The organism is Acidovorax lacteus (assembly GCF_039540375.1).
Taxonomy (GTDB): domain Bacteria; phylum Pseudomonadota; class Gammaproteobacteria; order Burkholderiales; family Burkholderiaceae_C; genus Acidovorax_G; species Acidovorax_G lacteus.
In genome coordinates, this window is sequence record NZ_BAABEX010000007.1 from 193,189 (window position 1) to 306,957 (window position 113,769).

98 protein-coding genes and 3 tRNA genes (1 of these 101 only partly in view) are annotated in these 113,769 nt (G+C 66.1%); 50 read left to right on the plus strand and 51 right to left on the minus strand.

What is annotated here, in order from left to right; translation table 11 throughout:
* The first annotated feature begins 778 nt into the window (after window positions 1-778).
* The 5 genes from ABD866_RS04330 to ABD866_RS04350 are packed head-to-tail and all read left to right on the plus strand — an operon-like array spanning window position 779 to window position 7,373.
* A complete protein-coding gene (locus ABD866_RS04330) occupies window positions 779-2,053 on the plus strand; it encodes a TolC family protein (protein ID WP_345061504.1) in 1,275 nt (424 codons plus the stop codon).
* Window positions 2,054-2,068: 15 nt separating this feature from the next.
* The gene (locus ABD866_RS04335; RefSeq protein ID WP_345061506.1) at window positions 2,069-2,629 is read left to right on the plus strand and encodes a hypothetical protein; all 561 of its coding nucleotides are present in this window, start codon (window positions 2,069-2,071) and stop codon (window positions 2,627-2,629) included.
* Entirely contained in the window at window positions 2,626-3,786 is a 1,161-nt protein-coding gene (locus tag ABD866_RS04340; protein WP_345061508.1) for an efflux RND transporter periplasmic adaptor subunit, read from the plus strand. Before ABD866_RS04335 ends, ABD866_RS04340 begins: the two co-directional genes overlap by 4 nt.
* Before the next feature lie 11 nt (window positions 3,787-3,797).
* Window positions 3,798-6,911 carry an efflux RND transporter permease subunit gene (locus tag ABD866_RS04345; RefSeq protein ID WP_345061510.1) on the plus strand — a complete coding sequence of 1,038 codons (3,114 nt, stop codon included), beginning with the start codon at window positions 3,798-3,800 and terminating at the stop codon, window positions 6,909-6,911.
* A 51-nt stretch (window positions 6,912-6,962) separates the two neighbouring features.
* On the plus strand, window positions 6,963-7,373 hold the full coding sequence (locus ABD866_RS04350; RefSeq protein WP_345061512.1) for an LURP-one-related/scramblase family protein: 411 nt from the start codon (window positions 6,963-6,965) through the stop codon (window positions 7,371-7,373).
* Between the two features lie 16 nt (window positions 7,374-7,389).
* Here ABD866_RS04350 and ABD866_RS04355 read toward each other — a convergent pair whose 3' ends face one another.
* Both ABD866_RS04355 and ABD866_RS04360 read right to left on the minus strand, forming a co-directional pair.
* The gene (locus tag ABD866_RS04355; protein WP_345061514.1) at window positions 7,390-8,211 is read right to left on the minus strand and encodes an alpha/beta fold hydrolase; all 822 of its coding nucleotides are present in this window, start codon (window positions 8,209-8,211) and stop codon (window positions 7,390-7,392) included.
* Window positions 8,212-8,466: 255 nt separating this feature from the next.
* Window positions 8,467-9,675 carry a GNAT family N-acetyltransferase gene (locus ABD866_RS04360; RefSeq protein ID WP_345061516.1) on the minus strand — a complete coding sequence of 403 codons (1,209 nt, stop codon included), beginning with the start codon at window positions 9,673-9,675 and terminating at the stop codon, window positions 8,467-8,469.
* 89 nt (window positions 9,676-9,764) lie between these two features.
* On the opposite strand from ABD866_RS04360, the gene ABD866_RS04365 reads away from it, so the two are divergent.
* Window positions 9,765-11,429 carry an NAD+ synthase gene (locus tag ABD866_RS04365; protein WP_345061518.1) on the plus strand — a complete coding sequence of 555 codons (1,665 nt, stop codon included), beginning with the start codon at window positions 9,765-9,767 and terminating at the stop codon, window positions 11,427-11,429.
* Between the two features lie 38 nt (window positions 11,430-11,467).
* Window positions 11,468-11,806: a P-II family nitrogen regulator gene (locus ABD866_RS04370; protein WP_345061520.1), complete on the plus strand. Its 339-nt coding sequence runs from the start codon at window positions 11,468-11,470 to the stop codon at window positions 11,804-11,806.
* A gap of 55 nt (window positions 11,807-11,861) precedes the next feature.
* On the opposite strand, the gene ABD866_RS04375 is transcribed toward ABD866_RS04370, so the two are convergent.
* Genes ABD866_RS04375 through ABD866_RS04400 form a run of 6 tightly spaced genes read right to left on the minus strand, consistent with a single transcriptional unit; the run spans window position 11,862 to window position 15,412 of the window.
* On the minus strand, window positions 11,862-12,455 hold the full coding sequence (locus ABD866_RS04375; protein ID WP_345061522.1) for an LOG family protein: 594 nt from the start codon (window positions 12,453-12,455) through the stop codon (window positions 11,862-11,864).
* On the minus strand, window positions 12,448-12,882 hold the full coding sequence (locus ABD866_RS04380; RefSeq protein ID WP_345061524.1) for a diacylglycerol kinase: 435 nt from the start codon (window positions 12,880-12,882) through the stop codon (window positions 12,448-12,450). Before ABD866_RS04380 ends, ABD866_RS04375 begins: the two co-directional genes overlap by 8 nt.
* A 23-nt stretch (window positions 12,883-12,905) precedes the next feature.
* Window positions 12,906-13,448, minus strand: a complete 543-nt coding sequence (locus ABD866_RS04385) for an RDD family protein (protein ID WP_345061525.1) — start codon at window positions 13,446-13,448, stop codon at window positions 12,906-12,908.
* A 9-nt stretch (window positions 13,449-13,457) separates the two neighbouring features.
* A complete protein-coding gene (locus ABD866_RS04390; protein WP_345061527.1) occupies window positions 13,458-14,354 on the minus strand; it encodes a DUF3106 domain-containing protein in 897 nt (298 codons plus the stop codon).
* Between the two features lie 27 nt (window positions 14,355-14,381).
* Window positions 14,382-14,846: a DUF3619 family protein gene (locus ABD866_RS04395; RefSeq protein WP_345061529.1), complete on the minus strand. Its 465-nt coding sequence runs from the start codon at window positions 14,844-14,846 to the stop codon at window positions 14,382-14,384.
* Window positions 14,843-15,412 (minus strand): RNA polymerase sigma factor, encoded by a 570-nt coding sequence (locus ABD866_RS04400; protein ID WP_345062482.1) that lies wholly within the window; start codon window positions 15,410-15,412, stop codon window positions 14,843-14,845. The genes ABD866_RS04395 and ABD866_RS04400 overlap by 4 nt, the downstream gene beginning before the upstream one ends.
* Before the next feature lie 283 nt (window positions 15,413-15,695).
* Here ABD866_RS04400 and ABD866_RS04405 point away from each other — a divergent pair, with 283 nt between their 5' ends.
* The 6 genes from ABD866_RS04405 (at window position 15,696) to ABD866_RS04430 (ending at window position 23,312) form a co-directional block, all read left to right on the plus strand.
* Window positions 15,696-17,474, plus strand: coding sequence for an acetolactate synthase 3 catalytic subunit (locus tag ABD866_RS04405; RefSeq protein ID WP_345061531.1), 1,779 nt, complete (start codon window positions 15,696-15,698; stop codon window positions 17,472-17,474).
* A 184-nt stretch (window positions 17,475-17,658) separates the two neighbouring features.
* Entirely contained in the window at window positions 17,659-18,150 is a 492-nt protein-coding gene (gene ilvN, locus ABD866_RS04410; RefSeq protein ID WP_015013659.1) for an acetolactate synthase small subunit, read from the plus strand.
* A gap of 133 nt (window positions 18,151-18,283) precedes the next feature.
* A complete protein-coding gene (gene ilvC / locus ABD866_RS04415) occupies window positions 18,284-19,300 on the plus strand; it encodes a ketol-acid reductoisomerase (RefSeq protein WP_345061534.1) in 1,017 nt (338 codons plus the stop codon).
* 259 nt (window positions 19,301-19,559) lie between these two features.
* Window positions 19,560-20,393, plus strand: a complete 834-nt coding sequence (pssA, locus tag ABD866_RS04420; protein WP_345061536.1) for a CDP-diacylglycerol--serine O-phosphatidyltransferase — start codon at window positions 19,560-19,562, stop codon at window positions 20,391-20,393.
* Between the two features lie 209 nt (window positions 20,394-20,602).
* Window positions 20,603-22,141 carry a 2-isopropylmalate synthase gene (locus tag ABD866_RS04425; RefSeq protein WP_345061538.1) on the plus strand — a complete coding sequence of 513 codons (1,539 nt, stop codon included), beginning with the start codon at window positions 20,603-20,605 and terminating at the stop codon, window positions 22,139-22,141.
* Window positions 22,142-22,256: 115 nt separating this feature from the next.
* Entirely contained in the window at window positions 22,257-23,312 is a 1,056-nt protein-coding gene (locus ABD866_RS04430; protein ID WP_345061540.1) for a serine hydrolase, read from the plus strand.
* Between the two features lie 198 nt (window positions 23,313-23,510).
* On the opposite strand, the gene ABD866_RS04435 is transcribed toward ABD866_RS04430, so the two are convergent.
* From ABD866_RS04435 to ABD866_RS04455, 5 genes are all read right to left on the minus strand, one after another.
* Complete coding sequence (locus tag ABD866_RS04435) at window positions 23,511-24,341, minus strand: IclR family transcriptional regulator (protein WP_345061542.1); 831 nt, start codon at window positions 24,339-24,341, stop codon at window positions 23,511-23,513.
* 67 nt (window positions 24,342-24,408) lie between these two features.
* On the minus strand, window positions 24,409-25,152 hold the full coding sequence (locus ABD866_RS04440; protein ID WP_345061544.1) for an arginyltransferase: 744 nt from the start codon (window positions 25,150-25,152) through the stop codon (window positions 24,409-24,411).
* Entirely contained in the window at window positions 25,149-25,904 is a 756-nt protein-coding gene (aat, locus tag ABD866_RS04445) for a leucyl/phenylalanyl-tRNA--protein transferase (RefSeq protein WP_345061546.1), read from the minus strand. The genes ABD866_RS04440 and aat overlap by 4 nt, the downstream gene beginning before the upstream one ends.
* A 99-nt stretch (window positions 25,905-26,003) precedes the next feature.
* Window positions 26,004-26,079, minus strand: a tRNA-Asn gene (locus ABD866_RS04450).
* A gap of 39 nt (window positions 26,080-26,118) precedes the next feature.
* Window positions 26,119-26,194, minus strand: a tRNA-Asn gene (locus ABD866_RS04455).
* Between the two features lie 126 nt (window positions 26,195-26,320).
* Here ABD866_RS04455 and def point away from each other — a divergent pair.
* Entirely contained in the window at window positions 26,321-26,860 is a 540-nt protein-coding gene (gene def, locus ABD866_RS04460) for a peptide deformylase (protein ID WP_345061548.1), read from the plus strand.
* A gap of 25 nt (window positions 26,861-26,885) precedes the next feature.
* On the opposite strand, the gene ABD866_RS04465 is transcribed toward def, so the two are convergent.
* Both ABD866_RS04465 and map read right to left on the minus strand, forming a co-directional pair.
* Window positions 26,886-29,477, minus strand: a complete 2,592-nt coding sequence (locus ABD866_RS04465; protein ID WP_345061550.1) for a [protein-PII] uridylyltransferase — start codon at window positions 29,475-29,477, stop codon at window positions 26,886-26,888.
* A 72-nt stretch (window positions 29,478-29,549) separates the two neighbouring features.
* Complete coding sequence (gene map / locus ABD866_RS04470; RefSeq protein ID WP_345061552.1) at window positions 29,550-30,365, minus strand: type I methionyl aminopeptidase; 816 nt, start codon at window positions 30,363-30,365, stop codon at window positions 29,550-29,552.
* A gap of 258 nt (window positions 30,366-30,623) precedes the next feature.
* Here map and purL point away from each other — a divergent pair, with 258 nt between their 5' ends.
* The 4 genes from purL to ABD866_RS04490 all read left to right on the plus strand — a co-directional run bounded on the left by purL (window position 30,624) and on the right by ABD866_RS04490 (window position 37,670).
* Window positions 30,624-34,640, plus strand: coding sequence for a phosphoribosylformylglycinamidine synthase (gene purL / locus ABD866_RS04475; RefSeq protein ID WP_345061556.1), 4,017 nt, complete (start codon window positions 30,624-30,626; stop codon window positions 34,638-34,640).
* A gap of 102 nt (window positions 34,641-34,742) precedes the next feature.
* The gene (locus tag ABD866_RS04480; RefSeq protein ID WP_345061558.1) at window positions 34,743-35,735 is read left to right on the plus strand and encodes a DUF808 domain-containing protein; all 993 of its coding nucleotides are present in this window, start codon (window positions 34,743-34,745) and stop codon (window positions 35,733-35,735) included.
* Window positions 35,736-35,916: 181 nt separating this feature from the next.
* On the plus strand, window positions 35,917-36,507 hold the full coding sequence (locus ABD866_RS04485) for an OmpW/AlkL family protein (protein ID WP_345061560.1): 591 nt from the start codon (window positions 35,917-35,919) through the stop codon (window positions 36,505-36,507).
* Between the two features lie 305 nt (window positions 36,508-36,812).
* On the plus strand, window positions 36,813-37,670 hold the full coding sequence (locus ABD866_RS04490; protein WP_345061563.1) for a formylglycine-generating enzyme family protein: 858 nt from the start codon (window positions 36,813-36,815) through the stop codon (window positions 37,668-37,670).
* On the opposite strand, the gene ABD866_RS04495 is transcribed toward ABD866_RS04490, so the two are convergent.
* The 3 genes from ABD866_RS04495 to ABD866_RS04505 form a co-directional block, all read right to left on the minus strand.
* Window positions 37,671-38,759: a metal-dependent hydrolase gene (locus ABD866_RS04495; protein WP_345061565.1), complete on the minus strand. Its 1,089-nt coding sequence runs from the start codon at window positions 38,757-38,759 to the stop codon at window positions 37,671-37,673.
* Between the two features lie 142 nt (window positions 38,760-38,901).
* Window positions 38,902-41,646 (minus strand): cation-translocating P-type ATPase, encoded by a 2,745-nt coding sequence (locus ABD866_RS04500; RefSeq protein WP_345061567.1) that lies wholly within the window; start codon window positions 41,644-41,646, stop codon window positions 38,902-38,904.
* A gap of 367 nt (window positions 41,647-42,013) precedes the next feature.
* Window positions 42,014-44,035, minus strand: coding sequence for a peptidase U32 family protein (locus tag ABD866_RS04505; protein WP_345061569.1), 2,022 nt, complete (start codon window positions 44,033-44,035; stop codon window positions 42,014-42,016).
* Between the two features lie 208 nt (window positions 44,036-44,243).
* On the opposite strand from ABD866_RS04505, the gene ABD866_RS04510 reads away from it, so the two are divergent.
* From ABD866_RS04510 to ABD866_RS04525, 4 genes are all read left to right on the plus strand, one after another.
* A complete protein-coding gene (locus ABD866_RS04510) occupies window positions 44,244-45,389 on the plus strand; it encodes a branched-chain amino acid ABC transporter substrate-binding protein (protein ID WP_345062484.1) in 1,146 nt (381 codons plus the stop codon).
* A gap of 116 nt (window positions 45,390-45,505) precedes the next feature.
* On the plus strand, window positions 45,506-45,727 hold the full coding sequence (locus ABD866_RS04515) for a hypothetical protein (protein WP_345061571.1): 222 nt from the start codon (window positions 45,506-45,508) through the stop codon (window positions 45,725-45,727).
* A gap of 57 nt (window positions 45,728-45,784) precedes the next feature.
* Entirely contained in the window at window positions 45,785-47,197 is a 1,413-nt protein-coding gene (gene tadA, locus ABD866_RS04520) for a tRNA adenosine(34) deaminase TadA (protein ID WP_345061573.1), read from the plus strand.
* Window positions 47,198-47,289: 92 nt separating this feature from the next.
* On the plus strand, window positions 47,290-48,267 hold the full coding sequence (locus ABD866_RS04525) for an LD-carboxypeptidase (protein ID WP_345061575.1): 978 nt from the start codon (window positions 47,290-47,292) through the stop codon (window positions 48,265-48,267).
* Between the two features lie 48 nt (window positions 48,268-48,315).
* Here the strand turns inward: ABD866_RS04525 and ABD866_RS04530 are convergent, their stop codons facing one another.
* A complete protein-coding gene (locus tag ABD866_RS04530; RefSeq protein WP_345061577.1) occupies window positions 48,316-48,663 on the minus strand; it encodes a hypothetical protein in 348 nt (115 codons plus the stop codon).
* A 270-nt stretch (window positions 48,664-48,933) separates the two neighbouring features.
* On the opposite strand from ABD866_RS04530, the gene ABD866_RS04535 reads away from it, so the two are divergent.
* From ABD866_RS04535 to ABD866_RS04545, 3 genes are all read left to right on the plus strand, one after another.
* Window positions 48,934-49,866 (plus strand): FHA domain-containing protein, encoded by a 933-nt coding sequence (locus ABD866_RS04535; RefSeq protein WP_345061580.1) that lies wholly within the window; start codon window positions 48,934-48,936, stop codon window positions 49,864-49,866.
* A gap of 182 nt (window positions 49,867-50,048) precedes the next feature.
* Complete coding sequence (locus ABD866_RS04540; protein ID WP_345061582.1) at window positions 50,049-52,571, plus strand: penicillin acylase family protein; 2,523 nt, start codon at window positions 50,049-50,051, stop codon at window positions 52,569-52,571.
* 15 nt (window positions 52,572-52,586) lie between these two features.
* Entirely contained in the window at window positions 52,587-53,606 is a 1,020-nt protein-coding gene (locus tag ABD866_RS04545) for an asparaginase (protein ID WP_345061584.1), read from the plus strand.
* A 395-nt stretch (window positions 53,607-54,001) separates the two neighbouring features.
* Here the strand turns inward: ABD866_RS04545 and ABD866_RS04550 are convergent, their stop codons facing one another.
* The 5 genes from ABD866_RS04550 to ABD866_RS04570 form a co-directional block, all read right to left on the minus strand.
* Window positions 54,002-55,276: an acyl-CoA dehydrogenase family protein gene (locus tag ABD866_RS04550; protein WP_345061586.1), complete on the minus strand. Its 1,275-nt coding sequence runs from the start codon at window positions 55,274-55,276 to the stop codon at window positions 54,002-54,004.
* A gap of 37 nt (window positions 55,277-55,313) precedes the next feature.
* The gene (locus tag ABD866_RS04555; RefSeq protein WP_345061588.1) at window positions 55,314-56,399 is read right to left on the minus strand and encodes a phosphotransferase; all 1,086 of its coding nucleotides are present in this window, start codon (window positions 56,397-56,399) and stop codon (window positions 55,314-55,316) included.
* A gap of 45 nt (window positions 56,400-56,444) precedes the next feature.
* On the minus strand, window positions 56,445-57,164 hold the full coding sequence (locus tag ABD866_RS04560) for a Crp/Fnr family transcriptional regulator (protein WP_345061590.1): 720 nt from the start codon (window positions 57,162-57,164) through the stop codon (window positions 56,445-56,447).
* A 228-nt stretch (window positions 57,165-57,392) separates the two neighbouring features.
* A complete protein-coding gene (locus tag ABD866_RS04565) occupies window positions 57,393-58,172 on the minus strand; it encodes an oxepin-CoA hydrolase, alternative type (RefSeq protein WP_345061592.1) in 780 nt (259 codons plus the stop codon).
* A 7-nt stretch (window positions 58,173-58,179) separates the two neighbouring features.
* On the minus strand, window positions 58,180-59,703 hold the full coding sequence (locus ABD866_RS04570; RefSeq protein ID WP_345061594.1) for a 3-hydroxyacyl-CoA dehydrogenase: 1,524 nt from the start codon (window positions 59,701-59,703) through the stop codon (window positions 58,180-58,182).
* Between the two features lie 72 nt (window positions 59,704-59,775).
* Here ABD866_RS04570 and ABD866_RS04575 point away from each other — a divergent pair, with 72 nt between their 5' ends.
* The gene (locus ABD866_RS04575; RefSeq protein WP_345061596.1) at window positions 59,776-62,034 is read left to right on the plus strand and encodes a hypothetical protein; all 2,259 of its coding nucleotides are present in this window, start codon (window positions 59,776-59,778) and stop codon (window positions 62,032-62,034) included.
* A 97-nt stretch (window positions 62,035-62,131) separates the two neighbouring features.
* Here ABD866_RS04575 and ABD866_RS04580 read toward each other — a convergent pair whose 3' ends face one another.
* Genes ABD866_RS04580 through ABD866_RS04595 form a run of 4 tightly spaced genes read right to left on the minus strand, consistent with a single transcriptional unit; the run spans window position 62,132 to window position 65,157 of the window.
* Window positions 62,132-63,037: a thiamine phosphate synthase gene (locus ABD866_RS04580; RefSeq protein WP_345062486.1), complete on the minus strand. Its 906-nt coding sequence runs from the start codon at window positions 63,035-63,037 to the stop codon at window positions 62,132-62,134.
* A 5-nt stretch (window positions 63,038-63,042) separates the two neighbouring features.
* Complete coding sequence (locus tag ABD866_RS04585) at window positions 63,043-63,849, minus strand: thiazole synthase (RefSeq protein WP_345061598.1); 807 nt, start codon at window positions 63,847-63,849, stop codon at window positions 63,043-63,045.
* Between the two features lie 7 nt (window positions 63,850-63,856).
* The gene (thiS, locus tag ABD866_RS04590; protein ID WP_345061600.1) at window positions 63,857-64,054 is read right to left on the minus strand and encodes a sulfur carrier protein ThiS; all 198 of its coding nucleotides are present in this window, start codon (window positions 64,052-64,054) and stop codon (window positions 63,857-63,859) included.
* Window positions 64,051-65,157 carry an FAD-dependent oxidoreductase gene (locus tag ABD866_RS04595; protein WP_345061602.1) on the minus strand — a complete coding sequence of 369 codons (1,107 nt, stop codon included), beginning with the start codon at window positions 65,155-65,157 and terminating at the stop codon, window positions 64,051-64,053. Before ABD866_RS04595 ends, thiS begins: the two co-directional genes overlap by 4 nt.
* Before the next feature lie 239 nt (window positions 65,158-65,396).
* Here ABD866_RS04595 and thiD point away from each other — a divergent pair, with 239 nt between their 5' ends.
* From thiD to ABD866_RS04610, 3 genes are all read left to right on the plus strand, one after another.
* Complete coding sequence (thiD, locus tag ABD866_RS04600; RefSeq protein WP_345061604.1) at window positions 65,397-66,242, plus strand: bifunctional hydroxymethylpyrimidine kinase/phosphomethylpyrimidine kinase; 846 nt, start codon at window positions 65,397-65,399, stop codon at window positions 66,240-66,242.
* A 121-nt stretch (window positions 66,243-66,363) separates the two neighbouring features.
* Window positions 66,364-67,263 (plus strand): pseudouridine synthase, encoded by a 900-nt coding sequence (locus ABD866_RS04605; protein WP_345061606.1) that lies wholly within the window; start codon window positions 66,364-66,366, stop codon window positions 67,261-67,263.
* Between the two features lie 74 nt (window positions 67,264-67,337).
* Window positions 67,338-69,416 carry a Cache 3/Cache 2 fusion domain-containing protein gene (locus ABD866_RS04610; protein WP_345061608.1) on the plus strand — a complete coding sequence of 693 codons (2,079 nt, stop codon included), beginning with the start codon at window positions 67,338-67,340 and terminating at the stop codon, window positions 69,414-69,416.
* A 320-nt stretch (window positions 69,417-69,736) separates the two neighbouring features.
* On the opposite strand, the gene ABD866_RS04615 is transcribed toward ABD866_RS04610, so the two are convergent.
* Window positions 69,737-69,810, minus strand: a tRNA-Gly gene (locus ABD866_RS04615).
* 94 nt (window positions 69,811-69,904) lie between these two features.
* The gene (locus tag ABD866_RS04620; protein WP_345061610.1) at window positions 69,905-71,395 is read right to left on the minus strand and encodes an NAD-dependent succinate-semialdehyde dehydrogenase; all 1,491 of its coding nucleotides are present in this window, start codon (window positions 71,393-71,395) and stop codon (window positions 69,905-69,907) included.
* A 213-nt stretch (window positions 71,396-71,608) separates the two neighbouring features.
* Between ABD866_RS04620 and alaS the strand changes: the two genes are divergently transcribed.
* A complete protein-coding gene (alaS, locus tag ABD866_RS04625; protein ID WP_345061613.1) occupies window positions 71,609-74,233 on the plus strand; it encodes an alanine--tRNA ligase in 2,625 nt (874 codons plus the stop codon).
* A 582-nt stretch (window positions 74,234-74,815) separates the two neighbouring features.
* Here alaS and ABD866_RS04630 read toward each other — a convergent pair.
* The 5 genes from ABD866_RS04630 to ABD866_RS04650 all read right to left on the minus strand — a co-directional run bounded on the left by ABD866_RS04630 (window position 74,816) and on the right by ABD866_RS04650 (window position 79,828).
* Window positions 74,816-75,868, minus strand: coding sequence for a GGDEF domain-containing protein (locus tag ABD866_RS04630; protein WP_345061615.1), 1,053 nt, complete (start codon window positions 75,866-75,868; stop codon window positions 74,816-74,818).
* A 46-nt stretch (window positions 75,869-75,914) separates the two neighbouring features.
* Entirely contained in the window at window positions 75,915-76,667 is a 753-nt protein-coding gene (gene trmB, locus ABD866_RS04635; protein ID WP_425549549.1) for a tRNA (guanosine(46)-N7)-methyltransferase TrmB, read from the minus strand.
* An 8-nt stretch (window positions 76,668-76,675) separates the two neighbouring features.
* Window positions 76,676-77,683 (minus strand): tRNA glutamyl-Q(34) synthetase GluQRS, encoded by a 1,008-nt coding sequence (gene gluQRS / locus ABD866_RS04640; protein ID WP_345061619.1) that lies wholly within the window; start codon window positions 77,681-77,683, stop codon window positions 76,676-76,678.
* Entirely contained in the window at window positions 77,680-78,786 is a 1,107-nt protein-coding gene (locus ABD866_RS04645) for an NAD(P)/FAD-dependent oxidoreductase (protein ID WP_345061621.1), read from the minus strand. The genes gluQRS and ABD866_RS04645 overlap by 4 nt, the downstream gene beginning before the upstream one ends.
* Before the next feature lie 103 nt (window positions 78,787-78,889).
* On the minus strand, window positions 78,890-79,828 hold the full coding sequence (locus ABD866_RS04650; RefSeq protein WP_345061623.1) for a LysR family transcriptional regulator: 939 nt from the start codon (window positions 79,826-79,828) through the stop codon (window positions 78,890-78,892).
* A gap of 105 nt (window positions 79,829-79,933) precedes the next feature.
* Between ABD866_RS04650 and ABD866_RS04655 the strand changes: the two genes are divergently transcribed.
* From ABD866_RS04655 to ABD866_RS04665, 3 genes are all read left to right on the plus strand, one after another.
* Window positions 79,934-80,635: a pirin family protein gene (locus ABD866_RS04655; RefSeq protein WP_345061625.1), complete on the plus strand. Its 702-nt coding sequence runs from the start codon at window positions 79,934-79,936 to the stop codon at window positions 80,633-80,635.
* Between the two features lie 123 nt (window positions 80,636-80,758).
* The gene (locus ABD866_RS04660) at window positions 80,759-81,313 is read left to right on the plus strand and encodes a flavodoxin family protein (protein ID WP_345061627.1); all 555 of its coding nucleotides are present in this window, start codon (window positions 80,759-80,761) and stop codon (window positions 81,311-81,313) included.
* Window positions 81,314-81,351: 38 nt separating this feature from the next.
* A complete protein-coding gene (locus ABD866_RS04665) occupies window positions 81,352-82,242 on the plus strand; it encodes a pirin family protein (protein WP_345061629.1) in 891 nt (296 codons plus the stop codon).
* Here the strand turns inward: ABD866_RS04665 and ABD866_RS04670 are convergent.
* The 4 genes from ABD866_RS04670 to ABD866_RS04685 form a co-directional block, all read right to left on the minus strand.
* Window positions 82,232-82,999 carry a sulfurtransferase gene (locus ABD866_RS04670; RefSeq protein WP_345061631.1) on the minus strand — a complete coding sequence of 256 codons (768 nt, stop codon included), beginning with the start codon at window positions 82,997-82,999 and terminating at the stop codon, window positions 82,232-82,234. The two genes, ABD866_RS04665 and ABD866_RS04670, sit on opposite strands and share 11 nt — an antisense overlap.
* Before the next feature lie 70 nt (window positions 83,000-83,069).
* On the minus strand, window positions 83,070-83,927 hold the full coding sequence (locus ABD866_RS04675; RefSeq protein ID WP_345061633.1) for a MinD/ParA family protein: 858 nt from the start codon (window positions 83,925-83,927) through the stop codon (window positions 83,070-83,072).
* A 9-nt stretch (window positions 83,928-83,936) separates the two neighbouring features.
* Window positions 83,937-84,704: a GGDEF domain-containing protein gene (locus tag ABD866_RS04680; RefSeq protein ID WP_345061635.1), complete on the minus strand. Its 768-nt coding sequence runs from the start codon at window positions 84,702-84,704 to the stop codon at window positions 83,937-83,939.
* Between the two features lie 92 nt (window positions 84,705-84,796).
* The gene (locus ABD866_RS04685; RefSeq protein ID WP_345061637.1) at window positions 84,797-86,482 is read right to left on the minus strand and encodes a SulP family inorganic anion transporter; all 1,686 of its coding nucleotides are present in this window, start codon (window positions 86,480-86,482) and stop codon (window positions 84,797-84,799) included.
* 238 nt (window positions 86,483-86,720) lie between these two features.
* Here ABD866_RS04685 and ABD866_RS04690 point away from each other — a divergent pair, with 238 nt between their 5' ends.
* From ABD866_RS04690 to ABD866_RS04700, 3 genes are all read left to right on the plus strand, one after another.
* Entirely contained in the window at window positions 86,721-87,983 is a 1,263-nt protein-coding gene (locus ABD866_RS04690; RefSeq protein ID WP_345061639.1) for a PLP-dependent transferase, read from the plus strand.
* 107 nt (window positions 87,984-88,090) lie between these two features.
* Window positions 88,091-88,915 (plus strand): DUF2189 domain-containing protein, encoded by an 825-nt coding sequence (locus tag ABD866_RS04695; protein WP_345061641.1) that lies wholly within the window; start codon window positions 88,091-88,093, stop codon window positions 88,913-88,915.
* A gap of 61 nt (window positions 88,916-88,976) precedes the next feature.
* Window positions 88,977-89,177 carry a hypothetical protein gene (locus tag ABD866_RS04700; protein WP_345061643.1) on the plus strand — a complete coding sequence of 67 codons (201 nt, stop codon included), beginning with the start codon at window positions 88,977-88,979 and terminating at the stop codon, window positions 89,175-89,177.
* Between the two features lie 55 nt (window positions 89,178-89,232).
* Here ABD866_RS04700 and ABD866_RS04705 read toward each other — a convergent pair whose 3' ends face one another.
* Entirely contained in the window at window positions 89,233-89,919 is a 687-nt protein-coding gene (locus ABD866_RS04705) for an arylesterase (RefSeq protein ID WP_345061645.1), read from the minus strand.
* Window positions 89,920-89,937: 18 nt separating this feature from the next.
* Here ABD866_RS04705 and ABD866_RS04710 point away from each other — a divergent pair, with 18 nt between their 5' ends.
* The 8 genes from ABD866_RS04710 (at window position 89,938) to ABD866_RS04745 (ending at window position 96,676) form a co-directional block, all read left to right on the plus strand.
* Window positions 89,938-90,648 carry an ABC transporter ATP-binding protein gene (locus ABD866_RS04710; protein ID WP_345061647.1) on the plus strand — a complete coding sequence of 237 codons (711 nt, stop codon included), beginning with the start codon at window positions 89,938-89,940 and terminating at the stop codon, window positions 90,646-90,648.
* Between the two features lie 91 nt (window positions 90,649-90,739).
* Window positions 90,740-91,018 (plus strand): metal/formaldehyde-sensitive transcriptional repressor, encoded by a 279-nt coding sequence (locus ABD866_RS04715; RefSeq protein ID WP_345061649.1) that lies wholly within the window; start codon window positions 90,740-90,742, stop codon window positions 91,016-91,018.
* Window positions 91,019-91,072: 54 nt separating this feature from the next.
* Window positions 91,073-92,194 carry an S-(hydroxymethyl)glutathione dehydrogenase/class III alcohol dehydrogenase gene (locus ABD866_RS04720; RefSeq protein WP_345061651.1) on the plus strand — a complete coding sequence of 374 codons (1,122 nt, stop codon included), beginning with the start codon at window positions 91,073-91,075 and terminating at the stop codon, window positions 92,192-92,194.
* A 14-nt stretch (window positions 92,195-92,208) separates the two neighbouring features.
* Window positions 92,209-92,886: an NAD(P)H-binding protein gene (locus tag ABD866_RS04725; protein WP_345061653.1), complete on the plus strand. Its 678-nt coding sequence runs from the start codon at window positions 92,209-92,211 to the stop codon at window positions 92,884-92,886.
* A gap of 31 nt (window positions 92,887-92,917) precedes the next feature.
* Window positions 92,918-93,769: an S-formylglutathione hydrolase gene (gene fghA / locus ABD866_RS04730; RefSeq protein ID WP_345061656.1), complete on the plus strand. Its 852-nt coding sequence runs from the start codon at window positions 92,918-92,920 to the stop codon at window positions 93,767-93,769.
* A 98-nt stretch (window positions 93,770-93,867) separates the two neighbouring features.
* Window positions 93,868-94,623: a 23S rRNA (guanosine(2251)-2'-O)-methyltransferase RlmB gene (gene rlmB / locus ABD866_RS04735; protein WP_345061658.1), complete on the plus strand. Its 756-nt coding sequence runs from the start codon at window positions 93,868-93,870 to the stop codon at window positions 94,621-94,623.
* Between the two features lie 24 nt (window positions 94,624-94,647).
* On the plus strand, window positions 94,648-95,394 hold the full coding sequence (locus tag ABD866_RS04740; RefSeq protein ID WP_345061660.1) for an SIR2 family NAD-dependent protein deacylase: 747 nt from the start codon (window positions 94,648-94,650) through the stop codon (window positions 95,392-95,394).
* Between the two features lie 118 nt (window positions 95,395-95,512).
* Window positions 95,513-96,676 (plus strand): ABC transporter substrate-binding protein, encoded by a 1,164-nt coding sequence (locus tag ABD866_RS04745; protein WP_345061662.1) that lies wholly within the window; start codon window positions 95,513-95,515, stop codon window positions 96,674-96,676.
* A 74-nt stretch (window positions 96,677-96,750) separates the two neighbouring features.
* Here the strand turns inward: ABD866_RS04745 and ABD866_RS04750 are convergent, their stop codons facing one another.
* The gene (locus tag ABD866_RS04750) at window positions 96,751-97,347 is read right to left on the minus strand and encodes a chromate transporter (protein ID WP_345061664.1); all 597 of its coding nucleotides are present in this window, start codon (window positions 97,345-97,347) and stop codon (window positions 96,751-96,753) included.
* A complete protein-coding gene (locus ABD866_RS04755; protein ID WP_345061666.1) occupies window positions 97,344-97,979 on the minus strand; it encodes a chromate transporter in 636 nt (211 codons plus the stop codon). The genes ABD866_RS04750 and ABD866_RS04755 overlap by 4 nt, the downstream gene beginning before the upstream one ends.
* Window positions 97,980-98,179: 200 nt before the next feature.
* On the opposite strand from ABD866_RS04755, the gene ABD866_RS04760 reads away from it, so the two are divergent.
* A complete protein-coding gene (locus ABD866_RS04760) occupies window positions 98,180-99,025 on the plus strand; it encodes a fumarylacetoacetate hydrolase family protein (RefSeq protein ID WP_345061668.1) in 846 nt (281 codons plus the stop codon).
* 25 nt (window positions 99,026-99,050) lie between these two features.
* Here the strand turns inward: ABD866_RS04760 and ABD866_RS04765 are convergent, their stop codons facing one another.
* From ABD866_RS04765 to ABD866_RS04775, 3 genes are all read right to left on the minus strand, one after another.
* Window positions 99,051-99,605 carry a hypothetical protein gene (locus ABD866_RS04765; RefSeq protein WP_345061670.1) on the minus strand — a complete coding sequence of 185 codons (555 nt, stop codon included), beginning with the start codon at window positions 99,603-99,605 and terminating at the stop codon, window positions 99,051-99,053.
* Window positions 99,606-99,667: 62 nt separating this feature from the next.
* Window positions 99,668-100,480, minus strand: coding sequence for a DUF6671 family protein (locus ABD866_RS04770; RefSeq protein WP_345061672.1), 813 nt, complete (start codon window positions 100,478-100,480; stop codon window positions 99,668-99,670).
* Window positions 100,477-101,928: an NADP-dependent isocitrate dehydrogenase gene (locus ABD866_RS04775; protein WP_345061675.1), complete on the minus strand. Its 1,452-nt coding sequence runs from the start codon at window positions 101,926-101,928 to the stop codon at window positions 100,477-100,479. Before ABD866_RS04775 ends, ABD866_RS04770 begins: the two co-directional genes overlap by 4 nt.
* Before the next feature lie 112 nt (window positions 101,929-102,040).
* Here ABD866_RS04775 and ABD866_RS04780 point away from each other — a divergent pair, with 112 nt between their 5' ends.
* A complete protein-coding gene (locus ABD866_RS04780; RefSeq protein ID WP_345061677.1) occupies window positions 102,041-102,958 on the plus strand; it encodes a LysR family transcriptional regulator in 918 nt (305 codons plus the stop codon).
* Window positions 102,959-102,978: 20 nt separating this feature from the next.
* On the opposite strand, the gene ABD866_RS04785 is transcribed toward ABD866_RS04780, so the two are convergent.
* From ABD866_RS04785 to ABD866_RS04800, 4 genes are all read right to left on the minus strand, one after another.
* Window positions 102,979-103,200, minus strand: coding sequence for a YjfB family protein (locus ABD866_RS04785; RefSeq protein ID WP_345061679.1), 222 nt, complete (start codon window positions 103,198-103,200; stop codon window positions 102,979-102,981).
* Between the two features lie 85 nt (window positions 103,201-103,285).
* Complete coding sequence (locus ABD866_RS04790) at window positions 103,286-103,879, minus strand: IMPACT family protein (protein ID WP_345061682.1); 594 nt, start codon at window positions 103,877-103,879, stop codon at window positions 103,286-103,288.
* A gap of 6 nt (window positions 103,880-103,885) precedes the next feature.
* Window positions 103,886-104,434, minus strand: a complete 549-nt coding sequence (locus tag ABD866_RS04795) for a GNAT family N-acetyltransferase (RefSeq protein ID WP_345061684.1) — start codon at window positions 104,432-104,434, stop codon at window positions 103,886-103,888.
* Entirely contained in the window at window positions 104,431-104,988 is a 558-nt protein-coding gene (locus ABD866_RS04800; protein ID WP_345061686.1) for a GNAT family N-acetyltransferase, read from the minus strand. Before ABD866_RS04800 ends, ABD866_RS04795 begins: the two co-directional genes overlap by 4 nt.
* A gap of 150 nt (window positions 104,989-105,138) precedes the next feature.
* On the opposite strand from ABD866_RS04800, the gene ABD866_RS04805 reads away from it, so the two are divergent.
* Complete coding sequence (locus ABD866_RS04805) at window positions 105,139-107,607, plus strand: YgiQ family radical SAM protein (protein ID WP_345061688.1); 2,469 nt, start codon at window positions 105,139-105,141, stop codon at window positions 107,605-107,607.
* A gap of 404 nt (window positions 107,608-108,011) precedes the next feature.
* Here ABD866_RS04805 and ABD866_RS04810 read toward each other — a convergent pair whose 3' ends face one another.
* Window positions 108,012-108,902 (minus strand): CoA transferase, encoded by an 891-nt coding sequence (locus ABD866_RS04810; protein ID WP_345061690.1) that lies wholly within the window; start codon window positions 108,900-108,902, stop codon window positions 108,012-108,014.
* A gap of 327 nt (window positions 108,903-109,229) precedes the next feature.
* Window positions 109,230-110,426 (minus strand): amino acid aminotransferase, encoded by a 1,197-nt coding sequence (locus tag ABD866_RS04815; protein ID WP_345061692.1) that lies wholly within the window; start codon window positions 110,424-110,426, stop codon window positions 109,230-109,232.
* Window positions 110,427-110,531: 105 nt separating this feature from the next.
* Between ABD866_RS04815 and uvrB the strand changes: the two genes are divergently transcribed.
* From uvrB to ABD866_RS04830, 3 genes are all read left to right on the plus strand, one after another.
* Window positions 110,532-112,631 (plus strand): excinuclease ABC subunit UvrB, encoded by a 2,100-nt coding sequence (gene uvrB, locus ABD866_RS04820; RefSeq protein ID WP_345061694.1) that lies wholly within the window; start codon window positions 110,532-110,534, stop codon window positions 112,629-112,631.
* A 312-nt stretch (window positions 112,632-112,943) separates the two neighbouring features.
* Window positions 112,944-113,480 carry a Fe-S cluster assembly transcriptional regulator IscR gene (iscR, locus tag ABD866_RS04825; protein WP_345061696.1) on the plus strand — a complete coding sequence of 179 codons (537 nt, stop codon included), beginning with the start codon at window positions 112,944-112,946 and terminating at the stop codon, window positions 113,478-113,480.
* 131 nt (window positions 113,481-113,611) lie between these two features.
* Window positions 113,612-113,769, plus strand: the 5' portion of a protein-coding gene (locus ABD866_RS04830; RefSeq protein WP_345061698.1) for an IscS subfamily cysteine desulfurase. It continues 1,057 nt past the right edge of the window; only the first 158 of its 1,215 coding nucleotides appear in the window; it begins with the start codon at window positions 113,612-113,614; its stop codon lies off the right edge, out of view.

Here is a 113,769-nt window from a genome sequence, read left to right on the forward strand (position 1 = left end):
GGCACAGGGTCAGGCACGAACCCCAGCCCCTGCGCCCGCGGCGCGAAGCCTGCCGCCCGTGGCGGCCGCACCGCGCCCGGCCGCTCCTGCAGTGGCCCGCTCCGCGCCCACCGCAAGCCCTGCGCAGCGGCTCACCCGGGCCCCGGCACCAGCAAGCTCAGCCCCTGCGCCAGCCGCATCTTCGGCGCAACGCCCTGCCGCATCTCCTTCGGCCGATGGCGATTGGGAGAGTTTCTGACCTGGCATGACCAGCGACTGCGCTGCGGTGAACAACCCTGTGGCGGGCATGGCTCCACAGGGCGTCTTTAGAATCGCGCCCCATGCGTCGCGGTCTCGCTTTCCTGCTCACGGTGTTTCTGTGCTTCCAGTCCCTCTGGCTGGCTGCGGCACCGTACTGTGGGCATGAGGCCGATCTGACAGCACTGCATGTGGGCCACCACACCCACGAGCATGTCGCGCAGGATTTGGGCGACGATGCGTCTGATCGCAGCCCCGCCGCCAGCCACGCGGACTGTCACGTCTGTCATGGTGCTCACGGCATGACCCAGCAGAGCGCTGGGTTGCCGGCGCCTGATCTGACCGGGCTGCAACATCCAACCGGGCCGCACGCGTGGCCGGCTGCACCTATCGTACCTCCTGAGCGGCCCAACTGGGCACGCCTTGCCTGACGGCAGGGCGGTTTCAGGCACCCCTTTCCTTCTCGAGAGAGCACGACAGCACCGCACCGTGCTGGGCGTGGCCCTGCCGATTCCCTCATTGGTCTTGACCGGAGAATCGGATGTCAGAAATACAGTGCAGCACCCGGGTGCTGCTGTGGGCCGCCCTTGCCTTGGGGTTGCCTGCGGGAGGGCTGGCCCAGGAGCCTGCCTCTCCAACCGCCTCGGTCGGTGGAAGCCTGTCGGCGGCGTTTCATGCGGCCTGGAGCCAACAGCCCGAGCAGCGGGCCGCCGCGGAACGGGATCGCGCAAACCGTGCCGCCGAACGTGCGGCAGAGCGCTGGACAGCAGAACCTCCCGCCCTGGAGGCTCAGCATACGCGAGGCCGATCGGCCGCCCAGGCGCAGGAATGGGAGCTGGGCGTGGTCGTGCCCTTGTGGTTGCCACGCGAACGCGAGCGCACAGCGCGCAAGGCCCAAGCGGCCGCACGATGGACGCTTACCCAACGCAAGCGTGCGGAATGGGAACTGGCAGGGCGTGTGCGCGAAGCCTGGTGGGCTGTGCAGCGCAGCCAAGCCGATTTGGCGTTGCAGCGGGATCGCTTGGACGCTGCCGCTCGGCTCGCGGCCGATATGGAGCGACGTGCGCGCGCAGGTGATCTGGCCCAGTCTGATGTGCACCAGGCCTGGATGGCCAAGGCGCAAGCGCAAGCGGCGGTCAAGCAGGCCGAGGCTGAGCTGAGCGCTGTCCATACGTCCTGGGCTGAACTGGTGCCCGCGCTATCGCCGCCTGCGGGCACCGAAGACGGCGTGTTGGTAACAGAGCCAGTACCGCAGCCCATGGACACCGAGCCCGATGCAGGCTACCGGCATCCGATGCGTGCTGAGGCCTTGGAGCGCGCGGAGGCTGCACGCAAGGCCCTGGAGCTGGCTCAGGTGCAATCCCGGGCCAACCCGGAACTGAGCCTGGGCGCCGTGCGCGAGCGCGAGGGGCCGGGGGAGCCAGGCCGAACGTCCTGGCGCGCGGCGTTGCGCTGGCCGCTGGGGCAGGGCGCAGCTCATGAGGCCCGTGTCGCCACCGCATCGGCCGAATGGATCGAGGCGCAGGCCGCTGCCGAACTGGTGCTTCGACGCACTGCAGCAGACGCTGCCCAGGCAAAAGCCCGACTCGATGCGGCACGTGCCCAACTGGCGACAGCAGAACAGCGGGCGCACTGGGCGCAAGAGCTTCGAGGCTTTGTGGACAAGGCATACCGGTTTGGCGAGGCCGATGCACCCAGCCGACTACGGGTTGAACAGGAGGCGGTTGAAGCCCGGCGCGCGCTGATGCGCGCCCGCCTGGATGTGGGCGCGGCGATCTCGCAGTGGCGTCAGTCACTGGGCCTTCTGATGGATTGAACAGGAATGATCTTCATGAAACGTTTTCTTTGCGGGCTGACCTTTGCGTTCAGCCTGGTCTCTGCACAGGCGGGACCTGGACATGACCACGACCACGAACATGAACCGGCGGCCTTGGCTGCCACGCCCGCGCTGCCGCGGTTCACTGCCTCGTCGCCAGTCCTGGAACTGGTGGGGGTGGTGGAGGGCACGCGCCTGACCCTGTATCTCGACCGGTACGCCGACAACGCGCCGGTGACCGATGCCCAGTGGGCGCTGGAGGTCGGAGGTCAAGCACTGAACGTCATGCCGTCCCCGCAGGGGTACTTCACGGCCGAGCTGAGCGCCCCGTTGCAGCCAGGCTTGACCCCCGTGCTGGCCACGGTCACAACCGGCTCGCTGACCGATCTGCTGGCGGCCGACATCGACATCCATGAGCAGGCGCATGGCCTGGACGGTCATTCGGCATGGCCACGCGTGGTGGCCTATGGACTGGCCTCCCTGGGCGGTGCCGTGGCTGCATTGCTCGGGGTATGGGCACATGGCGTCTTGCGACGCGGTCGCGCGCCTGTGCAGTCGACCGGAGGTGCCGCATGATCGGATCTTGTTCGCAGAACCCGGCGCGCCTGACGATGCTGCGCCGCAGTGCCGGCGGACTGCTGGCCTCGTGTCTGGCGCTGGCGGCGCTGTGGCCGAGCAGCGTGCTCGCGGGGCCTGGCCATGACCATGACGCGCCCGCCGCGCCTGTGTCGGCACAGTCACCGCAGCGCCTGCCTGATGGCAGCGTGTACTTGCCCAAGCCAGCGCAGCGTTTGCTGGGGGTGCGCACTGCGGTCGCGGCGGCCGCTGATCACCCGCGTACCACCGAGCTTGCGGGGCGGGTGGTGATGGACCCGAATGCGGGCGGCCGCGTGCAACCTATCCAGGCGGGCCGCATCGAGGCGCCAGACTCCGCGGGTCTGCCGGTGGTGGGGCAGACCGTGCGCAAAGGCCAGGTGCTGGCCGCGGTGGTCTCGTCCTCTGCGCCGCTGGAGCGTGCGAGCCAGCAGGCCCAGGTGGCCGAACTCGAGTCGGCCCAAGCGTTGACCCGCCAGCGTCTGGCCCGCTTGCAGGCCCTCAGCGACACAGTGCCCCGAAAGGACATCGAGGCGGCGCAGTCCGAGCTTGAAGGGATCTCTGCGCGCATCCGGGCCTTGTCGGGCGGTTTGGGCGCACGAGAGTGGCTGCGGGCGCCTCTGGACGGAGTGGTGGCCACCGCCCCTGTGGTGCTGGGGCAGGTGGTTGATGCCCGGGAGTTGGTGTTTGAGATCGTGGACCCACGGCGGCTGGCCGTGGAGGCGCTGGCCTTCGATGCGACCTTGCCAGGTGCGTTAGAGAGTGCCGTGCTGGCCACCCGCGACGGGCCGGTGCCCCTGTCCTTTCGCGGGGCGGCCCGCAGTCTGCGTGACCAGGCGCTGCCCTTGATGTTCAGCGCGCGCGGCGACGCGCTGGCCCGCATGGCGGTGGGTGAGGCCGTGCAGGTGTTCGTCCGGTCGCGCACGCCACTGCGAGGCGTGGCCGTGCCGACGGCAGCAGTGGTACGCAGTGCGGCCAACCAGGCCCAGGTCTGGGTCAAAACCGCACCTGAGCGCTTTGAGCCGCGCCCCGTTCGCGCAGAACCTCTGGACGGCGCGCATGTCGTGGTCGTGCAAGGGCTGCAGGACGGAGAACGTGTGGTCACCCAGGGCACGGCGCTCGTGCACCAAGTGCGTTGAATGGAGGCCGCATGTTCAAGTGGCTTCTGACAAACAGCCTTGCGAATCGCCTGCTTGTGTTGCTGGCGGGCATGGTGCTGATGGTGTACGGGGCATGGACGCTGACGCGTACTCCGGTGGATGTCTTCCCCGATCTGAACAAGCCCACGGTCACGGTCATGACAGAGTCGGGTGGCATGGCCGCCGAGGAGGTGGAGCAGCTCATCACCTTCCCGCTGGAGACGGCCATGAACGGATTGCCGGGCGTGGAGACTGTGCGGTCTGTGTCCTCGGCCGGTCTGTCGTTTGTGTATGTGACCTTCGGATGGGAGACCGACATCTACCGCGCGCGCCAGATGGTGAGTGAGCGGCTGGCGGCTATGGAGGAAGAGCTTCCGGGGGGATTGATACCCCGCATGGGGCCGGTGAGTTCTGTGATGGGCGAGATCCTCCAGGTTGCGATCCCGGTGGAGTCGGGAGGCTTGTCGTCCATGGAGGTGCGAGAGTATGCAGACTGGGTACTGCGGCCTCGCCTGATGGCCGTGCCGGGTGTTGCGCAGGTGATCCCGATCGGCGGTGAGGTTCGGCAGTTTCAGGTGCAGCCCGATGCACAACGCATGGCGTTGCTGGGATTGGACATGGCCCAGCTGGAATCTGCGCTGCGCGGGTTTGCAGCCAATACATCCGGCGGATTTCTGGAGCTGGCGGGTCGCGAGTACCTGATCCGGCATTTGGGCCGCACGTCACGGCTGGAGGATCTGCGCCAACTGGTAGTCGCCACGCGCGAAGGGCGCCCCGTGTTGCTGCATCAGGTTGCCGAGGTGGCGTTTGCCGCAGCACCCCGCAGAGGCGATGCAGGATTCGAAGGTCGCCCTGCGGTGATCTTGGGGGTCCAGAAGCAGCCGCTGGCCGACACGCTGGCCGTCACGCGTGCGGTGGAGACGGCGCTGCAGGATCTCCGGCAATCGCTGCCGGTGGGTATGGAGCAGCCGCGCGTGACTTTCCGGCAGGCGAGCTTCATTGAAGCCTCCATTCACAACCTGCAAAGCAAGCTGGTGGCGGCCTCGCTGTTCGTGGCTGCAGTGCTGTTCTTTTTCCTCGGGACCATCCGGCCGACCGTGATCGCACTCGTCGCGATACCCGTATCGGTGCTGGTCACGGCGCTGGTGTTCCGTTACTTTGGCCTGTCGATCAACACCATGACGCTGGGAGGCCTGGCCATCGCGATCGGTGGTCTGGTGGACGACGCCGTGGTGGACGTCGAGAACATCTTGCGTCGGCTCAAGGAAGCGCGAGCAAAGGGTGTGGACTTCTCCGTTCTGGAAGTGGTGACCAAGGCTTCCATGGAGGTGCGATCCGCCATCCTCTACGCGACGATCATCATCGTCCTGGTGTTTTTGCCCTTGTTTGCACTGCCGGGCATGGAAGGGCGTCTGTTCGTGCCCCTGGGCATTGCCTTCATCGTCTCGACCCTGGCAAGCCTGCTGGTGTCGGTGACCGTCACGCCTGTGCTCTCGTACTACCTGTTGCCACGCATGCGCTCGCTGGACCACGGTGACACTTGGGTGCTGCGTGCGCTGAAACAGGCTTACCAGCGCAGTTTGCTGGCAGCGTTGGCCAGGCCTCGCGCCACCATGGCTGCGGCTGTGGTGGCGGTGTTGTCGGCTGCCGCGGCGGTGCCCTGGTTTCCGACGACCTTCCTGCCACCGTTCAACGAAGGCACCCTGCTGATCGGGCTGCGCCTGCAGCCGGGTGTGACGCTGTCGGAGTCTTCGGCGCTTGCGCGGCAGGCTGAGTTGCTGGTGCGGCAAGTGCCGGAGGTCACCCATGTCGGCCGCCGAAGCGGCCGAGCCGAGATGGATGAGCATGCCGAAGGCGTTCATGTGAGCGAACTCGACGTCGGTCTGCGGCCCAGTGCAGAGCTAGAGCGGCCCATGGACGAGGTGCTGGCTGATATCCGAAGCCGGCTGGCACCGCTGCCAGCCTCCATATCCATCGGTCAACCCATCTCGCACCGTATTGACCACATGCTTTCGGGTGTGCGCTCGCAGATCGCCATCAAGCTGTTTGGCAATGACCTGGATGTGTTGCGTGCCGAGGCCGAACGCTTGCGCACGCAATTGGCGGGCATTCCCGGTGTGGCGGACCTGGAAGTCGAAAAACAGGTGCTGGCGCCGCAGGTGAAGGTGGTGATCGACTACGCGGCTGCGGCCCGATACGGCGTGGCCGTGCCGGAGTTGCTGCGCACGCTGGAGGCATGGGTAGAGGGCGAACGCATCACCCAGATCGTGGATGGTGGACGCCGGTTCGCGCTGGTGCTCAAACTGCCAGAAGCAGAACGCGGACCCCTTCGGCTCATGCAATTGCCGATCGAGACGCCCACTGGGCGCATCCCGCTGTCGCGCATCGCCACCATCGAGGAGGGTGATGGGCCCAATCAGATCAGTCGGGAGGACGGGCAGCGCCGGATTGTGTTGTCGGCCAATGCACAGGGCAGGGCATTGTCCGAGGTCGTTGCCGACATGCGGACGGCGATTGCACGAATGCCACTGCCCGAGGGCTACTTTGTGACGTTAGGCGGGCAGTTTCAAGCACAGGAAGAAGCGTCTCGCCGCATGGCCGTGTTGGCGCTGGGGTCGCTCGCCTTGATGTTTGCGGTGCTCTACCAGCGTTATCCGTCCGTGCGTCTGTCCTTGCTGATCATGGCCAACATTCCCTTGGCACTGGTGGGCGCTGTATTGGGCCTCTGGTGGTCGGGGCAGCCGCTTTCCATCGCCGCCTTGGTGGGCTTTGTCACACTGGCCGGGATTTCGGTGCGCAACGGCATTCTCAAGGTCAGCCACTACCTGAACCTGATGCGTTTCGAAGGAGAGGCGTTTGAGCTTTCGATGGTGGTGCGCGGTTCTCTGGAGCGTCTCACACCCGTGCTGATGACGGCCTTGGTCACGGCACTCGCGTTGGCACCGCTGCTCTTCGAGGCGGAACAGCCCGGTACGGAAATCTTGCATCCGGTGGCCGTGGTGATCTTTTTCGGACTGATCAGTTCGACGCTCTTGGACACGTACCTGACACCGGTCCTCTTTTGGCGCTATGGACGAGCCGATGCCCTGCGACTTGCACAGGCGCGGCATGCAGAAGCGTTCTGATTCTGGTACCCCCTTTTTTAACCCGTCCCGGCGCCCTAGCCGGGACTCACTATGGACTGGACCATCATGATGACCCGATCAACACAAATCTTGCTTGTTGCGCTGGCCCTGGCTGTGCCTGCTGCGGCACTGGCAGCGCCACCCCACGCGCACGCTCACGATCACCGGCCGCTGCATGGCGGTGTGGTGGTCGAGGTGCGCGATGTGGACTACGAACTCGTCGCTTCGAAAGACGAGCTGCGGATGTTTCTTCGCGACCATGGCAAACCCATGGACGTGGGACAAGTCAGCGCGCGACTGACACTCTTGACGGGGACAGAGCGGCAGGACGTGAGCCTTTTGCCGGCGGGAACCCATCTAGAGGCCCGCGGCAGTTTCCGCATCGGCAAGGGCACGAAGGTCGTGGCCGCGGTGAGCCGCCACGGCAAGACGCTGGGGACCGTACGTTTTGACCTGCCTTGAGATCCCAGGTTGACGCTCAGGGACGGTAGGGGTCTGGGAACACCAAGTGAAGGCCGGGCAGACGCGGCCGCTTGAAAGGCATCCACGGTCTGTCGGGACCGTGGCGCTGGTGCAGCCGGTCGGCGACAGCCCACCAGGCGCTGGGATTCAGTCCGATACCGAAGTGGCTGGCCACGACCTCGATGTTTTCGGTATGCGGGTTATGGTCTGCCGGAGCCTGAAGGCTTCCTCGCCAGGCCACCACCCCATCAGTGCGGGAGAAAATGCTGGTAGTGGGTACCGGAGGAGCTTCCGGAAGGTTGTAGTGCTCGGACTCCCGGTGCACGCTGCGGCCGCTGGCCAGTTCATAGATGCGCCATGCGTTGGTAGATGTGTGCGGCCCTGCAAATGGGGTGCCCAGGGTGATGACGCAGCGCACGCGATCTGGGAGTTCCTTGGCCAGTTCTCGTGCGTAAATGCCCCCGAGGCTCCATCCCACCAGGCTCACCGACGCACCACTCTCATCACTCGCACGGTGCACCATCTCTTTCACACGCTCCAACACGCCCTCGCGTGGCCCCAGGTTCAGGCCCTGTCCCCAGCCTTGGGTCGTGTAGTTGCGAGACTCCAGGTAACGGCGCAGGGGCAAGGTGGTTGCGTCACCAGCCGTAAGTCCCGGAAACACGATGACGGTATGTCCATCACCGAGAGGGGCGCGTTGAAGGACCGGCCAGGCCGGGAGGACTGCCCCAAACTCCCAGGGCGCACGCAACTCCAGCGCCAGCAGCGACAGACTGGGTGGCGGGAGGTCCGAGTCCGGACTGTCAGGAATGGTAGCTTTTGTGTGGAACTGGGACATGGTGCGCAATATCGGCAGCCGCTCTCGAAACGACTTCGTGCGAAGTTAGCACCATTTCCTGTGTTTTCCAGGGGGTGATCGTGGAGGCAACTCTCCAATGAGGTGTCGGGCCTGGTAGTCGTACCGCCTGAGCGTTCGCGTTGGCGTCAACGGGCAGTTGCTGCGGCGAGCCCGTCGAACGCCCCGCTGGGCTTCCGGGGCGGGTGATATCACAAGGCCCGGCGCCGCTGGTGTGGCCGCGGCGGCATGCTGGTCTCAATCGGCGCTGGTCAGGCGGCGGCTGAACGGATTGCGTGTTTCCAAGTGCTTCCAGTAAGCCTCGATGCCAAGGTCTTCTCGCTCCAGAAAGCGGTGAACCGCATCCGCAAATGCCGGATGTGCCAGCCAGTGCATGCTATGAGTGCGTGTCGGCAGAAGTGCCCTGGCCATCTTGTGTTCCCCCTGGGCTCCACCTTCGAAACGGTCAAAACCATGCTCCAGACACCAAGCCAGGGGCTGGTAGTAGCAAGCTTCGAAGTGTAGGCAGTCCACTCGCTCCAGTGCGCCCCAGTAGCGACCGTATGCCACGGCCACGGACCGACCCTGCGTGTCGGATGACTGGTTCAGGGCGACGAGGCTGGCCGCGATGGGGCGCCCCTCTCGTTCTGCCAGGAACATGAGCCAGTGGTCGGTCATGTTCCGTGCCATTTCAGCGAAGAATTCCCGCGTGAGATACGGCGGATTGCCGTGTTCGAGATAGGTTTGCTCGTAGCAGCGGTAGAAGAACTCCCAATCCTGGGGGCCGATGTCTGCTCCTAGGCGCCAGCGAAATCGAACCCCTGCGTCGGCGACTTTTCGTCGTTCCTGCCGGATCTTTTTGCGTTTTTCCTGGGTCAGTGACTGCAGCAGCGCATCGAGGTCGCGTGGGCGCGCGAGGCAGTGCGCGGTCGCTGCCTGCCAGTGAAATTGGACAGTCTGCCGTTGCATCCAGCCCAGCGCCTGTGCCGCCTTCAGATCCGAGGGATCCACAAACAGCAGGTGGGCGGAAGACAGTCCCTGATCCGAGCACCACTGTTGCAGTTCGCGCAAGAGTCGTTCGCGGAGTGCGGGAGACTTAGCCATCAACCGAGTGCCAGGTACCGGGGTAAAGGGTACTGCGACCAAGGCCTTGGGGTAGTACTCGAGACCATGCTGCGCATAGGCATTGGCCCACGCCCAGTCAAACACATATTCACCGTACGAATGGGTCTTGAGATAGACAGGGCAGGCCGCAACGAGTTCGCCATGGGTGCTTCGCAGCGCCAGATGTGCAGGCTGCCAGCCCGTCTGTACAGACGCACTTCCGCTGGCCTCCAGTGCGCGCAAGTACTCGTGACGCATGAACGGAGTGGGGTTGGGTTGTTCTGCCCACAGGCGGTTCCAGTCTTCGCGGGCGATCTCGTCCACCGATCCGTGTACGCGGGCGATAATGGCCACTTGGTTCATGTGCACAGTCTCCCTAGCCCCGACAGAGAGCGTGCTTTGGCAGACACCACGAGTGGTGGTGCAGCGTGGACGCGGCCTGTGGCTTCCTCATGACTTTTTCGATCTGCATCGCTCAACTCAACTTTACGGTAGGTGACCTGCAGGGCAACGCCCGCAAGATCATTGAGGCCGCTTATGCGTCCCATGCCCGGGGAGATCGGCTTCTGGTGGCGCCCGAACTCGCCTTGTGCGGGTATGCGCCCGAAGATCTTCTGCTGCGGCCCGCGTTCCAGGCTGCGTGTGATGATGCCCTGAAAGAAGTCGCCCGTGAGACGGCGGGGTTGGCAGGTTTGACGCTGGTGGTGGGCCATCCATTGCGGCAGTCGCCGTCGGCGCCAGCGTTCTCTCCATGTTGGAATGCGGCAACCGTCTTGCAGGCTGGTCAGACGGTTGCAACGTATGCGAAACGTGAACTGCCGAATTACCAGGTGTTTGATGAGCGCCGCTATTTCGTTGCGGGCGATCGCCCATGTGTCGTGGATGTGGACGGTGTCCGCGTGGGCTTGCTGATTTGTGAGGACGCCTGGTTCTCGCGCCCTGCGGCCGACTTGGTCGCAGCGGGTGCCCAGATGATTCTTGTGCTCAACGCGTCACCCTATCACGCAGGCAAGTCGGCGGAGCGCGAACAGGTCATGCGTCAGCGCGTGCTGGAGACAGGGCTCCCGCTGGTCTATGCCCATTTGGTGGGCGGGCAGGACGAAATGGTTTTCGATGGCAGATCTTTCGCCCTAGATGCTGGTGGGCGTCTTGCTGCAAGAGCCCCAGGTTTCCGAGAGGTACTGGTGGCGTTACGGACCACAACGGACGCAGAGACTGGTCGGGTGCAGGTGTCGGGTGTGGTTGAGCCTGAGGCAGAGCCTCTGGCTGAGTTGTGGGATGCGCTGGTGCTGGGCGTACGAGACTATGTCCGGAAAAATGGCTTTCGCGGCATCGTGCTGGGGCTATCGGGCGGTATCGACTCGGCTCTGGTGCTTGCCATCGCCGTGGATGCGCTCGGTGCCGAGCATGTTCGAGCTGTGATGATGCCTTCGCCCTACACGGCAGATATCAGTTGGCAGGATGCAGCGGAGATGAGCCGACGCATGGGGGTGCGCTACGACGAGATCCCAATCAGGGCGGCCTTCGATGCTTTTCGGCACACCTTGGCGGGCGAATTTGCAGGCCTTGCCGAAGACACGACCGAAGAGAATCTCCAGGCCCGCATCCGGGGAACACTGCTCATGGCGCTGTCCAATAAGTTTGGCAGCCTCGTATTGACGACCGGAAACAAGAGCGAAATGGCCACGGGCTACTGCACCCTGTACGGGGACATGGCCGGAGGCTTTGCGGTGATCAAAGATGTTTTGAAAACCCGAGTGTTCGAACTTGCGCGGTGGCGCAACGCTCACGACCCCTACGCCACGGGTTCTGACCCGATTCCTGAACGAATCATTTCGCGCCCGCCCAGCGCAGAGTTGCGCCCAGACCAGAAAGATCAGGACAGTCTTCCTCCCTACGAGGTTCTGGACGCCATCATTGAGCGCTATGTCGAACAGGACGAGCCCATATCGTCCATCGTGGCGGCTGGCTACAGCCAGGAGGATGTGGACCGGGTCACAAGGCTGTTGCGGATCAACGAGTACAAGCGCCGGCAGGCACCTCCTGGCGTGCGAGTGTCTCGCCGAAGCTTTGGCAAGGACTGGCGCTATCCGATCACCAACCGGTTCCGGGCCTGATGGCCTGTACAGATTTCACTGTCTTCAGGAGTAATGCCATGAAAATGATCACCGCCATCATCAAGCCGTTCAAACTGGAGGAGGTCCGGGAGGCTTTGGCCGACTGCGGCGTGACTGGCTTGACGGTGACCGAAGTGAAGGGCTTTGGTCGCCAGAAGGGGCACACCGAACTCTACCGCGGCGCCGAGTATGTGGTGGACTTCCTTCCCAAGGTGAAGGTCGAGGTGGTGGTCAAGACCGAAGACGTGGACCGCTGTGTGGATGCGATTGTGGCCGTCGCACGCACTGGCAAGATCGGAGATGGCAAGATTTTCGTCACGCCGGTAGAGCGCGTAGTTCGCATCCGGACAGGTGATCTGGATCAAGCGGCTATCTGAACCCCAGGGCTTTGGGCATGCCCTCTCCTGCATGGGCTTCTGCCCAGCCGATGCCTTAGATCACCGTGCGTATCGAGCGACCATCGGCGGCCCAGCCGGCGTCCTGAATCAAAGCTGCTAGCAAGGTGGCTGGCTCGTCATGGATCCGCAGCAATCCCATCTGCCAGTCACCCATGAAGCCCTGGTCCACGCTGTGACCTAGGAAATTGATCAGTTGGGTGTAGTAATCAGCGGTGTTGAGCAAGCCGAGCGGCTTTTGGTGATAGCCCAACTGCCGCCAGGTCCACACTTCGAAAAGCTCCTCGAAGGTGCCAATCCCGCCCGCTAATGCAATAAACGCTTGACTGCGTTCCGCCATCAGCGCTTTGCGTTCGTGCATGGTCTGTACCACGTGCAGTTCGTCGCATGCGTGGTTGGCCAGTTCCTTGTCGACCAGCGATTGCGGGATAACGCCTACGACGCGCCCCCCCGATGCTCGCGTGGCCTCGGCCACCACGCCCATCAGACCGCTCCGACCGCCGCCGTACACCAATTGCCCGCCATGAACGCCAATCCAGTGGCCGATCTCGCGTGCAGCATCGGTATAACGGACGTCACTGCCGAGACGGGAGCCACAGTACACAGCCACCGAAAAACTGGGTTCACCCATGGGTCAGCCTTTGGTAGATGGCAGCACCCCAAACAGCACCGCACAGCAAGAGGGATAGCAGCACTGCCGCACTCCCCAGATCTTTGGCGCGACCCGAGAGCTCATGCCACTCCGGGCCAATACGGTCGATGGCCGCTTCAATCGCGCTATTGAGCAGCTCTGTGATCAGCACCAGGGCGAGCACAGCGCACAGTACGGAGACTTCCACCCAGGTTTGCCCGATCACAAAGGCGAGGGGAACCATCACGGTGGCCAGGAGGACTTCTTGCCGGAAGGCCTTTTCTGTCCAGCCAGCACGCAAGCCTTGCAGCGAGTGGCCGGTCGCATGCCACAGGCGCGAGAGTCCCGTCCGTCGTTTGTGCGGATTGTCGAACGCAGTCCCTGTTGGAGTGGGCTGATCTTGGCGGTCGCTCGAGGGGGGGGGCATTGGCGAAGACGTGCGTGTAGGGCTCAGGCTGTCTTCGCCGGTTGTGGCGCACTGTGTACCAGCCGGGTGCCAGCGAGGGCATCGTGCAGAAACTGGCGCTGCGGATGAAACCGTGCCAGCAGGCTCCAGATGAGCACCCATCCGATGACAATCACGGATGTTTCTGCGCCAGAAAGCCCAAACGGTGCAACCGCCGCCAGTGGCGGCAAAAACCACAGCCAGCTCAAAACATAGCGCCACAGCGCACGGCTCTGACCAATCGGTTGGCCTTTTTTGTCCACCACCCGGATATGCCAAGTCTTCATGGCCAGTGTTTGCCCCTTGGACCAGAACCACGTGAAGTAGATGCCAAACACGACAAACAGAAACCCCATCCGCAAGGCCCGGTGATCGAGCGCATGCCGAGACTGACTGAGGGTGTCGAATAGGTAGCCAAAAATGAACATAACGCCAAACATGAGCATCCCTTCATAGAGCCAGCAGGCCATGCGACGGGAGAGACTGGGCGTGTTCAAAGGCGGGATGCCTGGAGATGGGGTAGCAGCGGGCGGAACGGCAGAGCGCATGCCCCGATGTTACTGGGGGTACAGCCCTGACTGGTCGGCCGAAGGCGGTGCTGGCGCAGGGTTATCCACACTGGAGGCCGGTGCAAGCGGCGGGAGTGCAACACCGGTTGCCGTGGGCACCACCACGGGTGAGGGCTCCGCCTGAAGCGGAACCACCGGCACGGGAGTCAAGGCTTCTGCCGGAATTGGCGGCGCTGTGTGGACTGGGGCTGCGACCCGCGGCTGGTCAAGCACCACAGGAATTTTGGGCGGGTTGGGGCGGTTGACTGGCGCCACGGTGGCTGCCGGGATTTGGGCCAGTTTCTGCGGGGCGACTGGCCGAATCGCCGTGGCGGCGCCTTGCGGGCTGATGGTGGCCTCGTCGGCCAGCATCCGGCGTTCCGCTTCTGTCAGGGCTTGGTAGGCCTCCCACTGCGCGCGCTTGTCGTCGGGCGTGAGTCGCTGGGCGCGCGCATAGTTCAGCCGCGCCTGACTGCGTTGCTGCGCACTCAGGTTGGCCCAGTCTGCCATCCGGCTGTGTAAGGTGGCTTGCTCTTGGGGGCTCAAACTGTGAAAAGTTTGTGCAATGGCCAGCCAGCGACGTTTTTGGACGGCGCTGATGTGATTCCAGCGCTCAGCCAGTGGATCCAATGCGGCACGCTGCCGCGCGCTGAGGCTTTCCCATGTGGGCCCAGTGGCGAGATCCTCGGCGGGCCGGTTCGCTGCTGCAGAGGGCGAGATGGGGCCCCGCGGAGCAGCAGGAGAGGGCGCTCGCGCCTTGACTGGAGCCGCTTCCATGGTGCTGGCAGGCAGCATGGACAATTGCCTGGCTGCGTACAAACCGCCTCCTCCGAGCGCACCCAGAACGGCCAGCGCAGCCAGCAGCGTTTTGGCGGTAGGTTGGCAGCTCGGGCTACGAGAATCCATGCAATAGGGCGGTGACCGTGCTGGCCTTCAGCGCTCGGGCAAAGAAGTTTTCAGAAACTGAACGAAACCTGGGTCGGCATAGGCCGACGGCGGAAGGTCGTCTGTCAACAGCGCGGCATCCACTTCAGCCACTTCGTCAATCGTACTCTGCTCCTGGACCGCCTGAACGAACACCAGTCCGCCAATCAAGGCCATCAGCGGTACGGCCGAGGCAAAACGATGCCACCAGCGTAGGCCGTCTGGCTCCGAGCCTCCGCCGAGCGCTGCCGAGCGACCGGAAGAGAGCACTGTGGTGACAACAACGGGACGTGCAACCGCTATGCTGACCGGCTTTTTGCGCCGTGCCAGTGCCTGCATGCGGGATGCCCGGAGCCGTTCGCTGACCTCGTAGGGCAGGTCGTCCAAACCATGCGCGAGGCGGGCTGCGACGCGGCGGCCATAGGCATCGGGCCCTGCGGTGGGGGTCTGCTCGGCGGATGGAGAGTGGTTCATGGCTGGATCCCTTTGGCCTTCAGTGCTTTGCTGAGGGTCTGCAATGCGCGAAAGCAGTGCGTTTTGACACTGCCCTCAGAGCAGCCCATTGCGGCTGCCGTCTCAGCGGTGTCCATTTCCTCCCAGTAACGCATGAGGAAGGCTTCCCGTTGACGAGGAGGCAGTTCCTGGATCAGAAGTTCAATTTCCCGCAGCACTTGGGCGCGTCGCGTCGTGTCTTCGGCGCTTTCTGCCATCGAGCCTGCGTCATCGCCCTGGAGTGCTTCCAACACGTCGAAATCACCGCCGTCTTCTCCGGGGCCTTCGAAGTCGCTGAGGTTGGTGAACAGCGCGTTGCGCGTTTTCTGGCGGCGGAACCAGTCGAGGGTGCAGTTCGACAGGATACGCTGGAACAGCATGGGCAACTCGTCTGCTGGCTTGTCACCGTAGTGTTCCGCCAGCTTGAGCATGCTGTCCTGAACGATGTCAAGCGCTGCTTCCTCGTTGCGGACATGATAAAGCGAGCGCTTGTACGCTCGTTTTTCAACGCTTTTGAGGAAATCGGAAAGTTCTTGTTCGGTGGCCAAGCAGGTCAGCCCGGGCGAGAGGGTCTGGGGGAGCGCGCCGGCCCGGGCGTTGCGCGGGAGGCGACGCATTATGGCATCGCCAGCGTTTTTTTTGCCGGGCGGTCGGTTGTGCCGTGTTGCAGTGCGATAATGGTGCACGCAAATCAAAAAGGCAAACGGGTCACGGTCCGGCGCAGCAATCAGGGCGCCCATGTCCTTGGCCTCAAGTTCCGAGCTGGCTTCACAAGAGCACGTGCAAGGAGCACCCAAGGTTTTTCGTCAGAGAAATTCACAAAGGTTGATCATGGAAATCTCCAAGGCAGAACTCCATTCCGCAGCGGCTGCAGCGCAGCAGGGCGGCGCACCCGAACTCATGGGTGCTGAAGTGCTCGTGAAAGCACTGCAGGCTGAAAACGTCCAGTACATCTGGGGCTACCCTGGCGGCGCGGTGCTGTACATCTACGACGCGCTGTACAAGCAAGACACCATCCAGCATGTGCTGGTGCGCCACGAGCAGGCGGCAGTCCATGCGGCAGACGGCTACGCACGGGCGACCGGCGAAGTCGGCGTGGCGCTGGTAACGTCGGGTCCAGGCCTGACCAATGCGGTGACAGGTATCGCGACGGCCTACATGGACTCGATTCCCATGGTCATCATCTCGGGCCAGGTGCCGACACCGGCGATTGGTCTCGACGCGTTCCAGGAATGCGACACCGTGGGCATTACCCGCCCGATCGTCAAGCACAACTTCCTTGTGAAGGACCCGCGCGATCTGGCTGTGACGCTCAAGAAGGCCTTCCACATCGCCCGTACGGGCCGCCCCGGACCGGTGGTGGTGGACATTCCCAAGGACGTTTCCTTCAAGAAGGTGCCCTACACCGGATACCCCAAGACGGTGGAGATGCGTTCGTACAACCCGGTGCGCAAGGGGCACGGAGGTCAGATTCGCAAGGCGCTGCAGTTGCTGCTGACGGCCAAGCGTCCGTACATCTACACCGGCGGCGGTGTGCTGCTGGGCAATGCCACCCAGGAGCTGCGCACCCTGGTGGACATGCTGGGCTACCCGGTCACGAACACGCTGATGGGCTTGGGGGCTTATCCCGCCACCGATCGCAAGTTCCTGGGCATGTTGGGCATGCACGGCACCATCGAAGCCAACAATGCCATGCAGAACTGCGATGTGCTGCTGGCCGTGGGCGCGCGCTTTGATGACCGCGTGATCGGCAATCCCAAGCACTTTGCCCAGAACGACCGCAAGATCATCCACATCGACATCGACCCGTCGAGCATCTCCAAGCGCGTGAAGGTCGACATTCCGATCGTGGGCGATGTGAAGGACGTGCTCACCGAGCTGATCTCGATGATCCGCGAAACGCCCACGCGGCCCGACGCTGGCGCGCTGGCAGCCTGGTGGGACACGATTGAAGGCTGGCGCAAGCGCGACTGCCTCAAGTACGACCGCAACAACCAGGAAGTCATCAAGCCGCAGTACGTCGTTGAGACGCTGTGGAACATGACCAAGGACGCCGATGCGTACATCACGTCCGACGTGGGCCAGCACCAGATGTGGGCTGCGCAGTTCTACAAGTTCAACGAACCGCGCCGCTGGATCAACTCGGGGGGGCTGGGCACCATGGGCGTGGGCATTCCGTACGCCATGGGCATCAAGCTGGCCAAGCCGCAGGCAGAGGTGTTCTGCATCACCGGTGAAGGCTCGGTGCAGATGAACATTCAGGAATTGTCCACCTGCCTGCAGTACAACACGCCGATCAAGATCTGCTCGCTTAACAACCGCTACCTGGGCATGGTGCGCCAGTGGCAGGAGATCGAGTACTCGGGCCGCTACAGCCACAGCTACATGGATGCGCTGCCCAACTTCGTGAAGCTTGCTGAGGCCTATGGCCATGTGGGCATGCTGATCGAGCACCCGCGTGATGTGGAGCCGGCGCTGCGCGAAGCGCGCAAGCTCAAGGACCGCACCGTGTTCCTCGACTTCCGTACCGATCCGACCGAGAACGTCTTCCCGATGGTCCAGGCCGGAAAGGGCATCACCGAAATGCTGCTGGGGTCGGAAGACCTTTGAGCATAATCCGTCGCTCGTGCTTATTAATCAAGCACGAGTAGCTATCAATTTGATAGCAAAGTGACGAATCTATTGCCTGCCGAGCCCGACGCTTACCGGCGACGGGGGAGGGCAGCGAAAAACGGCAGTGAACAGCGGCCCCTGCGTGGACCGTGCTGCCGTCGCAAAAAGAGGAATCCTCATCATGAAACACATCATTGCCGTGCTGCTCGAAAATGAACCGGGCGCACTCTCTCGCGTCGTGGGCCTGTTCTCGGCCCGGGGCTACAACATCGAATCGCTGACCGTGGCCCCCACGGAAGACGCCTCGCTGTCCCGCATGACGATTCAGACCACCGGCTCCGACGACGTGATCGAGCAGATCACCAAGCACCTGAACCGCCTCATCGAGGTCGTGAAGGTGGTCGACCTGACAGAAGGCGCCTACACCGAGCGCGAGCTCATGATGGTGAAGGTGCGCGCCGTCGGCAAGGAGCGGGAAGAGATGAAGCGCATGGCCGACATCTTCCGTGGCCGCATCATCGACGTGACCGAGAAGAGCTACACCATCGAGCTGACTGGCGACCAATCCAAGAACGACGCGTTTCTGCAAGCCATTGACCGCACAGCCATTCTGGAGACGGTGCGCACCGGTGCCAGCGGCATCGGACGCGGCGAGCGCATTCTGCGCGTCTGACGCCACCCTACAGCAGGGCTCGGCCACCCGTCCGTTCGGGCCGAGCCTGTCGAGGCCTTGCCGTTGCGGCAGGGTGTGATTGAGCCCTTCGACAGGCTCAGGACGAACGGCAACAACCACACTGGAGATCCAAATGAAAGTTTTCTACGACAAAGACTGTGACCTGAGCCTGATCAAGGGCAAGACCGTGGCCATCATCGGTTACGGCTCGCAAGGTCACGCCCACGCCCAAAACCTGAACGACAGCGGCGTGAAGGTGGTGGTCGGCCTGCGCAAGGGCGGCGCTTCGTGGGACAAAGTCGGCAAGGCCGGCCTCACCGTGATGGAAGTCAACGACGCCGTGAAGGCCGCCGACGTGGTCATGATCCTGCTGCCCGACGAGCAGATTGCCGAGGTGTACAAGAACAACGTCGAGCCGCACATCAAGCAGGGTGCTTCGCTGGCATTTGCACACGGCTTCAACGTGCACTACAACCAGGTCGTGCCCCGCGCCGATCTGGACGTGTGGATGGTGGCTCCCAAGGCCCCGGGTCACACCGTGCGCAACACCTACACCCAGGGCGGCGGCGTGCCCCATCTGGTGGCTGTGCACCAGGACAAGTCGGGCAAGGCCCGCGATCTGGCGCTGTCCTACGCCATGGCCAACGGTGGCGGCAAGGCCGGCATCATCGAAACCAACTTCAAGGAAGAAACCGAGACCGACCTGTTCGGCGAGCAGGCCGTGCTGTGCGGTGGCGCTGTCGAGCTGATCAAGATGGGCTACGAAACCCTGGTCGAGGCCGGTTACGCGCCCGAGATGGCTTATTTCGAGTGCCTGCACGAGCTCAAGCTCATCGTGGACCTGATCTACGAAGGCGGTATCGCCAACATGAACTACTCGATCTCGAACAACGCCGAGTTCGGCGAGTACGTGACGGGCCCTGAGGTGATCAACGAGCAGTCGCGCGCCGCCATGCGCAATGCGCTCAAGCGCATCCAGAACGGTGACTATGCCAAGATGTTCATCCAGGAAGGCCGCCTGAACTACCCGTCGATGACGGCCCGCCGCCGCAACACGGCCGACCACAGCATCGAGAAGGTGGGCGCCCAGCTGCGCGCCATGATGCCCTGGATTGCCAAGAACAAGTTGGTGGACCAGAGCCGCAACTGATCGCGCTGCAGGGTGTGCGGCCGGCTCAGCCGGCCACACACTGCACCACGGCAAAGGGCCATCCCATGGGGTGGCCTTTTTGCTTGGGCGGCTGCGCGACGCGTTGCGCCGGGCGGCCCGCCTCCGGCCGCTTGGCGCCTCCCGGCACCAGCTACACTGCGGCCCTTATCAGCCTGACCGCGCGTGTCGGAGGGCTGGATGGATTCGTTTTTCAGACAGGCCTGCACCCCGTAGGGTGCCGTGGCCGGAGGCCCAAGGGATGCACGACACCAATCAACCCGACGACGACAGCGCCCTGGTGGTGCACAAGCGGCGCAAGGGGATCTACATCCTGCCCAACCTGTTCACCCTGGCTGCTCTGTTTGGCGGCTTCTATGCCATCGTCATGGCCATGAATGGTCGTTTCGACCTGGCCGCCGTGGGCGTGTTCTGCGCCATGGTGCTCGACAGCCTGGACGGCCGTGTCGCGCGCATGACCAATACGCAGAGCGCTTTCGGCGAGCAAATGGATTCCCTGTCGGATATGGTCTCGTTCGGGGCTGCACCGGCCTTGATCGCCTACGAATGGGCACTCCAGGACTTGGGCCGTTGGGGCTGGATTGCCGCCTTTGTGTACTGCGCCTGTGCGGCCCTGCGGCTGGCGCGTTTCAATGTGAATACCGGCGTGGTGGACAAGCGGTACTTCCAGGGCTTGCCGTCTCCGGCTGCGGCGGCGCTTGTGGCCGGCTTCATCTGGCTCATGACCGAGCTGGGCGTGGGACGGGGCCAGGACGGGCTCATGACCTGGGCGCAGACCACCTGGCTCATGTGCGCCTTTACGCTGTATGCCGGTCTGACCATGGTCACCAATGTGCCGTTCTACAGCTTCAAAGACGTGCAGATGAAAAAGAGTGTGCCCTTCGTGGTGATCGTGCTCATCGCACTGGCCATTGCGGTCATCAACATCCACCCGCCCATCGTGCTATTCGGCGTGTTTGTGGCCTATGGGCTGAGCGGTTATGCGGTCTACATCTGGCGCCGCACCCGGGGGGTGCAGGTGAGTGTGATCAGCACCTCCACGGACGAACCCGATGAGCGCGGGCTGCACAAGTGAATGTGCTGTGTACCCCGACGTTGTGTGCTACATTGCGAGACATGAACGCGCTGCTGCTGTCCCTACTGCTAACGTCCCACGGGCGGAGGGTGTAGGCGCACGCACACACGTTTTCCACAAAGGCCCGTATGCACCCGCAACGGGCCTTTTGTTTTGGGGCGCCAGAATTTCGATGTTGCGGGCGACCCACCAATCTCAGGAGAACCACGATGGCTGACAAGCTGATCATTTTCGACACCACCTTGCGCGATGGCGAACAGTCGCCCGGCGCGTCCATGACCAAGGACGAAAAGCTGCGCATTGCCCGCCAACTGGAGCGCCTTCGTGTCGACGTGATTGAAGCGGGCTTCGCGGCCAGTTCCAACGGCGACTTCGAGGCCGTACAGGCAATTGCGAATGCGATCAAGGATTCGACGGTGTGTTCCCTCTCGCGCGCCAACGACCGCGACATCGCCCGCGCCGCGGAGGCGCTGAAGGGTGCCAACCGTGCGCGGATCCACACCTTCATTGCCACCAGCCCCCTGCACATGGAAAAGAAGCTCCGGATGACGCCGGAGCAGGTGCTGGAGCAGGCCAAGCAATCGGTGCGCTTTGCGCGTAATCTCGTGGAGGACATCGAGTTCAGTCCTGAGGACGGCTACCGCAGCGATGTCGACTTCCTGTGCCGCGTGCTGGAGGCTGTGATTGCCGAAGGCGCGACGACCATCAACGTGCCCGACACCGTGGGGTACGCCGTGCCCGAGCTGTACGGCAACTTCATCAAGACGCTGCGCGAGCGCATTCCGAACAGCGACAAGGCCATCTGGTCTGTCCACTGCCACAACGACCTTGGCATGGCTGTCGCCAACTCGCTGGCAGGCGTGAAGATTGGCGGTGCACGCCAAGTCGAATGCACGATCAACGGCCTGGGGGAGCGAGCGGGGAACTGTTCGCTTGAAGAGGTTGTGATGGCTGTGAAGACGCGCCGGGATTATTTCGGCCTGGATCTGAACATCGACACCCAGCACATCGTGGCGGCCAGCCGTATGGTGTCGCAAACCACCGGTTTCGTGGTGCAGCCGAACAAGGCAGTGGTGGGTGCGAATGCGTTTGCCCATGCGTCTGGCATCCACCAGGATGGTGTGCTCAAAGCACGGGACACCTATGAAATCATGCGCGCCGAGGATGTGGGCTGGAGCGCCAACAAAATCGTGCTGGGCAAGCTCAGCGGCCGCAACGCGTTCAAGCAGCGCCTTCAGGAACTGGGTGTGTCCCTGGACAGTGAGACCGAGATCAACACGGCCTTCACCAAGTTCAAAGAGCTCGCTGATCGCAAGAGCGAGATCTTCGACGAGGACATCCTGGCTTTGGTCAGTGATGAAAGCGTGACCAGCGAAAAAGAGCAGTACGGTTTCGTGTCGCTGTACCAGCAGAGCGAAACCGGCGAGCAGCCCCGTGCGCGCATTGTGTTCACCGTCGATGGTCTGGAGGTGCGCAGCGAATCGGCCGGAAATGGCCCGGTAGATGCATCTCTGAAAGCCATTGAGTCCCATGTGAAAAGCGGGGCCGAAATGGTGCTGTATTCCGTGAATGCGATCAGCGGCTCTACCGAGAGCCAGGGCGAGGTGACCGTACGCTTGCAGAACAGCGGACGTGTGGTCAACGGTGTGGGGGCCGATCCGGATATCGTCGTAGCTTCGGCCAAGGCCTACCTGAGTGCGCTCAACAAGTTGCACAGCAAAGCGGACCGCGTGGCTGCGCAAGGCTGATTGCCGCTCCTATAATTCAAGCGGTTTCCTGAAAAGTCGTGCAAGGTGTTGATCTTGCGCGACTTTTTTTGGTTCTGTACACTGGGCTACCGTTCTCACCGTTTGGAGCAATTCGATGCAACTCTTTCGCCGTCCTGTCGTGAGTCGCATGTTTCAGTGGGTGGGGCTCTGTGTGGTGGGCCTGTCTCTCGCGCTCCCGGCAGCACAGGCAAATGAACGCAAGCGGGAGCCTGCCAAGAAAACGGCGTCGGCATCGAATACCAAAGCGCGCAAGCCCGCGGCCGCACCCGTGCGGACTGCCGCGCGTTCGGTCAAGGCTCCGGCCCGTGTGGCGTACACACCGGCTCGTCCCTCGTTCGGCCAGATGGCGGGGCTGCACCTGGTGTCGGATCCGCTTGATCTGAAGTCCAGCGTGGCACTGGTGATTGACCAGGACACACAAGAGGTGCTCCTGAGCAAGAATGACCACGCGGTGCTGCCCATCGCCTCGTTGACCAAACTGATGACGGGGTTGCTTATCTCGCAATCCGGCCTCCCGATGGACGAAATGATCACCATCACAGAGGCTGATGTGGACACCGAAAAAGGCAGCAGTTCTCGCCTGAGCGTGGGAACGACGCTGACCCGGGGCGAAATGCTGCATTTGGCCTTGATGTCAAGCGAGAACCGGGCTGCCAATGCGCTGGGCCGTACCTACCCCGGCGGGCTCGAGAGCTTCGTGGTCCAGATGAACGCCAAGGCCAAACTGCTCGGCATGACCGATACGCGCTACGTAGAGCCGACCGGGCTGTCCAGCCGCAATCAGTCCAGCGCAAGGGATCTCGCAACCTTGGTCAACGTGGCCCATGGCGATCCACTGCTTCGCGAGCTGTCCACCTCGCCGAGCTACGAGGTGGCCCTCGGCCGTCGAACCCTGCACTACAACAACACCAACGGGTTGGTCCGCAATCCAGCCTGGGAGATTGGTCTGCAGAAGACTGGCTACATCTCTGAGGCGGGACGGTGCCTTGTGATGCAGGCGCACATTGCAGGCCGCAAACTGATCATGGTGTTCCTGGACTCTGCCGGCAAGTTCAGCCGTCTCGGCGATGCCGAACGCGTGCGCACCTGGGTGGAGACGTCTTCCGGGTTGCGGTCTTCCGCCGCTCCGTCGCGGCCGGTCAAAGGCTGAGTCCGTTGACCCAGGCCGGATGCGAAGAGGTGCGATCTTCGCAGGGGCAGAAAAGCAAAAGGCCCGCGTCGCGGGCCTTTTGCTGTCGTGAGATCAGTACTGAAAAGACTGCAGCGCCCAGCACCGGTCGGCTACCCGGCCCATGTGACCCTTGAGGCGTCGTGTGGGCTGTGAACGCAGTCCGTCGGACGGGTTTGTTCAGCGCACGTTGCGGCCGATGCCCGGCTCGGCGGCGAACGGCGAGGGCGTCTGGTGCGCCACATATCCGAGAGCCTCGGAGATCGCGTTGGCGGTGGCCTGCAGCTTGGGCAGCCAGCTTTCGTCCAGCCGGTCTGCGGGTGCGGAGATGGACAAACCTGCCACCAGCTTGCCCTGGTCGTCATAAACGCCTGCGGCCATGCACCGCACGCCCAATTCCAGTTCCTCGTTGTCGCGCGCAATGCCGTACTGACGCGCTTTCGCGAGTTCCCGTTCCAGAGCCGGCAATTGCGTAATGCTGTTGCGCGTATGTCCGGCCAGGCCGGTGCGGGCTGCGTAGGCACGGACGCGCTGGGGGTCGTCAACGGCAAGAAACAGCTTGCCGGTCGAGGTCAGGTGCAGCGGCGCCCGGCCACCAATCGCACGCACCACCTGCATGCCAGACCTTTCGCTGTAGGCGCGCTCCACGTACACGATCTCGTCGCCCTGGCGCATGCTCAGGTTCACCGGTTGCTGGATCTGCTTGTGCAGGCTGCGCATCGGCGCGAGCGCTGCATCACGCACACTCAGGCGTGCTTTGACCAGATTGCCCAGCTCCAGCAAGCGCATACCCAAGCGATAGCTACCCGGCTCAGGCCGGTCGACGAAGCGGCCAATCGTCAGATCGTTGAGAATCCGGTGGGTCGTGGACGGATGAAGTCCGGTTTTTTCGCTGATTTCCTTGAGCGAAACGGGCTCTTCCCGGGCTGCCAGCACATCCATCAGCGTGAACATGCGTTCAAGCACCTGCACACTGGGTTTGGAGGGAACGCCGGGATCGGTCTTCTTCATGGGCTGGATTCGCGCTGCGGTCCGCCATCTTAGCTGGTGAAATCAAGCGCTGCAGCGCACGGGTCGCTCAACGGGCGTCGGTGCGCGTCCAGATGCCTTGTTGGCGACGCTCATGCGGCACAAATGCCGCCTTGTAGCGCATCTTGGCACTGCCTTCGATCCAGTACCCGAGGTACACATAGGGCAGCCCGAGCGAGCGGGCTTGCTCGATCTGCCACAACACGTTGTAGGTGCCGTAGCTGGCCTTGTCATCTGGCTCGTAGAACGTGTAAACCGCCGACAGGCCATCGGCCAACACATCCAGGATGGACACCATTTTCAGCACGCCAGGGCCACCATCTGCCGCCGGCTCGCGGAATTCCACCAGGCGTGAGTTGACGCGGCTTTGCAGCAAAAATTGTGTGTACTGGTCGATGCTGTCGTTGTCCATGCCGCCGCCAGCATGGCGTCCGTTCTGGTAACGCAGGTACAGCGCGTAGTGCTCTGGAAGGAAACACAGCCGCGACACGCGCGCCTGCAGGTGACCGTGCCTCACGCCGGCGCGCCGCTGGCTCCTGTTGGGCTCAAACTCTGACGCCAACACCCGCAACGGGACGCAGGCCTGACAACCGTCGCAGTACGGGCGGTAGGTGAACATGCCACTGCGTCGGAACCCCTGGGCCACCAACCCGGAATAGACCTCGGTCTGGATGAGATGGCTGGGGGTGGCCACCTGGGACCGTGCCAGCCGGTCGGGCAGGTAGCTGCATGGGTAGGGCGCTGTGGCGTAAAACTGCAGCGACTGGAGAGGAAAATCGTTGAGTTGCGTCATGCCGCGCTGGCTTGGGTGGGCAACACTGCGTTCCAGTATACGGGCTCGAACTGCCACGCCAGTGCGGGCTGTGCAGCGGCTGCACGCACACCCGCCAAAAACGCCGACCGTGGCATTTCGCGGGCTCCCAAGGACGCCAGATGTGCTGTGTTCTGCTGACAGTCGATCCAGGGTGCCCCTTGACGGCGACACAGCGCCACCAGCGCGGCCAGGGCAATCTTCGATGCATCCGTCTGCCGCGCAAACATCGATTCCCCAAACACCATGCGCCCCAGATTGACGGCATACAGTCCGCCGACCAGGTGGCCGTCCACCCAGGTTTCGACGCTGTGGGCATGGCCGGCTGCGTGGAGTGCTTCATAGGCCTGGATCATGGCGGGCACGATCCAGGTGCCACTCTGGCCTTCTCGCGGAGCGCTCGCGCACGCTCTGATCACCTGCGAGAAAGCAGTGTCCACACGCACTTCACAGCAGGCTTGTGCCCGAAAGCGTTCCAGCGTCTTGCGCAGCGACCGGTGCAATCGGAATTCGTCGACCTGCAGCACCATGCGGGGGTCTGGTGCCCACCAGAGGATGGGTTGGCCATCACTGAACCAAGGGAAAGCGCCTTGCGCGTAGGCTCTCTGCAGGCTGACGGTGTCGAGGCTTCCGCCCGCAGCGAGCAACCCAGGGGCTGGCGAGTCGGCGCCCCAGGCCTGCTCTGAAGGAGGGAGCGGCTCGCCTGGAGCAAGCCAGATAACCGAGGGTGTCATGCGGGGCCAAGCAGCAACATGGGCCTTGATTGTCGCGGAGCGCCGAACGATTGCAGGCCCCAAAAGAAAAACCCCGCAGCTTGCGCTGCGGGGTTTGTCTGGCTCCTCAACCTGGGCTCGAACCAGGGACCTACGGATTAACAGTCCGGCGCTCTACCGACTGAGCTATTGAGGAATGTCGGTGTGCCAGCCGCGCTGGCATCTCATGTTTTTTTGGCTCCTCAACCTGGGCTCGAACCAGGGACCTACGGATTAACAGTCCGGCGCTCTACCGACTGAGCTATTGAGGAACAGAGACCGAGATTATATACACAAAAATAGGAGCACTTTCGCAACTCGCGACCGATCGCGGTCCGCTGATCGATGCAGAGCACGGGTGTCTGCGGTGCACCGCAGCGCTTGCTATCCTGCCGGGCATGACCGTTCGGAACATTCTCAAGATGGGCGATGCCCGGCTCCTGCAGCATGCGGCTGCAGTCGAGCATTTCGACACGCCGCAATTGCACGCACTGGTGCAGGATCTGCACGACACCATGGCCGCTGCGCAGGGGGCCGGTCTTGCGGCGCCTCAGATCGGGGTGCCTTTGCAGGTGGTGGTGTTCGGATCGCTCCAGCGCAATCCCCGCTACCCCGATCGGCCCCTGGTGCCACCGACGGTACTGGTCAATCCTGTGATCACTCCTCTGGGCGATGCCGAGGAGGAAGACTGGGAGGGTTGCCTGTCGGTGCCCGGTCTGCGTGGGCGGGTGCCGCGTTGGTCGCGCATCCGCTACACCGGCTTTGATGCGCAGGGGGCGGCCATCGACCGGACTGTGGAGGGCTTTCATGCTCGGGTGGTGCAACACGAGTGCGACCACCTCTGGGGCACGCTGTATCCAATGCGGGTGCGCGACTTCCGGCAGTTTGGTTTTACGGACGTGCTGTTTCCGGGTATTGCGGCGCACGAGGACGACTGATTGCCGCAGCCGCGCTTGACTGCCTTCAGGCCGACAGCTCGCGCAGGATCTCGGTCTCGATCTCGATCTGCCGGGCGTTGTTCTGCAACTCGGGCCCTTGCACGAGGAAGGTGTCCTCCACGCGCTCGCCCAGCGTGCTGATCTTGGCCAGCTGCACGCTCAGCCGGTGCTGTGCCAGGATGCGCGCCACCACATACAACAGGCCAGCGCGGTCGCTGGCTGAGATGGCCAGCAGCCAGCGCTGGGCCTTTTCGTCAGGCCGCAGCGTCACGCGCGGCGCGATCGGAAAGCTCTTGACCCGCCGCGACACCCGCCGACGGCCCGGCTCGGGCAGCGGTCCGCCGTCTTCGATCACGTGCACGAGATCGCTCTCGACCATGTGCGTGAGCTCGCGGTACGCGCCCGGCATCTCGGCCGTGACGACCTGGAAGGTGTCAAGCGCATGCCCGTTGTGTGCGGTGTGTACGCGGGCGTCCAGGATGCTGAAGCCCGCCCGGTCGAAGTAGCCGCAGATGCGCGCAAACAGGTCGGGTTGGTCGGGCGCGTACACCATGACTTGCAAGCCTTCGCCCGCGAGCGACTGGCGGGCGCGCACGATGGGCTTGGCAGAGCCCACATGGCGCGACAGGTGGCGCGTGTGCCAGGCAATGTCGGCCGCTTCGTGCCGCATGAAGTAGCTCACGTCCAGCGTGTCCCAGAGGGCTCGATGTGCCTCATGCGGCAGGGCGCTGAGCGCCAGCAGCACCAGGGCCTCGCGCTTGCGGGCCTCGATTTCGGCTGCGGCATCCGGCGCGCGGCCGCCCAGGGTGCGCAGTGTGGCGCGGTACAGGTCTTCCAGCAGCTTGCCTTTCCAGGCGTTCCACACCTTGGGACTGGTGCCGCGAATGTCGGCCACCGTCAGCAGGTACAGCGCCGTGAGGTTGCGCTCATTGCCCACGCGTCGCGCGAATGCGGCGATGACGTCGGGGTCGGACAAGTCTTCCTTCTGGGCGATGCGGCTCATCGACAGGTGCTCGTGCACCAGAAACTCGACCAGGCGTGCGTCTTCACGGTCCACTCCGTGCTGGCGGCAAAAGCGCCGCACTTCCAGCGCACCGATCTGCGAATGATCGCCACCGCGGCCCTTGCCGATGTCGTGAAACAGCGCAGCCAGGTACAGGATCCAGGGCTTGTCCCAGCCGCCCGCTAGCTGCGAGCAGAACGGGTATTCGTGGGCATGTTCGGCCATGAAGAAACGCCGCACGTTGCGCAGCACCATCAGGATGTGCTGGTCCACGGTGTAGACGTGGAACAGGTCGTGCTGCATCTGCCCCACGATGCGCCGGAACGGCCACAGATAGCGGCCCAGCACCGAAGTCTGGTTCATGAGCCGCATGGCATGGGTGATGCCCGCGGGCTGCTGCAGGATGCGCATGAAGGCTGCGCGGTTGACCGGGTCGCGCCGGAAACGACTGTCCATCAGGCCGCGGGCGTTGTAGAGCGCGCGCAGCGTGCGCGCCGACAGGTCTTTGAGGCCCACCGTGCGCTGGTAGCACAGAAAGGTTTCGAGGATGGCGTGCGGGTCGCGCTGGTACAGGTCGTCGCTGGCCACCTCGATCAGGCCCGCTTTTTCGAGAAACCGCTCGTCCAGCGGGCGCAACTCGTGCGTTTGGGGATTGAGCCGCTCCTCGATGTTGAGCAGCAGGATCTGGCTGAGCTGCGACACCGCCTTGGCGGCCCAGTAATAGCGGCGCATCAGCGTTTCGCTGGCCCGCATGGGCAGGCGCGAGCCGTCTGGGGCCTGCGATCGGTAGCCAAAGGATTCGGCCACGCTCGTTTGCAGGTCGAACACCAGCCGGTCTTCGTGCCGCCCGGCCGCAATGTGCAGGCGGGCGCGGATCAGGCACAGCAGGGCTTCGTTGCGCTCGATCTGGCGCACTTCGAAGGCCGTGGCCATGCCGCTCGCAGCCAGCTCCTTCCACGACGCGCCCAGTCCTGCGGCGCGCGCCACCCACAAAATCATCTGCAGGTCGCGCAGGCCGCCCGGAGACTCCTTGCAGTTGGGCTCCAGCGAATAGGGCGTGTTCTCGTACTTGTTGTGCCGCTGGCGCATCTCCAGCGTCTTGGCCACCAGAAACGCCTGCGGGTCCATGGCCGCGTCGTAGCGCTGGCGGAACTCGGCATAAACCGCGGCGTTGCCGCAGACCCGCCGCGCTTCGAGCAGCGAGGTCTGCACTGTCACGTCGCCCGCGGCCTCGGTCAGGCATTCGCTCACGGTGCGCACGCTGGAGCCGATCTCCAGCCCCGCGTCCCAGCAACTGCCGATGAAGGCCTCGAGTTGCGCCTTGAGCGTGTCGCAGCCGTCGGCGCAGCGCGCGTCGGGCAGCAGCAGCAGCACGTCGACGTCGGAAAACGGAAACAGCTGGTCGCGTCCATACCCGCCCACGGCCACCAGGGCCAGATCGGGCGGCAGGGCAGCGCGCTGCCACAACTGTTGCAGCAGCCCGTCGGTCAGGGTCGACAGCCTGCGCAGCAACACCCGGATGCCACGGGTGGAGGCGCCGGTGGCCTGCATGGCGGCCAGCAGGGCGGCCTTGTCGCTGCGGTACTGGGTGCGCAGAGAGGCGAGATCGTTCATGGAGCGCGTGGGTTCAGCAAAGATGGCAATGGGCAAGCAAGACCGATACCCGCGGCGCAGCGATCACGCCCCTCAGGTGGCGGTGGCGGTCACAAACGGCGGCAGCGGGGGCGATCCGGCCGACAGGGTCATGACCTCATACCCGGTTTCCGTGACCAGCACCGTGTGCTCCCACTGGGCCGAGAGGCTGTGGTCTTTGGTGACGATGGTCCAGCCGTCGTTGCCAAACTCTTTGACCTCGCGCTTGCCGGCGTTGATCATGGGCTCGATGGTGAAGACCATGCCCGGCACCAGCTCAATGCCCGTGCCCGGGCGGCCGTAGTGCAGCACTTGCGGGTCTTCGTGGAACTTGCGGCCGATGCCGTGGCCGCAGAACTCGCGCACCACCGAATAGCCGTGGCCTTCGGCAAATTTCTGGATGGCGTGCCCGATGTCGCCCAGGCGCGCGCCGGGGCGCACCTGCACGATACCGTGCCACATGGCGTCAAACGTCAGCGCGCACAGGCGGCGGGCGGCGATGGAGCCTTCGCCAATGATGTACATGCGGCTGTTGTCACCGTACCAGCCCTCGTCGGTGATCACCGTCACGTCCACGTTGACGATGTCGCCTTTTTTGAGCGGCTTGTCGTTGGGGATACCGTGGCACACCACATGGTTGACCGAGGTGCACAGCGAGGCCGGGTAGGGCGGATAGCCCGGGGGCTGGTAGCCCACGGTGGCCGACGTGGTGCCTTGCTGGGCCATGCATTCGGCGCCCAGGCGGTCGATTTCACGTGTCGTGATGCCAGGCTTGATGTGGGGTGCGATGTAGTCCAGCACCTCGGAGGCCAGGCGGCAGGCCACGCGCATGCCTTCGACGTCTTCGGCGGTCTTGATGGTGATGCTCATGGGGCGGGATTATCCCATCGGGGCTGCGCGGGCGTGGGGCGCGGCGGTGCTGCCCTGGCGCTGCCGCAGGCATGCGCCGCACCGGGCTGCGGCCGGTCGCACCCGGCCCACCGCCAGGCCGCTGTGCCAGCCCGGTAAAATGGCGGGCTGCACCAACCCCCGCTGCGTGCCCCAAGCGCAGGTCCCATTCAGCGACCTGACCATGCGGCCCGCAGCCACCCGATCCACTTTCGTCCCCTCCTGCCACAGGCCGCCACCGTGACCTTGCACATTACCCAGTTTGAAGGCAGCAACGCCCTCAGCGCCTTTCGTGTCCAGCAACTCCTGCCCCGCCTCCAGGCCATCCACGAGCGCATCGACGGCATTGCCGCGCGCCATGTGCACTTGGTGGCCAGCGCCCAGGCCCCCGACGCGGCGGCCCGCGAGCGGCTGGCGGCGCTGCTGACCTACGGCGACGCCTACCGTGGCCCGACCGAGGGCGGCGAGGTGGTGGTGGTCAGCCCGCGCCTGGGTACGCTGTCGCCCTGGGCCTCCAAGGCCACCGACATTGCGCGCAACTGCGGCCTGACGCTGCAGCGCGTGGAGCGCGTGACCGAATACCGGGTTACGCTGCGCGCCGGCCTGCTGGGCAAGGCCCCCACGCTGAGCGCCGAGCAGCGTGCCGCCGTGGCCGCGCTGCTGCACGACCGCATGACCGAGTCGGTGCTGCCCGACCGCGCGGCGGCCGCCGCGCTGTTCACCGAACTCCAGCCCGCGCCCATGGAGCGCGTGGACGTGCTGGGCGGCGGCCGCGCCGCGCTGGAGGCGGCCAACACGCGCTTTGGCCTGGCGCTGGCCGACGATGAGATCGACTACCTGGTGAACGCCTTCCAGGGCCTGGGCCGCAACCCCACCGACGTGGAGCTGATGATGTTCGCGCAGGCCAACAGCGAGCACTGCCGCCACAAGATCTTCAACGCCCAGTTCACCATCGACGGCGTGCCGCAGGACAAGAGCCTGTTCGGCATGATCCGCAACACGCACCAGCTTGCGCCCCAGCACACGGTGGTGGCCTATGCCGACAACGCCTCCATCATGGAGGGCTACACCGCCGAGCGTTTTGTGGCCAAAATGGCCGCTCGTGCTTCAGAATCAAGCACGAGCAGCTATCAAAAGCATAGCGCTTTGCAGCACGTGCTGATGAAGGTGGAAACGCACAACCACCCGACGGCGATCTCGCCGTTCCCGGGTGCGTCCACCGGTGCGGGCGGCGAGATCCGCGACGAAGGCGCCACCGGCCGCGGCTCCAAGCCCAAGGCCGGGCTCACGGGCTTCACGGTGTCGCGCCTGTGGGGCGGCCAGTTCGGCAAGCCCGAGCACATTGCCAGCCCGCTGCAGATCATGACCGAAGGCCCGCTGGGCGGCGCGGCCTTCAACAACGAGTTTGGCCGGCCCAACCTGGCCGGGTACTTCCGCGAATACGAACAGACCGTGGGCGGCGTCGCGCGCGGCTACCACAAGCCCATCATGATCGCGGGCGGCGTGGGCACCATCGACGCGGGCCAGACGCACAAGGTGCTGTTCCCGGCGGGCACGCTGCTCATCCAGCTTGGCGGGCCGGGCATGCGCATCGGCATGGGTGGCGGCGCGGCCAGCTCCATGGCCACGGGCACGAATGCCGCCGAGCTCGACTTTGACTCGGTGCAGCGCGGCAACCCCGAGATCGAGCGCCGCGCGCAAGAAGTCATCAACCACTGCTGGGCGCAGGGCGAGGGCAACCCCATCCTGGCCATCCACGACGTGGGCGCGGGCGGGCTGTCCAACGCCTTCCCCGAGCTGACCAACGACGCAGGGCGCGGCGCGCGCTTTGACCTGCGCAAGGTGCCGCTCGAAGAAAGCGGCCTCTCGCCCAAGGAGATCTGGAGCAACGAAAGCCAGGAGCGCTACGTGCTGGCGATTGCGCCCGAATCGCTGCCGCAGTTCCAGGCGTTCTGCGAGCGCGAGCGCTGCCCGTTCGCCGTGATCGGCACGGCCACCGAAGAGCGCCAGCTCGTGCTCGAAGACACCGCTGCGGCCGCGGGCGACCAGCGCCTGCCGGTGGACATGCCCATGGACGTGCTGCTGGGCAAGCCGCCCAAGATGCACCGCGACGTGAAAACCGTGGCGCGTGAGTTCGCCCCCATCGACCTGACCGGCGTGCCGCTGCAGCAGGCGGTGATCGACGTGCTGGCGCACCCCACGGTCGCGTCCAAGCGCTTCCTCATCACGATTGGCGACCGCACGGTGGGCGGCCTCACGCACCGCGACCAGATGGTGGGCCCCTGGCAGGTGCCGGTGGCCGACTGCGCCGTGACGCTGGGCGACTACCGTGGCTTTGCGGGCGAGGCCATGAGCATGGGCGAGCGCACGCCGCTGGCCGCACTCGACGCCCCGGCCTCGGGCCGCATGGCGGTGGCCGAAGCCATCACCAACCTGCTGGCCGCACCCATCGAGCTGCCGCGCGTGAAGCTGTCGGCCAACTGGATGGCCGCTTGCGGCGAACCCGGCGAAGACGCGGCGCTGTACGCCACCGTCCGGGCCGTGGGCATGGAGCTGTGCCCGCAGCTCGGTATCTCCATCCCCGTGGGCAAGGACAGCCTGTCGATGCGCACGCAATGGACGGACGCTGGCGGCACGCACAAGGTCACCTCGCCCGTGAGCCTGATCGTGAGCGCTTTTGCCACGCTGGCCGATGTGCGCGGCACGCTCACGCCGCAGCTCGATGCCGACGAAATCGACACCACGCTGGTGCTCATCGACCTGGGCCGTGGCCGCAACCGCATGGGCGGCAGCATCCTGGGACAGACGCTGGACCAGAGCGGCGACACCGTGCCCGACCTGGACGATGCGCAAGACCTGGTGCGCCTGGTCGACGCCGTGAACGCGCTGCGTGCGCAGGGCCGCATCCTGGCCTACCACGACCGCAGCGACGGCGGCCTGCTGGCCGCGGTGGCCGAAATGGCCTTTGCTGGCCATGTGGGCGTGGCGCTCAATGTGGACCTGCTGGTCACCGAAGGCGACGGCATCCACGACAGCCGTGCCGAATACGGCGACGCCAAGAACTGGGCCACCCAGGTGGGCGCACGCCGCGACGAACTGACGCTCAAGGCCCTGTTCAACGAAGAGCTGGGCGTGGTGCTGCAGGTGCGCACCGCCGAGCGCAACGACGTGATGCAGACCCTGCGCGCGCACGGCCTGTCGCAGTGCAGCCACTTCATCGGCAAGACGCGGCCGGCCGCGTCTGAGATCGACGCGGGCAAGGGCCAGCTGCAGATCTGGCGCGACGCCAAATGCATTTTCGACGCGCCCCTGGCCGATCTGCACCAGGTGTGGGACAGCGTGAGCTGGAAGATCTGCCAGCAGCGCGACAACCCCGCCACGGCCGATGCCGAACACGCCGCCGCCGGCCTGTCCGACGACCCGGGCCTGCACCTGCACCTCACGTTCGACCCCGCCGAGGACGTGGCCGCGCCCTTTGTGCAGACCGGCGGCGCGCGCCCGCGTGTCGCCATCCTGCGCGAGCAGGGCGTGAACTCGCACGTCGAAATGGCCTACGCCTTCACCGAGGCCGGTTTTGAAGCGCACGACGTGCACATGACCGACCTGCAGACGGGCCGCGCGCGGCTGGCCGACTTTCAGGGCATTGTGGCCTGTGGCGGCTTCAGCTATGGCGACACCCTGGGCGCGGGCATCGGCTGGGCGCGCAGCATCACCTTCAACCCGGTGCTGTCCGAGCAGTTCCAGCAGTTCTTCGCGCGCACCGACACCTTCGGCCTGGGCGTGTGCAACGGCTGCCAGATGTTTGCCGAACTCGCCGACATCATTCCTGGCGCACAAGACTGGCCGCGCTTCACCACCAACCAGAGCGAGCGTTTCGAGGCCCGCCTGTCGCTGGTGGAAGTGCTCGAATCGCCCAGCCTGTTCTTCCAGGGGATGGCGGGCAGCCGCCTGCCGATTGCGGTGGCCCACGGCGAGGGCTATGCCAACTTCGGCGTGCGCGGCAACGCCAGCCGCGTGCTGGCGGCCATGCGCTACGTGGACCACCACGGCCGCGCTACCGAGCAGTACCCGTTCAACCCCAACGGCAGCCCGCAGGGCCTGACCAGCGTGACCACGGCCGACGGTCGCTTCACCGCGCTGATGCCGCACCCCGAACGCGTGTTCCGCAACATCCAGATGAGCTGGACGCCCGGCGACCGCAGCGCGCTCAGCCCCTGGATGCGCATCTGGCGCAACGCGCGCAAGTGGGTGGGTTGACCGCGCCGCCTGATTTGCTATCAAAATAAGAGCGCCTCGTGCTTGCCAGACAAGCACGAGGCGCTTTTTTCATCATAATGCCGCTTTTCCCGGGAGGAACCCATGGCCACTGCCAGTCTGCTTGCACTCATCGACGACATCGCCACGCTGCTCGACGACATTGCCCTCATGACCAAGGTGGCCGCCAAGAAGAGCGCCGCCATGGCCGACGATGTGTCGGTGATGACCAAGGTGGCAGCGCAAAAGACGGCGGGGGTGCTGGGCGACGACCTCGCGCTCAACGCCCAGCAGGTCACGGGCGTGCAGGCCGACCGCGAACTGCCAGTGGTGTGGGCGGTGGCCAAGGGTTCGCTGATCAACAAGGCCATCCTCGTACCCGCGGCCTTGCTCATCAGCGCATTCGCGCCCTGGGCCATCACGCCCCTGCTCATGCTGGGCGGTGCGTTTTTGTGCTTTGAAGGGGCCGAAAAACTCGCGCACCGCTGGCTGCACAGCGCAGACGACGCCGCCGAGGCCGCCGCCGATGCACAGCGCCGGGCCGCAGCGGTGGCCGGTGCCGATGTGGACCTGGTGGCGATGGAGAAAGACAAGATCCGCGGCGCGGTGCGCACCGATTTCATCCTCTCGGCCGAGATCATCGCCATCACGCTGGGCACGGTGGCCCAGGCGGCGTTTGCCCAGCAGGTGGCGGTGCTGGCCGGTATTGCGCTGATCATGACGGTGGGTGTCTATGGGCTGGTGGCTGGCATCGTCAAGCTCGACGACCTGGGCCTGTGGCTGCATGGCCGCCCGGGTGGCGGTGCGCAGGCGCTGGGCCGCGGCATCCTCACCGCTGCGCCCTGGCTCATGCGGGCGCTGTCGGTGGCCGGCACGGCCGCCATGTTCCTGGTGGGCGGCGGCATTCTGGTGCATGGCCTGCCGGTGCTGCACCATGCGGTCGAGGCCTGGAGCGCCGCCGCAGGGCAGGGCGCGGGCGGGGGTCTGCTGCGTGCCGTGGTTGAGCAGTTACTCAACGCGGTCACGGGCCTCGTGGCCGGAGCGCTGGTGCTGCTGGGTGTGACGCTGGTGCAGCGCCTGCGCGGCAAGGGGCACTGAGCCCTCTTGTCATGGCGGCTCCTGCCGCCATCCGGCGCTCTGTGGCGGGTGGAGCGGGTGGACATGGTTGCCTGCGCAACAACCTGCGCAGTCTTTGACGTGCGGCAAGGCGCGGTGGCCTCGGGTGGGGCCCAATGCAGTCACGGGGGATGTCCCCGTGTATCACTGCAACGAGTCCCCTATGAACAAGCATCTGCTCGCCGTCGCCGCTTTGTGTGCCCTGACCTCTGGAGCCGCCCTGGCCCAGCAGGCCGAAGGCCCCTGGATGGTGCGCGCCCGCGCCGTGCACCTGGACAGCGCCAACAAGGACAGCACGGGCCTGGGCCTGTCGGTCAACAACAAGGCGATCCCTGAAGTCGATGTTTCGTACTTCTTCACGCCCAACATCGCGGCCGAGCTGATCCTCACCGTGCCGCAAAAGCACACGCTGAGCGCAGCCGGTGTGCCCATCGGCACCCTCAAGCACCTGCCGCCGTCGCTGCTGTTGCAGTACCACTTCAATGTGGGCGGCATCAAGCCTTACGTGGGCGCTGGCCTGAACTACACGCGCTTTTCCAGCGTGAACCTGCCCGCAGGCGTCACGATCGACAAGAACAGCTTTGGCCCCGCGCTGCAGGCCGGGGTGGACATCCCGCTTGCCAAGAACCTGTACCTCAACCTGGACGTGAAGAAGGTTTACATCAAGACCGACGTGTTTGCGGCAGGCGTCAAGGCTGGCACCTTCAAGGTGGACCCAGTGCTCGTGGGCGTGGGCCTCGGCTGGCGCTTTTGATGCGGTGCGGGGCGCATGCCCCGCAGCTCCAAGGAACCTCGGTTCCGGTGCGGCAGGCCAGGCTGCGCCGGAATGCTGGGCCGACGGTGGGGTGCGACAGCACCGCTCTGCAGCCCGGTGCTTGTGGGTGCTCCAAGGCCTGCCTGTGCAGGCCTTTTTTGCGTTTGCTTGTATGGCCAAGAGCGGCGAAACCCGCTGCAGCAAACGGCCTGGAATCCCAGGCCCATGCAGGGCCATGCGACCGCAGCCGGCAACCCGTGGCTGGCTGTGCCAGCATGCGCGCCAGTGCTGCCGAGGTACACCCCATGATCCGACAGGTTCCGCTCCGCCTTGCCACCCTTGCCGCTGCCGATGGGCAGCCGCTGCGCCGACTGGCCCGTGCCTGCGGGCTCCTGCCCTGGATGGCCGCTGCCGCAGTGTCGGCCCAGCCTGCGCACAGCAGCCCCAACCCCGCAGGCATCGACTGGCAGCCCATTGCAGGCTTTGCCATGGCGCGCACCGAGACGACCGTCGGGCAGTTCCAGCGCTTTGTGGCGGCCACCGGCCTGCAGACGCGGGCCGAGCGCGAGGGTGGCGGCCAGGTGTACGAGGCCGGGTGGGTGCGCAAGCCGGGCTGGACCTGGCGCACACCCTTCGGCCCCCAGTCGCCCGCAGCCGCCGCCGAGCCCGCTGTGCACATCACCTACGACGAAGCCCAGGCGTTTTGCCGCTGGGCCGGTGGCCGACTGCCCACCGATGCCGAGTGGACCGAGGCCGCCTACACCGAGCGCCGTCCGAATGCCCCGGCGCCCTGGCAGACCGGCCGCACCTATCCGTATCCGACTGGTGATTCGCCGCAGGGGGCGCAATGCCTGGACGACTGTGGTGCCGAGGCCGCACGCCGCGCCGTGCCCCACAGTGCACGCCTGTGGCGGGGTGCTGGTCATGCGCTGGCAGGGGCCACGCCCGCAGGGGTCAATGGCCTGCACGACATGGGCGCCAACGCCTGGGAATGGGTGGACGACCCCCCAGGCGCGGCCGGCAATGCCGAGCGCCTGACCCGCGGCGGCTCGTGGTGGTATGGCGCGGGGCCCATGCGTGCTGCGCACCGCCAGAGCAAGCCTGGCGACACGACCGTGGTGTACATCGGCTTCCGGTGCGCGCGCGACTGGCCTGCGCGTTGATCAGCCCGGTGCGGCCACGGGTGCCGTGGGGGGCATGAGCTCGATGTCCGCCCCGCGCAGGCGCTGCCACAGGCGCGGCAGCGCGCCGTCCAGCGGCGGGCGCATCCAGCGCTGCTCCACCGTCACCGACCCGCGCGCGAGTTCGTCGGCGGTGCCCAGCAGGAAGTGGAAGGTGTAGAACGGCTCCTGGCCCATGCGCAGGTCGGTCAGCGTGACCTGGCCGCCCTCCAGTCCCATGCGGTAGAAGCCGTGGCTGAAGGCGGCAATGCGTTGCACGGCGGGCAAGGCTGCGTGGGTGCTGATCAGCGCCGCACCCCGGTCGTAGGCCTTCCAGCGCATGGGCCGGCCACCGTCAAGCAGCGAATGGAATCCTTCCCAGTAGCGTCCGTCCTCGACGGCCACAGCACGCCACAGCACCGTGTTGAAGGGGGTCGGCGTGACCAGCACCCGCTCGGCCTGAATGCCCTGGGCGGCGAGCGACGCTTTCACGACCTGCCGCACATGCTGTTGGGCGGCCGCGCTCCAGCCCAGGTAAGCGGTACTGAGCGCAAGGCCCAGCAGACAGGCCTTGCGTACCGTGCCCACACGCTGACTGACGAGGGCCACGGCCAGGGCCAGCAGCAGGGGTAGCGTGTAGAGCGGATCGATGATGAAGATGCTGCCCAGGCCAAACGGGTGGTCAGAGAACGGCTGCGCCAGTTGCGTGCCGTACACCGTCATCCAGTCGAGCAGGGGATGGGTGAACAGCGTCAGCCAGGTCGCAAACCACCACCGCTGCCATGCGCTTGCGTGGGCCGACGAGACCTGCGTCTGCGGGGCAGTGGCATCTGATGTCTGTGGTCGGCCAAGCCAGCGCGCCCCCACCCATCCCAAGGGCAGCGAAAGCACGCTCAGGTAAATCAGGGAGTGGCTTTCGGCCCGGTGGCGCACCATGTCCAGAATGGGGTCGCCGTGGCGCACAAAGGTGTCCAGGTCGGGAAGGGTGCCCATCGCACCACCCCACAGCACGGCCTTCCAGGGCGCTGTGCGCCCTGCGAGCACGGCGGTGGTAAGGGCTGCGCCGAGGGCAAACTGGCTGACGGAATCCATGGTGGGGGTCGCGAGTGGGGGGTGCGGGCATTGTCGCGTTCGCCAGTGGTCCGTGCCGGGGCAGGGGCATGAAGGTCATCCGCGCTGCGGCGCTGCCACCCGCACCGGCGCGGCCCCTGCGGTTAGAGCGCGAGGGCTGCCCTCAGCGGGCGCGCCTGTGGGCAGGGGCTGCGGCCGGTTTTGCTGCCCGGCGGCGCCAGGCTTTTTCGGCCTCGACGGCCGCGTACACCACAGCGGCTGCGGCCATGCACAGGGCCAGTTCGCCCGCCGACAGGGCTTCCGTTTTGAAGATGGGCTGGAGTGCAGGGACGTAGATGGTGCACAGCTGCAGCGCCACCGTGCAGGCGACCGCACCAAGCAGCGGCCGGTTGGACCCCATACCCTGCCGCCACAGCGGCGTGCGTTCCGACCGCACGGCCAGCACATGCGCCATTTGCGCCAGGGTGAGGACGGTGAACACCATGGTCTGCCAGTGGGCCAGGCCGGTGTGCAGCGCCCAGGCCTGAACCGCCAGGCACAGACCCCCGATCAGCAGGCCGACGAACAGAATGTGCTGCCACATGCCCTGTGCGAACAGGCTTTCCTGCGGTGGGCGCGGAGGCCGATCCATCACCCCGGTTTCAGCGGGTTCGGCCGCCAGCGCCAGCCCGGGCAGCCCGTCTGTGACGAGATTGACCCAGAGAATGTGGATGGGTTGCAGCGGCATCGGCAGCCACAGCAAGGGGGCCAGAAAAATCGTCCAGATCTCGCCGGAGTTGCCGGTCATCGTGTAGCGCACGAACTTGCGGATGTTGTCGTAGATGCGCCGGCCTTCGCGCACGGCCGCGACGATGGTGGCGAAGTTGTCGTCCAGCAGCACCAGGCTGCTGGCTTCCCGGGCCACGTCGGTTCCGCCGCGGCCCATCGCCACGCCGATATCCGCGCGCTGCAGGGCCGGTGCGTCGTTGACGCCATCGCCCGTCATGGCGACAAAGTGGCCTCGCGCCTGCAGGGCTTGCACGATGCGGATCTTCTGGGCCGGGTCCACCCGGGCATAGACCTGGACGACGTCCACCTGCGCCTGCAACGCGCGGTCGTCCATGCCCGCCAGGTCGGCCCCCGTGAGCACGGGCGCATCGGCGGCCTGCACGATGCCCAGACGCTGGGCCATGGCGCGCGCGGTTGCGGGGTGGTCGCCGGTGATCATCACTGGCACGATGCCCGCCGTCTGGCACTCGCGCACGGCCTGGGCCGCCTCGGGCCGTGGCGGGTCGATCATGGCGAGCAGGCCCAGCAGTTCGAGGTGCCGCTCGGCTTCGTCGGCGGGCCAGCGGGCAGCCTCCAGCGGTACGGTGCGCCGTGCCACGGCCAGCACGCGCAAGCCCTGGGCTGCCAGGCCCTGCGCTTGCCGCAGCACGGCCTGACCATCGAGCGGCGCGGCCCCGCTGGGCTGCCACTGCACGGTACACAGCGGCAGCACGGATTCAGGCGCCCCTTTCACGTACAGCACCGCATCGTCCCCGTGCGCCGGTGTGCACGGCCCGTGCAAGGTGGCCATGCGCTTGCGCTCCGAGTCGAACGGCCACTCGTGGTGCCTGGGGGACAAGTGGCCGAGTTGGCGCGCAGCCAGCCCTGCCACTTCGGCCGCCACCATGAGGGCGGTCTCGGTCGGGTCGCCCACCCAGGCCTCGGGCAGCAGGGCCGCATCGGATGCGGGCCAGTCCGGAAGCGCCCGGGCGTCGTTGCACAGCGCCGCGGCGCGCAGGGTTTCGCCAAGCACTGCGGGCAACGGGGATGGCACCGCCGCGTCGGCGTGCCAGACGCCTTCTGGGGACAGCACACGTTCCACCCGCATGCGGTTTTGAGTCAGGGTGCCGGTCTTGTCCGAGCAGATCACCGTGACCGACCCCAGGGTTTCGACCGACGGCAGACGCCGGACCAGAGCATGCACCTCGACCATGCGCCGCGCCCCCAGCGCCAGCAGAACGGTGACTACGGCGGGCAGTGCTTCCGGAATGGCGGCCACTGCGAGGCTGATGGCCGTGAGGCCCATCTGCCACACGGCCTCGCCGCGCAGCACACCGACCCCAAACACCACGGCGCAGATGGCCAGCACCACCAGGGCCAGGCGCTTTCCGAAGGCCGCCAGGCGGCGTTGCAGCGGCGTGGGGGGCGCGTCTTCGTCCAGCAACTGCGCCATGCGGCCCAGTTCGGTCTGCATGCCTGTGGCCACCACCAGCCCGCGGGCACGCCCGTGCGTGGCGGTGGTGCCCTTGAACGCCATGTTGCGATGGTCTCCGAGGCTTTGAACCTCCTCGGCCTGCAGCACCGCGTCTTCCTTGCCCACCGTCACCGACTCGCCCGTCAGCGCCGATTCGTCCACCTTGAGCTGGGCGATCTCGAACAGCCGCAGGTCGGCCGGAATCTGATTGCCCGCCTCGATCAGGACCACATCGCCCGGCACCAGCGCGTGCGCCGGTACGGTTTGCGGCATGCCGTTGCGCAATGCCGTGGCCTGCGCGGCCGCCAGCCGCCGCAACGCGGCCAGGGCCTGGTCGGCGCGCCAGGCCTGTACGCAGCCAATGACCGCGTTCAGCAGCACGATCACCAGAATTACCGCGGCATCGGTCCATTCGCCTACCAGCCCGGCCACGGCGGCGGCCCCGAGCAGCACCAGCACCATGAAGTCGCGCAACTGTTCGGCCAGGCGCTGCAGCAGGCTGCGCGGCCTGGCGGCGGGCAATGCGTTCGGGCCGTGCCGTTCGCCACGCGCCAGGGCTTCTTCGGCGGTCAGCCCGCTTGCCAGATCCACGCCATGCTGGCGCGCCAGCGCATCGGTGGCCTGCAGGTGGGCCTGGTGGGGTGCCGTGGGCGCGGGTGTGGTCGGGCGTGGGGAGGAGGAGGGCATCAAGGCATGCGAAGAAAGGCCGTGCACGACAGACGCAGCGCGCAACAGCGGTCTGCGCATTGCACCCGCTCGCCGGGCATGGGGCAAGCGGCGAGCGCCTGGGGCTTGACCCACATCAAGTGCTGCCGTGTGTTGGGGCGGCCTTGGGCTGCAAAGCGCTGGCGTTGTGGCCGGGAGCATGCGGTGCAAGCCGGATGGCCGTGTGGGCGTGGCAACGGGCCCAGCGGCATGCAGCCCTGCGGGATGGGCGCGTCGGGTGGGGCGGCACGGTGTGCACCCTTGGCCTGCAGCGCACTGGCAGGCAAAGCCTGCACGGCTAATGTCGTGCTCTACGGCCCGGAGGGCGGGCCGCAGTGCCCAGCCGGGCTCAGTGCGTGGCCGGTGCGGGGCGCTTGCGGTAGAAGGTCAGCGGCACTTCGGCCGCTTCCTTTTTGGCCTGCTGCAGCACCGAGCGCCGCATCTTGCCCACGACGTGCATCTCGCAGGGCTTGCAGTCAAAGCGCAGCGTGAGCCGCTCGTTGTTGTGCACCAGCACCAGCGGCTCGGCGCGGATCGTGCCTTGCACGCCCGTCACGCCCTTGGCCTGTTTGGGGCACAGGCTCAGCGAATAGCGCACGCAGTGCTTGGTGATCATCAGGCTCACCTCGCCCAGCTCTTCGTGCGCCTCGTAGGCCGCGTCGATCACCCGCACGCCGTGGCGTGCATAGAAGTCGTGCGCCTTCTGATTGAACACGTTGCCCAGGTAGCTGAGCGTGTCTTCTGGGTAGGGTACAGGCGGCTCCACCGGCTGGGCGCGCGGCAGGCGCTGCAGGCCGTGGGCGCGGGCCTGCTCCAGCGCGGCCACGGCGTCACGTCGCAGGCCGTTCAGGGCCGAGGCCGGCACGAAGCGCGGGCCGCGCAGGCGCAGGTCCATGGCCTGCACGCTGAAAATGGTAGTGCCGAAGCGGCCGAGCTGCTCGCGCAGCGCGTCCTCGGCACGTGCGGGGTCGCTGGCGTCCTGCAAGGCGATGGCCAGCGTGGCTTCGCCCTGGTAGCCGTCTTCGTCGGTCAGCGTGAGTTGCAGGCCGGTGTCGGTTTCGGCCAGTGCCAGCCAGGTGCTGATGCGGCGGTCGCTGGACTTTTTCTCCAGCATGCGCACCCAGGCCATGTCGCGGTTGCGGTTGACTTCGGTGCCCTTGCGCAGGTCGCGCAGCGACTCGATCGGGTCTTTGGGGAACACACGCCACTGGCCCACACTGCGGGCCGACACCGGCTCGGCGCGGTTGATGGCCAGGCCCACGAGCTCCTTTTGCAGGTCGTAGTAGCACAGGCCGTCGCCGTTGTGCAGCACGGTGGCCGGGTCGGTGACTTCGATCTCGACATGGTCGGCGCCCACACGTGTGACCCAGCCAATCGCCTGGCCCGGGTTCTTGGGGCTGTCAAATGCGCCGATGTCTTCCTTGCGGCCTTGTACGAAGTAGTCGGTGAACTCTCGGTTGAAGTTCTGCAGCGGGTCGGGCGTGAAGCTGAAGGTGGTGCGGCCGCTCGACGCGCGGGCCAGCGGCTGGCCCATCGCCTCGCGCTCCTCCAGGATCTCATCGAGCAGGCGGCGGTAGTGGGCGGTGATGTTCTTCACATAGCCCATGTCCTTGTAGCGGCCCTCGATCTTGAAGCTGCGCACGCCCGCGTCGATGAGCACGCGCAGGTTGTCGCTCTGGTTGTTGTCCTTCATCGAAAGCACGTGCTTGTCGTGCGCAATGAAGCGGCCCTGGGCGTCCTGCACCTGGTAGGGCAGGCGGCAGGCCTGGCTGCAGTCGCCGCGGTTGGCGCTGCGGCCCGTCTGCGCATGGCTGATGTTGCACTGGCCGCTGTAGGCCACGCACAGCGCACCGTGGATGAAGAATTCAATCGTGGCGGCACGCGCGGGGTCGGTGCCTTCGCGCAGCGCGGCGTGCACCTGTGCGATCTGCTGCACCGTCAGCTCGCGTGCCAGCACGATCTGCGACAGGCCTGAGTCCTGCAGAAAGCGCGCCTTTTCGGGCGTACGGATGTCGGTCTGCGTGCTGGCGTGCAACTGGATGGGCGGCAGGTCGATTTCGAGCAGGCCCATGTCCTGGATGATCAGCGCGTCGGCCCCGGCCTCGTACACCTGCCAGGCCATGCGGCGTGCGTCTTCGAGTTCGTCGTCGCGCAGGATGGTGTTGAGCGTGATGAAGATGCGGCTGTGGAAGCGGTGCGCATGCCGCACCAGCCGTTCGATGTCGCGGATGTCGTTGCCCGCATTGGCCCGCGCGCCAAAGGCGGGCCCGCCGATGTAGACGGCGTCTGCCCCGTGGTTGACGGCTTCGATGCCGATGTCGGCATCGCGCGCGGGGGACAGGAGTTCGAGCTGGTGGGGCAGTAGGGACATGGGGCGCGATTATCCCAGCCACCCCCGCCGCAGGCCAGCGCGCATGGCTTTGCCCGCTGCATTAATGATTTTCATAGGCCATCATTTCGTAAGCATGCTTATTTTTCGGCCCCAATCTGGTGCATGCTCGGCCCCCGGAACCGAAGCGGTTCCCGCGGGCGGTCTGGTCGCCTGCGCCATGACCTCAATCTCCGGAGATTCCCCTGTGATGCTTTCCTCCCGCCTGCGCACCCTGCAACCCGTTGCCGCTGCCGCCCTGGCCCTGGTGGCCACGGCCGCCACGGCCCAGGACGTGCAAACCGTCAAGATCGCCCACGCTGGTCCCGTGTCGGGCGGCATCGCCCACATCGGCAAGGACACCGAGAACGGCGTGCGCCTGGCGCTTGACGACCTGAACGCGCAAAACCTCGTGATCGGCGGCAAGAAGATCAAATTCGAGATCGTGGCTGAAGACGATGCGGGCGATCCGCGCCAGGCCACCGCCGTGGCCCAGAAGCTGTGCGACCAGAAGGTGGCCGGCGTGGTGGGCCACCTGCAGTCGGGCACGTCGATCCCGGCGTCGGCCGTGTATGCCAAGTGCGATGTGCCACACATCACGGCAGCGGCCACCAACCCCGACCTGACCAAGCCCGGCCACAAGACGACCTACCGCCTGATCGCCAATGACAACGCGCTGGGCGCAGCGCTGGCGCTGTTTTCGGCCGACCACCTGAAGATCAAGACGGTGGCCGTGATCGACGACCGCACGGCCTATGGCCAGGGCGTGGCCTCGGTGTTCAAGGCCACGGCGCAGCAAAAGGGCATCAAGGTGGTGGCCGAGGAGTTCACCCACGACAAGGCCACCGACTTCATGGCCATCCTCACATCGATCCGCAACAAGAAGCCCGACGCGATCTTCTACGGCGGCCTGGACGCACAGGCCGGCCCGATGCTGCGCCAGATGGAGCAGCTGGGCCTGGGCAACGTCAAGTTCTTTGGCGGCGATGCGCTGTGCACCGAGAAGCTGCCCGAACTGTCGGGCAAGACGCCGGCGCTCAAGAACGTGACCTGCGCCACGGGTGGCGCGTCCATCGCCAAGATGCAGGGCGGCGCGGCCTGGAAGCAGCGCTACGACGCCAAATTCCCTGGCCAGTTCCAGATCTACAGCCCCTACGCCTACGACGCCGCCATGGTGCTGGTGGACGCGATGAAGCGCGCCAACTCGGTGGACCCGAAGGTGTACATCCCCTTCATCGGCAAGACCGACTACCGCGGCGTGACGGCGCACATTGCCTTCACGCCCAAGGGCGAGCTGACCACGCCGGCGGTCACGCTCTACACCTTCCAGGACGGCAGCCGCGTGGCGCTGAACTGATGCGTTGAACGGATGCGCTGAGCGCACCCACCGCACCGCGGCCGCCCAGTGCGGCCGCGGGCGTTTTGGGGCTACAGTGCCGCATCTGTGCCCCATTCGATTGGAGAAAAGCCACCATGCGCGCTGTGTTTGCTGTCCTGGGCCTGCTGGTCACGCTGGCCGTGGTGATGTTCCTGGCCAAGGCCCGTCAGCCAGTGCCCGAACTGCCGCGCCCGGCGGTGGGCGGGGTGCAGGCCCCAGCCCCGGTCAATCCCCAGGCGCCGCCCACCGAGCAGGTGCGCCAGCAGGTTGAGGCGCTGATGCAGCAGCCGCGCCCCGAGCCCAAGGAATCCCCCTGAAGGCAATGGGTCAAAATGCTTGCTTGTGCTTGTCCAGGCTGAATAGTTTGCTACTAAATGAATAGCATATTGCCGCAGGTCAGCGCCGAAGACGACGCCCGCTGGATGCGCGCGGCCCTGGCCGAAGCGCGTGCCGCCCAGGCCGCGGGCGAAGTGCCGGTGGGCGCGGTGGTGGTGCAGGGCGGGCAGGTGGTGGCCACGGGCCGCAATGCGCCCGTGGGCGCGCACGACCCCACGGCCCATGCCGAAATCGTGGCCCTGCGCGCCGCGGCCGAGCGGCTGGGCAATTACCGGCTTGACGGCTGCACGGTGTACGTCACGCTGGAGCCCTGCGCCATGTGCAGCGGTGCCATGCTGCATGCGCGCGTCGCCCGCGTGGTGTACGGCGCGCCCGATGCCAAAACCGGCGCGGCGGGCTCGGTGCTCAACCTCTTTGCCAATGCCCAGCTCAACCACCACACCCAGGTGCAGGGCGGCGTGCTGGCCGACGACTGCGGGCAGGCGCTGAGCCAGTTCTTTCAGGCGCGGCGCAAGGCGCAGCGGGCCGAGGCTCTGGCCCGCCACCCGCTGCGCGACGACGCGCTGCGCACGCCCGACGCCCGCTTTGCCCACCTGCCGGGCTACCCCTGGGCCCCGCATTACCTGAGCGACCTGCCCAGCCTGGCGGGCCTGCGCCTGCACTACCTGGACGAAGGCCCGCGCGATGCGCAGCGCACCTGGTTGTGCCTGCACGGCAACCCGGCCTGGAGCTACCTGTGGCGGCGCATGCTGCCGGTGTGGCTCGCCGCGGGCGACCGCGTGGTGGCGCCCGACCTGATTGGCTTCGGCAAAAGCGACAAGCCCAAGAAGGACGCTTTCCACCGCTTTGGCTGGCACCGCCAGGTGTTGCTCGAACTGATTGAGCGGCTGGATCTGCAGCGCGTGGTGCTGGCCGTACAGGACTGGGGCGGCATCCTGGGCCTGACGCTGCCGCCGGAGGCCCCGGCGCGCTACCAGGGCCTGCTCGTGATGAACACCCTGCTGGCCACGGGCGAGCAGCCGCTGTCGCCGGGCTTTCGGGCCTGGCGGCAGATGTGTGCCGACAAACCGCTGTACGGCGTGGGCCGGCTGTTGGCGCGGGGCAACCCCCACCTGTCGCCGGCCGAATGCGCGGCCTATGACGCGCCCTTTCCCGACGCTGGTACCCGCGCCGCGCTGCGGGCGTTTCCGCGCTTGGTGCCCGAGGGGCCCGACGCCGAAGGCGCCGCCTTTGCGCGGGCGGCTGCGCCTTTCTGGGCGCAGCAATGGCAGGGCCGCACGCTCATGGCCGTGGGCGCGCAAGACCCGGTGCTGGGCCTGCCGGTGATGCAGGCGCTGGCCCGGCAGATCCGCGGCTGCCCCGAACCCTGGGTGCTGCCTGCAGCGGGTCACTTCGTACAGGAGCATGGCGAGGTTATTGCCCGCCGGGCTGTGGAATACTTTGCCGCCTGACTTCCTGTCGCATGACGCCCCGGCCGTGTGCCTCACGCTCGGGTGTACTGTTGTTTGAATTCCCCTGGAGCGGGCCTTGTGGCCCGAATGCCTTGCCGCACGACCACGACCTGGCGCACAGCGCCCACGACCCCGGCCCCCAGCACATCTACATCTACTCGCCGGCCAGCGCGATCCGCGACAAGGCGGCGTTTCGCCGCGGCATCGCACGCCTCAAGGCCATGGGCCACGAGGTTGAGGTGGACCCGGACGCCCAGGCCGTGCACACCCGCTTTGCAGGCGACGACGCCACGCGGCTGGCGGCCATCCACCGCGCCGCGGCCAGCGGGGCCGATGTGGCGCTGATCACCCGCGGTGCCTACGGCTACACGCGCATCCTGCCGGGCATCCGCTACAAGGCCGTGGCCCGTGCCATCGAAGGCGGCATGCGTTTTGTGGGCATGAGCGACTTCACAGCGTTCCAGTGCGCTGTGCTCGCGCAGACGGGTGCCACCACCTGGGCCGGCCCGTCGCTGATCGGCGACCTGGGCGTGGAGGGCGAGCCCGACGACATCATGCTGGCCTGCTTGGATGACCTGCTGACCGGCCACGGCGAGGGCGCGGGCTGGACGCTGGGCCGCGAGAAGCCACGCGCCGACGGATCGCCCGCCGTGCCGGAGTTGTACGTGAAGAAGGCGCAGCTCTGGGGGGGGAACCTGGCGGTGCTGACCAGCCTGCTGGGCACGCCGTACTTCCCTGAAGTGAAGGGCGGGGTGCTGTTCGTGGAGGACGTGAGCGAGCATCCGTACCGCATCGAGCGCATGCTCACGCAACTGCTGCTGGCCGGGGTGCTGGCGCGGCAGAAAGCCATCGTGCTCGGCCAGTTCACTGGCTACAAACTCGCGCCGCACGACAAGGGCTTCAAGCTCGCCACGGTGGTTGACTGGCTGCGCACGCAGACCAAGGTGCCAGTGCTGACCAACCTGCCGTTCGGCCATGTGCCGACCAAGGTGGTACTGCCCGTGGGCGCACAGGTGTCGCTGTCGGTCGAGGGGCGCGATGCGCTGATCTATTGGGGCCACGCGCACTGAGCGCTCCGGAGGCTCGCTGACGTGGGCCTTCCGGTGTGGGCCCTGCGGTCAGCGCCGCCGTGGCACGCGGCAGGGCTGGGGGCTGCCCGACAGCAGTGTCTGGAACAGCGTGGGCAAGCAGGCGAGCTTTTCGTCGGCCTCGTACTCGCTGGCATGCTGGACCAGCAGTGCCCGCAGGTCGGTGCGCAGGTACCACAGCGCCTCTGCCCCTGTGGCGTAACGCAGTCGAAGGCCCATGCGGGCCACATCACAGCCCTCCAGGCCCTGCAGGGTGTGCAGCATGGCCTGGCGTGCCACTTCCAGTGCGTTGTCTCGCACCCAGGCCGTGGACGCGGGCGCATCCCGACCGCTCTGGGAGAGCGGTGTGGCACGCAGATCAGGCTTGTGGCAACGCATGGAGCAAATTCGTAAGAGTGCACACGGTACGTCCATGCCTTGTGCGGCGCAAGTGCGCTGCTCCTGTTTTTGCACAAAGACAACAGGTCTGCCATGTCGATAGATTTTTTTGCAGGCCCTTGTGCGCCCAGGCAGCCCCGTGCCATCAAGGATTGCAGACCGCCGGCCACGTGTGTGGCCCTGCCTGTCCCCATCAGACCGCTGCCGAGCAGCCGACCCATCGAATAAACTGGCTCGCATGATGTACCTGATGGCACAGGAAGCGCGCGGATGACGACCACCGTGGCCTTTGCGGATCTGTCCGGCAGCACCGCGCTGTTCGAATCCTTGGGCAATGTGCAGGCCACCGAGGTCATCACCCGCCTTACGCAGTGGATCGGCGAGGTCGCCCTGGAGGAAGGGGGCCGGGTGGTCAAAAAGCTCGGCGACGGCGTGCTCATGCGTTTCGAGCGTGCCGATGTCGCCGTCCACGCCGCCGCGCAGCTGCTGCGTCGCCATGCCGAGCACCTGGCCCAATGGCCGGGGCCAGCGGCCCTGCAACTGCGCGTAGGCCTGGCCAGTGGCGAGGTGCTGGAAGTTGAGGGCGACTGCTACGGCGAGGCGGTGAACGTGGCCGCCCGGCTCTGCGAGCGCGCAGGCCCGTCCGAGATCTGGGCCACCGAGGGCACGCTGGTGCGGGCGCAGCAGGTGCCGCGGGTGCGCTTTCATCGGCTGGGCACGCTGGACATCCGTGGCAAGGTCGAGCGCCTGGTGCTCTACCGTGTAGATTGGGGCGACCCTGAGGCCAGCGAGGCGGCAGAGGCCGTCACCCAACAAGCCCAACTGGTGAGCCAGTTTGCCACCATGGAATCGCTGGCCGGCCGCGTCGAGCTGACCTGGCCCGAAGGGGCGCGCACCTTCACGGGCCTCGACACACCGGTGCTGATTGGCCGTTCGGCAGAACAGCATGTCTGGATCAACGACCCCCATGTCTCGCGCCAGCATGCGCGCATCGACTGGCGCGGTACCGCCTTCACCCTGACCGACACCAGCTCGTTCGGGACGTGGCTGTGGTTCGACGGCAGCGACGCACCGCTGGTGCTGCGTCGCGATGCCTGTTTGCTGCATGGGCGAGGCCGTATTTCGCTGGGTGTTCCATTTGAAGGACGCACCGACCCGGTCATCCGCTTTGCGGTAACGGGCGCTTCCATGCGCATCAGCTGAGGCCGCCTTTGGGAGGCCTTCCGCGGCCGCGCACACTGCGCGGCAGCCCGGCTCTGCTGCGCTTATGCTCGCAGCCCTGGACGTGAATCTGGGCAGGCGCTACTGCCCGTTTTCATCACACCATGTTGGGGCGCAGCATCATCGAGAGGGGCTGCGCTCTTGTGGACCACAAGGAGATTGCAATGGGATGGATGAAGCACACGGCCGTGGGTGTGGTCGTGGCAGCGCTGCTGGCAGGAGCCGGTGCAGCCGTGTATGTGCAGAGTGCAATGCCGACGCTTGACGGCCGCCTGCCCGTGGTGGGCCTGCACAGCCCCGTCGAGGTGCTGCGCGACACCGCCGATGTGACCCATATTCGCGCCCAGTCGCCGCAAGACGCCTGGTTTGCGCTGGGCTGGGTGCATGCGCAGGAGCGCACGTGGCAGTTGGAGTTCAACCGCCGCGTGATGCACGGCACCCTGTCTGAGGTGTTCGGCCCGGCCACGCTCGACACCGACAAGCTCATGCGCGCGCTTGACATCCGCGGCACCGCGCGCCGCCAGTACCAGGGCCTGCCCCCGTATGCGCAGGAGGCGCTGCAGCGCTACAGCGCAGGCATTGCCGCTTACCACCGCAACCGTCCGAATGCGCTGTCGCCGGAGTTCCATGTACTGGGCGTGCGCCCGGGAGGCGCCGATAGCGAGCCCTGGTCGCCCGAAGACAGCGTGGGCTGGGCGCTGATGATGGCGCTGGACCTGGGCGGCAACTGGGGCAACGAGTTTGCGCGCCTGAGCATGGCGCAGACGCTGGACACCGACCGGCTGTGGCAGCTGATGCCGCCGTACCCGGGCGAGCCCCCGGCCGCCACGGCCGACCTGGCCGCGCTGTACCGATCGCTGGGGGTGTACCGTGCCGCGGCTGACAAGTCTGCCAACGCCGCGGCTGTGCCCAACACAGCGGTCGCCCCTGCGGCCGGCTGGCTCACGCGCCAGGTGGCCCAGGGCATGCAGGCCTGGGCGCAGGATGTGGCCGCGCAGGCCGGCACCAACGAGGGCAAGGGCAGCAACAACTGGGTGGTGGCAGGTAGCCGCACCCGCAGCGGCAAGCCGCTGCTGGCCAACGACCCCCACCTGGGCCTGAGCGCGCCCGCGATCTGGTACTTCGCGGGCCTTCAGGCCCCGGCGGGCAAGGCCGCCGATGGAACGCACGTCGGCGCGATCGATGCCGTGGGCGCCACGCTGCCGGGTCTGCCGTTTGTGGTGCTGGGCCGCACGCCCACCGTGGCCTGGGGCTTTACCAACACCGGGCCCGATGTGCAGGACCTGTACCTGGAGCAGATCAACCCCGCCAACCCGGCCGAGTACCGCACGCCCGACGGCTGGGCCGCCTTTGAGCAGCGCACCGAGACCATCCGCGTCAAGGGCCAGCCCGACACCGTGGTGACATTGCGCCGCACGCGCCACGGCCCGGTGCTCAGCGACGCGCAGAAGTCGCACACCGACGTGCTGGACCTGTCGCGCCATGTGATTGCACTGCGCTGGAGCGCGCTGGACGCCGACAACCAGACCGTGCTGGCGGGCCTGCAGACCAACCAGGCGCGCACGGTGGACGAGCTGTTCCAGGCCTTTGCGCACTATCACTCGCCCATGCAAAGCGTGGTGGCTGCCGACGTGCAGGGCCGCATCCGCATGAAGGCCGTGGGCCGCGTGCCGCTGCGCCATGCCGACAATGACATCCGCGGCGTGGCCCCGTCGCCCGGCTGGGATGCGCGCTACGACTGGCAGGGCTGGTTGGCGTATGCCGACACGCCGGAAGACGACGGCAGCAAGGGCTGGATTGCCACGGCCAACCAGCGCATCACGGCGCCGGACTACCCGCATTACCTCACGCAGGACTGGGCGCTGCCCTACCGCTACGACCGCATTGCCGAGCGGCTGGAGGCCACGCCCCTGCACGACCACCAGAGCATGCGCGACCTGCACGCAGACATCACCTCGCTGGCCGCGCGCCGTCTGCTGCCGCACCTGCAGCGCACCGCGTCGGACCACCCGCTGGCCGCCGCCGCACAGGCCCAGTTGCAGGGCTTTGACGGCGTGATGGACGCCCAGCGCGCTGCGCCGCTGATCTTTGCCGCCTGGGTGGACGAGCTCACCCGCGGCCTGATCGTGCCCAAGGTGGGCGAGGCGCGTTTCAAGGCCACCTATGGCAAGCGCGACTACCGTGCGGGCCTGGAAGGCATGCTCGAGCGCAACGACGTCTGGTGGTGCGGCGAGCAAGGCTGCGGCGCGGCCTCGTCGGCCGCGCTCGCGCGCGCGCTGGACCGCCTGCAGGCCGCCTACGGCTCAGACCCGGCCGCCTGGCGCTGGGGCGACGCACACCCGGCCCGCAGCGTGCACCGCCCGTTTGGCAACGTGCCCGCGCTGGCCCGCCACTTCGACGTCAACGTGCCCTCGCACGGCGACTCGTACACCGTCAACGTCGGCCAGTACAACCCGGGCGAGGCCAGCGGCCCGTTCGTCAACCGCCATGCCGCATCGCTGCGTGCGGTGTACGACCTGGCGGACCCGGAGCAGTCGCGCTTCATCTACCAGACGGGACAGAGCGGCCTGGTGTTCTCGCCCCGTTACCGCGACATGGCGCGCACCTGGGCCGACACCGGCTACCGCCCGCTGCAGCGCGAGCCCCGCTTCTGGTCGCACGAGCTGCTGCTGCAGCCTGCGCGCTGACCCCCGGAGCCCGCCATGGACTGGACCCCGCTCATCGAAACCAGCCGCGGCCCGCTGGTCGAATGCCAGCACTGGGGCGCGGTGGCCGTGACCGACCGCGACGGTCGCCTGCTCGCGCATGCGGGCAACCCGCAGGTGCGCGTGTTCACGCGCTCCACCATCAAGCCCTTTCAGGCGCTGCCGCTGGTGCAGTCGGGCGCGGCGCAGGACCTGGGCTGGGGCACCGACGAACTGGCCATGCTCTGCGCCAGCCACAGCGGTGAATCCTTCCACGCCCGGCAGACGGCCCGCATGCTGGCCAGCGCGGGGCAGGGGCCGGGCGCGCTGCAGTGCGGCCAGCACCCGCCGCTGTTCACGCAGCTGGGCCTGGCCGATGTGGCGCTGGAGGTGGGCGACACCCCTTCCGCGCTGCACCACAACTGCAGCGGTAAGCACGCGGGTTTTGTGGCGTACTGCGTGCGCCACGGCCTGCCGCTGGCCGACCACCTGGAGCCGCAGCATCCGCTGCAGCAGGCGGTGCGCGCCGCGCTGGCGCAGGTCACCGACACGCCCGAGGCCGAGCTGGTGATGGGCATTGATGGCTGCTCGGCCCCCAACTACGCGCTGCCGCTGCAGCGCCTGGCCCAGGGCTATGCGCGGCTGGCCGGTGGCTGGCCCGCCCAGCCCGCCACCGACGCCGCGCTGCGCGCCCTGGCCGACGCGATGGTGGCGCGGCCCGATCTGGTGTCGGGCACGGGCCGGCACGACCTGGACATCATGCGCGCCGGGCGCGGCGATTGGGTGTCCAAAACCGGGGCCGACGGCGTGCAGGTGGTGGGCAGCCGCAGCCGCGGCCAGGCCTTCGCCCTCAAGGTGCTGGACGGCAACATCACCGCCCAGGTGGCTGCCGCGGTCGAGGTGATGGCCCAACTGGGCTGGCTGGACGCTGCCCAGGTCGAAGCGCTGGCCCCGCGCCGTGCCGCCACCATTGCCACGGTGCGCGGGCGCGCCGTGGGCGAACGGCGGCCGGTGCTGCAACTGCAGTGGGTGGTGTGATGGCCCCGGCCGCGACACCGGGTGGAGCGGCCCGGGGTTCGGCTGCTGCAGATTGGGCCCAATGGGCTGCCCGTGCTGAGAGGTTAAGCACGATCAGCTATCAAAAGCATAGCATCCAGGGCCGGTTTGGCTGCAGTGCCTAACCCCTGGCCGCTAGCCGTGGGCCTTGGTGGCAGGTGTGACGTGCGGGGCGACACGTTCATGACCCCGGCGTGCGTGCCAGAACTTGCAGACCGAGGGCTGCCCTGGTGATGATCCACGGTCGCTGTGCAAGGATCTCAACATAAAAAAAGCCGCTCGTGCTGGAGAGACAAGCACGAGCAGCTATCAAAAGAGGAGCGCCAGGATCGGCAACGCTCCCCACCGTAGAACCGGCCGGGGCCGGCGGCAGCCGGTCAGCTGCCGCGGGTCACGGGTACGTTGGCGTCACGGCCGTAGGCGCCGTACTTGCCCAGCTCCCACTTGGCAATGGCGTTGCGGTGGACTTCGTCCGGGCCGTCGGCAAAGCGCAGGGTGCGCGCGCCTGCGTAGGCATAGGCGAGCGGGAAGTCGTCGCACATGCCGCCACCGCCGTGGGCCTGCATGGCCCAGTCGATGACCTGGCAAGCCATCGAGGGTGCCACCACCTTGATCATCGCAATCTCGGTGCGCGCCACCTTGTTGCCCGCCACGTCCATCAGCCAGGCGGCCTTGAGCGTGAGCAGGCGGGCCATGTCGATCTTGCAGCGGGCTTCGGCGATGCGCTCCTGCGTCACCGTTTGCTGCGCCACCGACTTGCCAAAGGCCACGCGGGCCAGTGAGCGGCGGCACATCAGTTCCAGCGCGCGCTCGGCCAGGCCGATCAGGCGCATGCAGTGGTGGATGCGGCCGGGGCCGAGGCGGCCCTGGGCAATTTCAAACCCGCGGCCTTCGCCCAGCAGGATGTTGCCGGCGGGCACGCGCACGTTTTCAAACACCATTTCGACGTGGCCGTGCGGGGCATCGTCGTAGCCCAGCACGTTGAGCGGGCGCAGCACGCGGATGCCCGGGGTGTCGGCGGGCACCACGATCATGCTCTGCTGCGAGTGCTTGGGCGCGTCGGGGTCGGTCTTGCCCATGGTGATGTAGACGGCGCAGCGCGGGTCGGCAGCGCCCGAAATCCACCACTTGCGGCCGTTGATCACGTATTCGTCGCCTTGGCGCTCGATGCGGGTGCTGATGTTGGTGGCGTCGCTGGAGGCCACGTCGGGCTCCGTCATGGCAAAGGCGGAGCGGATCTTGCCCTCCAGCAGGGGCTTGAGCCAGCGGGCCTTGATCTCGTCGCTGCCGTAGCGGGCGATGGTTTCCATGTTGCCGGTGTCGGGCGCAGAGCAGTTGAACACCTCGCTCGCCCATGGCACGCGCCCCATGATTTCGGCCAGCGGGGCGTATTCCTGGTTGGTCAGGCCCGCGCCTTCGTAGCCCGACACGGCTGCGCTGTCGACTGGCAGAAACAGGTTCCACAGGCCTGCGGCCTGGGCCTTGGGCTTGAGCTTCTCGATGGTCTCCAGCGCGCTCCAGCGCTTGCCGGCGGCCGTGTTGGCTGCCAGTTCGGCTGTGTACTCCGCCTCGGCAGGGTAGATGTGGTCGTCCATGAACTGCAAGAGCTTGGCCTGCAGTTCCTTGGTGCGGGGGGAGTAGTCAAAGTCCATCGTGGTCTCCGGGGAAAAATCAGGGTAGGGCGCGGGCTCAGCCCCGTTGCGCAAACGACCAGGCCAGCTCGGCCATGGGCCGGGCCCCTTCACCCGATGCCTTGGCCTGGGCGCTGGAGGCGGTGCCCGCCTCCACGCGCTTGGCGATGCCTTGCAGAATGGCTGCAATGCGGAACAGGTTGTAGGCCATGTAGAAGTTCCAGTCGGCGCGCAGGCTCTCGGGCGTGGCCAGACCCGTGCGCTCGCAGTAGCGCTCGATGTACGCGTCTTCGCTCGGAATGCCCAGCGCGGCCAAGTCCAGCCCGCCGATGCCGCGGAACATGCCGGCCGGGATGTGCCAGGACATGCAGTGGTAGCTGAAGTCCGCGAGCGGATGGCCGAGCGTGGACAGTTCCCAGTCGAGCACGGCAATCACACGCGGCTCGGTCGGGTGGAACATCAGGTTGTCGAGCCGGTAGTCGCCATGCACGATGGAGATCTTGCTCTCGTCGCGCGCGCTGGCCGGCATGTGCGCGGGCAGCCATTCGATGAGCCGGTCCATCGCGTCGATGGGCTGGGTGATCGAGGCTTGGTACTGCTTGCTCCAGCGGCCGATCTGCCGCTCGAAATAGTTGCCCGGCTTGCCGTAGCTGGCCAGGCCACGCTCGCCAAAGCGCACCGTGTGCAGCGCAGCAATCACGCGGTTCATCTCGTCGTAGATGGCGCCGCGCTGAGCGGGCGTCATGCCGGGCAGGCTCTGGTCCCAGAGCACGCGGCCTTCCATGCACTCCATCACATAGAAAGCGCGGCCGATCACGCTTTCGTCTTCGCACAGCACTTCCATGCGCGGCACCGGCACGTCGGTGCCATACAGGCCGCGCATCACGGCAAATTCGCGCTCGATGGCGTGGGCCGAGGGCAGCAGCTTGGCCACCGGGCCCGGCTTGGCGCGCATCACGTAGTGGCGCTTGGGCGTGATGAGCTTGTAGGTCGGGTTGGACTGGCCGCCCTTGAACATCTCCACCGACAGCGGACCTTCAAAGTCCGGCAGGTGCGATGTCAGCCAAGCGGTTAGGGCGGGCACGTCGAACGCATGCTGCTCGCTCACCGGGCGGGTGCCCACGAAATGGTCGAATTGGCTCATGGAAGGCTGTTGGCAATAAGAAGGGCGGGGCTCAGTGGCTGGGCGTTACAGATCGGCCTCGGCAATGCGCATCAGGGCCGCGCGGTCGCGCACCACCAGGCCGCCCGGCTCGATGCGGATGGCTTCTTCGCGCTCCATGGCCTTGAGTTCCTGGTTCACCCGCTGGCGCGAAGCACCGAGCAGCTGAGCCAGTTCTTCCTGCGCCAGTTGCAGGCCGATGCGCATCTCGCTGCCATCCGACAGGCTGGGGATGCCGTAGCTGCGCACCAGGTGCACGAGCTGCTTGGCTAGCCGCGCACGCAGGGGCAGGGTGTTGAGGTCTTCCACCAAACCGTAGAGCTGGCGAATGCGCCGTGCGTGCAGGCGCAGCATGGCTTCGTAGAACTCGACATGCGTGGCCAGGATCTTCTTGAAGTCGGGCTTGGCCACGCACAGGATGGTGGTCTCGCCGTGCGCATACGCATCGTGCGTGCGCCGGTCGCCGTCGAAGATCGCCACGTCGCCAAACCAGATGCCAGGCTCCACATAGGTGAGCGTGATCTGCTTGCCCGAAATCGACGTCGAACTCACGCGCACCGCGCCCTTGGCGCACGCAATCCACTCCTCCGGCGGGTCGCCGCGGGCACAGATCAGGGTGCCGTCTTTGAAGCGTTTGACGTAGGCGCATCGGAGGATGTCGTGCCGCAGCGATGGGGATAAGGATGCAAACCAGCGACCGGAATTGATCGCCTCTCGTTCTTCGATGGTAAGAATGGGGTCGTCCATGGTCTGTCTTTTGAGTGACTGGGAACGCGTTCATTGTCGCGTGAGGGACCAGCGCTCGAAGGCAGGGTTGTCACGTGCGTGTCTGCCGGGCCTGCGCATTGCGCGCGGCCTGCCGCAGCCGCGTGCGACGGCGGCGGTGAAAGGCCCGTGCAACCGGGCTGCGCACGCGTCGTGCGGCCAGTGCTCAGGCGGTGCGCAGGCCTGGCCGGGTGAGGAGGCGGTGGGGGCTCAGCGATAGCGCGGTGCGCGCTTTTCCAGAAAGGCGGCGATGCCTTCGCCAGCGTTGGCGTGGTGCAGGTTGCGCACGAAATGATCGCGCTCCAGCGCGAGGTGTGCCGTGAGCGACTGGCCCGGTGCTTCGTTGACCAGTTCCTTGATGCTCGCCAGCGCGTTGGGCGCGCGCTGGTTGAGTGAGTCGGCCAATGCCAGCGCCGCCGCCAGCGCCTGGCCGTGCGCTGCCAGGCTGTGCAGCAGGCCCAGCGCGTGCAGGCGATCGGCGGGCACGCGTTCGCCGGTCATCATCCACTGCAATGCCAGCGAGCGGGGCAGGGCACGCACCAGGCTCCAGCTGCCGCCGCCGTCGGGCGAGAGCGCGATGTTGCTGTACGACATTACGAAGAACGCGTCGTGCGCCGCCACGGCCATGTCGCAGGCCAGCGCCAGCGAAAAGCCCGCGCCGGCGGCCGCGCCCTCCACGGCGGCGATCACCGGCTTCGGAAAGGTGCGGATGGCCTCGATCCAGTTGTGCAGCCCCTCAATGCCTTGCGCCTGCTCGGCCGGGTCGGCATGCCGCATGGCCTGCAGGCGCTGCAGGTTGCCGCCCGCCGAAAAGGTCTCGCCCGCACCGGTGATGACCACGCTGCGCACATCCGGATTGCGTTCGGCCACGCCCAGGGCTTCGATGCCGGCCGCGTACATCGCGGGCTCGATGGCGTTGCGGCGCTCAGGGTTGTGCAGCGTGAGGACCAGGGTCTGGCCCTGGCTGGCGCTTTGCAGTTCGGCGGGCATGGAGGCCTCAGCTTTCTTCGACGTGGGTCAGGCTCAGGCCCAGTGCGCCACGGCGGCGCAGCCAGGGGCTGGGGCGGTAGCGCGTATCGCCGTAGACCGTCTGCATGTTGAACAGCACTTCCAGGATGGTGGCGGGTCCCCAGCGGTCGCCCATGGCCAGCGGGCCCAACGGGTAGCCCAGGCCCAGCGTGACTGCGGTTTCCAGGTCTTTGGGGGTGCAAATGCGCTGCTGGCAGATGTCGCTGGCGATGTTGACGATATGGGCCACCACGCGCTGCGTGACAAAGCCACCGCTGTCACGGATCACGCTCACGGCCTTTCCGTCGCGTGCAAACAGCGCGTGCGCGGCGTCGCGGATGTCGCGTCGCGTGGCCGGGTTGGTCGCCAGCACGCGGCGGCGTGTGGCGGCGTCTTCCACCAGCATGTCGATGCCCACCGTGCGGGTGGAGTCCAGGCGCTCCACCGCCGCCACTGTGGTCACGTCAAAGCCCAGCGGTGCGACCAGGATGATGGCCTGCGCAGACGGGGAGGCCGCAGTCTCGATGCGTGCGCCCAGGTCCTTGAGCAATTGGTACAGCTCGGCCCGGCGCGCCGCGCGGGGCGACACCCATACCGGCGGCATTTCATCCACCGTGGGCACGGGGGGCTCTTGGGGTACGGCCGCTGTACCGTCTTCATAGCGGTAAAAACCTTCCCCCGTCTTGCGACCCAGCAGGCCGCCCGCAAGGCGCTGCGCGGTGATCACGCTGGGGCGAAACCTTGGCTCTTCGTAGTACTGGTGGTAGATCGACTCCATCACCGGATGCGACACATCGAGTGCGGTGAGGTCCATCAACTCGAAGGGACCCAGCTTGAAGCCCGCCTGGTCGCGCAGGATGCGGTCGATGGTGGCCACGTCGGCCACCCCTTCCGACAGGATGCGCAGCGCCTCGGTGCCGAACCCCCGGCCCGCATGGTTGACGATGAAGCCGGGGGTGTCCTGCGCGGTGACGGGCGCGTGGCCGAACTGGCGTGCGTACTCTGTCAGCGCGGCCACCGTGCCGGGTGCCGTGCGCACGCCAGGCACCACTTCGACGACCTTCATCAACGGTACGGGGTTGAAGAAGTGAAAGCCGGCGAGTCGGCCTGGGTGCTGCAAGCCAGCCGCAATTGCCGTGACAGACAGCGATGAGGTGTTGGTGGCCAGCACGCTCTGCTCGGGCACCAGCGTTTCGAGGGCTGCGAACAGCTCCCGTTTGGCCTCCAGCCGCTCGACAATGGCCTCGACCACGAGGCTGCAGGGCGCGAGGTCGGTCAGGGTGTTGGCCACCTGCAACTGCTCGGCCCACGATCTGGCCTGCTCGGCGGTGATGCGCCCTTTGTCCGCCAGCTTGTTCCATTGCTGGAGCACGGAGTCCCGCGCCTGGGCTGCGGCGACTGGTTGTGCATCGAGCAACAGCACCCGACTGCCGGCTTGCGCCGCCATCTGGGCGATGCCGCGTCCCATGGCGCCGCATCCCACGACACCGACCACTGGAAACTGAATTTTCATAGCGCGATTATGGCGGTGGCACTGGCCGCGCACTTATGTGCAAGAATGCCAATCAGCTCAATTGAAATGATTGTGAAAATCCGTAACACCCTTTTCGGGGCCAGTTTATGGGCGGTGGCACTGGGTGCCTCGGCCCTCTCGCTGGGGGCAGGTCGGGGCTCGGTGGTCCTGGGCTCCCCGGTGGATCTGTCCTTCGACGTCGAACCCGACCCTGGGGTGGAGCTGGCAGCGTCCTGCATCAGCGCGGCGCTCACGGCGGGCAATACCCCCATCGGCGACGCGCGCGTGCGCGTCGTGCCACTGCCGGACGTGCGGGGTCGCAGTCCTGGCGTGCGGGTGCAAGCCTCCATTGCGCTGGACGAGCCGGTGCTGACGGTGGTCCTCTCGGCCGGCTGCTCGGGCCGCGTGTCGCGCACTTACACCTTCCTGGCCGATTTTCCTGCGGCAGCCCCCACGCGGGTGCCTGTGGACATCGCTCGCCTGCCTGGTGCAACAGCGCTTCCGGGCAGCGCAGCCGTGGCCGCTCTGGCAGCGCCTGCAATCGCTGAACGCAGTGCTGTGGCCACAGGTCGGCCAGCAGATGCCGCAAGCAAGCCTGTGTCCGGGGTGATTGCGCCGCGCGCGGCGGCGTCTGCCCCTGCAGCGGTTCGCAAACCAGCCGCTTCGGCTGCGACCGCTCCCAAGCCAGCGCCGCGGCTCAATCCGAGAGCGCCAGAGCCTCCCAAGCCTCGCCTCGTGATGGAGCCGCTGGATGTGTGGATCGACACGCCGCTCAGTCTGCGCGCCAGTGGCGAGTTGAACGCCGCGCCCTCCGACGCCTCTACGCCGGAGCGCGAACGTGCCCAGGCCGCCTGGAAAGCCTTGAACACGCCGCTGGAGGTCCAGATCGATCAGGACCGCCGGGTCGCTCAGCTGGAGGCGGAGGCGCAGACGCTCAAGAGCCGAATAGCCACGGAGCAGGGGCAGGCCCAGGCCCGACAACAGGAGCTGTCCGCGGCGCTCGAAGAGCGCTTCCCGGCCGAATGGTTGTACGGCCTTGCAGGGTTGAGCGCGTTGCTGGCGGGCCTGTGTGGGTGGTTGTTTATGCTTCAGCGCAGGCTGGCTCAGGCGGGCGCCCAGGATGGGTGGACCCAGTCGGTCGCCCGCACCACGATGCAGGGGCCATCGGAGCATGAACTGGAGCTGTCGTCGTCAGTGCCGGCGTCGGTACCGGCCTCGGTTGAGCCGTGGAGCAATGCCCACACGCTGCCGGTGCACCCCCCCGTCGCAGAGCCTTCTGTCGCTCAGCCGGTACGGGCTGTGGCGCCGGAGTCTTCGGCGATGCCTGCACCGTCTGCCACAGAAGCGCCCACGGTCATGCCCGCTATCGAGTCTGCAGTGGCCACCAGGCGCTCGGTTGCCATGGAGCCTGCGTCGGCAGTGGCGCCCGTGGTGTCCCAGGAGCGGGTTGCGGGCATGCCGTCGGTCATGCATCTGCTCAACGCCGAAGACCTGTTCGACATCCAACAACAGGCGGAGTTCTTCATTTCGGTCGGCGAGCACGGTCACGCAGTGGACATCCTCCGGGGGCATATTGACAACCACGGCACTTCGTCGCCGCTGGCGTATCTTGAACTGCTTGGCCTGTACCACATGCTGGGCCGCGCGGACGACTTCAACGCCCTGCGCGCGGAGTTTTCCGAGCATTTCAATGTGCTCGTGCCGGAGTTCGCTGCATTCCACCGGCCTGGCAAGGCCCTGGAACAGTATCCGGACGAATTGGCCTCCATTGAGGCGGAGTGGAGCACGGACGCCGTGCTGGACCGTATCGAAGAGTACGTGTCGCGTACGGTCGGCGGGCGCAACGCCAAACTATTCGACATGGCTGCGTTTGACGATTTGCTGCTGTTGCTGGCCATCGCTCAGACCACGCCTGCGTCTTCGCGTGGAGCGCCACCACCCCGGCGCCGTACGACCCCGCAGGCCCAGAGCTTCGAACAGGCGGCTGCCGCGGCAGTGGCAGCGGTAGCACCGCTGGACGAAGCGGATTCCATCCAGTTGCCCATGGACTCCTTGAGTGCAGGCATCGATTTTGACTTCTCGGAGGTGTCGCCGCCGGTTGTCGAAAAACCCAAAGCAGAGGTTCCGTTGGTCGAGGAGTCGGCGTTTTCGCTGGACCTTGATCTCTCGGATACGGCATCGCCCCTTGGGCTGACGCCGTTGCCGGATCCGTCTGCTACGGCTGTGCCTCCGGAGCGCGATCAGCCTGTGGGATTCGGCTCCCACAACGACCTGTTGGAGGTTCGGCTTGAACTGGAGCCGCGACCGTCCGACGCCTCGCGCAAGGGGTGAGGCTATCAAGGCTGCCGTGCTGGCAGTTGGAGCCGGCACAGATCACACTGTGGGAGTGTCCGGGCCCTGGCCCTAGCCCGGACCCGCTTGAGAGGGTTCAGCGCATGGCGGCCATCAACTCGGCCGCGGCGGCGTCTGGGTTGGCTGCTGCGACAAGCGCGCGGACCACTGCAATCGATCCGACGCCAGAGGCCCACACACTGGGAAACGCATCCAGCCCGATGCCCCCGATCGCAACCAGAGGGTAGTGGCGCATTAGCCGCGCGTACGCGTAAAGGCGCTGGAGACCCTGCGGGGCTGTGGCCATGCGTTTGAGCGTGGTCGGGAACACGGCTCCCAGTGCGATGTAGCTCGGCCCAACTATGTCAGCTCGCACCATTTCGGCATAGCCATGGGTGCTCACGCCCAGGCGCAATCCGCTACGTCGGAGGTTCTCCAGCGAGGCAGGCTCCAGCGCGTCGAGATCTTCCTGCCCCAGATGGACTCCGTAGGCGCCTGCGTCGATGGCCTCTTGCCAGTGGTCGTTGATGAACAGCAGCGCTCCCGTGCCCGCCACCGCATCGACGGCTGCACGCACCTCACGCCGAACGGCCGTTGCGTCCGTGGACTTGAACCTCAGCTGCACGGTAGGAACCCCGGCCCTCGCCATGCGCCCAACCCACGCAGCGTCGGGCAGCACTGCATACAGACCGAGTGTCTGCGGACAGGCTGGGAATCGGGTTGGCGTATCGCTAGGGCGCATGCCGAAATCGGCGGGCTCATCCGGCCAAGTGGTCTGTGCTGCGCCTGCGGTGCGCTGGTATCGGCGCTCCCACGCCAGCCCCAGGCACTGGGCATCGGCCGCAATGAAGCCCATCTGGCTGCAGGCATAGGTGGCAGCGCGTGCCAGTGCCGAGGGCAACGGCGCAAGCTCGGGACAGGGCTGGGGCTCGAATCCTGGAAAGTTCTGTGCATGGACAGCAAGCAACTGCTGCGCAATTGCCTGCTCTTCGGTTGTCAGCATTGGGCTCATGGCGCTTGATGCCAGAACGGCGTGCCCAGCACCGGGGTGCTGGGCTGGGCAGATTCTTGGGCTTGCATGGCACCGGCGCGGTAAGCGGAGCGTCCAGCTCGCACCGCGTCGGCAAACGCCGCCGCCATGGCCACCGGATCCTGCGCCAAGGCTACGGCGGTATTGAGCAGCACGCCGTCGTATCCCCACTCCATGACTTGGCACGCGTGCGAGGGGAGCCCCAGGCCCGCGTCGACCAGCATGGGGACGTCGAGCCGCTCTCGCAACATGCGCAAGGCATAGGGGTTGACGGGGCCCTTGCCTGTACCGATGGGGGCCGCCCAAGGCATCACCGCCTGGCAGCCCACGTCTACCAAGCGTTGGCACAGCACCAGGTCTTCGGTGCAGTACGGCAGCACCCAAAAGCCCTGACGGATCAGGTGCTCAGCCGTTTCCACCAGGCGCAGCGTGTCGGGCTGCAGCGTGTAGTCGTCGCCAATCAGTTCGAGTTTGATCCACGATGTTTGAAAAACTTCGCGTGCCATTTCGGCCGTGGTGATAGCTTCTTGCACACTGTGGCAACCCGCCGTGTTGGGTAGCACTGGGACGTTGAGACGACGCAGCAAGTCCCAGAAGCCCTGTCCGAACTCGGCCGGCTGGCTGCCCTGTCGGCGCAGCGAGGCGGTCAGCATGGCCGGGGTGGAAGTCCGGACCGCCGCTTCCAGCACACTGGGCGATGGATAGCGGGCTGTACCCAGCAGCAGCCGGGACGTGAACGATTGGCCGTAGAGAACCAAAGGATCGGTGGACGCAGATGAGTTCATGGCGGGGTCAGCCTCCCGTGACGGGCGAGATCACTTCAACATGGTCGCCTTCGCGCAGTACGGTGTGTGCGTGACGGGACTGGGGAACAAATTGCGTGTTCACGGCAACGGCAAACGGGGGGTGCGCTGCAAAGAGCGCCAACGCATCGGAGACGGTTGCCTTTTCGGGCAACTCAAAAAGGGTCTGGTTGAGATAGACGTTCATGCCAAGGCGTGAGAGGCCGGTGTCTCGATATTCAGGTCAAACCGGCGTGCGAGTGTAGAGTGACCGCATTCAAGCCATTGCAGCACGCAGTCCAGCATGGCGGGTGCGATCATGAAGCCGTGGCGGTACAAGCCGTTGACTTCCAAGACGCCGGGTCGGGGAATGCGGATCGCCGGCAGGTTGTCGGGTAGGGTTGGGCGGCACTGGGTTGCCGCCTCGATCACCCGCGCCTCGGCAAAGCCGGGGTGTACTGCGTAGGCTGCGCTTAGCAGTTCCAGGGTGGAGCGTACGCTCACCGGGCTTCGATCTTCGGACTCGATTTCGGTTGCGCCAATGACGAACACACCGTTTTGCTTGGGGGCAATGTAGATGGGATAGCGCGGATGCACGAGCCGCGTGGGGCGTTGCAGTTGTACATCTGGCGCGTGAATGCGCACCACCTCGCCACGAACGCCTCGCAGCATCTGCCAGTCGCTGCGAGCACCCAGTCCTCTGCAGTCCAGTAGGAGGCTGGGCCCCCCATCGGAGCGTGCGGGGATATCGGCTGGTGAGCGCGGCGTGTTCCAATGACACCGCACACCCGCCCGGTCGATGGCGGACGCCAGGGCCTTGAGCAATTGGCGGTTGTCCAGCTGACCCTCCTGGGGAAGCAGCAGGCCTTGGGCAAAGCGACCAGACAGCGCCGGTTCCACTGCGGCGAGCGCGCGTGCGTCCAGATCGTCCGCCGGCGGGAGTTCTGGAATCTGCTGGACCGTGCGGCCAAGGCGGGCGCGTAATCGTTGGGCTTCAGGCGCGTCCTGGCGGTGCCAGACGATCAAGGTGCCCTGCTGCTGGAAGAACACGTCCTCCGGCAGGTCCGCGATCAATTCTGGCCATCGTTGCAATGCGTACTGCCCCATTCGCACTACGCCAGGCTCGGTGATAGCGGACTCGGCCAGCGGTGCGAGCATCGCAGCCGCGACGGTGGCGGCAGACTGCTCGGCCGCCGGGCCGCCAGCGTCGTACAGATCAACGACATGGCCTCGCTGTGCGAGCACCCAGGCCAGCAGCCGCCCCATGAGGCCGGCACCCAGAACAACGACGGGGGAGGAATGTGGGGACATGGCAGCGCTTGCAACATAGGACCAAACAGCGCGCCGCAGCTTTCGAAAACTCCCCACGCCAGCATGACCTGGATCGGGTGTTGGGGCGGGCAGACCGCGTTGGCGTGTCTGCGAAAGCCCCAGGGTCTTTCTCAGCCAGCACCCGGGTGGGCGCAGGCACCCCTGTTTCGTCCGAGTCGGAATTACAGCACAGCCCCTGCGCCGGGCGCTTGACCTGCCGCATAGGCCATAATTTTCCCATGATTCTTGACGCCTCTCCTGCTGGGTCCCGCTACGCGCGGGTTTTGTCGATCGCTGGCTCCGACAGTGGCGGGGGTGCAGGCATCCAGGCCGATCTCAAGACCTGCGCAGCCTTGGGCTGCTATGGGGCGACGGCGATCACGGCGATCACTGCACAAAACACCGAGGGCGTAAGGTCCATTCACGCCGTGCCGGCAGGCATGCTCCGCGATCAGATCGCCGCGGTCGTGGAGGACATCGGGGTAGATGCAGTGAAGATCGGGATGTTGCATGCGCCGGAAATCGTGCGGGTGGTGGCCGATGCGTTGCAGGAATATCGTTTGCAGCGCGTGGTGCTGGATCCGGTGATGGTGGCCACCAGTGGTGACCGCCTGATTGCGGAAGAGACGGTGAGTGTTCTTGTGCAAGAGCTGTTTCCGCTGGCGACGGTGGTCACTCCCAACTTGGACGAGGCGTCTTTGTTGGTAGGGCGATCCCTGCAATCGCCTGAGCAGTTGGATGGCGCGGCGCAGGAGTTGCTTGCCTTGGGCGCCGCATCTGTGCTGCTCAAGGGTGGGCACCTTCCGGGTGACGAGGTCCAGGATCTGCTGGTGGAGCGCAGCGGTGCCAGCCAGCGCTGGAGCTCTATACGCATTCCTAGTCGCAATGTGCATGGAACGGGCTGCACATTGTCATCAGCCATCGCATGCTACCTTGCCCTGGGGGAGCCGTTGGCGCAGGCGGTTGCATTGGCTCGGCAGTACATTCTGGGCGCTATCGCCGCTGGGGCTGATGTGCAGACAGGTCGGGGTCACGGTCCGCTCAATCACGGCTACGCACCTGTGGCTCAGCGCATTCTTCGCTGACCGCGCCAGCCATGTGGTTGCAGCATCCGTGCCGAAGTCCATGGCAGAGATGCCCTCGCTGCTGCGGGCGAGTGGCAGGAGCTGAGTGGCGGCCTGTGCATACGACGCTTCGTCTGGGCAGATGCTCCCTCTAAGAGACGGCGTTGCACCCAGTTGCGTCGTGTTGCCTTCGAGGGGTGGCGGGACGGTCCTGCGGTTTCTGGTGGAGCGATTGTCGGCGGTCCCAGAATCTGAATGGCTGGATCGCATGGCCCGAGGTGAAGTGGTCAGCGAGCACGGCGAAGTCATCACCCCAGAGACTCCGCTGCGGCTCGGAGTGCGCCTCTACTACTACCGTGAGCTGCGACATGAGCCATCGCTGCCGTTCTCTGAAACCGTGATTTATCGGGATGACCACTTGCTGGTGGCCGACAAGCCGCACTTCATGCCGGTCATTCCCACGGGACGCTACCTCCAGCGGAGCCTGCTCGTGCGCTTGCGAAAGCAATGGGGCCTGCCGGACTTGTCGCCCGTACACAGGATTGATCGTGACACTGCCGGCCTCGTTTTGTTTTCCGTGCAACGGTCCACACGCGACGCATACCAAGCGCTTTTCCGAGAACGCATGATCCGCAAGACCTATGAGGCTGTGGCTGCACTGCCGCCCCAGCTGTGGCCATGCGAGTACCACAGCCGCATTGAGGAAAGTCCGCAGTTCTTTCGTATGCACGAAGTCCCAGGTCCGGCCAACAGCCTGACGCGCATCGCGCTGCTTGAGCAATCGGGACCATGGGGGCTGTTTCAGTTGGAGCCCATCACGGGGCGCCGCCACCAACTGCGGGTCCATATGGCGGCACTCGGTATGCCGGTACACCACGACCCGTTCTACCCGGTCGTCAACGATCCGCCAGAAGGCGACTACTCGCGTCCGTTGCAGTTGCTGGCCAGGTCGTTGGAGTTTCAAGATCCCGTGACAGGGCAACGGCGGTTTTACCGCAGTCAGCGGTCATTGAACTGGCCGCCCCAGATCGAGGCGACCTGACATGCATTGATTGAGGGGGTTGCAGCGCTCTCAGGGATTACCACAGAGCATTTCAAAACGTAAAAAGTGCTAAGGTGGACGGCACGTATCCAGGAGAGATCATGTTCTCAGCCCGTTCCAGTTCGATTGCTTTCAAACTTTCCCTGGCGGCCCTGCTGAGTCTCTGTGCGGTGCTGCTGGTTGTCATGGGCGTAGTCAGCGCGCTGATCTGGAGCAACGTCGCTTCGCTGGCCCGCAGCGAGGTGCAGCAGGTGGCGGCTCAGGTCCGTATGCTGGTGCAGGCGTTTGACGAGACCGCTCAAGAGCAGGCCAAGCGCGATTTCGTTCTGTTCCGCTCCGTCTTTGGAGGAACGTTTGAACGCTCCGAGCGTCCTGGAGCCGATGGAAAGCCCGAAGTGGTGCTGACCCACCAAGGTGACGTGCTCAACGGAAACTTTGAAGTGGTCGACCGCTTCACGGTGGACAGCATGGGTGGCGTCGCCACGATTTTTGCGCGCACTGGAGACGACTTTGTGCGGGTGACCACCTCGCTCAAAAAGCAGGACGGCGAGCGTGCCTACAAGACGCTGCTGGATCGAAAGCACCCCGCGTATGCCCTGATGCTGGAAGGCAAGACCTACATTGGCCGCGCCACGCTGTTTGGGCGCGAGTACATGACGGTGTATGAGCCGATTCGGCAAGGCAACGACATCGTCGGCATTTTGTTCATTGGTTCTGACATCGGTACCGTCACGAACAAGTTGGGCGCGATCATGGGCTCACAAAAGCTGCAGGGCCAGGGTGCTGTGTATGCAGTGCAACTCGGCACAGGGCCTACAAGGGGCCGCTTGACGGCAGGACCAGAGGCCAGCAAGGCACCACTCGATGAAAAGAACCCGGCGACGCAGGCCTGGATTCAGGCCGTGGAGTCGGCGGGAGCGTCTGGTGTGGTCGCGAGCGATTGGTCTCCCCTTGCACGCGACCAGGCGCCACTGGAAAGAATGCTCGCGGTGGAGCGCTACCAGCCCTGGAACTGGGTGATCGTGGCAGAGGTGCCCGAGGCACAACTGACCGCCAGCGCGGGCCATGTCCTGTTGTGGCTGTGGGCGGGTGTGGCCTGTTCGCTGGTGCTGCTCACGCTGGTACTGACCTTTGCAACGCGACGGATGATCGGCCAACCCTTGCGTACGCTTGGCGATGCGCTCGGTCAGTTGGCTCAGGGAGACCTGCGACGTCCGGTGGCCTTGAATCGGCGCGATGAAATGGGAGCACTCGCACAGTCGATGGAAGGCTTTCGCCAGCGTTTGGCGGGCAGTCTTCAGACGGTTCGACGCAATGCGGACAGCGTCGCCGCTGCCAGTGTTGAGATTGCTCAGGGCAATCAGGACCTCTCTGGTCGCACCGAAACCCAGGCCAGTGCTTTGGAACAGACGGCCGCCAGCATGGAGCAGCTAGGCTCCACCACGCAGCACAACGCCGAGAACGCTGCGCAAGCGAGTCAGTTGGCGGCCCAGGCCAGCGCGGTGGCTGTAGAAGGCGGTGCTGCGGTCACGCGTATGGTGCAGACCATGCACGAGATTCACACCAGCAGCCAACGTATTGCAGACATCGTGGGGGTGATCGACGGTATTGCATTTCAGACCAATATCCTGGCCCTGAATGCTGCGGTCGAAGCCGCCCGCGCTGGCGATCAAGGTCGCGGCTTTGCGGTGGTGGCTGCTGAGGTACGCAACCTCGCGCAGCGCACCGCTGCGGAAGCCAAAGCCATCAAGGAACTGATCGGCAGCAGCAGTGCCAAGGTACAGCAGGGCTCGGAACTGGCAGACCAGACCGGCCAGTCGATGCACAAGGTGGTGGAGTCGATTCGCAAAGTGACGGACATGGTGTCCGAGATCAGTGCTGCCAATCGCGAGCAGACCGCGAGCGTCGGTCAGGTTGGGCAGGCGGTAGCGTCCATCGACCAGACCACTCAGCAAAATGCTGCCTTGGTGGAGGAGATGGCCGCTGCGGCTGGAAGCCTTCGTACCCAAGCTCAGCAGATGGTGGAAGCGGTGTCCTTCTTCCAACTCGGCGCTACTGCCACTGGCGAGTCGGATGGACCTTTAGAAGATCAGGTCGGCCCTAGGCAGGCTGGTAGGGTTTTGCCAGCCTTGTCGGCCACAGAGCGGGGTTAAGGGCCGCTGTACGCCACATAGAAGCGCACCCGCTCAGCCTTCAACGTCGCAGCAATGACAAGCGGTCGGCTTTTGGATCGGTCGACAGCACCATTGCACTGCAGCGAACGTGAATTGCGTGCTCCAGCCGTCCGATGTGGTTCTGTCTCGCCCACGAGGCAACTTGGGCATCGGGGAACCCTGAGGCGCACAACATAGGTACCGGACGGGCGTCGTGCGAGGTTCTGTGCAGCAGCCATGTACTACCTTTGTGTAGTAGGTAGCATGCGTGTCGAACTGCTCCATAAAAAACGCAAGCAAATCAATCACTTACGAAACTATGGAGCGGGCGATGGGAATCGAACCCACGTCTTGAGCTTGGGAAGCTCAGGTCCTACCATTGAACGACGCCCGCCTAACGGTCCGGACCGCATTATAGGCGTAGCGTCTTGCTCGACTGCTCGACTGCTTGACTGCTCGACTGCTCGACTGCTCGGCCCGCTGGTGGCTCAGCGCAGTATGTCCCCGACGCACAGGTACTTGATTTCGACGTAATCGTCTATGCCGTGGTGAGAGCCCTCGCGGCCCAGGCCGGACTGCTTTACGCCCCCGAAGGGCACGTGCTCTGTGGCCAGAATGCCCACGTTGATGCCCACCATGCCGTACTCCAGCGCCTCGCTCACACGGAAGATGCGGCCCACGTCGCGGCTGTAGAAATAGCTGGCCAAGCCGAACTCGGTGGCATTGGCGGCGTCGATGGCGTCCTGCTCGGTTTGGAACCGGAAGATCGGTGCAAAGGGCCCGAAGGTTTCCTCCCGGGCGCAGAGCATGTCAGCGGTGGCGTCGGCCACCACAGTGGGTTCGAAGAACTGGCCCGAGCCGAGTTGCGCCAGGCGTCTGCCGCCCACGAGCACCCGGGCGCCCTTGGCCACGGCATCGTCCACGTGCCGCTGCACTTTTTCGATGGCGGCGGGCTCAATCAGGGGGCCCTGGTTCACGCCGTCCTCAAACCCGTTACCGACCCGGGCGGTGCGCACCTTGGCGGCAAATTTCTCCACAAACGCGTCGTAGATCCCGTCCTGTACGTAAAAGCGGTTCGAGCAGACGCAGGTTTGGCCGGCATTGCGGTACTTGCTTGCAAACGCTCCCTCCACGGCGCTGTCGAGGTCGGCGTCGTCGAACACGATAAACGGTGCGTTGCCACCGAGCTCCAGACTGAGTTTCTTCACCGTGGGCGCACACTGCGCCATCAAGATGCGTCCGACCTCGGTCGAGCCGGTAAAGGACAGGTGTCTCACCACGTCGCTGGCGCACAGCACCTTGCCCACGGCGACCGATTGCGCTGCATCCGCAGTGATCACATTGAGCACCCCGGGTGGAATGCCCGCACGCAAGGCCAGTTCCGCGGCCGCCAGTGCGGTCAGCGGGGTCAGCTCGGCCGGTTTGATGACCACTGGACAGCCTGCCGCCAGGGCGGGTGCCACCTTGCGCGTGATCATCGCCAGCGGGAAGTTCCAGGGCGTGATAGCCGCGCACACGCCAATGGGTTGCCGCAGCACCAGCAGGCGGCGGTTGTTGTCGAACTGTGGCAGCGTTTCGCCATTGATGCGTTTGGCCTCCTCGGCAAACCATTCGACAAAGCTTGCGCCGTAGGCCACTTCCCCCTTGGCCTCTGGAAGGGGCTTGCCTTGCTCGGCCGTCATGATGCGGCCCAGGTCGTCCTGATGCGCCATCAGCAGGTCGTACCACTTGCGCAGCAAGATGCTGCGCTCCTTTGCCGTCTTGGTGCGCCATGCGGGCCAGGCGCGGTCGGCTGCGGCGATGGCCGCCTCGGCATCCTGCGGGCCGAGGTTGGCCACGTCGGCCAGCTTGCGTCCCGTGGCCGGGTCGTGCACATCGAAACGGCCACCGCCTGTGACCCACTGGCCGTCAATAAGGCCGTCGGTCTTGAGCAGGCTGGGGTCGCGAAGCAGCGAAAGAGGAGAGGCGTGGTCGGGCATGGTGTCAAAAGCCAGTTGGGCAGTAGAGGCGCACGGCGGCGCCGCTTCGGGGTGGGTGGGAGCCTTGCGGGCACCGGCTACAGCGCAGCATAGCGCGCAGAGCTCAGCGCCGCTGCGCCTCTGGTGACATGGCCAGAAACCTATAATCGCCGGTTGGTCTCAGCGTCCGCGTGCCTGCGTGTCTGCAGGTTGCGCACAACCTCCGTACCCACCATGAGCACTCCGACTTTCTCTGTTGCCGACATCCGCAAGACCTTCCTGGACTTCTTCGCCTCCAAGGGGCACACCGTGGTGGCATCGAGCCCCCTGGTGCCGGGCAATGACCCGACGCTGATGTTCACCAACTCGGGCATGGTGCAGTTCAAGGACGTGTTCCTGGGCACTGACAAGCGCCCCTACGTGCGCGCGGCTTCGGTGCAGGCCTGCCTGCGTGCGGGCGGCAAGCACAACGATCTGGAGAATGTGGGCTACACCGCGCGGCACCACACCTTCTTCGAGATGCTGGGCAACTGGAGCTTTGGCGACTACTTCAAGCGCGATTCGCTCAAGTGGGCGTTTGAATTGCTGACCACGGTGTACAAGCTCCCGGCCGACCGCCTCTGGGCCACCGTGTACATCGACGACGACGAGGCCTACGACATCTGGACCAAGGAAATCGGCCTGCCGCCCGAGCGCGTGGTACGCATTGGCGACAACAAGGGCGGCAAGTACCAGTCCGACAACTTCTGGATGATGGCCGACACCGGTCCTTGCGGCCCGTGCTCCGAGATCTTCTTTGACCATGGCCCTGAGGTGGCCGGTGGCCCTCCGGGCAGCCCCGAGCAGGACGGCGATCGCTACATCGAGATCTGGAACAACGTGTTCATGCAGTTCGACATGCAGCCGGACGGCTCCGTCAAGCCGCTGCCCGCACCCTGTGTGGACACCGGCATGGGCCTGGAGCGCCTGGCGGCCATCCTGCAGCACGTGCACAGCAACTACGAGATCGACCTGTTCGACGCGCTCATCAAGGCCGCTGCCCGCGAAACGGGCTGCACCGACCTGGCCAACCCGTCGCTCAAGGTGATTGCCGACCACATCCGCGCCACCTCGTTCTTGGTGGCCGACGGCGTTATTCCGAGCAATGAAGGCCGTGGCTACGTGCAGCGCCGCATCATCCGCCGCGCCATCCGCCACGGCTACAAGCTCGGCCGCAAGACGCCGTTCTTCCACAAGCTCGTGCCGGACCTCGTCGCGCTGATGGGCGATGCCTATCCCAACCTTGCGCAGAACGCCCAGCGCGTGACCGACATCCTCAAGGCCGAGGAAGAGCGCTTCTTCGAGACGCTGGCCAACGGCATGGAGATTCTGGACGCCGCCCTGGCGGGCGACGCCAAGGTGCTGCCCGGCGACGTGGCCTTCAAGCTGCACGACACCTACGGCTTCCCGCTCGACCTGTCGGCCGACGTGTGCCGCGAGCGCGGCCTGACGGTGGACGAGGCCGGTTTTGCCGCCGCCATGGACAAACAAAAGGCCCAGGCCCGCGCGGCTGGCAAGTTCAAGATGGACCGTGCGCTCGAGTACACGGGTGTGGCCAACACCTTCACCGGCTACGAGCGCCTGAGCGAGACCGCCAAGATCGTGGCCATCTACGTGGACGGCACGGCCGCCGCGCAGCTGCGCGCGGGCGAGGCGGGGGTGGTGGTGCTCGACACCACGCCGTTCTACGCCGAAAGCGGTGGCCAGGTGGGTGACCAGGGCGTCATCACCAGCGGTTCAGCCCGCTTCGCGGTGGAAGACACCCTCAAGATCAAGGCCGACGTGTTCGGCCACCACGGTACGCTGACCACCGGCACCCTGAACGTGGGCGACACCGTGGCGGCCGAGGTGGACATGGCGCTGCGTGCCGCCACCATGCGCAACCACTCGGTCACGCACATCATGCACAAGGCCCTGCGCGAGGTGCTGGGCGCCCACGTGCAGCAAAAGGGCAGCCTGGTCAACGCCGATCGCACGCGCTTCGACTTTGCGCACGGTGCGCCGGTGACCGACGCCGAGATCCGCGAGATCGAGCGCCGCGTGAACGCCGAGATCCTGGCCAACACCGCCACCGAGGCGCGTGTGATGGACATCGAGTCGGCCCAGAAGACCGGCGCCATGATGCTGTTCGGCGAGAAGTACGGAGAGTCCGTGCGCGTGCTCGACATCGGCACCAGCCGTGAGCTGTGCGGCGGCACGCACGTGCAGCGCACGGGCGACATCGGCCTGTTCAAGGTCGTGGCCGAAGGCGGCGTGGCCGCGGGTGTGCGCCGCATCGAGGCCGTGACGGGCCAGAACGCGCTGGCCTACCTGCAGCAGCTCGAAGACACGGTGGGTCAGGCCGCAGGTGCCCTCAAGGCTCCGGTGGCGGAGCTCACAAACCGCATCGGCCAGACGCTGGAGCAAGTGCGTGCGCTGGAGAAGGAAGTGGCGGCCCTCAAGGGCAAGCTGGCGTCCTCGCAGGGCGACGAACTGGCGGGCCAGGCGGTCGATGTGAAGGGCATCAAGGTGCTGGCCGCCACGCTGGCGGGTGCCGATGCCAAGACGCTGCGCGACACACTGGACAAACTCAAGGACAAGCTCAAGACCGCAGCCATCGTGCTGGCCGCCGTGGACGGCGACAAGGTGCAGCTCGCCGCGGGTGTCACGGCCGATAGCATTGGCAAGGTCAAAGCCGGTGAGTTGGTGAACTTTGTCGCCCAGCAGGTGGGCGGCAAGGGTGGTGGCAAGCCCGACATGGCCATGGCCGGCGGCACCAACGCAGCGGCGCTGCCTGCCGCTCTGGCGGGCGTGGCCGACTGGGTGGCCCAGCGCACCTGATGAGCCGCGCCGACCGGGCCCCGCGCGGTGCGCGGTGGGCCGGTACGGATCTCATGCACCCCAACGCCCGGCACGCCGGGCGTTGTGCCTTATGGGGGCAAGCCTGCCCTGGCATGGGGGTCTCTCAGAGCCACTCAATGGGCGGCCACGACGTTGCGTTCGTCGGTAGGCGGTGCTAGGTGAGGGGAGCTAGGTGGTGGGTAGCTTGCGGGCGCGGTGCCTGTTGATTTCCTGGGATGCGGCTGCGTGACCGTGCTTCTAGGCATACGGGGCACCGAGTCGGGTGGGTTGATCCGCACCTTTGTTCTCGAAGATGGCCCGCTGGCGACGTTGCTGCGGTAGAAGGCGAGGATGTCTTGCTATCAAAACAGGAGCTGCTCGTGCTTGGTTTTCAAGCACAAGCGGCCTAAATGGCATGAAAGCAGCGGCTGCTAGGGCCGATGCGTGCACCAGCTGCGGCCTCCCTTCAGGGCCGCGGGCAGGGCATGACTGGGCGGAGTTGTAGGCGGCAGGGGCTTTGGCGGCCAGCGATGGGAGTGTGCCTGCCGCACACAGGCAGACCGCGCGATGGCGCGGGGTTGCTCAGAACAGCTCGACGTCGTCGTTGGCCACCTTGGCCGTTTGCAACAGGCCTCGGGCGATCAGGTCGTCGTAGTAGCAGACCTGGTTGCGGCCGTGTTCTTTGGCGTAGTACAGCGCCTGGTCGGCTTGACCCAGGATTTCGACTGGCGAGCCCCGCGTGGTGCTCACAAAGCCCAGGCTCACGGTGACGCGGCCCACCTGCGGGAAGTCGTACTTCTGCACGGTTTCGCGGAAGCGGTTGAACACCTGGTGTGCCTTGGCCAGTGTGGTGTTGCGCAGCAGCACGACGAATTCTTCGCCGCCGAAGCGGAAGATGCGGTCGTGCGAGCGGAACGAGGTGCGCAGGATGTTGGCGATCAGGATCAGCACCTCGTCGCCGTACAGGTGACCGAAACGGTCGTTGACCTGCTTGAAGTGGTCGATGTCGACCACGGCCAGCCAGTTCTGCACCGGCGCGTTTTCGGCCAGCACTTCCTCGCTGATCATGGACTGCGCGTTTTGCGGCTGGCTGCTCACGCCCGTGTTGGCCGCATTGCGCGCAAACTGCTCGTCGAAGGTCTTGCGGTTGAACAGCCCCGTCAGCGCATCGCGCTCGCTGTAGTCCAGCAGACTCTGGTAGTTCTGGTACACCAGAAACACGCCTTTGAGCACGTCGAGCTTGTGCGCTGAAAAGGGGCGCGACTGCGTGATCTCCAGGCAGGTGCTGACCTTGTCCTGCATCCACACCGGCAGCCACAGGATGTGCTGTCCGCGGCGCGGGTTGGCCAGCGCGCTATCGCCGTGCTGGCTCACGCACTCGGCCAGCTCGGGGTACTGCTCCAGAGGCACACGCCGCGGGTCTGCTGCGGCCTCGGAGTCGGTGGAGACGAGCTGCCCGTCTTGTACCCAGGTGCGCGGCCGCAAAAATGCCGCGCCGTGGTCGTTGAACAACTCCAGCGCCCGCACTTCCTTGATGCTGCTGAGTTTTTGCAGAGTCGAGAGCACCGACACCTCCAGCCGCAGGTGGTCGCGGTGGCCGGTCATTTCAACCAGGTGCTGCAAGATGGGCTTCATAGGTGGTCGGGTGCGAAAGTGGGGCAGGTCGCTGATGGCTAGTGCGCTAGGGGCGGCGGCGAAAGACCACGTCCCACACACCATGGCCGAGGCGCAGGCCCCGGTTTTCGAACTTGGTGAGTGGGCGGTAGTCCGGCTGCGGCGCAAAGCCGTCTGCGGTGTTCTGCAAATGCGGTTCGGACCCCAGCACCTGCAGCATCTGCTCGGCGTAGGGCTGCCAGTCGGTGGCGCAATGGATGTATCCACCGGGCTTGAGTCGGGCCGCCAGCTTCGCTACCAGAGGCGGCTGGATCAGGCGGCGCTTGTTGTGCTTCTTTTTGTGCCAGGGGTCTGGAAAGAACATGTGCACGCCATCCAGGCTGGCCGGTGCCAGCATGTGGTCGATGACTTCCACCGCATCGTGCTGCAGGATGCGGATGTTGGTGATGCCGTGCTCCCCGATGCGCTTGAGCAGTGCGCCCACGCCGGGTTCGTGCACTTCGCAGCACAAAAAGTTGTCGGCCGGTCGCACCCGGGCGATGTGCGCCGTGGCCTCGCCCATGCCGAAGCCGATTTCCAGGATCAGCGGCGCCGTGCGGCCGAAGGCTGCATGCGCGTCAAACGGCTGGGCGGCGTAAGAAAGGAGGTACTGCGGGCCGAACTCCTCCAGAGCCTTGGCCTGGCCGGTGGTGGTACGGCCTGCGCGGCGTACGAAACTCTTGATCGTCTTGGGATGGGCGACGCCTGCAGGGGCTTGGCCCGCAGACGGCATGGCGGTGGCTCCTGTTCCGGAGGCTTGGTCCGCCACTGTAGAAAGCATGGTTTCGGTCACGATGCCCCATTGTAGATTCGCGTCCACGCATTCACCCAGTAGGAAAGTGCCTCTGCGAGCGGAATGTGGTGCGAAAGTGGCAATGCGGGCAGGCCCAGAACGGCAGCCGCCCGGGCCAGTGCGGCCACAGGCTCGCTCAGATCCACGGCGGCAGCGCCATGCTGCTTGGACAGTTTTTCGCCCGAGGCGTCGCGCACCAGCGGCGTGTGCAGGTACTGCGGTGTGGGCAGGCCGAGCGCGCACTGCAGCAGGATCTGCCGCGGTGTGTTGTCGGCCAGGTCTTCGCCGCGCACCACGTGGGTGATGCCTTGGTCGGCGTCGTCCACCACCACGGCCAGCTGGTAGGCCCACAGGCCGTCGGCCCGCCGCAGCACGAAGTCGCCCACCGCCTCGGTCACGCGCTGCTGCTGCCAGCCCAGGCGGCGATCGTGCCAGTGGATGCCGTCGGTTGCTATTGAAAAATGAGCATGTCGTGCTTGATTTTGCTGGATCTCAGCCGCTTTTGGTTCAAACTCTGCGGTGTGAAACCGCCAGGCGCGGGCACTGCGCCCGTGCAGGCCTTGTCGGCAGGTGCCGGGGTAGGGCAGCGCGTGGTGGCGCTGGCGCTCGTGCCCTGCGGCCAGGTGGTGCTGCTCAATGTCTTTGCGCGTACAGGCACAGGGGTAGGCCAGGTGGTGGGCCAGCAGGTGCTCCAGCACCTGCGCATAGCGCGCATTGCGTGCGGACTGCCACAGCACCGGGCCGTCAGGGTGCAGGCCGCAGCGTGCGAGTTGGGCCAGGATGGTGGCGTCTGCACCCGGCTGGCAGCGGGGCGTGTCCACATCTTCGATGCGCACCTGCCACTGCCCGCCGTGCGCGCGGGCGTCGAGCCAACTGGCCAGGGCGGCCACGAGCGAGCCCGCATGCAGCGGGCCGGTGGGCGAGGGTGCGAAGCGCCCTGCATACCGCCCTGCAGGGCGGTGCGGGATGGGCGTGGCGTTGGGTGCCGCAGCGGCAGCGCTCATGCAAGCGCGAGCGCCATCTCCAGGCCGGAGACAAACGCGTCTTCCACGCGGTGGCCCAGGCACCAGTCGCCGCAGGCCCCCAGGCCCAGGCCCGCGTCCCACAGGTGGCTGCGGCCCGCGGGGTGGGTGGTCTGGGCGTAGCGCCACAGGTGGGTGCTGGCGTGGGCGGGCTCGGCGCGGATACCTGTGACTTCGGCAAAGGCCTTGAGCAGTTTGGCCTGCACACGCGGGGCCGGGTCGTCCAGGTGCTCGGCCGACCAGGCGGGGCTGGCCTGCACCGTCCAGCGTTCCACGGCCGATCTGCCGGGCTTGGACGACTCGCGCGCCAGCCAGGCGATGCGGTGGTGTGTGCTGCGCGCGGCGTTCCAGTGCGGGCCCAGCGTGGTCAGGCCCGGGGCCACGGCTTGCGGGTAGGCGAGCATGAGCGTCCAGCACGGTGCCATCGACACCCGGGCCAGGGATTCGAGCAAGCTGCTGTCGATACCCGACTGCTCCAGCAAGGCCTGCGCAGCGGTGGCGGGCACGGCCAGCACCACGGCGTCCAGACCGGCCTCGACGTGTACGGCACCCTCAGGGGATTCGGTGCGCAGCTGCCAGCGCTGGGGGGCGAGCGGGTCGCGCTCGATGCGGCGCACGCGCATGTGGCGCTGCAGCGCCCCCGATTGCTGCAGGGGCTCGGCCCAGGCGTGCAGCAGGGCGTCCATGCGCGGGGCAGCCACCCAGTGGGCCTCGCCAGTGGCCATGCCCTGAGAGACCACATGGCCTGTGGCGTCGAGTACGCGCACCTGGTTGGCCGACCAGCGGCGGCATACGCCGGGTACGGTGTCGATGGCCAGTGCAAACCGCGGGTCGCGCAGGGTGAAGTACTGCGCGCCTGCGTCAAAGCTGCCAAACGGGCTGTCGTGGCTGGTCATGCGCCCGCCGACCTGTGCTGCCTGCTCGAGCAGCGTCACGCGATGGCCCGCCTGCATCAGCGTGCGTGCGCAGGCGATGCCCGCCATGCCCGCGCCCACGACTGCAATGTGCCGACGGCTCGGCGTGGCCACCCCAAGGGATGCAGGGGCCGAGGCGGCATTGCGGGGGAGGCTTCGGTAGGTGGCCATGGCAAATCCTTTCGTGTTCTGAAGGGGGGTGCGTGCAAGCGAGCGCACCGGGCGCTGCACCCCACTCTACACGCGGCGGGCACATGTCCGCACCCGGCACAGGTCAAAAGCGGTGATGGTTTTCCAGCAGGGCCGTGCGGGTGGTGGGGCTTTGCAGCTGGGCCAGCCACCACTGCAGCGCGCGGCCTGGCGCGTTGAAGCCTGGCCCGCCCCACGCATAGTGCATGCGCACGCGCCGCTCGGGCCGCGCCACCCGCTTGGTCACGAGGTGACCGGCATCGAGGTAGGGCTGCACCATGGGCTGCGGCAGAAAGCCTGCGCCCAGCCCGCGCAGCTGCACTTGCAGCTTGGCCTGCATGGTGTCCACCGTGAGCACGTCCTGTCCGCCCAGCAGTCCCATGGTCATGCCGCCGCGCTGGGCCGAGTCGGCCACGGCCACGGCGCGGTGCTGCAGCATCACGGCGTCGGTGATGGGCTCAGGTGCCTGCGCCAGCGGGTGGTGGGGAGCCATTACGTAGATGAACAGCAGCTCGCCCAGCAGCGCTTGCTGAAGACCAGCCACATCCGAGCCCGCCACCGACACCCCAATGGCCAGGTCGGCCCGCCCCGAGGTCAGGGCTTCGTGCGTGCCCGACATGATGTCATCGCGCAGCTTGAGCCGCGTGGGCGGAGCCATGGCAAAAAAGGCTTCTACCAGCTCCAGCATGGTGTGGGGGGAGATCACGCCGTCGGTGGCAATGGTGAGTTGGGGCTCCCAGCCCGTGGCCACCCGGCGCACGCGGTGCGCCACGGCGTCGATGTCGCCCAGCAGCCGTGCGCCTTCGCGCAGCAGTTCGGCACCGGCTGCCGTGGGGCGTGCCTGCCGGGCGCTGCGGTCAAAGAGCAGCACGTCCAGCGCGTCTTCGATCTGTCGCACCCGGTAGGTGAGCGCGCTGGGCACCAGCCCCAGGCGGCGGGCGGCGGCTGCAAAGCTCCCAGCTTCGGCGATGACCTGCAGCATGGTCAGACTGTCAGGGGTCAGCACATCGCGGGCATTTTGCATGGTGCGAGTCTTTCGGTTCAATTGGTTTGAATGATGCCATCAATCCCGCTGTGCCTCGCAATGCCGGCGGGTTCGTACAGTGGAGTCCACTCAAGGAGATTGTTCATGCTGACTTTGCGCCGCTCCCAAGACCGCGGCTACGCCGACCACGGTTGGCTGCAGTCGTTCCACAGCTTCTCGTTTGCGGGCTACTACGATCCGCGCCACATGGGCTTTGGCAACCTGCGTGTCATCAACGAAGACCGCATCGCGCCCGGTACCGGTTTCGGCACGCACGGCCACCGCGACATGGAAATCATCAGCTACGTGCTGTCGGGCGAGCTTGCGCACAAGGACAGCCTGGGCAATGTGCAGACGATTCCCCCGGGCGACGTGCAGCGCATGAGCGCAGGCACTGGTGTGCAGCACAGCGAGTTCAACCACGCCAAGGGACAGAGCACGCACTTCCTGCAGATCTGGATTGAACCTTCGTCCGCGGGCGTGGCCCCTGGCTACGAACAAAAGCGTTTTGCCGATGCCGAAAAGCAGGGTCGTCTGCGGTTGGTGGCGTCCCCAGACGGTGCGGATGGTTCTGTGCGCATCCACGCTGACGCGCGTTTGTATGCGGGGTTGCTGGGCGCTGGCGATGTGGTGGAGCAGGGCCTGGACCCCGCCCGCAAGGTCTATGTGCATCTGGTGCGCGGCACGCTCACGGCCAACGGCCAGGCTTTGAGCGGAGGCGATGCCCTCATGCTGGAGGGCGAAAACGTGTTGAGGCTGGAGCACGCGGAGCAGGCTGAGGTGCTGGTGTTTGACCTCTGCCCATGAACCCTGCCGATGCAGGGGCCAAAGCCCGGGTACGACCCGGTGGGGCCCTGTGCGCGCTAACCTTCGCCGGCGGTTGGAAGCCGTGCGGCACTTTCAGAGCTTTTTCCACTAGGAGTTGATTCCATGGCCAAAATTGTTGTTGTGTTCCATTCGGGCTACGGCCACACCCAGCGCCTGGCGCAAGCCGTGGCGGACGGCGCAGGTGCGCAGCTCGTCGCCATCGACGCCGATGGCAATGTGCCCGAGGGCGCCTGGGAGACACTTGCGGGAGCAGACGCGATCATCCTGGGATCGCCCACTTACATGGCGGGCCCGAGCTGGCAGTTCAAGAAGTTCGCCGATGCCTCTTCCAAAGCGTGGTTCACCCAAGCATGGAAAGACAAGCTGTTTGCAGGCTTTACCAACAGTGCCAGCACCAACGGCGACAAGCAGGTCACGCTGGATTACCTGTTTCACCTGGCCATGCAGCACAGCGGCGTGTGGGTGGGCACCGGCATGATGCCGGCCAATTCCAAGGCCGCGCAGCGCAACGATGTGAACTGGATCGGCTCCTTCAGCGGTGCCATGGCGCAGTCTCCGTCGGATGCATCGGCCGCCGAAATGTTTGCCGGTGACCTGGAAACCGGTCGCCAGTTCGGCCAACGCGTGGCCGCAGTGGCCCAGCGCATCGCCGGCTGATCGGCCAGTCTGGCGCACCGCAATCCGAGCGCGCCCGTATGCCCCGTGTGGAGCATCCCCCGTCCATCAGCGGCCGCCAGCATGACTTGGGCGGCGGCATGCTGGTGAGGCGGCTGCTGCCGTCCGCTCAGCGCTCGGCTGTGGGCCCGTTCGTGTTTATGGACCACTTCGGCCCATCGCCTGTAGGGCCCGATGCTGCGCAGGACGTTCGACCGCACCCGCACATTGGGCTCGGAACACTCACCTATCTGTTCGACGGTGCGATCCTGCACCGCGACAGTCTGGGCACCGTGCAACTGATCGAGCCAGGTGCCATCAACTGGATGCGCGCCGGGCGCGGTGTCGTGCACTCTGAACGGCGACCGCCCGACCTTCCAGGCCAGTGGACGCAGCATGGCCTGCAGTTCTGGCTCGCACTGCCGCTGTCGCTGGAGGCATCAGAACCGGCGTTCGAACACACGCCCGCCGCGCAGGTGCCCCTGCTGGAGCTGGACGGTGCGCAGGTGCGCCTGCTGCTGGGTGCTGCCTGGGGCCATCAGGCTGGCGTGGCCACCGGCGTGGATGCCGTATGTCTGGACATTTGCCTGCCCGCTGACCAGACGATCAAGATTCCGGCGCTCGCGCCCGAGTTGGCGGTGTACGCTGCAGTGGGCAGCCCGTCCGTGGATGGCACGGACCTGCCATCCGGGCACCTGCAGGTGTTGGCGGCCGGGTGCGGTGCCTCACTGCAGGCCGGCCGCGAGCCCGTGCGTTGTGTGGTGGTGGGGGGCGCAGCGCTGGATGCCCCGCGCTACCTTTGGTGGAACTTTGTGTCCAGCCACCGCGAGCGCATTGTGCGAGCGGCAGACGATTGGGAGGCCGGACGCATGCCGGTCATTCCCGGGGATCGCGAGAGGATTCCGCTGCCGCCGAGGCGCTTCAAGCGGTAGCAGTCGGACATTCGCTCCGGTGCGGTGGCGCAGGCTCCAGGCTGGGGGCCAGCACTTCGCGCTCGTCGAACACGAAACAGCCGCCCTGGTAATGCGCGCCGTCGGTCTGCTCAAAGTACCGCAGGATGCCACCTTCGAGCTGGTACACGTGCGGCAGGCCTTCTTCGCGCATCAGGATGGCGGCCTTTTCACACCGGATGCCGCCGGTGCAGAAGCTCACCACGGTCTTGTCCATCAGATCCGCCTTGTGCGCCCGCAGCGCCTGCGGAAACTCAGTGAATTTGTGGATCCGCCAGTCCACCGCGCCCGCAAAGCTGCCGCAGTCGACCTCGAACGCGTTACGCGTGTCCAGTGTCACCACCGGACGACCCTCGTCGTCGTGGCCCTGGTCCAGCCAGCGCCTCAGCGTTGCGGGCGCAACCGAGGGCGCGCGCCCAGCTGCCGGTCTGATGGTGGGGTGGTCCATGCGAATAATTTCGCGCTTGATCTTCACCAACATGCGCTTGAACGGTACGTGCTCCGACCAGCTTTCTTTGGCGTCCAAGTCGGCAAAACGCGGGTCGGCACGCAGCCCATCGACGAAGCTGCGCACGGCCTCGGCCGTGCCGGCCAAGAAGAAATTGATGCCTTCTTCGGCCAGCAGAACCGTGCCCTTGAGCGCGAGGTCTTGCGCGCGCGCCAGCAACACTGGGCGCAATGCCTGCGCATCGGGCAGCGCGACAAACTTGTAGCAGGAAACGTTGAGTACAGCAGTCATGGCTACCAGTGTTCCAGGGCGGCGGAGCGCTGGCCAGCGCGGGTGCCGGGGCCGCTGGTGCGGCAATGCGTCAGGCGGCTGGCGACAGCAGGGTCGATTCGATCTTGCCCGCAAGCTGCGCCATCGCCAGGGCCGCCGGGCAGCCCGGGGTTTGCAGCAGCAGCAACTGGCGGCGCATCACCGCTTCACGCACGTAGGGGTCGGCGGGAATGTCGCCCATGTGGATCAGGCGCAGCGGCCGACCGGCTTGGGCGCTTACAAACCGATCAAGCACCTGCTGTAGCTGGCCAGTGATGGCGCGTCCGTCGCCAGGCCGCGCAGCCTGGTTGATCACCAGGCGCACATGCTGGCGTTTTTGCTGCATCGCCAGAACCTTGATGGCCGCGTAGGCGTCGGTCAGGGAGGTGGGTTCAGGGGTTGCGACCAGCAGCACTTCTGAGGCGAGCGATACCGAGAACAGCACCACATCGGAAATACCGGCCCCCGTGTCGAGCAACACCACGTCGTACTGCGGGGCCAGCGACTGGATCACACTAAGGAACTGGTTGCGCACTTCAGGGGTGAGCCGCGAATACTCGACCATGCCCGAGCCAGCCAGCAGTACGGAAAAGCCGCCAGGGGCGCGGACGATGGCTTCCTCCACCGTGGCTTTGCCGGTGAACACATCGTGCAGCGTCACCTTGGGGTGCAGGTTCAGCACCACGTCCAGGTTGGCCAGGCCCAGGTCGGCATCGAGCACCAGCACCCGCTGCCCACGGCGGGTCAGCGCAGCAGCCAGGTTGGCCGAGACGAAGGTTTTGCCCACGCCGCCCTTGCCGCTGGTCACGGCAATGATGCGGGCACCGGATACCACTTCTGCCGTGGCAGGCGTGTTGGTGGCACCGGACTCGGGAGTCGAGGGCAGGTTCGGGGACTGTGCGTCGCTCATCTCTTACTTTCAGTTCACGCCAGTGTCCGATGGGGGCGGTAGCTCACCCCAGCCCGAGGGCGAGTACATCGGCCCGAAGAGCAGGCTCTTTTCCTCGGCGCTCACGGTGCTGTCGGGCTGCTCTTCGATCTGCACGCAGTTGCGCCCCGAAGACTTCGCCAGGTACAGCTGCTGGTCCGCGCGGTCGATCCAGAGCATCGTGGTCGATCGGATCCATTGCAGGGCAAAGGCTCCGCCCACGCTGACCGTGACCTGGATCTGGGTCTGCGGCGCTACCTCAATGGACGTGCTGGCCACGGCCCTGCGAATGCGCTCTGCCACCACACGGCCGAAGGCCGCCTGGCATGCGGGCAGCACCACGGCGAATTCTTCCCCGCCATAGCGCGCAAGGGTGTCCATAGGGCGCACGCACGATGCAAGGGTGCGTGCCACGGCTTGCAGTACGCGATCGCCCGCCGAATGCCCATACACGTCATTGACCGACTTGAAATGATCAATGTCGAGCATGAGAAGCAATGCGGCTTCACCAGAGCGGGTCACGCGGTCCAGTTCGCGCTCAAGTACGGTGCGAAAGTGCCGTCGGTTGGCGAGGCCGGTGAGGGGGTCGCGCAGAGACAGTTCGCAGAGGCCGTCGATCAGTCCTTGCACGTAGCCTGTGGGGCCATCCAACGGGCTCGTTGCTGGCAACCCGTTCGCGGTTTGTGCGACCAACGCGTGTGCCGTGTCCAGGCGCAACTGGCGCACATCGACGAGATAAGGGGCCTGGGAGTCAGTCACAAAAGGACACACGCTGAGTTGCGAGAAGTGTAGCAGTGGCCAGAGCTCAGACCGCGACGGTGCGAGGCGTGCGGGAGCTGTGTCTCGGAAGGTCAGGCATGGCTGCCGCAATCCAACTGGCGCAGCGCTGAGAGCGCGTCGGCGTCGGTGCGGTAGATTGCCAGCCCTGGGCTCTGGTCGTCCAGCAGCCCTGCGCGGCGAAGTACTTGCTCGACAGGCAGTTTGACGCCTGACAGGTGCAGCGTCCCACCTCTCGACTGCACCAGTGTGCGCAACCGGGCAAAGCACTCCACGCCAGTGGCGTCAATGCGATTGATCGGTTGGGCCAGCAGGCACAGATGCACCACCTCAGGGTGCTCGCTCAGATGATCGCTGACACGTTGTTCCAGTGCACTGGCGGACGCGAAGTCGAGTTCGGCGTCCATGCGCAAAGCGAGCAAACCCGACGCCAGCGGTGGCAGATGCCACAGATGCCGGTCGCGCAGGCTGCCATCAGGGTGCAGGCCGACCTCAATAATGCGCGGATGCAGGCGGTGGTACAAAAAATGGCTCAGATTCATCAGAATGCCGACCAGCACGCCCCAATACATGCGGGGTGCAGTGGCCAGTGTCAGCGCGAAGGTCACACCGCTCATGGCCGCCTCGATTCGGGACACGCGCCACAACTGCACGAACGACGAGGGCTTCAGCAGGCTCGTGACCGCCGTGATGACCACGGCGGCGAGCACCGATTGCGGCACGTGGTACAGCGCTGGTGTGAGCCACAGCAGCACGACGAGCACGAGCACGATGGCAAACACCGTGGCCCAGCCGGTTTTGGCCCCAGCGTAGAGATTCAACGCGGAGCGTGAGAAGGACGCACTCGTGGCAAAGCTGCCGCACAGACCGCTGGAGATCTTGGCGAGGCCTTGACCGATCAGATCCTGGTTTTCATTCCAGCGAACTCCGGAGCGCTGGCTCTCTACCTTGGCGCTGGAGGCCGTTTCCAGAAAGCTCACCAGCGTCACCACCAGCACGGGCATGATCAACGCCGACAGGGTGTGCCATGGCAGGGCGCCCGGCCAGTAGGCCGCAGGCAACCCAGACGGCAGCGGGCCGATGACGGCACCGTCCGATTCTGCATACCCCAGGGCCCAACTCAGTGCGGCCGCGCCCGCAATCACCACCATGGCAGCCGGTGCGTGTGGCTTCCAGCGCCGTGCCAGCACCAGCACCGCCAGGCTTCCCAGGCCAAACCCGGCAGCGGCCAGATCAAAGTGCCCGAAGGAGGGAGTGCCGAGCAGTGCTGTCCAGTCGGAGCGCAGCCCGGTGAGGGCCGGGAGCTGCGATGCCACGATCAGCAGCGCGGCGGCCTGGGTAAAGCCATTGAGCACTGGAGACGGTACCAGATTGAGCAGCCAGCCAAAGCGCGCGATTCCCATGCCGAGTTGCAGCAGACCGGAGAGCAGCGCAATCCACGCCGCAAGCGCCACCCACTGCGCGCTGCCCGGCTCTGCGAGTCCTGTCAGCGATGCCCCGATGAGCAAGCTTGTCAACGCGGTGGGCCCTACGCCAAGGCGGCTGGAGGCGCTGAACAGCACCGCCACCAAGGCAGGTATCAGCGATGCGTAGATGCCCGTGACCAGCGGCATGCCAGCCAGCGCGGCGTAGGCCACGCCCTGCGGCACCAGCATCAGACCCACGGTGGCTCCCGCCATCAGTTCGCCGCTCAGCAGCGCCAGGCTGGGTCTGGGCCATCCCAGAAATGGGAGCCAGCGGGTGAGGGTTGAGTGCTGCATGGTGCGATTGTCAGGCCTTGGCGCTCCGTCCTGCACACGGTTCGATCCCCTGTGGTGCCCCATGGCGGGCTGCAGTGTGGCGCGCGCCCACTGCGGTGGCCCTGTAGCGGGGTGAAACCATCGCGGGGAGCCGTCGGCGTGAGTGGCCGTACGCTTGCGAACCAAGGCGTGCAGGCGATTCGACACGCAGCGGACGCAGTGGGCCGCACTTGTTCGGTCGCGGCGCTACCATCGCCGCATGACTGATCACTCTGCTTTGGGCGACGGCGCTGTGTCGTCGCCGCTGGCGCCGGCGACTGCCACCCAGCTCATTCACCATCCGTACCGTCCACCCGCGGGTTTCGAGGCGCCCCAGATCGCCGTTCACAAGGCCTCGACCGTATTGTTCGCCAACGTGGCGGCAATGCGCGAGCGGGATTGGCGCAACAAGTCTGGCTACACCTATGGCCTGCACGGCACGCCCACCACGTTCGCGCTCGAGGAGCGACTCGCCTCCCTCGAAGGCGGACGGCATTGCCTGCTGGTGCCCAGCGGCCTGGCGGCCATCGCTTCGGTGGCTCTGGCATTGCTGAAACCGGGCGACGGTGTGCTGCTGCCCGACAACGTCTACGGCCCGAACCGGGACCTGGCGTTTGGCGAACTGGCCCGTTTCGGTGTCCGGCCGGTCTTGTACGACCCGCTGGACATTTCCGATTTGGCGGCCAAGCTGTCTCCGGACGTGCGTTTGGTGTGGCTGGAAGCACCAGGTTCGGTCACGATGGAGTTCCCGGATCTGACAGCCCAGGTCCGCTTGTGCCGCGAGTGCGGAGCGCTGGCCTTGCTGGACAACACCTGGGGTGCCGGGCTTGCGTTCGCGCCGTTCGATCTTCTCGGAGACGGGCGCCTGGGGGTTGATGTGTCGGTGCATGCGCTGACCAAGTACCCCAACGGTGGCGGGGATGTGCTGATGGGCAGTGTGGTCACGCGTGACGAGGCCTTGCACCAGCAACTGAAGCTCACCCACATGCGGCTGGGGCTGGGCGTGGGCGCCAACGACGCCGAGGCCGTGCTGCGCGGATTGCCCAGCATGGCCTTGCGTTATCGCGCGCATGACCATGCGGCGCGCCGGCTGGCGGCCTGGCTGTGCACCCAGCCGCAGGTGGCGCAGGTGTTGCACCCGGCCTTGCCCGACTCTCCCGGGCATGCGCACTGGCAGGCGCTGTGTGGTACGGCCGACGGCGGGCAGGGTGCTGCCGCAGGGCTGTTCAGCGTGGTGTTCGACGCCCGGTATACCCAGCGCCAGGTCGATGCGTTTTGCGATGCGCTGTCCTTGTTCCGTCTGGGTTACAGCTGGGGTGGGCCGATGAGCCTGGTGGTGCCCTACACCCTGTCGGCCATGCGCTCGCGTCCCACGCCGCATCTGAAGCCGGGTTGTCTTGTGCGCTTTTCCATCGGTCTTGAGCGGGTAGAGGATCTGCAGGCCGATTTGGCCCGGGCGCTGGCTGCGGCCTTGCAGGCATAGGCGAGCACGCTGCCGGGGGCTTGGGGTGGTAGTTTCCTGAGTGGCGGCGTCCGATCCGCTGACTTAAGGTGTGGGCAGTAGCCCTAATGGCTGCAGGGAGAAATGCAATGAGTGCCACCCCCATGCCGCAAGACACGCCGAGCACCGCGACTGCGATCGCGCTGAATCCGCTGCGCTGGTCCGATCCGCTGCGCTGGCTGGCGCTTGGCTGGCAAGACCTGCGCGCCGCTCCTGGGATTGCGCTGTTCTACGGGGCGTGCTTCTGGGGCATGGCCTTGGTGCTGGCCTGGGTGTTTCGTACGCGGCCGGAGTACACCATGTCGCTGGCCAGCGGTTGCCTGCTGGTAGGGCCTTTTCTCGCGATGGGGCTGTACGACACCAGCCGAAGGCGTGAGGCAGGGCAGCCTGCCGACCTGGGGCAGTCCATCACCTGCTGGGACGCGCACTTGGGCAGCATGGGCATGCTGGTGCTGGTGCTGGTGGTGTTGGAACTGCTCTGGGGGCGTGCCTCGCTCGTGGTGTTTGCGGTGTTCTTCAACACGGGCATGCCCTCCACCACGGGGGTGCTGCAGGCGGTTTTCAATCCGGAGAACTGGACGTTCGTTGCGGTGTACATGGCGGTCGGCGGGGTGTTTGCTGCCCTCGTCTTCTCGTCCACGGTGGTCTCCATTCCGATGATCCTGGACCGCGACACCGATGCGCTCACGGCTGGCATCACCAGCATGCGCGTGGTGCTCGAAAACACCGGCGTGATGCTGCTCTGGGGCGCGATCATCACCGCTTTGGTGGTGGCTGCGCTGTGGCTGTGGGGGGCAGGGCTTCTGCTGGTGGGGCCGTTGCTGGGGCATGCGAGCTGGCATGCGTACCGGGCAGCGGTACAGCGTCCCGCTGCAACGCCAGTCGCAACGCCGGCATCCGGCACGACAGATTGAGTCTCTCTCGCTGTCCTGTCGGCGTTTGTTACAGTCGATACCCAAACATTGAAAGCAGCTTGTGGCCACTCCCAACTACGGATACGAAAAACGCCAACGTGAGCTGGCCAAAAAGCAAAAGAAGGCCGACAAGGCGCGCGAGCGTGCCCAACGCAAGGCCGACGGCACAGCCCACGACGAGGCTCCGGCGGACGATGCGGCCACGCCTGGTGCTGAGCCTGTGGCCTCCCAAAGCCCCATCAGCCCGTCGGCGGCTGGTTAAAGGTTCCTGACATCCTATCGGTGCTGGCCGACAGCGCCATGGCTGCAGCGCATGTTCAGCGCAGCAGTTTGCGAAGCTCGGGCCACACATTGCCCAGCATGATGGGATGTGCCTCGGCCTTGGGGTGGATCCGATCTGGCTGGAAGAGCTTCGTTGGATCGGGCCCATCGGCCACGCCCTTCAGGAAAAACGGCACCACGGCCGCTTTGTGCTGCCTTGCGACCTGCTCGAAGGTATCGGCAAAGCGCTTGGCGTAGTCACTGCCATAGTTGGGCGGCACCTGCATCCCCACCAGCAGCACATGCGCTCCGGCCTGCTGGGCCGCCTGGGTCATCCAGCCCAGGTTGTCGGCGGTGTTTTGCAGGGGCAGACCACGCAGGGCGTCGTTGCCGCCCAGTTCGATCACGACATGCGTGGGCTTGTGCTGCGCCAGCAGGGCCGGCAGCCGCGAGCGCCCGCCCGAGGTGGTTTCGCCGCTCACGCTGGCATTGACGACTGTCGCAGCGAGTTTTTCTTGCGCAAGACGCTGTTCGAGCAACGCCACCCAGCCCGTGCCACGCGCAATGCCGTATTCGGCGCTCAGTGAGTCACCCAACACCAGGATGACCGCCGGCCCGCGCTTGTCCGCCGGTGCCTTGGCTGCGGCCTGCGCATTCTGGGCCGCAACCCATGTGGGGCAAATCCCCAGCCACAGGGCTGTTGCCCCGGCCGCGATACAGTGGCGTCGATTGAGATGTCGCATCAAGTTCCGGAACCTTTCATGTCTGATCAACCCTCCGCCCGCGCACTCCCGGTGATTTCCGTGGAGCATGTGTTCAAGTCGGTCGCCGATTCGACCGGCTCGCTCGACATTCTGCGGGATATCGATTTCCGCCTCGCCGCACGGGAAACCGTGGCCATCGTCGGCGCGTCGGGCTCGGGCAAGAGCACGCTGCTGTCCATCATCGCCGGGCTCGACACACCCACGCGCGGCACCGTGCGGCTGGACGGGCAAGACCTGTTCGCCCTGGACGAAGACGCCCGGGCCGCGCTGCGCGCCCAGAAGGTGGGGTTCGTCTTCCAGAGCTTCCAGCTCATGGGCAACCTCACGGCCCTGGAGAACGTGATGCTGCCGCTGGAGCTGGCGGGCCAGCGCGATGCACGCGCCCGCGCATCCGAGATGCTCGGACGGGTGGGGCTGGGTGAACGGCTCCACCATTACCCCAAGGTCCTGTCGGGCGGCGAGCAGCAGCGCGTGGCGCTGGCGCGTGCTTTCGTTGTCAAACCTGCGGTGCTGCTGGCCGATGAGCCGACGGGCAGCCTGGACTTTGCGACCGGCGAGACCATCATGCGGCTGATGTTTGAACTCAACCGCGAGCAGGGGACAACCCTGGTGCTCGTGACGCACGACCGGAACATCGCAGCCCAGTGCGAGCGACGCATCACCATTGAAGCCGGTCAGGTGGCCCGCAACGAAGCCGCAAACGCCTGAGCGCTGGATGCGCCAGAGCAGGCCGACCCTTGTGGTCGGCCTTTTTTGTGTCTGGGCCTATACTCCACCCCAGTACCTTACGCACCTACCCATGCCCCATTCCGCCCACGAGAAAAAGCGTGTCATCACGCGCCTGCGCCGCATCCGCGGCCAGACCGAGGCGCTGGAGCGTGCCGTGCAGCAGGGCACCGACTGTGGCGCACTGCTGCAGCAGCTGGCGGCCCTGCGCGGCGCGGCCAACGGCCTCATGGCCGAAGTGCTCGACAGCCATCTCCGCGAGACGTTTGGCGCCGCCCACGACCGCACCGAGCCCGCGGTACAGGCCGAGATTGACCAGCTGATGCGCCTCGTTCGCTCCTACCTTCGCTGACGGGGCTGCATCGCAGGCTTGCCGTTGTCCTTTTCTTGTTCTGGAGAACCTCTCATGAAGTCCCGTGCCGCTGTCGCCTTCAAGGCTGGAGAGCCGTTGCAGATTGTCGAGATCGACGTGGCACCGCCCCGCAAGGGCGAAGTGCTGGTGCGCATCACCCACACTGGCGTGTGCCACACCGACGCCTTCACCCTGAGCGGTGACGATCCCGAGGGCGTGTTTCCGGCCGTGCTCGGCCACGAGGGCGCCGGCATCGTGGTCGAGGTGGGCGAGGGCGTGACCAGCGTGCAGCCCGGTGACCACGTGATTCCGCTCTACACGGCCGAGTGCGGCGAGTGCCTGTTTTGCAAGAGCGGCAAGACCAACCTGTGCGTGGCCGTGCGGGCCACGCAGGGCAAGGGCCTGATGCCCGACGGCACCACGCGCTTTTCGTACAACGGGCAGCCCGTGTACCACTACATGGGCTGCTCCACATTCAGCGAATACACCGTGGTAGCCGAGGTGTCGCTGGCCAAGGTGCATCCGGACGCCAACCCCGAGCAGGTGTGCCTGCTGGGCTGTGGCGTGACCACGGGCCTGGGCGCGGTGAAGAACACCGCCAAGGTGCAGCCTGGCGACAGCGTGGCCGTGTTTGGCCTGGGCGGCATCGGGCTGGCCGTGATCCAGGGCGCCAAGCTGGCCGGGGCCGGGCGCATCATCGCCATCGACACCAACCCCGGCAAATTCGAGCTGGCCCGGGTGTTTGGCGCCACCGATTGCCTGAACCCCAAGGACTACGACAAGCCCATCCAGCAGGTGGTGGTGGAGATGACCACCTGGGGCGTTGACCACTCGTTCGAATGCATCGGCAACGTGCAGGTCATGCGTGCGGCGCTGGAATGCGCGCACCGCGGCTGGGGCCAGTCGGTGATCATCGGCGTGGCAGGGGCGGGGCAAGAGATCGCCACGCGCCCGTTCCAGCTCGTCACCGGGCGACGCTGGCTGGGCACCGCCTTCGGCGGTGTCAAGGGCCGCAGCCAGTTGCCCGGCATGGTCGAGGACGCAATGGCCGGGCGCATCCAGCTCGCCCCGTTCGTGACGCACACGATGGGCCTTACGGACATCAACCACGCCTTCGATCTCATGCACGAAGGCCGGTCGATCCGCAGCGTGGTGCACTACGCCGAAGCGGCCTGACCGGAGCACGCACCATGAGCGCCGTGCCGTCCGATCTGCGCCAGGTGCTGGTGGCGGGTGCCACCGGCCTGGTGGGCCGCTGCCTGGTGCAGCAACTGTGCGCCGACCCAGGGGTGGGCACGGTGCATGCCCTGGTGCGCAAGCCACTGCCCATGCAGCATCCCAAGCTGCACTGCCATGTGGTGGACTTTGCGGCGCTGCCCAGCCTGCCGCCGCTGCACGAGGCGTATCTGGCGCTGGGCACCACGATCAAGGTGGCCGGAAGCCAGGCGGCGTTTCGTGCGGTCGACTTCGATGCCAACCTGGCCGTGGCGCAGGCCGCCCATGCCGCCGGGGCGCAGCGCCTGGGGCTGGTGAGCGCGCTCGGGGCCGATGCCCGCTCGGCCGTGTTCTACAGCCGCGTCAAGGGTGAGCTGGAAGACACGCTCATGGCCGAGCCCTGGGCGGGCCTGGTGATCGCCCGCCCGTCGATGCTGGCGGGCGACCGAGCGTCCCTCGGCCAGCCCCATCGCCGCGGCGAGGCGCTGTGGGGGCGTGTGGACGCGGCCCTGGGCCCGTTGATCCCGAAGCGCTGGCGCGCCATTGCGGCCGCCGATGTGGCTGCGGCGCTGGCGCAGGCCGTGCCCCGGGCGCGCGGCACGCAGGTGCTCAGCTCGGCTGCCATGCAGGGCGCGGCCGCGCGGGCCGGCTGAACCATCCCAATAACAGACCAAGGACCACCCCATGGAACGGATCGAACACCACGCGAGCTTTGGCGGGCGGCAGGAGGTGTGGCAACACGCATCGGCCACGCTGGGCTGCGCCATGCGCCTGGGCGTGTACCTGCCGCCGGCCGCGCTGGCCGGGCAGGCCTGCCCGGTGCTCTACTGGCTCTCGGGCCTGACGTGTACCGAGCAGAACTTCATCACCAAGGCCGGTGTGCAGGCCCATGCGGCCCGGCACCAGATCATTGTGGTGGCACCCGACACCAGCCCGCGCGGTGAGGCCGTGGCCAACGACCCGGGCTATGAGCTGGGGCAGGGCGCTGGCTTTTACGTCAATGCCACCCAAGCACCCTGGGCTCCGCACTTCCGCATGGAAGACTACGTCGTACATGAGCTGCCCGCGCTGGTCGAGGCCCACTGGCCCACCACGGGCCGCCGCGGCATCTTCGGGCATTCGATGGGCGGGCATGGCGCGCTCACCCTCGCGCTGCGCTACCCGGGCCGCTATGCGAGCGTGTCGGCGTTTGCGCCCATCGTCGCGCCCAGCCAGGTGCCCTGGGGCCAGAAGGCGCTTGCAGCGTATCTGGGCCCCGATACGCAGGCCTGGGCCGCGCACGATGCCGTGGCGCTCGTGGCCAGCGCCACCGAGCGGCTGCCGCTTCTGGTGGACCAGGGCGAGGCCGACGAGTTTCTGGCCAGCCAGCTGCGGCCCGAGCTGCTGCAGGCCGCCTGTGCCCAGGCCGGCCACCCGCTCACGCTGCGCCTGCACCCGGGCTACGACCACAGCTACTACTTCATCGCGAGCTTCATGGCCGACCATGTGGCCCACCACGCGCAGGCCTTGATCGCGACAGCCGCGACAAAGGCTTGAAGTGTTTTAAAGGGCTTGTGCTTTTCCACAGGTCATTTGTAGCTATAAAAATAATAGCAAACGCTTCGGCCCGAGTTGGCGCGTCGGATAATGGCGCCATGTCTTCCACTCCCAAAGTCCTGTTCGGCTTTCACGCCGTGGGCGTGCGGCTCAAAACCGCACCGCAGTCCATCGTCGAGATCTACTTCGAGCCCACGCGCCGCGACGCCCGCATGCGCCAGTTTCTGGACCGGGCCCGCGAAGCGGGTGTGCGCCTGATCGAGGCCGACGGGCTGCGTATTGCGCGGCTGGCGGGCACGCAAGGCCACCAGGGCGTTGCGGCGCGTGTGCAGGCGGTCGAGCAGGTGCATTCGCTCGACGGCCTGCTTGAAAACCTGGAAGCGGCAGGGCAGGTGCCGCTCCTGCTGGTGCTCGACGGCGTGACCGACCCGCACAACCTCGGGGCCTGCCTGCGGGTGGCCGACGGCGCGGGCGCCCATGCGGTGATCGCACCCAAAGACCATGCCGTCGGTATCAACGCCACGGTGGCCAAGGTGGCCAGCGGTGCGGCCGAGACGGTGCCGTACTTCATGGTCACCAATCTGGCCCGCACGCTGGGCGAGCTGCAGGAGCGCAACATCTGGTGCATTGGCACCAGCGGCGACGCGCCGCGCACCCTGTATCAGGCCGATCTGCGTGGCCCGGTGGCCCTGGTGCTGGGGGCCGAGGGCAGCGGGATGCGCCAGCTCACGCGCAAGACCTGCGACGAGTTGGTCAGCATTCCGATGCAGGGCGCGGTGGAAAGCCTCAACGTGTCGGTGGCCAGCGGCGTGTGCCTGTACGAAGCCTTGCGCCAGCGCGGTTTGCCGGCCTGACGCGCGCATTTGGAGGGGCCCGTCGTGGACGATGGCGACCTCGCGCGCGTGCGCGGCTGGGTGCAGGCGGCGCGCTCCATCGCCGTGCTGACAGGCGCGGGGGTGAGTGCCGAGTCGGGCGTGCCCACCTTTCGCGACGCCCAGACGGGTTACTGGGCGCAGTTCCGGGCCGAGGACATGGCCACCGACGCCGGGTTTCGCGCGCATCCGCAGCGGGTGTGGGACTGGTACACCCACCGGCGCGCCTTGTTGGCCCACGTGCAGCCCAATGCTGCGCACAGGGCTCTGGCAGGGTTCGCACAGCTCCATCCGGGCCGTCTGACGCTGATCACTCAAAACGTGGACGGTTTGCACCAGGCGGCCGGCAGCCCTGACGTACTGGCACTGCACGGGGATTTGTGCGCGGTGCGTTGGCTGGACACCCCACAGCCCTGTTGCCGCGAAGACCGTGTGTCCGACGAACGCCCACCGCGTTGCAAGGTCTGCGGCAATGCCTTGCGCCCCGCGGTGGTGTGGTTTGGCGAAAGCCTGCCGCCGCAGGTCTGGTCGCAAGCAGAGGCGGCCGTCCGGCGATGCGATCTGATGTTGGTGGTGGGTACGGCCGGTGCCGTGCACCCTGCGGCAGGCCTGGCGCACACCGCTCGCGCGGCCGGCGCACGCGTGGTCATCGTGAACCCGCAGCCCTCTGCGCTGGACGCTCTGGCGCACTGTCTGTTGCGTGGCACGGCAGCGTCGGTGCTGCCCGGCGTACTGGGTGAGGCCACAGGCTGACCTGTGCGGCCTCAAGGGTAGGTCTGCTCTGGGGCTTGTCGCGAATCCGACAGGGCGACTCGGCGGTAGCCGTTAGCCTGCGCGGCTTTATCACCACAACGCCAAAAGCCCTTTTGCCATGAGCCGCCGCCAGTTCCTGCTCCGCGCCACCCAGATGGCCGCCGCTTCGGGTCTGCCCCTGTGGGCCCAGACGTCCCATGCCGATGAATCCCTGTCGGCCCGCCACCTGACCCTGGGGTGTTCCATTGCGCTGTCTGGCCCCCTGGGGGCTGCCGGCACCGAGCAGGTGGCCGGCATGAAGGCCGCATTTGCCGAAGTCAACCAGGCCGGCGGCGTGTTCGGGCGCGAGATTCGCCTGGAGGTCAAGGACGACGCCTACGTGGCAGCGCGCACCTTGCAGAACATCACCGCCATGGTCGAGGCGCAGTCGGTGTTCGCCCTGATCTCGCCGCTGGGCACGGCCAATACCGCCGCCATCCTGCCGCTGGTGGAAGGCCGTGGCATTCCCACGGTGGGCCCGGTCACGGGCGCGACGTCGCTGCGGTCTGCCGAGCACCGGAACGTGTTCTTCCTGCGCCCCAGCTACCGCGATGAAACGCAGCGTCTGGTGCGCCAGATCACCGAAATGGGCCTCAAGCGCATTGCGGTGGTGTACCTGGACAACCCGTTCGGCAAAGAGGTGCTCAAGGATATGGGCCAGGCGCTGGACGACATCAAGGCCGAGCGCGCTGGCGAGTTTGCGCTGGCGCTGGATGGCCGCAATGGCGCCGAGCTGGCCGACAAGGTGGCCGCCGAGCGCCCGGGCGCGGTGCTGCTGGCCACTACCGGCACGGCCAATACGGCCTTTGTGCTGGCTTTCCGGGCCAAGGCGCCGGGCGTACCACTGGCAGGTCTGTCGGTGGCAGTGGTGTCGTCTGAGATGCCCAAGCTGGCCACGGCCACGCGGGGCCTCGCGCTGGCCCAGGTGTTTCCGGACGCGAACTCCCAGAAGTCGGTGGTGGTTCGCAAGTTCCAGTCCAGCCTCAAGGCCACTGGGGCCGCGGCGGCCTACCAGCAAAGCGGCAGCGCGCTAGAAGGCTGGCTGAACGCGCAGGTCATGCTTGAAGGGCTGCGCAATGCCGGCCGCGAGCCCACGCGCGAGCGCCTGCGGGCCGGGCTGGCGGGCATCCGCTCACTCTCGTTTGGGGACTTCACGGTGGGTTTCGGCACCAAGGCTCCCTACGTCGGGTCGGATGCGATCTACCTCGCCATCTACGCCGAGAACGGCCGCCGCATCAGCTGAGGGCCTCTGGGCAACGCTCGCTCGCAGCGTGCCCTGGCTGGGGGCGCGTCGCTTGCCCTCACCGCCATAGTCCTTCAACCAAGCCAGCCCAGGGCGCCCACCAGTGCGCCGGCGCCCAGCAGCCACAGCAGGTGTAGCCGTGTGCGCCACACGAGCAGCATCGTCAGCGCGCTGAGCAGCCACAAGGGCCAGTCGGTGGCGGGCACGCCATGCGCACGGGCCAACACCCAGGCGGTTGCCAGCAGCAGACCGATCACGATGGGGGCCATGCCCTGTTTGAAGGCCCGTACGCCCCGCCGATGGCGATTGCGATGGCCCCAGCGCGTGGCCGTCCATGTGAGCACGCTGCTGGGCAACATCACGCCCAGCATGCACACCAGCACCCCCAGGCTGCCCAGCAAGCCGCCCGCCCAGCCGGCCCCCCCCGCGTTCATACCGATGTTCCAGCCGATGAGCGCGATGAACAGTACGTTCGGCCCGGGGGCTGCCTGCGCAATCGCAATCGATGCGGTGAACTGCGGGTCGGTGAGCCACGCCTGGCGGTCCACCAGGAACCGGTGCATTTCGGGGGCGGTGGCGATCGCCCCGCCCACCGCCAGCAGCGACAGCGACAGGAAGTAGCCGAACAGGTGCAGCCAGTCGGCCCAGGACAGCGACGTTGCGGCGGTCATGGAGCCAGCTTTCGCCAGGTCAGCACGCAGGCGAGGCCGCCCCACACGGCCAGAATGGCGTACAGCGGCCAGCGCAGCACCGCCATCGCCACCACCGTGGCGGCGGTGAGTGCCACGCACAGCGGCCAGCCCAGCGGATGGCTGCGCAAACTGGCTCCCAGCTTCAGTGCCATGCCCGCGATCAGGCCCGCTGCCACGGCGCCCATGCCCTTGAGGGCGCCGGCCACCGCAGGTCGGTCGGCCCACTGCGCGTACAGCACGGCCAGCGCCACCACCAGCACCAAGGGAAACGCCAGCATGCCCGCCAGCGCCGCTGCTGCGCCGCGCCAGCCAAAGTAGCGGTCGCCGATCATGATGGCCAGGTTCACCACGTTGGGGCCTGGCATGGTTTGCGCCACGGCCCAATCTTCGACAAATTCGGCATTGCTGAGCCAGCCCCGGCGCTCCACCAGCTCACGCTGGACCACTGCGAGCACCCCGCCGAACCCTTGCAGCGCCAGCTGCGTGAATGCCCAGAAGAGCGCACGGGGCGATTCAGGGCCTGGCCGTGGCGTCTCTGTTGAAGGCCTGCCGGGCGACTCAGCGTGCAGCTCAGGGGCCGGTGCATCCGGTGGCAGTGGGGCAGGCGTCATGGTGCGAATCAGGGGCAGAGCGAAAAGCGTGTCACGCGGTCGGTCATTGTCCGGTTTTTGCTGGATCTGCGCCCTCACAAGCGGCGCGGGCCGCCTGCGCGCTTACCGCGGCGCAGCCCCCACGGCGGACGCTATGCTCCGGTACACCGCACTACTTGCGAGCCCCTCATCGCGATGCGGGGCTCAAGGACCGAGCCAGCATGAAGATCATTCGCTACGGAGCACCGGGCCAGGAACGGCCCGGGCTCATCGACGCGCAAGGCGTTCTGCGCGACCTGTCCAGCCTCTTGCCAGACTGGGGGCCGGCGCAGCTGCACCCAGAAACGGTGGCTGCAATGGCGTCGCTCGACCCCTCGGGTTTGCCGGTGGTGCCATCCAGTGTGCGCCTGGGCTGCCCGTTGGCCGGGGTGGGCAAGATCGTCTGTGTGGGGCTGAACTATGCCGATCATGCGCGCGAGGCGGGCATGCAACCGCCGTCCGAGCCGGTGCTCTTCATGAAAGCCGCCACCGCGCTTGCAGGACCGCACGACCCGCTGGTCTTGCCGCCTGGGGCCACCAAGACCGACTGGGAAGTCGAACTAGGCATCGTCATCGGGCAGCGCGCGTACCGTGTGTCTCGCGAGCAGGCGCTGTCGCATGTGGCGGGCTATGTGCTGGCCAACGACGTCTCCGAGCGGTCCTGGCAGATGGAGCGTGGCGGCCAGTGGGACAAGGGCAAGAGCCACGACGGCTTTGCGCCGCTGGGCCCCTGGGTGGCCACGCCCGATGAGTTGCCCGATCCGCATACCCTGGATGTGTGGCTGGAGCTCAACGGCCAGCGCATGCAGGACGGCACCACGCGCAATTTCATCTTCGATGTGCCGACGGTGCTCGCCTACATCAGCCAGTTCATGACACTCGCCCCCGGCGACGTGGTGCTGACGGGCACGCCAGCCGGTGTGGGCCTGGGGCAAAAGCCCGACCCCCGGTTTCTGCGTGCAGGCGATATGCTGCGCCTGGGCGCCACCGGCTTGGGAGAGCAGCGCCAGGTGTGCGTGGCCGCCTGAGCCCTGCCGCTCGGCTCTTGCGCGCTCAGAGCGTGAGGTTGCGGTGATTGAGTACGGTTTTCTTGACGTGCACGCTGATAATCGCCACGACCTCGTCGGGCCGCGCGGGGCGCAGCAATTGCTCCGACTCGACTGAGACCTTGGTCACGAGTGCATCGTCTTCCAGCAGGCAGAACAGGGGGCGGGGGTCGGGTGTGGCCGGAAGCTCCCGTCGGCCCTCCAGAGAGCCATGCGGCACCCTCAATCCGTCCAGCAGTGTCTTGAGACGGTTGTCCAGGTCGCCACCGTCCGTGATCAGCGTGCCGCGCGGCTGCTGGCGAAACAGCAGCACCGACAGCTCGGCATACAGGTCCAGCCGCTGCGTGACCAGCGGCGCAAACAGCAGCCCGCCTTTTTCGACCAACACAGAGGAGCTGTCAGGCTGTGGCGGTGCGAGCAGACTCGCGGCCAGATCGGCCAGTGGGCGCGTCTGCCACAGGCGTTCAAGCTGCGGATGCAGTGCGCGGCGGATGTCCCACTTGTGGGACGACTTGGCTCCCTGGCCGTGCAGGGGGCCTTCGTAGATCAGGCGGAATTCCATGGCGGGTGCAGTGCGGGCGCCGTGTCAGTTTGGCACACGGCCACGCAGCTTTGCACATCGCGTTACGGATTGCAGCGCTCGCAGCGCGAGGCTGGCACGGTCTCGCGCAGCTTCTGCACCTCGGTATGGCCGCATCCCGGGCATTCCAGCAGTTGTGCGTGGGCGTTGCTGGTCGGGTGCCCGCAGCAGTCGCAGCGGGCCCCAGGCAGCAGCCGCACCGGGCCGAAGCCGCGCGCCCCACAGCCCGGGCAGCGCTGCGCAAGGCGCTGACCCAGTGCCACCCCAGCCCGGGCGATCGCCTGCATGCGCATCGGGTTGCGATGGGCGCGCAGGTCGGTTTCCATCCAGACCGGGCCATGGCGCAGCCCTTGCTCCAGTGCTAGGCGCAGTGCGTCGGCGTCGCGCAGGTTCTTGTTGAACACCGCTTCGCCCGGCTTGCCGACGACCACGCCCTGGGCCGGAAACCCGACCGACTGCGCAAATGCCACCCCTTCGGCCACGCTGGCCACACTCTGTTGGCGCCAGCAGACTTCGGGGCCCTGGTGGGCCGCGTGCACCTGCACCTGCAGAAGGGCGTCGTACCAGACCACCACCTCGATGCCCCAAGGCACAGAGCCGAGATAGGGGTCTGGCCCGAAGCTGCCTTCGCTGCCCAGCCCGTACCGCGTGCCGTTGCGCTCGCAGGCGAGCCGGGCCTTGCGGGCCGCAGCCTCGACCTGCGTGCCTGCGCGTGCGGTTTCGCCGGTGAAGGTACCAAGCTGATCGGTGTCGTAGCCCTCATCAACCACCAGGCTCAGGCCCAACTCGCGGGCCAGGGGTTCGAGTGCCTCGGCCTTGCCGTGGAGGGTGAGAAGGGCGATCTGGTCAGGGTTCATCCGTGGACTGCGGCGTAGCCAGGCTGGCCGTCGAAGGTGTAGAGGTTTTCGGTTTTGACGATATCAAAACCGGCCTGGAGCAGGCGGCTCTGCAATTCGAGCACGTCTTCAAAACGCACATCGGCTGCAGGGTTGCGGAAGCGGCAGCGCCAGTGGTCCACACAGAAGGTTTCAGGAAAGCCGTCGGGCCAGACCTTCACGCCCCGGTTGGTGATGAGTTCCAGCCCCAGCGATTCGAGGCCAAGAGGCGCCAGCGCATCCCCCAGATTGGCGGGCGTGCCATTGCGCCACTGCAAGAAAATGTCCACACCCACCAACCGCTTGCGTGCGGCGGCGCGGCGCTGCGGGGGCGCAATCACCAGTGGGGCTGCCGGCGCATAGGCCACGGCCTTGAGCCGCTGCGGTGCCTGGCCCATGCGGGCGATCACTGCGGAGGCAAATTCACGTGTTCCCACCAGTGCGGTGCTGGTGCCTGGGCGGTGGATGTCGGCGGTGTGCACGCCGTCTTCAAGCGTGCGCAGCCAGGCGTTTTGTACCCGCGTGGCCACATCGGCCTGGCCAATGTGCAGCAGCATCTGCACCGCGCCCTGTAGCAGGCCCGAGGGGTTGGCCACGTCCTTGCCCGCCAGGTCGGGCGCGCTTCCGTGAATGGCCTCGAACATGGCGCACTGATCGCCGATGTTGGCAGAGCCAGCCATGCCGATGGAGCCTGCGATCTGTGCCGCCACGTCGGACAGGATGTCGCCGTACAGGTTGGGCATGACGATGACGTCAAAGCGCTCGGGCGTGTCGGCAAGGCGTGCGGCACCGATGTCCACGATCATGCTGTCTCGGGCAATGTCCGGGTAGAGCGCGCCGATCTCGTCGAACACTTCATGGAACAGCCCGTCTGTCATCTTCATGATGTTGTCTTTGACGAAGCAGGTCACGCGCTTGCGGCCGTGCAGCCGGGCATACTCGAACGCGTAGCGCACGATGCGCTCGCAGCCCGGGCGCGTGATGAGCTTGAGGCACTGGTACACCTCTTCGGTCTGCCGGTGCTCGATGCCCGCGTAGAGGTCTTCTTCGTTCTCGCGCACGATCACCACGTCCATGCCCGGGTGCCGCGTGGGCACCATGGGTGCGAAGGCCGTGCAAGGCCGTACGTTGGCGAACAGGCCCAGCGATTTGCGCGTGCTCACGTTCAGGCTCTTGTAGCCCCCACCCTGTGGCGTTGAGATCGGAGCCTTGAGAAACACCTTGGTGCGGCGCAGCGAATCCCAGGCCGAAGGGGCGATGCCGCTCGCGTGACCGGCTAGGTACACCTTCTCGCCGACTTCAATGACTTCGGTCTGCAGGCGTGCGCCGGCCGCTTCGAGAATGCGCAGGGTGGCCTCCATGATGCTGGGGCCAATGCCGTCGCCGTAGGCCACGGTGATGGGGGTGGGCTGGGTGGCAGGGGTGGTCATGTCGTTCTCCTGAGGGTGTTGTGAGGGGGCCTTGTGGGCTGACACGGATTGTTGAGGGCTCCGAGAATTTGTAAAAATAGATTTTCAAAAGCTTCATCATTTGCAAAAACCAATGAAAAGCCGCCTTCACACCCGTCAGACCACTTTCCGCCAGCTGGAGATCTTCCTGGCTGTGGCCGACCGGCTCAGCGTGACGCAGGCCGCGCAGGCGCTGCACCTGGCGCAGCCCACGGTCTCGACCCAACTGTCCAAGCTGTCTGAAGCTCTGGGCGGAGCGCTCTTCGAGCAGATCGGCAAGCAGCTTTATCTGACCGACCTGGGGCATGAGTTGCAGATCAGTTGCCGCGACCTGTTCCAGGTGCTGGACCGTTTGGAAATGCGCCTGGCGGAGCGGGCCGGGCTGTCGGTGGGGCGTTTGCGTCTGGGCGTGGTGACCACGGCCAAATACCTGGTGCCGGGCATGCTGGGCCCGTTCTGCAAGGCCCATCCACGCGTGGAGGTGGAGTTTCAGGTCGGCAACCGGTCGGAGATTCGCGAGCGCCTGCAGGCCAATCTCGACGACCTGTATGTGTTCAGCCACCCCCCGCATGAACTGGACATCGAAGCCGAGCCGCTGGCCGACAACCCGCTCGTGGTGATTGCGCCCAGCGAGCACGCCCTCGCCAAGCGCGGCGCCCTGACCTGGGACGACGTCGCGGCCGAGCGCCTTCTGATACGCGAGGCTGGCTCAGGCACCCGCCACGCGATCGAGCGCTATCTGGAGTCGCGGGGCTGGCAGGCGCCACACCGCATCACAATCGCCAGCAACGAGGCCATCAAGGAAGCGGTGACCGCGGGGCTGGGTCTGGCCATCCTGAGCCGACTGACCCTGCGCCACATGGCGCCGGGCAACCTGGTCGAACTGCCGGTGGAGGGATTTCCGATTCCGAACCGCTGGTATGTGGTCACGCCCCGCGGCAAGCAACTGTCACCGATTGCCGCGCGTTTTCGGCAATACATGCTGGAGCAGCGCCACGGCTCGGCAGGCTGAGCTGCAGAGGCGGGCGGGTTTCAGGCCCAGGTATCCACCTGTGTGCCGAGTGGACCACTGGCAGCGGACGTTGTCGATGGCACCGGCGTGGCAGCGGCCAGGGCGTCTAGCATCACGGTGGCGCTGGCCTCCTGCATGTCCAGGGTACGACGCAGCACAGCCGTTTGAACGGCGTCGGCCTGCCGGGCTTGGTTCAGCTGGACGGCGGTGTTGACGATGCGGTTGACCAGGGAGGTGTCCATGGGAGCCTCTAAGAGCGGGATACCGGGTTATCGGCACGCACCGCGCATCCCTGAACCCCTCCGCTGCGCGGGTGCCGCCCGCACGTCAGCGCTCGGCGGCCTGCCACACCAGTCGGCCCTGTCCTGCTTCGTCCAAGCGCGCGCGCAGCGCGGCCGCCTGGTCGTCGGCCACGCGCAGCCGCGCCGTGACCAGGCTGCCATGGTTCACCTCGATCAGCACAGCGCCCACGGCGTCGCATTCCCGCCGCAGCAGGCCCTCAAAGGCATAGGGCAGGGTGCAGGCCCACTCATGCTGGCGTTGCAAGGCCACTTTCGGTGCCTGCAGCAAGGCCTGCGCCACGGTGTCGGTGTAGGCGCGCACCAGCCCGCCCGCGCCCAGCTTCACGCCGCCAAAATAGCGCACCACCGTGGCCAGCACGCCTTCCAGATCTTGGTGGCGCAGCACATCCAGCATGGGGCGACCAGCCGTGCCGCTGGGCTCTCCGTCGTCCACCGCCGCCGACTGTCCACCCGCCAGCAGGGCCCAGCAGACATGTGCAGCGCCCGGATGCTCCCGCCGCAGGCGTTCCACCACATGCTGCGCCGCCGTACGGTCGGGCACCGGCTGCACGCAACCGATGAAGCGGCTTTTCTTGATCAGCAGTTCGCTGTAGGCCGGGCCGGCGAGGGTCTGGCGCATGGCTGCTCAGGCGCGTGGGTGCAGGGTCTTGGCCATCAGCACGCTGCGGTAATTGGTCAGGGGCCGCCAGTCGCAGTGGCCCACAACGCCATAGCCCCAGGCTTCGTACATGGAGATGAGGCCGTGCGCGTCTTCCGAGGTGTCGAGCGCCAGCTTTCGCGCTCCTTCCAGGCGGGCCACTTCGGCCACCCGGTCGTGCACCCAACGTCCCAGACCGCTGCCCTGATGTCCCGGCGCGATGCAGAACTGCGTAAGGCTCCAGACGTCAGATTCGCGGTACAGCGGTACATCGGAGGCTGGTTGCGGGCCGCGCAGGGTGATGGTGCCTGCAAGCGCCCCGTTGACCCAGACGCCCCAGGCCAGGCCGGATGCCAAGCGCTTTCGGGTGTCGTCGGCGCTCTGGTGCGAGCCCCAGTAGCGCAGCCCTCTCGCGGCATGGGGCGCATAGGCTGCGTGGATCAGGGACGTCAGCGCGTCCACGTCGTCGTCCGGCTGCCAGGGCCTCAGCCAAGCCGCTGCGCCCGAGCGCAGGGTGTGCGTGTGCGACAGCGTCACCGCAGGCCCTTTTTCGGGGTCGCTGGTGCCCGAAGCCGCAGCGACCAGGTCTCGCCCACGAGTTCCTGGCCAAAATCTGCGTAGGGCTCAGACCGATCCAGCACAAATCCACGTCGCGCGTACAGCGCGCGGGCGGTGTGCAGACACTCGTTCGTCCAGAGCACCATGCGGTGGTAGCCCTGCGCTTGCGCAAAGGCGATGCAGGTGTCCGTGAGACGCGCACCCAGGCCCATGCCCCTAGCGTCGGGCGTGACCAGCAGCAAGCGCAGCTGGGCTGTGCGAGCGCTTTTACGCACCACAAAGGCGCAGCCCACGCGGCGACCGTCGCATTCCGCGATCCAGGCGCCTTCGCAGCGGGGGTCGAAGCGGCGCAGCAGGCGCGCGCCGATGTCTGCGACCAGCGCTTCAAAGCGGCTGTCCCAGCCGTACTCTGCGTGGTAGAGGCGGCCATGCTCAGAAATCACCCACCCCATGTCGCCCGGCTGAAGGCTGCGCAGTTCGGGCGAGGGAGCGATCGGTGAGGACGAGGGCGCTGTCACGGCAGGACGGGTCAAGAGAACTCCACTGGGGGCGAGTTCTCCATTGTCGGCCAACCCCAGGCCTTGTGGGTGCATGGTGGCGCAGCAGCATTTTCAGGGGGGGCGCCGTAAAATCGAGGGTTACCCTCTACACCGCAGTGCCCGCGGACGGCACGCCCCACGACCATGAATGCCCCCGTCGACGTGTCTTTCTTCGCGCGCAATGCGAAGCCGCTGACCAGCTACCGCCCGTACTGGGCCAAGCGGTTCGGCCCCGCGCCCTTTTTGCCCATGAGCCGGGCCGAGATGGACCAGCTTGGCTGGGACAGCTGCGACATCATCCTGGTGACGGGCGACGCCTACGTGGACCACCCGAGCTTCGGCATGGCCGTGATCGGCCGCACGCTCGAAGCGCAGGGCTTTCGCGTAGGCATCATCGCCCAACCCGACTGGCAGAGCGCCGAGCCCTTCAAGGTGCTGGGCAAGCCGAACCTGTTCTGGGGTGTCACGGCGGGCAACATGGATTCGATGATCAACCGGTACACGGCCGACCGGAAGATCCGCACCGACGACGCCTACACGCCCGGCGACGTGGGCGGCAAGCGGCCCGACCGCGCGGCCATTGTCTACAGCCAGCGCTGCCGCGAGGCGTACAAGGACGTGCCCATCATCCTGGGAGGCATCGAAGGCAGCCTGCGCCGCATCGCGCACTACGACTACTGGAGCGACAAGGTGCGACGCTCCATCGTGGTGGACAGCAAATGCGACCTGCTGCTGTATGGTAATGCCGAGCGTGCGCTGGTGGAGGTGGCCCACCGCATTGCGGCCCGCGAACCCATCGAGCAGATCACCGATGTGCGGGGCACGGCCTTTGTGCGGCGCGCTTCCGCGCCCGATTGGTTCGAGATCGATTCGACCACGGTCGATGAGCCGGGCCCGGTGGAGCCCCACCTGAACCCGTACCTCACCACCAGCGAGCAAGCCGAGGCCCAAGGCGCGACGTGCAGCAAGGACGATGCAGCCGCCAGCGCCCCCACCCCTGCCGTGGTCGCCACTCCGGCGGTGCAGCCACTGACCTTCGTGCCCAACCCGGCCTTGGCCCGCGGCAAGCGCAAACTGCCGCCGCGCGACCGTACCGTGATCCGCCTGCCGAGCTACGAGCAGGTCAAGGCCGATCCGGTGCTCTATGCCCACGCCAACCGTGTGCTGCACCTGGAAACCAACCCCGGCAACGCCCGCGCCCTGGTGCAAGCCCACGGCGAAGGTGCCACCGCACGCGACGTGTGGATCAACCCGCCGCCCATTCCGCTGACCACGGCCGAGATGGACCACGTGTTCGGCCTGCCCTACGCGCGCAGCCCGCACCCCGCCTACGCCGATGAGAACGGCCGCCATGATGGCCCGACCAAGATCCCGGCCTGGGAGATGATCCGCTTCTCGGTCAACATCATGCGCGGCTGCTTCGGCGGCTGCACCTTCTGCTCGATCACCGAGCACGAGGGCCGCATCATCCAGAGCCGCTCGGAAGATTCGATCATCCAGGAGATCGAGGACATCCGGGACAAGGTTGAGGGCTTTACCGGCACCATTTCCGACCTGGGAGGCCCCACGGCCAACATGTACCGCCTGGGCTGCAAGAGTCCCGAGATCGAAGCCGCCTGCCGCAAGCCGAGCTGCGTGTATCCGGGCATTTGCCAGAACCTCACCACCGACCACGGTCCGCTGGTCAAGATCTACCGCCGTGCGCGCGGGCTCAAGGGCATCAAAAAGATTCTCATCGGCTCGGGCCTGCGCTACGACCTGGCCGTGAAGTCGCCCGAGTACGTGAAGGAACTGGTGCAGCACCACGTGGGCGGCTACCTCAAGATCGCGCCCGAGCACACCGAAGAGGGCCCGCTGACCAAGATGATGAAGCCCGGCATCGGCAGCTACGACCGCTTCAAGCAGATGTTCGAGAAGTACAGCGAAGAAGCGGGCAAGAAGCAGTTCTTGATTCCGTACTTCATCGCCGCGCACCCGGGCACCCGCGACGAGGACATGATGAACCTGGCGCTCTGGCTCAAGCGCAACGGCTTCCGCGCCGACCAGGTGCAGACCTTCTACCCCAGCCCCATGGCCACGGCCACGGCCATGTACCACTCGGGGCTCAACCCGCTCAAGGGCATCCACCGCGACGAGCGTGGCGAGAAGGTGGACATCGTGCGCGGCGAAAAACGCCGCCGTCTGCACAAGGCCTTCCTGCGCTATCACGATCCCAACAACTGGCCGCTGCTGCGCGAGGCGCTCAAGGCCATGGGCCGGGCCGACCTGATCGGCAACGGTAAGCAACACCTGATCCCGACCTTCCAGCCGCTCACCGACGGCAGCTACCAAAGCGCCCGGCGCAAGAACAGCACCGCCGGTGGTGGTGGCCTGGGCTACACGACCAACAAGGACGGCAAGGCCGTGGCGCTGCGGCCCCGCACCCAGGCCCTCAACGAGCCGCGTGGCGATGTGCGGTTTCGCACCAGCGAACCACAGCCGGGCCGCCTGCTCACCCAGCACACGGGCCTGCCGCCGCGCAACACCGGGGCCGCGCCGGCCGCACGGGGGCCGCGGCCCGCCGCCAAGGGTGGCCTTGGCAAGGGCGGCACCGGCAAAGGGCGCACGCGCTGAAGCACCGGCGGATGGCGGCAGTGCCGTTGTCCGCAAACGGCAGCGCTTGTGTGGCCGCAATACCCGTCAGATCGGGGCATGGGGACCGACGGCCATCTGCAAAACCGCTCGGCTTGCGGTCTGTGGCGTTGTGCTGATCGCTTTTTGCGGTGGCGTGCAGCAGGGCTTGTGCGCTTTGCATATCGCCTGGCCTGCGCTTCGGCACGGTGCAGCCCGAAGCGGTGCGCAGGACAGAATGCACATCGGCACTACGGTCTTGCAGGCGTTGAGCGTTCATGGGGGCTCGCAGCGGCCTCCGGGCGCGGAGTCTTTCCAGGCCGCGCGAGTGCGCGTGGGCCCCAGTGTTGGCGAGAGCAAGCCCATCGCCAGCGCGTTGCCTGCCGCCCACACCCCGGCGGACGGCCCTACGGCAACGTGTGCAGGGGAATGTCGTGCGCCTCGGCCAGAGCCTGCAGGGCCGCGCAGGTGTGTCCAGCCAGAAAAGAGGCGATGGCTGCGTGGGTGGCCGGTGCGCGCATGTGGTCCGCATCCCCCCGCTCGGGCAGGCCGGCGACTTGGCACAGCCGAGCTGCAAAGTGGGGCTCCAGCGCTGCCACGGCCACCCGGCCGTCGGCGCAAGGGTACACGCGGTAGCCAGCGTGCTGACCGCCGATGTCGGCTTCTGGCGTGGTCAGCCGCCACTGGCGGGGCAGGGCCAGCCACTGCGCGGCCTCGGACAGCGCCACTTCAATGCACACCCCCAGGCCCTGTTGGGCGCGCGCCAGCTGCGCTTGCAACACCGCCTCGCTGGCCATGAGCGCTCCACCCATGTCGGCGTACAGCGTGGGAGGAAGCACAGTGCCTGGCACCAGATCGGCTTCGGCCAGGTAGGTCAGGTCGTGGCCTGGCTCCTCGGCGCGGGCGCCGGGTGCGCCCACGATGCGCACCAGCGACAGTTGCGGGTGGCGCGCTTGCAGCATCGCCCAGCCCAGGCCCAGCTTGTCGAGCGCAGACGGCCGGAAGGATGTGATCAGCACATCGGTCTGCGCCAGTTCGGCCTGCAGCGTGGCCTGGCCCTCGGATGTTTTGAGGTGGGCCTGCACGGTGCGCACGCCCGCGTGCAGCGCGGTATAGGCCGCCGGGCTGTACTGGGCCATCGGGTCGGCGCTGGCGGCGGTGGGCGGTGCCGGGGGCTCCAGTTTGGTGCAGGTGGCTCCCATGCGGGCGCAGCGCAGCAGCGCGGCAGGGCCGGGCAGGTTGAGTGCCAGGCTGAGCACGCGCACGCCGCGCAGGGGTTGGAGTGGGGCAAGGGTCATGGCAACGCGGATCGAAGGGTGGGGCGCATCCCACGCCAAGGCGCGGATGCGGTGGAGCCGACGCGTTATACCGGAGTGGGCTTGCAGACAGCGGACGCGCCGACGCCTTGCACCGGCGCACCGGCAAGCCTTTGCTATTAAATCAATAGCTGCTCGTGCTTGATTTATAAGCACGAGCGCCCTAAAAGACCTTGAAGCCTTCTGGGCTGTGGTGCGCTGCGTGCGCGTGTCTGCTGCGTACGGTACACAGCAAAACGCCCCGGGCCGCGGGGGCGGCAGCGGGGCGCTTCACAGGCTGGGCGGGGCTGCAGCGCCCCTGGGCCGTGCTTACATCACCTTGGCAATCGCCTGACAGACGTAGTCGATGTTCTTGCTGTTGAGCGCAGCCACGCACATGCGGCCGGTGTCGGTGCCGTAGACGCCGAACTCGCTGCGCAGGCGCACCATCTGGTCCTTGGACAGGCCGGAGTAGCTGAACATGCCGATCTGCGTGGTGATGAAGGACATGTCCTGCTGCACGCCCGCGGCCTTGAGGCCGTCCACCAGCTTTTGGCGCATGGCCTTGATGCGCACGCGCATCTCGCCCAGCTCCTTTTCCCACAGGGCACGGAGTTCGGGGTTGTTCAGCACCGCCGCCACGACCGCGCCGCCGTGCGTGGGCGGGTTGCTGTAGTTCGTGCGGATCACGATCTTGAGCTGGCTCAGCACGCGGCCGGCTTCTTCCTTGTCGGCGCACAGCACCGACAGCGCACCCACGCGCTCACCGTAGAGGCTGAAGCTCTTGGAGAAGCTGGTCGAGACGAAGAAGTTCAGGCCTGCGGCCACGAACTTCTGGATCACGGCGCCGTCTTCGGCGATGCCGTGGCCAAAGCCCTGGTAGGCCATGTCGAGGAAGGGCGTGAGGCCCTTGGCCTTGACGGCGGCGATCACCTGGTCCCACTGCGCGGGCGTGATGTCGTAGCCCGTGGGGTTGTGGCAGCAGGCGTGAAGCACCACGATGGTGCCCGGAGCGGCCGCGTTCAGGCTGGCCAGCATGCCGTCAAAGTTCACGCCGCGCGTGGCGGCATCGTAGTAAGCGTAGGTGTCGACCGTGAAGCCTGCGTTGGTGAACAGGGCCCGGTGGTTTTCCCAGCTCGGATCGGAGATCAGGACGGTGGCGCTCGGGCTCACCTTCTTGAGGAAGTCGGCACCGATCTTCAGGCCGCCCGTGCCACCGATGGCTTGCACCGTGGCCACGCGCCCCGAGGTGACGGGCTCGGAGTCGGCACCGAACACCAGACCTTTGACGGCGTTGTCGTATGCGGCGATACCGTCGATGGGAAGATAGCCGCGGGCGGCAGGCTTGTCCATCATGGCCTTCTCGGCGGCCTGCACGCACTGCAGCAGGGGCAGCTTGCCGTTGTCGTCGAAATACACACCCACGCCCAGGTTCACCTTGTGGGGGTTGGTGTCGGCTGCGAATTGTTCATTCAGGCCCAGGATCGGATCCCGGGGGGCCATTTCGACGGAGGAAAACAAAGACATGAAGTGCTTTCGAAGGTTGTCAGTAGCGAAGAAACCGGGCCTGGTGTACCGTGCCGAGTTCCGCAAATTTTAACGGGCCGTGCGCTGGCCCCGTTGACGCTTCCTATGCCGGATCTTTCTGAAGTCAAGCCTGAAACGCAACACGGCGAGTTCGTGCGCTTTGACAACTCGCCCTTTGAGCTGTTCCAGCCGTATCCGCCTGCGGGTGACCAGCCCGAGGCCATCGCACGCCTGGTGGAAGGCCTGCACGACGGCGAAGCCTTCCAGACGCTGCTGGGCGTGACCGGCTCGGGCAAGACCTTCACCATGGCCAACGTGATCGCGCGCTCGGGGCGGCCCGCCATCGTATTCGCGCCCAACAAGACGCTGGCCGCCCAGCTCTACAGCGAGTTCCGCGAGTTCTTCCCGAAGAACGCGGTCGAGTACTTTGTGAGCTACTACGACTACTACCAGCCCGAAGCCTATGTGCCGCAGCGCGACCTGTTCATCGAGAAGGACAGCGCGATCAACGAGCACATCGAGCAGATGCGGCTGTCGTGCACCAAGAGCCTGATGGAGCGGCGCGACGTGGTGATCGTGGCCACGGTCTCGGCCATCTACGGCATTGGTGAGCCTGAGAGCTACCACCGCATGGTGATGACGCTGCGCGTGGGTGACCAGCTGGGTCAGCGCGATGCGATCGCGCAGCTCATCCGCATGCAGTACCAGCGCAACGAGCAGGACTTCAGCCGCGGCAAGTTCCGGGTGCGCGGCGACACCATCGACGTGTTTCCGGCCGAGCACTCGGAGCTGGCCCTGCGCATTGAGCTCTTCGACGACGAGGTGGAGAGCCTGCAACTGTTCGACCCGCTCACGGGCCGCATCAAACAGAAGATTCCGCGCTTTACCGTGTACCCGAGCAGCCACTATGTGACGCCGCGCGACAAGGTGCTGGCGGCAGTCGAAACCATCAAGCTTGAGCTGGCCGAGCGCCTGAAGCAGTTGCTGGCCGACGGCAAGCTGGTCGAGGCCCAGCGGCTGGAGCAGCGCACACGGTTCGATCTGGAGATGCTCAGCGAAGTGGGTCACTGCAAGGGCATCGAGAACTACACACGCCACCTGTCCGGTGCTGCGCCGGGGGCGCCACCGAGCACGCTGACCGATTACCTGCCGCGCGACGCGCTGATGTTTCTGGACGAAAGCCACCAGATGATCGGACAGCTCTCGGCCATGTACAACGGCGACCGCGCGCGCAAGACCACGCTGGTGGAGTACGGTTTCCGGCTGCCGTCGGCGCTCGACAACCGCCCGCTCAAGTTCGAAGAGTTCGAGCAGCGTATGCGGCAGGTTGTTTTTGTGTCGGCCACGCCGGCCGATTACGAAAAGCAGCACTCCGGCCAGGTGGTGGACCAGGTGGTGCGGCCCACCGGGTTGGTGGACCCGATCGTCGAAGTCCGCCCGGCTACGCACCAGGTGGACGATGTGCTGCAGGAGATCCGTGTGCGCGTTGAGCGCAGCGAGCGCGTGCTGATCACCACACTGACCAAGCGCATGGCCGAGCAACTGACGGACTACCTCACCGACAACGGGGTAAAGGTGCGCTACCTGCACAGCGATGTGGACACCGTGGAGCGCGTCGAGATCATCCGCGACCTGCGGCTGGGCGTCTTTGACGTGCTGGTGGGCATCAACCTGCTGCGCGAGGGGCTGGACATTCCCGAGGTGTCGCTCGTGGCCATCCTCGACGCCGACAAGGAGGGCTTCTTGCGTGCCGAGCGCAGCCTCATTCAGACGATCGGTCGGGCTGCGCGCAATGCGAGCGGCATGGCCATCCTGTACGCCGACCGCGTTACCGATTCGATGAGGAAAGCCATCGACGAAACCGAGCGCCGCCGTGCCCGGCAGATCGCCCATAACGAAGCGCACGGCATCACACCGCGCACCATCGTCAAGCAGGTGAGAGACCTGATTGACGGCGTGTACAGCGAAAAAGCGGGCAAGGATGCTGAGCGCCTGGAACAAGAGGCTTTGCAACGTGCCAAGGCGGAAGACATGTCAGAGAAGGACATGGCGCGCGAGATCAAGCGGCTGGAGAAGTTGATGCTCGAGCACGCGCGCAACCTGGAGTTCGAGCAGGCCGCACGGGTGCGGGACCAGCTCTCTCGCTTGAAAGATCGGGCGTTCGGGGCTCACGGTATCGATCCGCTTGCGGGCTCCGCAGCCTGACATCGGCGTCTACGCTCCGCTCAAGAGTGCGTCCTGGGCGGCGTGGACACCCTGTGTCCAGGTGATAGCCATCCATCGCCTGAGGCTATGAAACTGATTGGTAAAGATAATGACCAATCAGTTTCTTACCTGACAAATTCATTTGGGATTTGTGGTATACTCCTGCAAAACACTCAAGAAAAGCCCGGTTTCAAACGGCTAAAGGGCTCCGCATGCAGCGATGACGGCGGAGAAGTAGGGCGGAGACGGTGCCGCTGCCCTCGGGTGGCTGGTCAATCCCACAACGAAAGAGCCTGAGCTAAGGAGCTTGCGATGCGTCTCACAACCAAAGGCCGTTTTGCGGTCACCGCGATGATCGACCTGGCACTTCGCCAGAACAACGGGCCCGTCACGCTGGCTGCGATCAGCCAGCGTCAGCAGATTTCTCTCTCGTATCTTGAGCAGTTGTTCGGCAAGCTGCGCCGCCACGAGCTCGTTGAATCCACGCGCGGCCCGGGCGGCGGTTACACCTTGGCGCGCAAGGCGGGTGACATTACGGTCGCAGACATCATCGTGTCCGTCGATGAGCCCATTGATGCTACGCAGTGTGGAGGCAAGGAGAACTGCCTTGGCGAAGGTGGTCGATGCATGACGCACGAACTCTGGGCCTCGCTCAACCAGCGCATGGTGGAGTTCTTGGACTCGGTGACCCTGCAGAAGCTGGTGGACGATCAACTGGCCAAAGGCGTGCAGGTGGAAGACAAGCCGGTTGTGCGCCGCGCCATTTCGACAACGCCAGTGGTCAAGCCTATCCGCGTGAATGCGCCGAATTCGGTGTTTGCACTCGGCAATGCCTTTGCCAAGTCCTGAGGGCGCGGCCAGGCAGTCCATCCGTAGGTAGGCCCGGACCACAACGGTTCGCAGGCGCTCAGCGTTCGCGTCTGCGGAGTTGTTATTTGTATTGATTGCTGCCAGCCAGTGTTTTCTGAGCCAGCCCAGCCATGACCCCGCACTTTCCAATTTATCTTGACTACGGCGCCACAACGCCCGTCGACCCCCGCGTTGTCGACGCCATGATCCCCTGGTTGCGCGAACATTTCGGCAACCCGGCTTCTCGCAGCCACGCCTGGGGCTGGGAGGCAGAAGAAGCCGTCGAGAA

Bases quoted from the DNA above. Each gene is read 5' to 3' on its own strand.
- ABD866_RS04620 (WP_345061610.1), bottom strand. From the start codon at position 71,395: ATGCCCGACCACGCCTCTCCTCTTTCGCTGCTTCGCGACCCCAGCCTG.
- ABD866_RS04650 (WP_345061623.1), bottom strand. From the start codon at position 79,828: ATGCAAAATGCCCGCGATGTGCTGACCCCTGACAGTCTGACCATGCTG.
- ABD866_RS04810 (WP_345061690.1), bottom strand. From the start codon at position 108,902: ATGACCCTTGCCCCACTCCAACCCCTGCGCGGCGTGCGCGTGCTCAGC.
- ABD866_RS04485 (WP_345061560.1), top strand. From the start codon at position 35,917: ATGAACAAGCATCTGCTCGCCGTCGCCGCTTTGTGTGCCCTGACCTCT.
- ABD866_RS04555 (WP_345061588.1), bottom strand. From the start codon at position 56,399: ATGAGCCAATTCGACCATTTCGTGGGCACCCGCCCGGTGAGCGAGCAG.
- trmB (WP_425549549.1), bottom strand. From the start codon at position 76,667: ATGCTTTCTACAGTGGCGGACCAAGCCTCCGGAACAGGAGCCACCGCC.
- ABD866_RS04685 (WP_345061637.1), bottom strand. From the start codon at position 86,482: ATGCAGCACTCAACCCTCACCCGCTGGCTCCCATTTCTGGGATGGCCC.
- ABD866_RS04380 (WP_345061524.1), bottom strand. From the start codon at position 12,882: ATGCCCCCCCCCTCGAGCGACCGCCAAGATCAGCCCACTCCAACAGGG.
- ABD866_RS04780 (WP_345061677.1), top strand. From the start codon at position 102,041: ATGAAAAGCCGCCTTCACACCCGTCAGACCACTTTCCGCCAGCTGGAG.
- ABD866_RS04695 (WP_345061641.1), top strand. From the start codon at position 88,091: ATGAGTGCCACCCCCATGCCGCAAGACACGCCGAGCACCGCGACTGCG.
- ABD866_RS04585 (WP_345061598.1), bottom strand. From the start codon at position 63,849: ATGAACTCATCTGCGTCCACCGATCCTTTGGTTCTCTACGGCCAATCG.
- map (WP_345061552.1), bottom strand. From the start codon at position 30,365: ATGAGCATCACCATCAAGACCGCCGAAGACGTCGAAGGCATGCGCGTG.
- ABD866_RS04530 (WP_345061577.1), bottom strand. From the start codon at position 48,663: ATGCGTTGCCACAAGCCTGATCTGCGTGCCACACCGCTCTCCCAGAGC.
- ABD866_RS04660 (WP_345061627.1), top strand. From the start codon at position 80,759: ATGGCCAAAATTGTTGTTGTGTTCCATTCGGGCTACGGCCACACCCAG.
- ABD866_RS04340 (WP_345061508.1), top strand. From the start codon at position 2,626: ATGATCGGATCTTGTTCGCAGAACCCGGCGCGCCTGACGATGCTGCGC.
- ABD866_RS04770 (WP_345061672.1), bottom strand. From the start codon at position 100,480: ATGAACCCTGACCAGATCGCCCTTCTCACCCTCCACGGCAAGGCCGAG.
- ABD866_RS04750 (WP_345061664.1), bottom strand. From the start codon at position 97,347: ATGACCGCCGCAACGTCGCTGTCCTGGGCCGACTGGCTGCACCTGTTC.
- ABD866_RS04690 (WP_345061639.1), top strand. From the start codon at position 86,721: ATGACTGATCACTCTGCTTTGGGCGACGGCGCTGTGTCGTCGCCGCTG.
- ABD866_RS04815 (WP_345061692.1), bottom strand. From the start codon at position 110,426: ATGTCTTTGTTTTCCTCCGTCGAAATGGCCCCCCGGGATCCGATCCTG.
- ABD866_RS04560 (WP_345061590.1), bottom strand. From the start codon at position 57,164: ATGGACGACCCCATTCTTACCATCGAAGAACGAGAGGCGATCAATTCC.
- ABD866_RS04565 (WP_345061592.1), bottom strand. From the start codon at position 58,172: ATGCCCGCCGAACTGCAAAGCGCCAGCCAGGGCCAGACCCTGGTCCTC.
- ABD866_RS04385 (WP_345061525.1), bottom strand. From the start codon at position 13,448: ATGCGCTCTGCCGTTCCGCCCGCTGCTACCCCATCTCCAGGCATCCCG.
- thiD (WP_345061604.1), top strand. From the start codon at position 65,397: ATGATTCTTGACGCCTCTCCTGCTGGGTCCCGCTACGCGCGGGTTTTG.
- ABD866_RS04350 (WP_345061512.1), top strand. From the start codon at position 6,963: ATGGACTGGACCATCATGATGACCCGATCAACACAAATCTTGCTTGTT.
- fghA (WP_345061656.1), top strand. From the start codon at position 92,918: ATGGAACGGATCGAACACCACGCGAGCTTTGGCGGGCGGCAGGAGGTG.
- tadA (WP_345061573.1), top strand. From the start codon at position 45,785: ATGAATAGCATATTGCCGCAGGTCAGCGCCGAAGACGACGCCCGCTGG.
- ABD866_RS04595 (WP_345061602.1), bottom strand. From the start codon at position 65,157: ATGTCCCCACATTCCTCCCCCGTCGTTGTTCTGGGTGCCGGCCTCATG.
- ABD866_RS04360 (WP_345061516.1), bottom strand. From the start codon at position 9,675: ATGAACCAAGTGGCCATTATCGCCCGCGTACACGGATCGGTGGACGAG.
- ABD866_RS04670 (WP_345061631.1), bottom strand. From the start codon at position 82,999: ATGACTGCTGTACTCAACGTTTCCTGCTACAAGTTTGTCGCGCTGCCC.
- ABD866_RS04710 (WP_345061647.1), top strand. From the start codon at position 89,938: ATGTCTGATCAACCCTCCGCCCGCGCACTCCCGGTGATTTCCGTGGAG.
- ABD866_RS04550 (WP_345061586.1), bottom strand. From the start codon at position 55,276: ATGGACTTTGACTACTCCCCCCGCACCAAGGAACTGCAGGCCAAGCTC.
- ABD866_RS04790 (WP_345061682.1), bottom strand. From the start codon at position 103,879: ATGCGCCAGACCCTCGCCGGCCCGGCCTACAGCGAACTGCTGATCAAG.
- ABD866_RS04705 (WP_345061645.1), bottom strand. From the start codon at position 89,919: ATGCGACATCTCAATCGACGCCACTGTATCGCGGCCGGGGCAACAGCC.
- ABD866_RS04390 (WP_345061527.1), bottom strand. From the start codon at position 14,354: ATGGATTCTCGTAGCCCGAGCTGCCAACCTACCGCCAAAACGCTGCTG.
- ABD866_RS04545 (WP_345061584.1), top strand. From the start codon at position 52,587: ATGGACTGGACCCCGCTCATCGAAACCAGCCGCGGCCCGCTGGTCGAA.
- ABD866_RS04395 (WP_345061529.1), bottom strand. From the start codon at position 14,846: ATGAACCACTCTCCATCCGCCGAGCAGACCCCCACCGCAGGGCCCGAT.
- iscR (WP_345061696.1), top strand. From the start codon at position 112,944: ATGCGTCTCACAACCAAAGGCCGTTTTGCGGTCACCGCGATGATCGAC.
- ABD866_RS04775 (WP_345061675.1), bottom strand. From the start codon at position 101,928: ATGACCACCCCTGCCACCCAGCCCACCCCCATCACCGTGGCCTACGGC.
- ilvN (WP_015013659.1), top strand. From the start codon at position 17,659: ATGAAACACATCATTGCCGTGCTGCTCGAAAATGAACCGGGCGCACTC.
- ABD866_RS04405 (WP_345061531.1), top strand. From the start codon at position 15,696: ATGGAAATCTCCAAGGCAGAACTCCATTCCGCAGCGGCTGCAGCGCAG.
- ABD866_RS04495 (WP_345061565.1), bottom strand. From the start codon at position 38,759: ATGGATTCCGTCAGCCAGTTTGCCCTCGGCGCAGCCCTTACCACCGCC.
- ABD866_RS04330 (WP_345061504.1), top strand. From the start codon at position 779: ATGTCAGAAATACAGTGCAGCACCCGGGTGCTGCTGTGGGCCGCCCTT.
- ABD866_RS04335 (WP_345061506.1), top strand. From the start codon at position 2,069: ATGAAACGTTTTCTTTGCGGGCTGACCTTTGCGTTCAGCCTGGTCTCT.
- ABD866_RS04760 (WP_345061668.1), top strand. From the start codon at position 98,180: ATGAAGATCATTCGCTACGGAGCACCGGGCCAGGAACGGCCCGGGCTC.
- ABD866_RS04665 (WP_345061629.1), top strand. From the start codon at position 81,352: ATGCCCCGTGTGGAGCATCCCCCGTCCATCAGCGGCCGCCAGCATGAC.
- ABD866_RS04805 (WP_345061688.1), top strand. From the start codon at position 105,139: ATGAATGCCCCCGTCGACGTGTCTTTCTTCGCGCGCAATGCGAAGCCG.
- ABD866_RS04645 (WP_345061621.1), bottom strand. From the start codon at position 78,786: ATGGCCACCTACCGAAGCCTCCCCCGCAATGCCGCCTCGGCCCCTGCA.
- ABD866_RS04720 (WP_345061651.1), top strand. From the start codon at position 91,073: ATGAAGTCCCGTGCCGCTGTCGCCTTCAAGGCTGGAGAGCCGTTGCAG.
- ABD866_RS04430 (WP_345061540.1), top strand. From the start codon at position 22,257: ATGCAACTCTTTCGCCGTCCTGTCGTGAGTCGCATGTTTCAGTGGGTG.
- ABD866_RS04515 (WP_345061571.1), top strand. From the start codon at position 45,506: ATGCGCGCTGTGTTTGCTGTCCTGGGCCTGCTGGTCACGCTGGCCGTG.
- ABD866_RS04725 (WP_345061653.1), top strand. From the start codon at position 92,209: ATGAGCGCCGTGCCGTCCGATCTGCGCCAGGTGCTGGTGGCGGGTGCC.
- aat (WP_345061546.1), bottom strand. From the start codon at position 25,904: ATGACACCCTCGGTTATCTGGCTTGCTCCAGGCGAGCCGCTCCCTCCT.
- ABD866_RS04510 (WP_345062484.1), top strand. From the start codon at position 44,244: ATGCTTTCCTCCCGCCTGCGCACCCTGCAACCCGTTGCCGCTGCCGCC.
- ABD866_RS04480 (WP_345061558.1), top strand. From the start codon at position 34,743: ATGGCCACTGCCAGTCTGCTTGCACTCATCGACGACATCGCCACGCTG.
- ABD866_RS04715 (WP_345061649.1), top strand. From the start codon at position 90,740: ATGCCCCATTCCGCCCACGAGAAAAAGCGTGTCATCACGCGCCTGCGC.
- ABD866_RS04655 (WP_345061625.1), top strand. From the start codon at position 79,934: ATGCTGACTTTGCGCCGCTCCCAAGACCGCGGCTACGCCGACCACGGT.
- ABD866_RS04370 (WP_345061520.1), top strand. From the start codon at position 11,468: ATGAAAATGATCACCGCCATCATCAAGCCGTTCAAACTGGAGGAGGTC.
- ABD866_RS04540 (WP_345061582.1), top strand. From the start codon at position 50,049: ATGGGATGGATGAAGCACACGGCCGTGGGTGTGGTCGTGGCAGCGCTG.
- ABD866_RS04375 (WP_345061522.1), bottom strand. From the start codon at position 12,455: ATGGGTGAACCCAGTTTTTCGGTGGCTGTGTACTGTGGCTCCCGTCTC.
- thiS (WP_345061600.1), bottom strand. From the start codon at position 64,054: ATGAACGTCTATCTCAACCAGACCCTTTTTGAGTTGCCCGAAAAGGCA.
- ABD866_RS04500 (WP_345061567.1), bottom strand. From the start codon at position 41,646: ATGCCCTCCTCCTCCCCACGCCCGACCACACCCGCGCCCACGGCACCC.
- ABD866_RS04785 (WP_345061679.1), bottom strand. From the start codon at position 103,200: ATGGACACCTCCCTGGTCAACCGCATCGTCAACACCGCCGTCCAGCTG.
- ilvC (WP_345061534.1), top strand. From the start codon at position 18,284: ATGAAAGTTTTCTACGACAAAGACTGTGACCTGAGCCTGATCAAGGGC.
- uvrB (WP_345061694.1), top strand. From the start codon at position 110,532: ATGCCGGATCTTTCTGAAGTCAAGCCTGAAACGCAACACGGCGAGTTC.
- ABD866_RS04365 (WP_345061518.1), top strand. From the start codon at position 9,765: ATGACTTTTTCGATCTGCATCGCTCAACTCAACTTTACGGTAGGTGAC.
- ABD866_RS04465 (WP_345061550.1), bottom strand. From the start codon at position 29,477: ATGAACGATCTCGCCTCTCTGCGCACCCAGTACCGCAGCGACAAGGCC.
- ABD866_RS04745 (WP_345061662.1), top strand. From the start codon at position 95,513: ATGAGCCGCCGCCAGTTCCTGCTCCGCGCCACCCAGATGGCCGCCGCT.
- ABD866_RS04580 (WP_345062486.1), bottom strand. From the start codon at position 63,037: ATGCTGACAACCGAAGAGCAGGCAATTGCGCAGCAGTTGCTTGCTGTC.
- ABD866_RS04755 (WP_345061666.1), bottom strand. From the start codon at position 97,979: ATGACGCCTGCCCCACTGCCACCGGATGCACCGGCCCCTGAGCTGCAC.
- ABD866_RS04435 (WP_345061542.1), bottom strand. From the start codon at position 24,341: ATGAAGAAGACCGATCCCGGCGTTCCCTCCAAACCCAGTGTGCAGGTG.
- ABD866_RS04425 (WP_345061538.1), top strand. From the start codon at position 20,603: ATGGCTGACAAGCTGATCATTTTCGACACCACCTTGCGCGATGGCGAA.
- ABD866_RS04345 (WP_345061510.1), top strand. From the start codon at position 3,798: ATGTTCAAGTGGCTTCTGACAAACAGCCTTGCGAATCGCCTGCTTGTG.
- ABD866_RS04355 (WP_345061514.1), bottom strand. From the start codon at position 8,211: ATGTCCCAGTTCCACACAAAAGCTACCATTCCTGACAGTCCGGACTCG.
- pssA (WP_345061536.1), top strand. From the start codon at position 19,560: ATGCACGACACCAATCAACCCGACGACGACAGCGCCCTGGTGGTGCAC.
- ABD866_RS04675 (WP_345061633.1), bottom strand. From the start codon at position 83,927: ATGAGCGACGCACAGTCCCCGAACCTGCCCTCGACTCCCGAGTCCGGT.
- alaS (WP_345061613.1), top strand. From the start codon at position 71,609: ATGAGCACTCCGACTTTCTCTGTTGCCGACATCCGCAAGACCTTCCTG.
- ABD866_RS04630 (WP_345061615.1), bottom strand. From the start codon at position 75,868: ATGAAGCCCATCTTGCAGCACCTGGTTGAAATGACCGGCCACCGCGAC.
- rlmB (WP_345061658.1), top strand. From the start codon at position 93,868: ATGTCTTCCACTCCCAAAGTCCTGTTCGGCTTTCACGCCGTGGGCGTG.
- ABD866_RS04440 (WP_345061544.1), bottom strand. From the start codon at position 25,152: ATGACGCAACTCAACGATTTTCCTCTCCAGTCGCTGCAGTTTTACGCC.
- ABD866_RS04490 (WP_345061563.1), top strand. From the start codon at position 36,813: ATGATCCGACAGGTTCCGCTCCGCCTTGCCACCCTTGCCGCTGCCGAT.
- def (WP_345061548.1), top strand. From the start codon at position 26,321: ATGACCGTTCGGAACATTCTCAAGATGGGCGATGCCCGGCTCCTGCAG.
- gluQRS (WP_345061619.1), bottom strand. From the start codon at position 77,683: ATGAGCGCTGCCGCTGCGGCACCCAACGCCACGCCCATCCCGCACCGC.
- ABD866_RS04505 (WP_345061569.1), bottom strand. From the start codon at position 44,035: ATGTCCCTACTGCCCCACCAGCTCGAACTCCTGTCCCCCGCGCGCGAT.
- ABD866_RS04535 (WP_345061580.1), top strand. From the start codon at position 48,934: ATGACGACCACCGTGGCCTTTGCGGATCTGTCCGGCAGCACCGCGCTG.
- ABD866_RS04570 (WP_345061594.1), bottom strand. From the start codon at position 59,703: ATGAAAATTCAGTTTCCAGTGGTCGGTGTCGTGGGATGCGGCGCCATG.
- ABD866_RS04765 (WP_345061670.1), bottom strand. From the start codon at position 99,605: ATGGAATTCCGCCTGATCTACGAAGGCCCCCTGCACGGCCAGGGAGCC.
- ABD866_RS04605 (WP_345061606.1), top strand. From the start codon at position 66,364: ATGCTCCCTCTAAGAGACGGCGTTGCACCCAGTTGCGTCGTGTTGCCT.